Source organism: Fischerella muscicola PCC 7414 (genome assembly GCF_000317205.1).
Taxonomy (GTDB): Bacteria; Cyanobacteriota; Cyanobacteriia; order Cyanobacteriales; family Nostocaceae; genus Fischerella; species Fischerella muscicola.
Genome location: NZ_AJLK01000073.1, coordinates 1 through 115,343, shown reverse-complemented (window position 1 = coordinate 115,343; position 115,343 = coordinate 1). Strand labels below are relative to the sequence as shown.

Here is a 115,343-nt window from a genome sequence, read left to right as displayed (position 1 = left end):
TGCTTCATCCCCCTCGGACTCATCTGTTAAATTTACCTTGTAGCCATGATTTTCTGCCCAACGGGTATACATCCGCAGTAGCATTTCTGCCCAGTCTTGAGCATCAGTACCACCAGCACCAGCGTTAATAGTCAGAACTGCGCCTTTTTCGTCATAAGGGCCAGAGAGTAACTGTTGCAACTCCCACTGATCGAGTTCTCGATTTAGCTTAGTGACAGTAGCTTCTGCTTCTTGCAGTAGTGCTTCATCGGTTTCTAACTCTAAAAGCTCTAATACTGCTTTTGTGTCTTCTATGCTACTTTGCCACTGTTCGTATTGTTGAAGATGTGCTTTTAAATCATTCAGTTCTTGCAGCGTTGCTTGGGCTTTGACTTGATCTTCCCAGAATTCTGGTTGTGCTGCTATTTGTTCCAAGTCTTGAATTTTAGCTGTGAGTGCGGGGATGTCAAAGATAGTCCTGGGTTTTACCCAGGCGATCACACAACGTTTCAATTTCGCGTTTTAGTTCTAGTACTTCCATAGTTCTTGCTAATAAGAGCGCGCTTTATATTTTAAGCGTAGATTTGCGGCATTTTGTCAATAGAGATTGCTTTTTCTTTATATTGGTATCTCTGATCTTATCTATAATATCCTCGTACAAAGGGATTGGGGAACAGGGAACAGGAAATAGGGAAAGGGGCATTGGGAAAAGACGCGGTGAATCAATCAAAAATATTCTCCCTTGTCCTCCTTGTCTCCCTTTTCTTCCCATTCCCCAATCCCCGATCCCCAATCCCCAATCCCTAAAATTATGAAACAATATGAACTGACCATTGGTTGGCTATATCCTACGCTCATGAGTACCTACGGCGATCGCGGTAATGTTATCGTCTTAGAACGCCGTTGCCAGTGGCGGGGATACAATGTCAAGGTTTTGCCCTTAGACCAAAATGCTACAGCCGACGATATTAAATCTGTAGATTTAATTGTGGGTGGTGGCGCCCAAGACCGTCAACAAGAAATTGTCATGCGTGACTTGCAAGGTGCGAAAGCAGAAGCAATGCGCGAAAAAATTGAAAATGGTACTCCCGGCGTCTTTACCTGTGGTTCACCCCAACTGTTGGGACATTACTATGAACCAGGTTTTGGACAACGCATTCAGGGCTTAGGCATATTAGACATCGTATCAGTACACCCAGGCGAAAACGTCCGCCGCTGTATCGGAAACTTAGTCGTGGAAGTCACTGCAACTCGTTTAGCGCGGGATCTCCAAGAAATGACGGGTAGCAAACCATACCTAATCGGATTTGAAAATCACGGTGGACGTACTAAGCTGGGCAAAGTAGAAGCACTAGGACGTGTAGTCTATGGCTTAGGCAACAATGGTGAAGATGGTACAGAGGGAGTATTTTATCAGAATGCGATCGCTACTTATTCTCATGGCCCTCTGTTACCAAAAAATCCCTTTGTGGCAGATTGGTTAATTCAAACTGCACTGAGACTAAAATATCAGCAGCCTATCACTCTATCACCGATAGATGACACCTTAGCAATGCAAGGACGGCAAGCGATGTTTAAGCGGTTGCAAGTAGATTTACCAACACCAGCCAAAGTATAAAGACTAACTCTGCGTTCCTTTGCGTTAGCCTCTGCGTCCCTCTGCGTTTAAAAACCGCCCACAACTGACCCAACAAACTGCCTTGTCAAAATCACGTTAAGATAAAAAACATTCGGTTCTATTGGGGAGCAGCCACTAGAGGTAACGGGGAAAGTCCGGTGTAAGTCCGGCGCTGTCCCGCAACTGTGAACTTAACAAAGTAAGTCAGGATGCCCGCCGAAGTTGATTTTACTTCTAAAATATCTGCGAGGTACAGATGACCACAGCCACAAATACTTCTCCAACTTCTACACATAATAATACTCAGCAACCCTCTCATACTCTATTTGTATGCAAGACTTGTGCAAGCGTCTGGCAAGATGGGAAGCGAGTCGGTGAAAGTGGTGGACAAAAGTTATCAAATCAACTTCAACAATTAGCTCAAGATTGGCATCTCAAAGATGAGTTTCCGATTCAAGAAGTAGAATGCATGAGTGCTTGCAGTCATTCCTGTGTTGTCGCCTTCGCTGGTTCTGGAAAACTAACTTATATGTTTGGAGATTTACCAATAGATGATAGTGCGGCTGCGATTCTCGAATGTGCTAGCAAATACTATGATAAACCTGATGGTTTGTTACCTTGGTCAGAACGTCCCGAACCTCTCAAAAAAGGTATTTTAGCCAGAATTCCCTCGTTATCTTGAAGTTAAGTCAGGTTTGTGAGTTGTAAATTAGGTTTTGCAACTCGCAAATTAAGTTTCTGAGTCGTAAATTAAGTTTCTGAGTTGTAAATTAGCTTCACAACTCATAAAACAGATTTTTAATTCAAAAGTACAGGTTTTATCGTGTAAATCTCTTATTCTCATGCAATTTAACTGAAATGCGTTCCAATACTGCTTCGATAAGATAAATCTCTTGGCATTTTAAACCTGTAGTAGTAGTAGGGTGTGTTATGCCGTAGGCTAACGCACCCTTGTATCTTAAAAAAGTGGCACACCAAAGACCACAATCCCTAATCCCCAATCCCTGATCCCTTCATAATCAGCGCCTGAAACCGCTCATCTTGGAGAAATTTTTGAAAATTTGCGTCGGTTTTTACCATCTCTCGACATTTAGGATTGAGATTAATAGCTCTTTGCAAGCTTGCAAGCATCAACTCAGCATTGGCTTGCAAAGCATAACAGCAAGCTTTATTGTAGTGAGCTTCAAAGGAATCAGGAGCAAGTTCAATTGCCTTGTTCAGGCTAGTCAGTGCTTCTTCAAAACAACCCAACTTATTCAGTGCATTACCTCGGCTATACCAAGCTTGGTAATTGTGAGGTTGGATTGCTAATACTTTGTTGTAGGAAGCTACTGCTTCTTTGTAGTCTCCCAAATTTCCCATGACTACACCCCGGTTGTACCAAGCTTCGTAATAATCAGGCTTGATTGCTAGTGCTTGATCGTAAGAAGCTAGTGCTTCTTTGTATTTGCCCAAGGAGTATAGCCCATTGCCTTTGTTGTACCAGGCTTTATAGTGGTCTGGTGCGATCGCCACTGCTTTATCGCACGATGTAACTACTTCTTGATAAAAGCCCAAGGGATATAAGGCTACACTGCGGTTGTACCAGGCTTGGTCATAGTCTGGCTTGATCAGCAGCACTTTGTCGTAAGCAGCAACTGCCTCTTCGTAGTGTCTCAAAAAATACAACGCATTGCCCATGTTATACCAGGCTTGGTAATGGTCGGGTTTAAGTGCTACTACTTTGTCACAGGATGTAACCACTTCCTCGTATAATCCCAACAGATATAGGACTACACTCCCGTTGTACCAAGCTTGATAATAGTCGGGTTTGAGCGCCAAGGCTTGGTCATAGGAAGTAACTGCCTCGTCGTAATGTTTTAAGGCATACAATGCATTACCTTTGTGATACCAAGCTTGATAATGGTCGGGTTTAAGCGCCAGTACTTGCTCGTAGGAAGCAACAGCCTCTTCATAGCGTCCCAAGTTCTCCAGGGCTTGACATCGGCTGTAATAAGCTTGGTAATAGTCTGGTTTGATAGCTAGTGCTTTGTCGTAGGAAACTACTGCTTCTTGATCACGTCCCAAAAAATACAGAGCAATGCCTCGGTTATACCAAGCCTGATCTAGGTTAGGCTTAATGGCAAGCGCCTGATCATAGGAATCAACTGCTTCTTCATAGCATCCCGATAGGTGCAATGCTAGGCTCCGATTATACCAAGCTTGGTAGGAGTTACTTTTAAAAGCTAGGGCTTTGTCATAGGATGCAACTGCTTCTTCATAATTTGCTAATAAGTACAGTGCGATACCTCGGTAAAACCAAATATCAGAGATTTCACAGTTGAAGGTGAGGAGATGATCGAAGCAAGTTAGGGCTTGTTTGGGGTGATTAAAGTTTAAGAGTTGACAGCCAAAAGTAAAGAGTTTACCCAGCATTTGCTGGGGATATTTATCTGTTAGCCGCAAAACCAAGTGGAATAGGGAATCAACATATTGATTAGCATCCACCTGCCTACCTTTGGCTTCTATTTGTCCTTGGCGAGGATTAAGGATGTGTTCACTTTCAATCAGATCATTTAAGACTCTGCGAATTAGCCAACGATGCTGTAACTGTTGCTGGGACTGATCCCCGATCATTAATAAAGTAGCTGGTTCTAGGATGAATCGTTCAACTGCAAGATTAAATTGTTGTAGCAAATCTACAGCATCGTAAATATATCGGCTAGCTGGATGTTTTTTGATTGCATCTGCGTAGCACTTTTCCCAAGTCTGTTGGCTAGTTTCGATGTAATTATTAGAGGTTAAAGATAAGCCTTTGTTTCTCAAACTACGAAGATTCACAACCACATTTGTGAAAGTGTGGTCATTTTTCTGGGCGATCGCTAAATAATCTTCTTCGTTAGTTTTGATCTTAGTTTGAGGAACAGTATTACTTAATAACTGAACAATTGCTGCATTTTCCGGTTCTGGTAAGTGATAAACCTGAAAACGCTTCTGTTGCAGTTTTTCCCATTCACTCGCAGCAGTGGCAATTACCCGTATTTTATCCTGACCGCAGAACTGTTCATAAACTTCTAGAACTCGCCACAGTCGCTGTTGTAAAGGCACAGTCAAAGGGGATAACTCAGATTCCTCTAGTCCGAGGGGCAGTTTGGGGAAGCGATCGTGTATCCTCTGATGGAGATTATCAAGCACAAACAGCAACTTGCGATTAGCAGCAATTTTTTGTAGTTGCTCTTGGTTTGGTTCATCTATCCATCCATCAGATTTAAGCCAAAGAACTGTCCAGCCTTCTCGGTTATAAAGCTGTGCTAATTCAGCGGCTTCTCGAGTTTTCCCGATTCCTGCTTGTCCAACAATCAAAAGCCAGCGGAATGCTTCTAATTGATTTTCCAATTCTCGCCGCACATTTCGATCAGCTTGTCGCATTTGATAAGGAATGCGGGAATCTGCTAAGGGATCATCGCTATCCGCACCGAAAGCCACAGATAATACATTTCCATTGGGTTTGATAACCTCAAAGGGAAACATGGAAGGAGGTATTTGTCTAATCCGCCTCTGTTGCATGTAACACCACACAAGTCTAACAACGGCATTAATTCAGGGTGTGAGCAACGTTCAGAGGAAGGATATGAATAAGTTCACCAAAGTTTTTTGTAGGTGAGTCAAAGGTAAGGAGAAAAATGTAATTATTTCCCTTTTTACTTTGAATCTTAACCTAACCAATAATTGACAATTTTGGGTTGGTGAAGTAATATTTTATCCTTCTTTAATCTTGATATAATTCTCAGCTACTCACCCAATCGCTTGAAAATCTAAGCCCAAAAATATTCGATTTGCGTATTTAAATTCTCTTTATTGAAACCTGAACAAAGGGATCATCCCAACTTGGCAACTTGGCGATTTCAACCAAGTTACACAAACTCAACCCACCTGCACGAGTTGATATAACAATACCAGGCGGAGTTTGCCTGTATAACTGCGATTTTCAATCGCCAGGGATTTTTTGCACATATGATGATGCTTCCTGAGCAAGTTACTAAAATATTATCCCATAACTAAATAAATAAGAGTTAACTTAAATCAGTGAACAGTAAACAGTGTAGACGCGCTCATAGGCTTCCCGTAGGGTACAGTTATCAGGCGCATGGTGAAGGTGATAATCCGCGCCGTTTCTCCTGCCTTCTGCCTCCTGCCTTCTGCCTTCTGAACGACTTCTACGGCAATACTTGAATCAGTTGGTATTTTTGCACAGTACCCAAAACACGATGAGGTGTAGATAAATTAGTTGCTTGTTGTGCAGAGATCCAAGCATAGCTATAAACTGGTAGTTGCGAAATTTGCTCTACATCTTCTCCGTGATGAGGAGTGTAAAAATCAAGTAGCACCCCGGTTTTTCCCCCAACTTTTACAAAGTGGATAGAATGATTCTGCAAAACTTGAGCGATCGCAGGCTGTGCTAAAAAAGTTCTCATCTCGGGATTGTAATCACTCAAAAAGCCATTACTCCCAGCGACAGCCAAAGCTAACCAAGCTGGAATTAACCAACCAGCCAACCAGTAGTTGGAATTCAGAAATTTTTTACCAAAGCGGTAACGACCAATCCAAACAAAAGGTAAAATCAACCAACCACAGCCTAGAACTAAGCCAACAGTTGCATATTTACGAGTATCACCACTACCCCAAAGAAAAGCGAATATACTTGCCAACAATAATAAAATAGCTAACACACCCATTCCATAGCTGAGATTGCGAAAAAGTTTCTGTGATGGGGAACTCGGGGCCCCCACTCCCCTAAGGGAGTGGGGATTAGGGGCAATGGGGAGATGGGGTGATGGGGAGAACTTAGAATTAAACTCTTCCCACCGGGAAGTTTCCCCATAAAAACCCACATTGCCAAGCCAATCCACCCCTATAGCCGCTAGCAACGCCATAAAAGGATATAGTGAAAGACTGTAGTGAGGTAAACGAGTAGAAAAAATACTAAGTTCAAAAAATAAAACTAATGGCAAACCAACCAGTATTAACTGATAGCGAGGATTAGGGCGACGCCAAGCTACAAATAAACCCAAAAGGCTAAAGAAAAACCAAGGAAAGGCTTTAATTGGGACATTCCATAAATAAAATAAAAACCCATTACCAGAACGTTCTTGAGAACCTAGACGAAATACAAATTGCAATAATTCTCCAACACTATCACTGCCATATTGCAAAAAATTTAACCACAGCCAAACAAAAGTAGGAGTTAAACCCAGCAAAAATCCTAAATACAACATTGGGTTTGTAAGATGATGATGACGGCGATGTTCCCAAACTACATAAGGAAACAAAGCTATCATTGGCAAAAAAATCATAAAGCTTCTAGCAAGGAAACCCAAACCAAAACAAACACCAACCAGAAAAGTATAAAAATAGCGATATCGAGGATTTAATTCTGCTTTTAATAAAGACAAAATTGCCAAAAGTGTCAGAAAAATCATTGGCACATCAGGTGTGCCTAAACGACAGTATTGCAACCACAAAAATTCCACACTCAAAATTGCAGCAGCTAGCCAAGCAATTTTTTTATCTAATAAAATTTTTCCAATTTCATAGAGAATTATTACACTCAGTACGCCCAAAATCATACTTGGTAGACGTACACTAGCCTCACTTATACCAAATAGAGTATAAGAACTAGCAATTAACCAGTAGGGGCCTGGAGTTTTATGATGGGGTTGTGACCAAGGAGTGATCCAATCACCAGACTCAAACATTCGACGCGATCGCCAAGCATAAAGCCCTTCGTCATGGGCCATCAAGCTACTATGCCCAGAATTAAATAACAATAACGGCAGTATCCAAAATAACAAAGTTATGTAAGGAAAGCCTACCCAAGAACGAAAACGCTGCCACGCTAATTGATACTCTGGTAACTTAAATGACATTGATATTTATTGTTTTTTAACTGGTAGATGTTTGATAGACTCGCCTATTTTTCAGACTGTTTCTAATATACGTATGGTGGTACACAAATTTAGGCAAGACTTCTCATAATCTCAGTTTTATGCTGCTCAGACCAGAACAACGTACTAAACTTGATGCAGGCGACGACAAGGAATTTTATTCCTTTCCGCGCTTTGTCACTCATGTAGACGAAGGTTTTATTCAACAATTAACCGATTTATATCGCGATCGCCTGCAACCCAACACACGCATTTTAGACATGATGAGTAGTTGGGTTTCGCATTTACCAGAAGAAATGCAGTTTGCCCATGTGGAAGGACACGGACTCAACGCTGAGGAATTAGCACGTAATCCCCGTTTAGATCATTATTTTGTTCAGGATCTCAACGAAAATCCCCGTTTACCACTTCCAGATCAAAATTTTGATGCTGTCCTCAATTGTGTCTCTGTGCAATATTTGCAATATCCAGAAGCAGTATTTTCCGAAATTTATCGCGTCCTCAAACCAGGTGGAATTGCTATCATCAGCTTTTCTAACCGCATGTTTTTTCAAAAGGCTATCCAAGCATGGCGGGATGCATCAGAAGCAACCAGAGTTGAATTAGTTAAAGGCTATTTTACCTCTGTACCTGGATTTACTACCCCAGAAGTGATTGCCCGGCAATCAAATATACCAGCTTTTCTTCAATGGTTGGGTGCTGCGGGAGGAGATCCGTTTTATGCAGCGATCGCTAAACGCCAGAATTAAGGGTGTAAGGGTGTGAGGAGTGTGGGGGAGAGTAAATAATGAAATGACCATTGACTAATGACTAATGACCAAAATCCAAAATCGGATGATCCACACCTCAATTTCCTCCTACACCCCTATACCCTTACACCCTCACACCCTTGTGTCACAAAGTCTGATCAAAAAGTAAATTTTCTGTTAAAAGCACCTAGAAGCCGTGATAATTGCCTTGAAAGTTTAGCATCAAGGAGAGTCAAACATGAATTTTCCTCGTGTCCGCAGAATTTTAGCTGTTGTGTTACTGTCAGTATTGTTGCTGACTACAGCTTGTACTCCCAAAGAACCAGGACGCTTTGACCAGGTGCAACAAGAAAGCAGTCGCCAAAAAACTGGTCAAGCTGTTGCCAAACAAGCAACTCAGGGTAGCGAATTTAACAAGTTTTTTCCCCCTGCTGGAAATGGGTATGAGCGTGTATATACTCAAGAAAAAAGGGGTTTTGCTGAAGCTAAGTTAAAAAAAGATGGTCAAGAATTAGCGATGCTAGCTATTTCTGATACAAAAAGTATCCCGACAGCAGCAGCCAAATTTGCCAACAGCAGCAAGCAAATTGCTGGTTATCCAGCCGTAGAAATTGGCAATACTCAAACTGCAATACTCGTCAACAACCGCTATCAGGTAAAAGTACTGTCTCGTTCACCATCATTTACAGCTAGCGATCGCGAAACTTGGCTGAAAAAATTTGACCTGAATGGTCTAGCAAAACTCAAGTAAAAATTGTTGATGGTTGCTGGTTGATAGTTGTTTGGAACCAACAACCAACAACCAACAACCAACAACCAACAAATAACAAAATAAGGAGATTTTTGTGAGTAAACCCATTTTTGAGTTGGTAGACGAACTACCAACTAATAACTTGACTGTTTCCATGCTGAATTCGCTAGATTTTGTCGCCCCTGGTGAGTGGCAAAATGTGGTTGGTTTTGTCAACACGATTAAAACTGTGACTGGGGAAACTGATGAAAGCTTGATTCAAGCAATTGGCGAACGAGCAATTTATCTCTACAATGATCGTTCCCAAGGCTACCAACGGGCTATGTGGTTATATCAAACTGTCGATCGCACAGATAAAGCGCTGGGTGCAGCAGCTTTTGCTAATAAGGTAGGAGAGAAAATTCCTCTGTTGGGGTTTCTCAACTCTATCACTCCCAAAGCTGACAAAGCTCAAACCATTGACCTGTGTTTGAAATTAGTTGCTGAGTTAGTAGCTTTTTGTAGCATCAACGGTATTCCCGGCGATAGCATTGGGGACTTTGTAGCGTCCTTGGGTGAGTATAGCGGTGAGTCGCTGATTCGCATGGTGGCTTTGGTTTGTGTTGATGGTTTGATACCTCTTGGTCCGGACTTCATCAGCAAAGCCTTATCTACAATTAGTCAAACTAATCCCCAAGAGTTGGAACAAAACACAACTTTCCAAAATATGCAAGAGGCAATTCCGGGTCAAAACTCTGCCAGCAAACTGAATTTTATTGGCGAAAGTTTTCAGTCGGTTCAAGGTTGGATGAGTAATTTAGTTGCTACCAATAATTTGACACCCCAAAAGGTTGTTCAAAACTTGCAAAATTTTGTTGAAATAGCTGATGACAAATTAGATTATTTAGGAGCGTTTCTAGATGTAGCAACAAATTACTACGAACATACAGGCACACAAACCCTTGCACGTCGCTTGATTGAACGGGCTGTGGCAGAAATTTAGTTGAATAACTGAATGGGTAATTAGTAATAAATTCTATTACTAATTATCCTTATTCAAATAATAATTCCTAAGAAAAAATGCTTGCCAAAAAGTAGTGAATTAAACTGGAAATTCAGGGGTTGTATTTGATAATAAGTTGGCACGAATCGCTATGAGTGGTGTTCGTTGTTTGTTGTTTGTTGTTTGGATAAATCAACAACTAACTACCAACCATCAACTACCAACTACTTAAAAGAGTTAAACATACAACCCCAATGAATCAGCATCATATTGAAGTCACAGTTTCCGCCAGAAACTTTAAAGATAATATTCGCTACATCCGAGATTTTGTTGCACCTGCAAAGTTGTGTGTAGTGATGAAGGCAAATGCCTACGGACATGGTTTAAGGCAGTTAGCAACAACGGCAGTCGTGTCAGGAACAGATTACATTGGTATTTGCACAAATCCAGAGGCAACGACTATCCGTGATTTGGGTTTAGATGTCAAACTCCTGCGTTTACGCATGGCGCTACCAGAGGAATTAGAGGAGTCGATACGCCGCCTGAACATTGAAGAACAGGTGGGAACAATGGAAGCAGCAGAGTATCTATCTGATGCAGGGTTGAAACGCAGCAAAAAAATTCCTGTGCATATCAATATTGATACGGGGATGGGTAGAAGTGGTTTCTTTTCATCTCAGATTGAAGAATTAAAGAAAGTTTGTACATTGCCGGGTTTGTCTATTGTTGGCATTATGACTCACTTCGCCAGTGCTGACGGTAAAGACCTAGCGTTTACAGAAAAGCAGATGGAAGATTTTTATCATGTTCGTACTACTCTCGATGATTACTTACCAGAGAACGTATTAACTCATACTCACAATAGTGCTGCAACAATGCGTCTTACTCCTAAATGTAATAGTTTAGTAAGGGTTGGCGCTGCTTGTTACGGGGTACGCACTTCACGTGACTTTGAAAATCCTTTAGAACTGAAACCAGTCATGTCGGTAAAAACCAGGGTGGCGCAGGTAAGGAAAGTACCAGCAGGTAAAACTATTGGTTATGGCAGTTTATATACTACCCAACGCGATAGTTTAATTGCATCTTTACCTGTGGGTTTTGGTGAAGGTTATCCGCGATCGCTATTTAACAAGGGTATTGTTTTAATTCAGGGTCAGCGTTGTCCAGTCGTGGGAAGAGTTTCGCTAAATATTACAACAGTAGATGTTACTGATCTACCAAAAGAAGTAAAATGGGGAGACGAGGTAGTTTTGGTTGGTAGTCAAGGTAACGAGGAGATTACCTTTGAAGAATTAGCAGATAAGTTTCAGAGTGTACACACAGAAATCAACCTGATGGCTGGTTTTATGAACCAGGTAAGTTACTTATATTGATGCAGGTGATGTGCTTTTTCCCATCCTGGCACGGCAAGTAGCCGTGCTTTTATTATAGATTCAGAAGGCAGATGGCAGAAGGCAGATGGCAGAAGGCAGATGGCAGAAGGGGTAAAAATTTTCATGTTTGGTTGTGCCAAAACAGCAGCGTGATTGACTGTCTTGAAAATAGCGATCAAGATTAGCGACTAACTTAACAGCAAACTCATAATCCATCGGTGTGCATCGGTGTTCGTTAGACTTTTTCCCCTCGTTGTGGGCAATTGCCCGTGAGACTCAAGCTGGAAACATGAGATTATTCAGTAAAAACACTATAAGAAAAAGTGTTAATTTTTACTTTTATTTTCTCTTATAAACTTTGTTCTATACATACTTGCAGTTTGGTAAGTTATTAACATACCTTAAAAAAAGTGTATTTAGGCAAACAAGGGGCAAAGTTGAGTTACTATCCAGATGGCATTCCTGCTCACGGTGGGCAGTTGGTTAATCGCATTGCTACACCAGAACAAAAAGAAGTATTTCTCTCTAAGGCTGAGTTTCTGCCGCGCGTGCAACTCGATCAAAGAGCAGTTTCTGATCTAGAAATGATTGCGATCGGTGGTTTTAGTCCTCTAACTGGTTTTATGAACCAGCAAGACTACGATCGCGTTGTCGCCGAAATGCGCTTGGCGAACGGTACTGTGTGGTCAATTCCCATTACACTTTCAGTCAGCGAAGAAGTTGCGGCTTCTCTTACCGAAGGCGGTTTGGTCCGTCTGGATAACCCTGAAGGCAGATTCATCGGGGTTTTGGAACTCAGCCAAAAATATCGCTATGACAAAAAGCGAGAAGCAATCAATGTCTACCGCACCGATGATGAAAAACATCCCGGTGTACAAGTAGTCTATAATCAAGGGCCTGTCAACCTTGCAGGTGATGTGTGGTTATTAGAACGCGATCCTCATCCCCACTTCCCCACCTACCAAATCGATCCTGCCGAGTCCCGGCAATTATTCAAGCAAAAAGGCTGGAAAACCGTTGTTGGTTTCCAAACTCGTAACCCCATCCACCGCGCCCATGAATATATCCAAAAGTGTGCGCTAGAAACCGTAGATGGTCTATTTTTGCATCCCTTGGTAGGGGCAACAAAAGATGATGATATCCCTGCGGATGTGCGGATGCGTTGCTATGAAATTTTGCTACAAAACTACTATCCCCAAGATCGGGTAATTCTAGCAATTAACCCCTCAGCAATGCGTTACGCTGGACCCCGTGAAGCAATTTTCCATGCCTTAATCCGCAAAAATTATGGCTGTACTCACTTTATCGTCGGGCGGGATCATGCAGGCGTTGGTGATTACTACGGAACCTATGATGCCCAATACATCTTTGATGAGTTTACACCAGATGAAATTGGCATCACGCCAATGATGTTTGAACACGCCTTCTACTGCACCCGTACTAAGCAGATGGCGACGACTAAAACCAGTCCCAGCAAACCAGAGGAACGCGTTCACCTATCGGGTACAAAAGTACGGGAAATGCTGCGTCGAGGCGAGTTACCCCCACCAGAATTTTCCCGCCCAGAGGTAGCAGCAGAACTGGCACGGGCGATGAAAGTGAGTGTTTGAGGGATCGATCAGGGATCGGGGACAAGGGAGACAAGGGGGACAAGGGAGAATTATTTAACAAGTTTCTTCCCAATTCCCAATCCCCTTTCCCCTTTCCCCAATCTTTACACTACAGCCCTCTGCCCGATAAGCTTAATAAGCTGGTGGACTAAGGGCTGATAGCAATTATGAAGCGGCGGACGTTTTTGCAACGGTTTGGCTCCATACTCGCGGCGTTGGGTGTCGCAGAAGCTGAGTGGTTCCGAATTGGAACCCGTTATCAGCAAGCATTAGCGCAACCCAGTCCGCGGAAACTGGCGTTGTTGGTGGGCATCAACCAATATTCCGAAAGTCCAGCACTGAATGGTTGTCTGGTAGATGTGGAACTGCAAAAAGAGGTTTTGATCCATCGTTGTGGTTTCCAACCGTCAGATATTTTGTCTCTAACTGACGAACAAGCCAGCAGAGAATTTATTGAAGCTGCTTTTTTAGAGCATTTGATTGGACAAGCAAAACCCGGTGATCTAGTTGTCTTCCACTTTAGCGGCTATGGTAGTCGTGTCCGCTTGGGGAACGCACCAGAAGCGACACAAAATGCTCTTGTTCCCGCAGATGGGATTGAAGCAAAACCACAAGATCCAAAAATTGTCAACTATTTATTAGAAGATACCCTACTGTTGATGTTGCGATCGCTCCCTACAGATCGAGTCACAGCAGTATTAGACACCAGTTACTATGCACCTACTAGCATTTTGACAGCTCCTTTGCGAGTTCGCGCCCGCCAAACGCCACAAGAAGCTGTTTTAATAGATGCAGAACTCGACTTTCAAAAACAACTCCAAGAAAAAGCCTCTCCAGAACAGCCGGGAGTAATACTATCTGCCACCTCCGCTCCCAACCAATTAGCACGGGAAATCCAATATTCTGGTTTTAGTGCTGGATTATTTACCTACGCCTTGACACAATATCTCTGGGAAACAACACCAACAATAACAATTCCCGTGTTTATCTCCCGTGTGGAGAGTGCAATGCAGCAGTTAGGTAGTACACAGCAATCAGGCTTGTTGATCGGTAAAAAAAATCAGCAGCGAGTCCAACTCAACGAGAACTTTTTCCTAGATACTCCTGGTGCAGAGGGAGTAATAACAGCAACCGAAGAAGATGGTAAAACAGTACAGGTGTGGTTGGCAGGAATTCCACCCCATGTACTGGAATACTACGGTGTGAATTCTCGGTTGAATGTGGTGAACCAAGCAGGTACAGCTACACAATTAATCGTGCGATCGCGTAGTGGTTTGACAGCAAAAACCCAGATTTCCTCTACTGAGAATAAAATATCTCCCCAAGTCGGGCAACTTGTTCAAGAAGCAGTGCGAGTCTTACCTCGAAACATCAACTTAATAGTTGCTTTGGATGGAGAACTAGAAAGGATTGAACGGGTAGATGCTACCAGCGCCTTTGCTACAGTCGATCATGTGACAAGTGTAGTTGCAGGAGAACAACTAGCAGACTACGTATTTGGTAAACGTCCAGACACCAAAAACAAAGATTTAATTGCTTCCACCTCATTGATAGTCTCTCCTAGTCGCTATGGCTTATTTTCTTCCAGCAGTGAGAGAATTCCCAATACCTTTGGCGAAGCAGGAGAAGCAGTCAAAGTCGCAGTACAGAGGTTAAGTCCCAAACTACAAACCCTTCTGGCAGCAAAATTGTGGCGACTTACAAATAACGAAGGTTCTTCCCGATTGAACGTCAAGGCAACCCTAGAAATCATTAGTGGAATTGCACCTCGTGCAGTCATGCACCGCGAAACACTGCGAACTGCTAATCCAGAAACCATCAATAAGAAATTAGCTAACCCTGAACCAGGACACACCCCGACTATATCTATTGGGAGTCGGGTACAGTACCGCGTGCAAAACATGGGCAACAGCCCAATCTACTTTATACTTTTGGGACTAAATAGCGCAAAGAATGCGATCGCTCTTTACCCGTGGCAAAAAGTTACAGAAACCGATGAATCCCTAGAACCACAGCTGACTAATATTACCATTGCTCCCGGCGAAACCCTGAGCATACCACAAACCACATCTGGTTTTGAGTGGGTAATCCAAGGGCCGCCTTCCTTTTGTGAAACCCAATTAATTTTTAGCACAGCTCCGTTTACCCAAACCCTCAACGCTTTGGCAGCTGCCAAACACCCACGCACCGATCAACAACGTATTCTCCCAATATTAAACCCCCTAGAAGTTGCCCACGCTCTTCTGCAAGACTTGCACAATGCTAGTACAACAGCAGCCGATCCTAATACCGTACCTGCTGATTCCTATATATTGGATGTAAATAACTGGTCAAGTTTGGGTTTTCTATTTCAGGTAGTTTAACTATGCAGTGTGATAATATGCGTACGCCTTCTTTATCTTAATAGTGATTTCCTGACTTGCGGTGATGCACGGCAGTTACACCATCACTAAGTACTTTGCCATTATCTATAGTCGCGTACACTAGCCAGTGGTCGCCAGCTTCCATCCGAGTTTGTACGGTACATTCCAGGTAAGCTAAGGCATCTGTAAGGATAGGATTGCCGTTCTCGGCTTCTGTAGTAGCAACACCAGTAAAACGATCTTGTGCTGGCCCAAAGGGTTTCAGGAAGTGTTTCATTAACCCTATGTGGTTCCCTTCTTTGAGAATATTGAGAACGAATTGATTACCGGAGTGTGTCAACGGTTCAATAGCCCGATCTTTGGCAACAGCAACAGTGAAACCAGGAGGATTAAAGCTAGCCTGAGATACCCAAGAAGCTAACATTGCGCTAGATATGTCCCCCCGCTTAGCTGTAATCACACATAAAGAACCAATAATCCGCCCTACAGCTTGTTCGACATTGCTGGCAGGTTGACTGGAAGTACGAACTTTTTTGGCTTTTTTTAGTGCTTGGGCGAAGTCTGTTCCGGCTTCTTCACAAGTTTGCAAAGTGACATCGTTGGGTTTGAATTTGACTCGGATAGGTTCAAAGCCAAATTGATAACCAGCATCTTTGAGTTTGCCTTCAATTAAATCAATGGCTTCGCCACTCCAACCGTAGGAACCAAAAACACCGGCGAGTTTGTTTTTGGCAGCAGTGGAAAGTACAATACCCAAAGCAGTCTGGACTGGTGTCGGTGCATGTCCACCAAGGGTAGGGGAACCAATGATAAATCCTGCTGCTTTCTCGACAGCAGCTTGAATTTCGCTGGGTTCGGCGACTTCACAGTTAATGGATTCAACACTGACACCTGCTTTAGTAATACCGTGGGCGATCGCTTGGGCTAAGGTTGCGGTATTCCCGTAAGCAGAAGCATAAATTAATGCCACGGTAGTATCTTGAGATGTCTGGTGCTGACTCCACTCCCGATACGCTTTCGTTAAATCAATTAAGCCATAACGCACCAAGGGCCCGTGATTGGGGGCATACATCCTCACTGGCAAATCGGCAAGTTTTTCCAATGAGGTTTCGATTTGACGGGCATGAGGAGCCATCAGACACTCAAAATAATAGCGTCTGTCTTCGAGAAAAATTTGCCAGCCTTCATCAAATACCTGATCGCCGCAGATATGCGCCCCAAACAGCTTATCTGTGTATAAAATTTCTGTTTGTGGGTCGTAGGTACAGAGTTGGTCAGGGTAGCGGGGATTAGGTGTGGGAATAAATTGCAGGTGATGACCTTTGCCTAAATCGAGGGTTTCTTCCCCACGTTTCACCAAAATGGGCAAATCTGGATTTTCCAATGCCCCCCGCAAATTGATTGCTCCTGGATTAGAACAAACAAAAGTGATCTGGGGCGCACGTTCCAGCAAAACTTTTAAAGTAGCAGCACGGTTGGGATTAACGTGACCGAGAATCACATAATCAAGTTGTTTTAAATCTAACCTTTTTTGCAAGGCATCTAAGTAAATTTCCGTAAATGTTTCGCCTGGTGGATCAATCAGGGCGATTTTATCGCCTTGAATCAAATAGGAATTTGCAGTTGTACCCTTAGCGAGGGCGTATTCAATTTCAAATCTCAGACGAGTCCAACTGCGCGATCGCAATATTGTTGTATCTGTTGCGATCGGAAGAATTTGAACGTCACGGGGTTTTGTGGATGTCATAGTTTTTTAGGGATAGGGGAGTGGGGGAGTGAGGGGAGTAGGGGAGGTGGGGGGAGTGTGAGGAGTGAGGGGAGTGGGGGGAGTAGGGGAGGTGGGGGGAGTAAAAGAAATGTTTTATCTTTGTACTTCTCATACTTCTCATCCCCTCATACTTCTCATACCCCTCATACTCCTCATACTCCTCATACCCCTCATACTTCTCATACCCTAATAATGATTACCCACCTTACGATGGTGTACAGCCGTTAAAGCATCTGGCTTACTTACCCGTCCGGCATCAACTGTACTGTAGACAATCCAGTGATCGCCACAGTCCATCCTACTGGTAACTTCGCACTCCATGTATGCCAATGCGTCGGTGAGGATAGGGGCGCCATTTTGGGCACTTTGGGTTCTAACTCCTTCAAAACGATCTGCACCAGGGGCGAAGCGTTTGAGGAAATGTTTCATTAAGCTTTGGTAATTGCCCTCTTCCAGGACGTTCAACACAAATTTATCGCCCACTTGCATGAGTGATTCGATCGCCCGATCTTTTGCCACTGCAATTGATACTCCTAAGGGTTTGAAGCTAGCTTGACTAACCCAAGAGGCAAGCATGGCACTTTTCACATCACCTTTTTGGGCAGTAATGATATACAACCCACCACTAAGTCTACCTAAGGCTTTATCCACGTCAGCATCTAGAGATTTCATCTGTTTGATGCTTTTATCCCGTGTCACCCATTGCCCTAAGTCTGTTCCGGCTTCTTCTAAAAGCTTGTAGGTATTTTCTGTGGGTGTTTCTCGAATTTGAATCGCTGGGAAGGCTGGTGTTAAACCCAAATCCCGGAATTTATTCATTAGGGGATAAATTGGTTCGTCATCACCACCATTGGATTCAAAAATCCCCACGGCTTGTTTTTCTTTAGCCGAACCTAAAACTGTGCTAAGGGCAGTTTGTGCGGCTGGGTTAGATACTGGTGGTGTGCCGACAACAATCCCTGCACAACGACCAACAATTTCCCGGAGTTCTTGCAAGTCTGCGGTTTTGAGGTCTACCAATTCCACTGCTACGCCTGTTTTGGTAATACCATTGCTCATAGCTTGGGCTAAGCGATCGCTCCAACCATAACCAGGAACGTAAAATACTCCTACTGTAGTTTCTGCCTTGGTTTGAGATTGACTCCAACTGCGGTAGCGTCCGGTGAGTTCTTCAACGTTGTGATAAAGTAGTGGCCCATGACCTGTAGCAATCATGCCAATTTTCTCCAATTCACCCATGCGTTTGAGTGCAGACAGCACCGACCGCGCATTAGGAGCCATCAAGCATTCATAGTAAAATTCAAAATCTGGAGAGATGGCTTCTAAATCTTCGTCAAAAGTGTCATCTGAGCAATAATGTAACCCAAAAGCATCACAAGTAAACAGAATTTGGGTTTTATGGTCGTAGGTAAAGATAGTGTCGGGCCAGTGTAAGTTTGGTGCAATGACAAATTCTAGCTCATGCCCGTTACCTAAATCTAAGCGATCGCCATTTTTCACAATTCGCCGCTTGAACGGTTGATGCACCAAATCTTCCAAAAACTGAATCGCCACCTTGGAACCAACAACGGTAACATCCGGGGCGAGTTGCAGGACATCTTTAACTAAACCACTGTGATCTGGCTCAGTATGACTGATAATTAAATAGTTAATGTCTGCTGGATTAATTTGATTTTTAAGGGTATCTAAATATAACTGGCGAAACTTTTCGTGAGAGGTATCGACTAAAGCAGTCTGCTCACCGCGTATGATAAACGAGTTATAGGTAGTACCGTTTTGTAGACCAAATTCAATATCGAAGCGATCGCGATCCCAGTCCAGAGAACGAATGGTGGTTGTTTGTTCAGCAATATCGACCACCTGTACGGTTAGCCTTTTCTTGGGGTTTTCGGTGAGCGCCACCATAACTGCCCTCCATAGCAAATGAGTATTTTTCCTCTATTGCTATTTTGACACGGAGGTATTGTAAATATTTATTAATTTATTTATAGATTGCTTAAAAAAAACTAAAAGTATAAATCTGTACCAAAAAATTTAAGAGCATCAGGAGTTCAGAACTGGGTATAAGGGTGTAAGGTGTAGGACTACTTAGGCAGAAATTAATTACACATATTATTTCTCTATCCCCTATTCCCTATTGCCTATTCCCTATTGCTTAACAACTTAACTACTCGCCACGTAGTTGGATATCCTTAGGTAGAAGAAATGTATAACTCTAGTCTTCTAGCATAGCTCTAGCGACATTCGAGCTTTAAATCAACAACGATAGTATTACTATTGTTTTTTTAATCTTTTTGAAAATATATTAAAAATGTGGTTAGCTCTTATAATTGGTAATTCACACTTGCACTGGGGCTTGTTTGATGGCAATACACTTTGCCATACCTACGATACACAACGCCTGCCTAAGTCGTTCGTATACTATTTATCTAAATGTCAAACACTGTCCGAGGTAAAGGAAATCCTTTCCTCTAGTCCCCATACTTCCCCCACTCCCCACACTCCCCACACTCCCCCCACTACTCCATCTCTCCCCCTCCTCCTTGCCTCAGTGGTTCCTAGCCAAACAGCCTTATGGTTAACTTACCCCAATGTAAGTGTTATTACCTTAGACGAAATACCTCTCCAAGGTATGTATCCTACCTTAGGAATTGACCGGGCTTTAGCTTTGTGGGGTGCGGGGAAAACTTGGGGTTTTCCCATGTTAGTAATAGATGCGGGTACATCACTCACCTTTACTGGTGCTGACGCTAATCAAAATTTTTTTGGGGGTGCAATTCTGCCAGGATTGGGTTTACAAATGGCAACCCTTGCTGAAAATACAGGGCAATTACCAGATGTAGAATTACCCCAAGATTTACCGCAACGCTTTGCTGTGAATACTCAAGAAGCAATCCAAAGTGGGGTGATATATACTTTGCTAGCAGGAATCAAAGATTTTGTGGAAACATGGTGGCAGTCATTTCCCCAAGGTAAGATTGCCATTACTGGAGGCGATCGCACTTTATTAACTAAATATCTTCAATCCCTATTTCCTGAGATTGCAACGCGCTTGATTGTGGAACCAAATTTAATATTTTGGGGAATGGAAAAAATCCATAATGAGCAAAATTTTCAGAATTCATAATTCATCATTTATTGATTTTAATAAAATCCCGAATCTCTCCAGCCACAATTGCTGCACACATTTCTGGTAAATTATTGCCTACGTGGGCAATAATTTTTAAGTTGGCTTGTGGAAGCAAACTCGCGTATTTATTACTCTTAGCTAATGCATCAGGTGTATCTTTGCCGCCCTGTAAAATAAAAACAGGAGTTGTTAAAAAATCTAATTTTTCTTGTAATAATTCGGCACGAATTTCTGGTAATTGACGTAGGAACAATAAATTACTAGCTGTAGGATATTGCAACATCATTTTTCTTTGTTGCCAATCCTGTTCAATTTGTGTATCTAAACCTAAGATTTTAGTCAATGGACTAAGTATTCTTAATAATTTAAATATCCACAGGGGACGTTTCATCAAACCCTGTATTTTTTTCCAATTTTTGTCTAATTCCTCAGTCTCTACACCCTCTGGTGCTACTAGTACCAATCCATATACTTGTTCTGGATACTTTAAAGCATAACTTGCAGCAATCCAACTGCCAAGGGAATGCCCCACTAAATATATCCTTTCTAATTTCAAAGCTTGTAATAACTCAGCAAGACATTCAACTTGTAAATCTATCGAGTAGTGAATATTAGGATAATCAGATTCACCAAAACCAAATAAATCTGGTGCAAAACAATGAAAATCTGCTGAAATTGACTCCATTACAGCTACCCATTCACTGCTATCATTCCAAGCACCATGCAAGAAAACTACAGGTATTCCATTCCCAATTTCACGCCAGAATAATAACCCTTGAGAAAGCTTTCTTCGAGAGTTACGAAATAAGTTATTCATTTTTAATTTAGTAACTAAGTTATTTGATGAATATTGTTTGTTGTTTGGAGAAACTACCAACAATTAACTACCAACTATCAACCACTAAAAATTATGCCAGTGTTGTCAGACCGTTTAAGTAATCTTCTAGTTGGCGATTATGGTCATGAGACATGCACTCTTGGGGCAAAGAATTGAGAGGAAAAGCCTGGATTTCCATTACTTCTAATGTGTCTTGAATCTCCATTTTTCCTTGCACATCTGCTTCTACTACAATACATATTGAATGGATTCTTGGATCACGATCTGGGGCAGAATAAACTCCTACTAAACGCCGAATCCTGACTAACTCCAATCCTGTTTCTTCCATCAGTTCTCGGCAAACTGCACTTGGTATATCTTCTCCCCAGTCAACCATACCCCCTGGTAATGCCCAGCGACCATTATCTCGTCTCCGAATAAGGACTATTTGACCATCAGGTAAAATTGGAATAATGCTTGTACCAGGGATCGGATGACGGAAAATAATCCCCAGTACAGTTTGCCCAAAGCGCCATAAGCTACGTGTGGACTGGATTGCCACAGTAAAAAAAGCCAAAACGTTCAATCTGCAAATTTTGGTAAATTGTGTGTTTTACTTTGAAATTACCCATTAATCACATTCACTCAACGAAATTGTTGAGTATGTTCTTATACAAGAAAACTTGTGATTTTGGGTTAATGCAAATGATTAGCTTAGAACATTGTAAATTCTAACATCTACTTGCAACAATTATTGTGAATGTTCAGTATACATAATTAAACTTCCCTAAGCAAGATATATACCGGTCGAAAACGAAGTTAAATAGTTATTTAGTCTATAAAAATCATCTCAAAATTTTATACAAAATCCCAAGCTTTTTTTAATGAAATTTTTAAATGTTTTTCCAAATGTATTTATGATTTTTAGTTTTCAAATATCCCTAAATGACTTTGTATTTTCAGTTATAGCAATAATAGTTTTTCAATAGAGGCAATAGTCATTTAGATTTGATAGATACAAATGACTCATGTTCTAAAATCAAATTCAATCATATTGCTGACTTAATTATTTATTTATGATTGTTATTAATTTTAAATTCATATTAATTCGTGAATTCGCGTCTTATTGTATCATTTTCCTTCCTCAATACGTCTAACTAAAGACAGAGTTATTAAATATGAATCTGAATTGAAGTTGACACAATCATACAGGATGCGTTAGTATAGATTGCTGTTTAACAATCTGGCGCATTAAATACCTGGTAAAGCTAGGCAATCGAAGCGTCCAGATAAAGCGCAAGGCTGATTCAGATTAAGTCAAACTACAGTAAGCTCAAACCTTTGGGAGCAAATAGGGAGAATAAATCACACCACATGCTATGACGAGGGAAACCTCCGAACGCAGTGGCTTCCGAATTTACGCCTGTGGACAAGAAGATAAAGCAGTGCGCCCTTGTGGATTTACCAGTTGTGGGAACTGCTATGTCAGCGCTCTTGGTAGAAGCAGGAAATAAAACCTCCTCCAGTCTCATAATATAGATTTGAGTGGGTTTTATATAGCGATTTCACAGGTTTAGCCTGTCTTTTAAATAATTCTGCTGCTTTTTGGCGCAGGAATATCAAAGCTAAACTAGGCTCAAACTAAAATTAAAGATAATCCTAGCTAAAATTTGCCTAGATATCGCCTAAGTAAGGCTTTTTGTTGTTTATTCATGAGGTGAACATGGCTAAGCGCCGCAATCCGAAAAAAGAAAAGGCGCTACGGAACCAGGCGTATGCCCGAAAGTTTCGTAAACGGACTACTACAGGACGGATGCAGAGAAGGTTCCAACAAAGACCACCAAAGAGTGAAGAAGATGAGGGAGCAGCAGCAATTGATGCTGAATAATTTGGCATGAGTTCGACACAAAGATTTTTACCTCTCTGGTAAACCTGTCTCCTACCTCTGGTTAACCCTCCCCTGCAAGGGGAGGCAATAGGAGCTATTGTAAGAAAGGCTTAAAAGCCTTAACATTTGGTGGTAAAGTATAGATTTTTTGCCCCTTCCCTACTAGGAAAGGGGTTGGGGTTATGTCTAGTCGAACTCACCTTAGTTTGACGCAAGCTGACAACAAATGCCGTTTGTTGTCAGCTTGCGTTTTATTATTCACTGTTCACTGGTTTCTAAGCACTAACAAATAACCAATAACGAAAATACCGCAGAGAAGTTTTATCTAACGTCTCTACGGTAGTAATGCCTTGTTAGCGAAATGAAAAATTGTTAAATCTGTTAACAGTAATCACGTAGGTTTTAGATAAATCTACCTTTACCTTCTTTGCGGTAGATACCAATTACAGATGGAATTGGAGCCCCTGTAGGATTACCTTTACCACCATCTTCTGTAGAGATGTTGCTAGGCCAGCTGCTACCACGAGGCACTGTACGAGTCTGATCAAATGTTTTTCCATCCAAATCCAGCATCTCAATTGTGCGACTCAATACTGTGCCGTCGTTAATCGGACAATCTTCACCAGGATGCTGTACTGCAATAATCAGCGTATCTCCGACAAAAGTTGGCCCGGTCATCTCGCAACGCACTGGCCCTTGAGCAAAGGGTATTACCTCTCCTGCATTTGGGCCAATAGTAGGAATAAAGAAAAGCCAGTTATTACCAAATACACCTGTAAAATTGGAAACATTTCCACTTTCTGTATGATCGATAGTGTTTGGAGTACCAGCAGCACCAACATCAAAACCGTTATGTGTGCTTGTGGACATATCTGTCACTCCCCAAACATTGGCACGATAGTCAAAGACTAGGTTGTCTACATTAGCAAAACCAGCCCCGGTTTCTGAACCAGCTTCTCCACCTTGTTTAAATTTTTCCCAGCGGAAGGTAAGACCTGTACCGTCAGTGCTATCTTCAATAATTTTATACAGTCCTCCTGATTGCTGGGTTGCATCTGGATCTGTACTTAACTTAGCAACTTGGAAAATGCGTGAATCAGGATAACCATCACTTCCTGGCGCACCATCGGTATAGGCAATAAATACCTCTTTGGTTAATGGATGCACTTCTAAGTCTTCTGGACGTGCGGTAGGAGTCCCGCCAGCAAGATTTCCTGCTAAAAAAGCATCGCAGAGAATCGCACCTTGGCTAGTGTAGAAGTCAGCTAGCTTTTTACCTTGATAATCAGGTAATGCTGTTGATTCGTTGGTGCGATCGCAATTAAACGCACCACCATCACTAGTTTGTCCAGCAATACCATTGCGTCTTGGTAGTTTGATCAGACCATTTCTTTGTGCTGAACCCAAGGCAGCAAATTCTTTTTCAGAAAGAATGCTTGGTGGAATAGGATCGGTGGGAGTATCTAGAAGTAACGGTATCCACTTACCTGTGCCGTCCGGATTGTAACGGGCAACATATAAAATACCACTTTCCCACAACTTGCTATTGTTCTTATCAGTTGGGTTAGATACAGTACCTGTGCTGACATACTTCCAAGTATGTCCTCCGCGCCTGTCATCACCCATATAAGCTACTAATTTCTTGCCTGCTTCGGCGCGCATGGCAACATTTTCATGGCGGAAACGACCCAACCAACTATGTTTCCGGGGACGGAACTTGGCATCGGCAGGATCAATTTCTACCATCCAACCGTACTTTTCCCCTACTAAACCAAAGGTCTTGCCAGTAGTACCATCGGTGTAACCTGTTTGAGTACCATTAGGTTTGACGGACTCAGTCACACCAACAAAGAATGAGGAACTACCTTGGAAGTTCTCTTCAGCAGTTAATACAGTTCCCCAAGGAGTCGTACCACCAGAACAATTGTAGGCAGTACCAATAATTCTGTTTCCTAATCCATCGGCACTAATGGTGAATACTTCAGTTGCAGCTGGGCCTGTACCGATTAAATAGTTTTGATCACCTTGCTGGTGGGGACGACTTCCCCAAGCAGTAACGCTTTTATAATCATCAGTGCGTTGGCTGTTAATTCCCAATCCCGAAAGACCATGAATGCGGCGATTGTTAGGATCTTTCACAACCTGGAATTTATCGCTACGGTTAGAACGGTTACGGCGAGAGATACGAATAATAGATGCACCCAGGTTATATAGAAATTCCCCATCTAGTTCAATGTTTCTTTCATTGGGTAATGACCAACCTATGACTGAGGCAAAAGTAGTGGGAAATCCCTGTCCTTTGAGGTCAGATGGAATTTCTGGTGCTAATTCAGAGAAAGGGTAACTAATGTATTCGTGATTTATGAATAAGTAACCGTCATTCTTATTGATGCTGGGTTCTGGATTTAAATCTCTGTCAATTGAGATAAAACTGGTGTAATCACAGTTGTAACCTACATAGTCATCATTGTTGGGAAATACGCGATCGCCCCAACGAACTATGACGTAGCGATCGTACTCTGGTGGAACTACCACATCATCAATAACCGTGTAGCTACTTAACTTCGCGTCTTCAGATGCCTTGCGTACTTCTCCTTTTTCAATTCCTGTTGGTAAATAGTTATCTAACTCTTGATAAATCGGTAAAGGATGGGGTAAACGTACAGGTGTAAATCTTAAAGGTACAATTTTTGCTTCTGCAATACTGGAAATACTATCTATAATTTTGTCTCCCAGCACAGCAGCACCAGCACTACCGGCAAAAAATACTAAAACTTGTCTCCGACTCAATTTAGACATTAATTTCTCCTCTCTTGTATCGTCAATTTGATCAACTTTTAGTGAATAAAAAGCAGGGCAATATTAATAGATATTTGCTCTATGGCATCAGATTTTCTTTGATGAACTTACTCATGAAGCCAGAGAAAAGGAAGTGTGCCTAGCTTTGCAAAAATCAAATATGAGACCTATATAATCTGAAAAATGAATATAAAAATAACTCTTTTTCAGCATATGGCTACTAAGACCATTAAGTAAAAAAATGAAAACAAAGCTATTAAATTTAAATAGGTTTGTAATTAGATTTCTTGATTCACAAATTCTATCAAAACTTATTAGCTTGATATTTGGTAACTTGATAAATACTATTAGATTTTGAAAAAATTAGGGAAATTTCAGAATTATTGCTGATACACACAAATCTAGACGAAAAAGATAACAATCTAAATCTAAATAGCAAATGTTAAAAACAGATTATATTTGGGTTAATTGAAGAAATATAATATTATTAAAACTCAGTTATGTTTAGGTTAAAAGAAAACCAAAATATTCTTTTTGATAGATATAAAATTAACTATTTTTAGATTTCAACAAATCAAAATCCCAGAAAGCTCTATTGCTCACAGCTTCTGTTGAAGAAAAACTCTGCGTCCCCACCGAAGCTTTGATCGTCGGTTTCCGGCGATCAAACTTCTCTCTGCGTTGACTCTGCGCCCCTCTGCGTTTAAAAATAACCAATCCGAAAGAGGAACAGACTTTACGCCTAAGTAGTCCTATCGTAAAAGATGGGTAATAGTGTGGTGAGTGATACTGTGTTTTTGAGCGTTGTTATACCGACATACAATCGCAAGGCGATTTTGGAAAAGTGTCTTAGGGCATTAGAGACACAGCAATTAAGAGCATCCAGTCCAATCACTGGTTATGAAATAATCTTAGTAGATGATGGTTCTACTGATGGCACATTGGAATGGTTGGAGATACACAAAACCGAATTTCCCCACGTGCGAACCTTTCAGCAAGACCATCAAGGTCCTGCTGTAGCGCGGAATCTAGGTATAGAGAAAGCGCAGGGAGACACTATTATCTTTATAGATAGTGATTTAGTGGTGACAGAGAATTTTCTGCAAGCTCATGCGGATGCACTAGTGCAGGGACGGGAAAAATTGGGAAGCGATCGCGCCTTTACCTATGGTGCAGTCATTAACACTTGCAATTTTGACCATCCCACCTCTGAACCATACAAACTCACAGATTTTTCTGCCGCTTTTTTTGCTACAGGTAATGTGGCGATTCCTAAGCATTGGTTAGAGAAAGCGGGATTATTTGATACTAGTTTTCAACTTTATGGTTGGGAAGATTTAGAATTAGGCGTGAGGCTGAAAAAACTAGGTTTAACATTAATTAAATGTCCACAAGCAGTAGGCTACCATTGGCATCCACCCTTTAGCCTAGACCAAATTAAGAGCTTGATTGATAAAGAAATTCAGCGTGGCAGAATGGGGGTTTTATTTTATCAAAAACACCCTACTTGGGAAGTGCGAATGATGATTCAGATGACTTGGTTACATCGCTTATTGTGGGGGATGCTTTCATTAAATGGTGCTTTGAATGAGCGTACAATGGCTCCTTTTTTGCAATGGCTGATTAATAGAGGTAAACCCCAATTGGCTTTAGAAATTGCCCGAATTTTTCTCAATTGGTATAACGTCAAGGGTGTATATGAAGCGTATGCGGAAGTGAGGTGATCAGGGATCGGGAGGGACAAGGGGGACACGGGGGACAAGGGAGAATTATTTAACAAGTCTCTTCCCAATTACCCATTACCCATTACCCATTACCCATTACCCATTACCCATTACCCCTCACAAAATATGCTACCCTAGTATGGTTCTTTAAATTCCGCACATCCAGGAGTTCGGGTGTTTCCAATTAAGGAAATACACCTGGATGGAGGTTTAACCCGAATTGGAGTGAAAATATGCCAGTAGTTTCTTTGGCTCAAATGATGGAGTCAGGGGTTCATTTCGGTCATCAGACCCGCAGATGGAACCCAAAAATGTCTCCATATATCTATACTGCCCGTAACGGAGTACATATCATTGACTTGGTGCAAACAGCCCAGTTAATGGAAGAAGCATATACTTATATGCGATCGCAAGCAGAGCAGGGCAAAAAGTTCCTCTTTGTTGGCACTAAGCGACAAGCAGCAGGTATTATTGCTCAAGAAGCCTCCCGTTGTGGCGCTCACTACATTAACCAGCGCTGGTTGGGCGGAATGCTCACTAACTGGGCGACGATCAAAACGCGGGTAGACCGTCTCAAAGATTTGGAACGTCGGGAAGAAAGCGGCGCTCTTGATTTATTGCCCAAAAAAGAAGCCTCAATGCTACGCCGCGAGTTGGCGAAGCTTCAGAAATACCTGGGGGGCATTAAAACAATGCGGAAAGTTCCTGATGTCGTGGTAATAGTAGACCAACGCCGGGAATACAACGCAGTGCAAGAATGTATTAAACTTGGAATTCCCATTGTGTCTATGCTGGATACAAACTGTGATCCAGATGTAGTAGATATTCCGATTCCGGCGAATGATGACGCCATCCGCTCAATTAAGCTGATTGTTGGTAAATTGGCGGACGCAATTTATGAAGGTCGTCACGGTCAGCTGGATGTAGAAGAAGAATACGAAGACTACGAGGGCGCCGAGGAAGAATACGATTACGAAGAAAGCGATTTTGCTGACTCGTTCATTCCCGACGATGAAGAGGAAGAATAATCAGTTATCAGTTATCAGTTATCAGTGAATAATTAGTAGTTGATAACTGTTCACTGTTCACTGTTCACTGAAAAATACTCAAAACCCAAGAGCAATTAAAATTGTCAGTCTAAGTAGGAATTGAGGCAAAATGGCGGAAATATCTGCAAAACTCGTCCAAGAGCTACGCCAAAAAACTGGCGCCGGCATGATGGACTGCAAAAAGGCGCTAAAAGAAAATGATGGTGATCTGGCAAAAGCCGAAGAATGGCTGCGTAAGAAGGGTATTGCCAAAGCTGGAGCCAAAGCGGATCGGGTGGCGGCAGAAGGACTCGTAGGCAGCTACATCCACACTGGTGGTAGAGTCGGTGTACTTGTTGAAGTTAACTGTGAGACTGACTTTGTTGCTCGTCGCGAAGAGTTTCAAACCCTGGTGCGGAATATCGCCATGCAAATTGCGGCTTGTCCAAACGTAGAGTATGTGAAAGTGTCAGACATCCCAGCTGATATCGTCCAAAAGGAAAAAGATATTGAGATGGGACGGGATGACATTTCCAACAAGCCTGATAACGTTAAAGAAAAAATTGTTCAGGGACGCATTGATAAGCGCCTGAAAGAAATGACTTTGATGGATCAGCCTTACATCCGTGATCAAAGCATCACAGTAGAAGAACTAGTGAAACAAGCGATCGCCCAACTTGGTGAAAATATCCAAGTGCGTCGTTTTGTTCGCTTTGTTCTGGGTGAAGGAATTGAAAAGCAAGAAAGCAACTTTGCAGATGAAGTAGCTGCTCAGATGGGTAATAAGTAATTTTAGTTGTTGGTTGTTAGTTGGTTGTTGTTTGTTAATGGTTTGATAGACTAGTGACTATAACAGCTAACTACCAACGATTAACTATTTTTAGGACAGGTGAACTATAAGTATAGTTCACCTGTTTTTTGTCTTAATTTACTAAAGTCGAAGCGTTAAAAATCAGTCCTAAAATTATTCGTCAAAACAAGATCCCCGACTTTTCTGAAAAAGTCGGGGATCTACGGGTAGAGCGCGCATCGAACTCATACTATTTTGGATTTTGCGAAAAGTTTGTAGACGCGTTCATAGGCTTAAGGTAAGAGAATGGCAAGGTTGCTCGTTGGCGACGGAAGTGATCTGCTGTCTTGCGAGAGGCAACTCCCATCAACCAAGTAGTAAATTTACTCCGTCCTCGAAAATTAGCGATGGCTTCTTGGGCTGCCAAAAACGTTTGAGTAGTCAAGTCTTGGGCATCATGGACATTACCGACTCGTGAAATCTGTAGGTATGTCGTAGAAGACTATAATTTTGTAACAACCAATATCTGAAAAGTTTTTGCTCACAGCATCGCCTCAGCAACGCAACAAGTTGATCAAGACTGTAGGGTTGCAAAGGCCGTCTGCTGACGCTTATCTTAGTCGTTAATTCTATTCGGAGCGATCGCTATTTCCATCAACGAATATTAACCAACAACCAACAAAATCAAGCTAAAATTTAAAATCTTTGGACAACTATCCTAGAATGTAAGCGTACTTTTGTACTATTTATGTTCGGTTTGCAATGGGCAATCAGTAGAGAATATGGCGAGACCAATCGAGCGAATTGAGCGGGATCTTGCAGCTTTAGAAGAAGCGATCGCCGCGATCGCTAAAGAACTGCAAACCGCTTATACCAGTTATCTAAGGACTCTGGGACAAGCCGTACAACAGCAGTTGATTCTGGCGGCTTATCACTTGTGTACTCAAGGGTATTCTGAAAACTTTCTCAAATTAAGCTTGAGTCAGCGGCAAAATTTGCAGCAGTCACTCCGCAAGCTAGGTAAAAAGTCAGCACAGCAGTTGCTAGCTCTAATTAATGGGGAAGAAGAAAAGCTACAGCCGCAGGACGTGGAAAGTGAAAAACTCCCAGAATGCAATCAAGATGAGCCTGATATTGTCTCTGCACAAGAAGCAACTGATATAGAAAGTGACCCAGAGGAGGAACAAGAGCAACCAGAAAAACAAGAAGACACAAATTTCTCCTCTTTACCTGTTGATCCTACTTTCCCTTCCTCTGCAAACCCGATAGAACTAGCAAAATGGCAACAGTACATAGAGAGAGCCACACAATATACTCTTAGAAGAATTTCTCATGAGGCTAACCTCCTGCTACAAAAAGCCAAAATCTTGCCTCAAAAATTACCAGAACCGATTTTGGAGGCGGTTAGTTCGGAAGCATCTGCGGATATAGTACCAAGTCCACCTAACTTAATGAGCTTGGTGATTGAAATTGAAAATGGGCAACAATCAGAAGAGTCTAGCTTGACACAGCTCATGGCCATTAACCTGCGTCTTGTAGAAATTGAGTTTTCCGACACCAAACTTTCATCAGAGCGCAAGCAGATTCGCAATATTCTAGTCCAGCTGAATAAACTAGGACTAGAGTATCAGAAAAAACTGCGGGAACGGTCAATTGCCCAAGCTGAAGCAGCATGGCGTGCTAGTTGGTATGAAGATTAGTTTTTTGTCATTTGTTATTTGTCATTTGTCCTTCGTCCTGGCTCAAAACTCTAGAGTAAGAGTTCTATTCCAACTAAATAACCAATGACCAATTACCAGTGACCAATTACCAATTACCAGTGACCAATTACTAATGACTATCGACAAACCAGACTGGATAAGATTGCAAAAAGCCCTGGCAATAGAAGAAGAACAGGGTTTTACTGACTTGGTGGGTAGACAATACCGCTTCAGTGAGTTCTTTACCTTAACTTTCGGTAAATTTCCCAATGACTTACCAAGTTATGAACGCCGCCGCTGGCAACAACTGGCGACTCAATTTTCTAATTATCCAAATCTGGGACTTGAAGATAGAAAAAATTTAGTATTGGAGACTAGTAACTATCTTTATCAACTGGAACAGCAGGAAGGAGAGGCGGGGACGCGGAAACAGGGGGGACACGGGGGACAAGGGGGACAAGGGGGACAGGGAAGAAATATTGCCTCTTTGTCTTCTGCTGCCAAATCTAAAAAACCCAATCCTAAATCTCAAATTGTCGCAGAGGTAAGTCGTACTCTTGCCCCAAAGCTAGATCAAAAATTAAAGGATTTACCGGAAATTGGATTACGAAAGGCTGAAAAATTAGCACGTCTCAGTTTATACACTGTGCGCGATTTGCTTTTTTACTATCCCCGCGACCATATTGATTATGCGCGTCAGGTCAGTATCAGCGAATTAGAGGCGGGTGAGACGGTAACGATAGTGGCGGCGGTGAAAAGTTGCAATTGTCGTACCAGCCAAAAGAATCAAAAATTGACAATTTTAGAACTTTTACTGCGGGATGATACTGGCAAAATCAAAATCAGCCGCTTTTTTGCAGGTACACGCTTTACCAGTCGTGCTTGGCAGGAAAGTTTAAAACGCCGCTATCCAGTAGGTAGTATTGTGGCGGCGTGTGGGTTGGTGAAAGGAACTAAATATGGTTTAACGCTAGAAGACCCAGAACTAGAAGTTTTGGCTAACCCAGGTGATACGATAGAATCTTTGACTATCGGGCGGGTAGTGCCTGTCTATGCCCTAACTGAGGGTGTGGGTGCAGATTTGGTGCGACAGGCGATAATTGCTGCTTTGCCAACTGCGGCACATTTAAAAGATCCTCTACCTAGTGGTTTAAGAGGAAAATATGGGTTAATGGAATTGAAAGACGCGATCGCTAATATCCATTACCCTTCAGATAGCGACACTTTACAACATGCCCGTCGCCGCCTCGTATTTGATGAATTTTTCTACCTACAACTAGGTTTACTGCAACGTCAGCACCAAGCCAAGCAAATTCAAACTAGCGCTGTGCTTGCACCCAGAGGTCAATTATTAGATAAATTTTACGAGATACTGCCTTTTAAGCTGACTAACGCCCAGCAACGAGTTATTAACGATATTCTCAACGACTTGCAAAAACCAGTGCCGATGAATCGTCTGGTGCAAGGTGATGTCGGTTCTGGGAAAACGGTTGTGGCTGTAGTTGCCATCTTAGCCGCGATTGAATCTGGGTATCAAGCAGCATTCATGGCTCCCACAGAAGTACTAGCAGAACAACATTATCGCAAGCTAGTTAGCTGGTTTAACTTACTATATTTACCAGTAGAATTACTGACAGGCTCCACAAAAACTGCAAAACGGCGACAAATTCACGCCCAGTTAGAAACAGGAGAATTGCCTCTGTTGGTGGGGACTCATGCCTTAATTCAGAACCCTGTCAACTTTCATCGCTTGGGTTTAGTAGTCATTGACGAACAGCACCGCTTTGGGGTGGAACAACGAGCAAAATTACAGCAAAAAGGCGAGCAACCCCATGTATTAACGATGACAGCTACACCAATTCCTCGGACACTAGCGCTGACAATTCATGGGGACTTGGATGTGAGTCAAATTGATGAATTGCCCCCAGGGCGGCAAAAAATTCAAACCACAGTATTAACCAGTCAGCAGCGTCCTCAAGCTTACGATTTGATGCGGCGGGAAATCGCTCAAGGGCGTCAGGTTTACGTGGTTTTACCCTTAGTGGAAGAATCAGAAAAATTGGATTTGCGATCGGCAACAGAGGAACATCAAAAGTTAAAAGAAAGTGTGTTTCCTGATTTTCAGGTTGGGTTGTTACATGGTCGCATGAGTTCTGCTGAGAAAGACGAGGCAATTAATAAATTTCGTGACAATGAAACTCAAATCTTGGTTTCTACTACCGTGGTGGAAGTGGGTGTGGACGTACCTAATGCTACAGTTATGCTCATAGAAAATGCCGAACGATTCGGTTTGTCGCAATTGCACCAGCTACGGGGACGTGTTGGGCGAGGTGCAGCGCAATCCTACTGTTTACTGATGAGTAGTTCTAGAAGTCCCGACGCTCAACAACGGCTCAAAGTATTGGAACAGTCCCAAGATGGCTTTTTTATTTCCGAAATGGATATGCGGTTTCGTGGTCCAGGTGAAGTACTGGGAACTCGCCAATCAGGTGTGCCAGATTTTACCTTAGCGAGTTTAGTGGAAGACGAAGAAGTATTAATGCTAGCGCGGCAAGCTGCGGAAAAAGTCATAGAAATAGATGCAGCCTTAGAGCGTTGGTATTTGATGAAAGAAGAATTAAAGTATCGCTATGAACGGTTAATGGGTGGAGCGATTTTGACCTAAGAAGGGATCGGGAACTAAAACTTACCTGTAGGCGTATTCAAAAAAGGGAAGAAAAAATACATTCCATACCTGAATCAAAACCAAAAAATTTTCGTCATTGAATATAACAACTCCCTAATTTGATTGATATCAGTGTAAATTCTTATGTCTATGTCATCACGAATTTTGAAATTAATTGCAGCTAGCGGTCTGGGTTTAACTGTATTTGTAGGTAATGCGATCGCTTCCGCACAAGTTGGTGATGTGGTAGTGCCAACCCAACCAGCTAACGGTACTTCAACCACAACTAGTTCTTCAAACACTACAACCAGCACTTCTACTACATACAGCACCAATGCCCGGTTTAGCTGTCAAAACTATAACGGACAGTATACAGTGATGTACCAACCAGAAAGCCAACCAGGGCAATTCTTTCCTTGGGCGACTCCGCAAAGATTGGGCGGTGGTTGGGATGAATATAAACGCTGCGCGACCATAGCCCAGCGCTTGGAAAGTTACCGCCCAGATGGCTTGACAGAACTCCGTAATGCCACACAGAATGGATACAATGTTCTCTGCGTAACTAGTGAAGCTAACCCAGCTTGCCGAATTGTACTGACAGTACCTCCCGGATACGACCCCTATAACGTACGCAATAGCGTCTTTCAAAACCTGATCTCAGCCGACAACGGTCAGCAAACCATAGCCGTCAATACTTATAGCAGTCGTAATAGCGGCGGTAGCCAAGTCGAACAAATATATAACCAGGCTAGAACTATTTTTGGTGGCGGCAATAACAATACCCGTACATCTAAAGGGCCAGTTAACCTCAAACCTTTCTTGGATCAGAAAGATGGTGGTACTGGTAGCCAACTTAAAAAAGGTGTAGCAATTAAAACCCAAACTCAAACCCAAACCCAGACTCGGACTCAGTCTGGTACTCGTCTCAATCCCAGAAATTTCAAGTAATATCATGTTCGCTTAAATACTTATACTGTCGCGTAGGCTGGTAATAGGTAATGGGTAATCGGTAATGGGAAAAACCAATGATCAACAGCGAAGCATAATATTGTAAGCAATTAGCCGAACTTGATATAACTCAAGGATCAAGAGTTAGTGGTTAGTAGTCCTCCTTGTCTCCCTTGTCCTCCTTGTCCCCCACTCCTCACACCTCCCCAATCCCTAATGAAGGGTCTGACCCCCTAGCGTATCATTAACTCTTTGCTTACAATAATGCTTCCAAATAACCGATAGCACCAGCGCCAGGTTTTGCACCGTATTCACTGGCGCTTTTATTTGAAACAACATTGGCGGGAAGTTCTGGAGTTTCCTGGTAATTCACTCGCTATTCAGGATTGCATAAAATTTATCTTAAAAATTTTTCATGGCGCACATAGACTTCACGCAATAACTAATGCAAGCCGGAAACCAACACTGATAAAACAAGAGTTCGGTGCTTGCTTATGGCGAGTGGCGCTACGGCAGTTATTAGGTTCGCAATACCAAGAACCACCGCGTAACAAGCTAAAATCAGCAAAAATTCGCCCAAAAAAACCTTGAGTTAACCAAGCGCTGCCATCAGTAGGCGCATTTTGATAATTATCATGCCAGTAATCTTGACACCATTCCCAAACGTTTCCGTGCATATCGTATAGTCCAAAAGGATTGGCTGGGAAACTACCTACCAATGTTGTTTCATTACAATAGTTTCCTTTCGGTTCAGAAGCATAAGTACCATTCCCGTTGAAGTTCGCTAACTCAGTGGTCATGGTTTCACCAAAGTGAAAGGGTGTAGTTGTGCCAGCGCGACAAGCATATTCCCATTCTGCTTCACTGGGTAGTCTATAAGTTTTGCCTGTTGTTTGTGAAAGTCGCTTACAGAAAGTTACAGCATGATTCCAAGATACAGATTCTACTGGACGCTTTGCCCCTTTAAAGCGTGAGGGATTATTTCCCATTACAGCTTTCCATTGTTCCTGGGTGATAGGATATTTACCCATAAAGAAGGGTTTCAGGGTTACTGTATGTTGTGGTTTTTCAGAATTTTTACCCTCTCCCTGGGTTGAACCCATCATGAAATTACCACCTGGTATTTGCACCATTTCCAAAATTACGCCTTTACCCAAGTTTTCAGCAAAAAGTTGTGCTTGACGACGGTTACGACTAATTTCTCTACCACTTACGTCTACTGTCACCACCTCAAATTCAAATGTTTGTAACTTGAGATTTGATGATGCTACTTGTGGTTCAATAGGTTGTGGAATTGCCAAAATGGTTGGGTCAACAGAAGATGTGGTAGCATTTAAATCTCTTAATACTTCTGCTGCTGATTGATATCTTTCCTTGACAAAGTGTTTCAGCAACTTATCTAGAATTGTCTCCAACTTCTCACTAATTTTTACCCCTTGTTCATTTAAAATTTCTCGCCACAACCACTGAGCATTTACGACATCATAAAGAGGATCGTGAAGAGTACCATAAGCATCTTGAACTGCCAAACATCGAGTTAAAAGTCTTACACAAGTCGCACCCAAAGCATATAAATCACTGGCTGGAGTGGCATATCCAGCCATTTGTTCGCTGGGTGCATAACCAATTGTAAAAATTCCTGTTCCTTGTCTAGCTAAACTAGTTTGTGTTACCTGCTTCGCACCACCAAAGTCTATTAACACCAACTTGCTATCACTTTTTCTGCGAATAATATTTTCTGGTTTAATATCCCTATGAATTACACTATGCTCATGAACAAATTGCAGAACTGGCAATAAATCAAACAAAAGTCCCCAAATTTCTGTTTCACTAAATGCCTTATGCTTTAGGTATGATAGTAAAGTTTCTCCTTCTATAAATTCCTGCACTAAATACAAGCTGGAACCTTGTTCAAAGTAAGCAAGCAATCTGGGAATCTGGGAATGATTTTCTCCTAGTTCAAATAAGCGTTTTGCTTCTTCTTTAAAAAGTTCTGCTGCTTTAGTGCGTGCTGCTGTTCCTTGCACTTGTGGAAAAAATTGCTTGATTACGCAAGCAGCATCTAACCTATCTACGTCTTGGGCTAGATAAGTTTTGCCGAACCCACCTTCACCTATCACTTCCTGCACGCGGAAGCGGTTTTTGAGAAGGTTGCCAAAGTTATTGGAACCACAACTGATGCAAAACCTATTACCATCAGGGTTAAAAGGGTTTGAGCAATCAGAGCTTTGGCAGACTTGCATAAACTCAAGGCGTTTAAAGGTTCTTTACCTTAAATTAACGTGAATATACTGATTTTTGAGAGACCTGTTTAAAAAAAATTTAAATTTGCAGTTCAGATTAGAGTTCTTCATAACGAACCAGTAGATTACTTCTGCATGACGGCATCCAACAGCTTGTCAGCACCAAAACGAATTGGATCTGTACAAGGTAGTCCGGTTTCCGCTTCTGTTTGGGCGATCGCAGCTTTTGCTTCTACTTCGTTTAAGTGACGAGTGTTGAGGGCAATTGCTGCTACTGGTACTTTTGGGTAAGCACCACCTGCACTGGCGACTGTTTCATAAAGTTTGATTACATCTATTAAAGGTGGAATTAGCACACCATCAGCAACTTCTGTTTGTCCTGCCCGATGTACTAAGATCATCTGCGTGGGTTGGGAACCGCGTATCAAGGGCAATGTTGCTGTGGAACTAGGGTGCAGTAGAGAACCTTGTCCTTCGATGTGCAAAATATCGTAGTTCTTACCATAGCGCATGACCATTTGTTCCACTGCCCCAGCAGCAAAGTCCACGCGCACAGCATCTAGGGGTATACCATCCCCTTCTAACATTAAACCAGTTTGCCCTGTAGGCAGAAACTTAGAACGCCAACCCCGCAATTTTGATGCCCAGTGTAATTCTAAGCTAGTTGACATTTTGCCAACTGCCATATCAGTTCCCACTGTCAGTACCCGTCGACAGGGAAGGGTACGCGCCATCGCCGCAGCTACACCCAAATTCGGTGGTTCTTTGCGCACATCCCAAATCATTTGTCCTGGCTTCAGGAGTGCTTTTAAGTCGGGTATGGTTGATAGTGGTGCGTGTAAACCGTTTACCAGGGACATTCCCGCAGCTAAGGCATCTTTGATGTCATGCCAGTAATCATCTGGTAATACGCCACCTAGAGGTGCAATGCCAATTACTAAGACTTGCGGTTTGTACTCGAGTGCTGCTGAGACTGATGCAACTATGGGTACATCGCGGCGAATACCTGTTAACTCTGGCAAGGATTGCCCTGGACATTCGCGGTCGATCGCTACTACAATCGGGGCTTCACTGTAGCGTAAAAGTGATAACCCTGTTTTACCGCGAGTTCCCTTGATTCCCTCATGTAATAAGATAGCTATTCGTTGATTAAGTGGCAGACGCACTGCGTTGTACCCCCAAGCCTGGTAAGTCGTTTGGTATAATTTTTCCTGCTTGTACAAATGCCCCTGTAAAAGGGTCATCAATTAAATTCAGGTGACTATCTAAATCTAAATAGTCAGCAAGTGGCGCTAGTTGTGCGGCTGCTGTGTTGAGAAGCGCACTATCAGAATAGCAGCCAAACATGACTTGCAACCCATTGGCGCGGGCTGTATTTACCATCCGCATCGCCTCGCTTAATCCCCCCGATTTCATTAGCTTGATATTAATTCCATCGACAATATTAGCTAATTGAGGGATATCAGCACTGGTGAAACAACTTTCATCCACAAAGATAGGTAAAGGCGATCGCATCTTAAGTTCGGCTAAACTTTGCTCTTGACCTTTTGCGAGGGGCTGTTCTACATACTTTACACCCAAATCTGCCAACCAATTACACATGTAGATCGCATCTGCTAAATTCCAACCGCCGTTGGCATCAACGTATAATTCCTGTGTTGGTGCTTCTTCTCGTACCGCCATCAACATTTTTTGATCGGCGTCAATACCCTCTGGGCTACCCAACTTGATCTTGAAAACACGGACATCCAGAAATTCCAACCAATCCCTTACCCTGGCTTTTGCCCCTGCTGGTGAATTAATCCCAATAGTTACAGAAGTTGGTGCGATCGCATTTCTGTCAAACCCCCATAGCTGCCACAATGGTAAGCCAATGCGCTTTCCCAACCAGTCATGCATTGCCACATCTAACGCTGCCTTAGCTGCTGAAGGAACTTTGGCTGTTGTTAAAATCTGTTCTACTTGCTGTCTTTGCAACGGGCTATATGTTTGCAAAGCAGGGGCAACTTTCAGCAAAGCATCTTTAATAATTTCCGTTGATTGCGGATAATTGCCTATACTAAACGGCGACGCCTCTCCCCAACCTTCAATACCATCATCGGAAATCTTCACCCAAACATTAGTTGTCTGTGCTGTTGTCCCACGACTAATAGTCAAGGGAAATCGTTTGTTAACCGTAAAGATTTCCACCTCAATTTGCATAATTCAAATTTCAGTTTAATTCTTAGATTTTAGATTTGGAATTAACCCACAGATAATTTTGCAGAATTGTACCCTGTGAAGAATTATTGGTCAACACTTTGTGTCTTTTCTACTTTTTGACGAGTATTATCTTATGAAAACCTTTGTGTTCTTTGTGTTCTTTGTGGTTCGTTAATGTAGATATTCCACCCTCTAGTCATCTATCATATCAGAAACTCTCAAGATTCATTGACACAGACTTAATAAACTCTATGGACAAATTAAAAAAATGGCAATTATTACAATCAAAAATGGTATTAAACCATCCTTGGTGTCAACTTAGGCAAGATGAAATTCTTCTACCAAATGGCAAAATAATAGATGATTACTTTGTCTATATTAAACCAGAAGTAGCATTAATTTTACCCATAACCGTCAATCAAGAAATTGTCTTTGTCCGCCAATACAGACACGCAGTAGAAGATTTTTTTATCGAACTACCAGCAGGCAGTTTTGACCCCAATCAAGAAAGTGCCGAAATAGCAGCGAAAAGAGAGCTACAGGAAGAAACTGGTTATACAGCTCAAGAAATTAAAAAAATAGCTACTTTATATGATCGACCCAGCAAAGATACCAATCGATTACATTTATTTTTAGCAGAAAATGTCAGCAAAACGAGTAAACAGCAACTGGATATCACAGAAGAAATAGAAGTAATCTTAATTCCTATAGAATCAGTTTTAACAAAAATTATCCAAGGAGAAATTTGTGTGGCTGGTAGTGTTGCCGCTCTGTTTTTGGGATTAAATTTGATTGAGCAATATCATCGGAATTAGGAAAAGTGCAATTCAGTTATTCACAACAAACAGCATTAATGGAAAATCATGTTGATTTCCATCAATCTAAAATTTTGGTTGGAGAATATATATAGACTAGCCCTAACAACAATAATCCAAAACCGATTTGTACAGGTGAAGGAGCCAATATTAACCCCATTGCTAACAGCATTCCTCCACTAAACACAACGGCAATGCGGTAGACTTCCTCCCGTATTTTCATTCCCAGAATGATAGCACTTAAACCAACAATTAATAATAACAAATAGCTTGCCAGCATACTTATCTCCTTCAATCAAGCTTTGGCTACCCATTGCACCTACACGATAGCAGTATTTTGAAGCTTAGAAATATCGAACAATTTCGATATAAGAAAATAAAAAACAAAATACAAGTATCTATAAGCTTTTATTTATAGATCAGTGGCAACATGAGTAACAAACACAGAAAAAGCTTCTTCATTACGGCGATAGTAAGTACACTGTCCTATGCGTGTTGAGACAACTAACCCCGTGTCTTCCAGCATAGACAAGTAATGAGATATCGTAGATTGGGCCAAACCAGTTTTCTTTTGAATACTACCGACACAGACTCCAACCATACGAGGATCTACATCCTGGCAGGGAAAATTCGCCTCAGGTTCTTTTAACCAATGCAGGATCTGTAACCTAGTCTCATTAGCCAGGACTTTAAAAATATCAATATCTTTACTATCCATAATTCAATTATATCGATTTATGTCGATATATCAAGTTTAATGAATAGTTGTTTGTTGATAGTTCGTAGTTGATTGGAACAAACAATAAACAACAAACAACAAGCAACTAATTGACTACTTGACTACCATGACTGCGAGGATCATCGCTGTTACCTGGTGGTGCTACTGATGTGGAAACTTTGGAAACTTGCCCACTAGCTTGAGCATACGGCAGGGATGAGCCAACAGCCAAGGCTTCTAAATTACTTGCCATAATTGTGCGGGGTTGATCACCAATTGCTTGGGCAATGGGTTCTCCATTTTCACTCAAGAACACAAAATGGGGAATACCATCAACGCGATACTTCAGCATCTCGGGTAGCCACTTGCTATTATCCACATTCAGCATCACAAAATTAATTTTTTCTGTATACTGCTTTTCCAGTGCGGCAATATCAGGAGCCATTTTTTGGCAAACAGTACACCAGTCAGCATAGAATTCCACTAGCGATGGCTTGCCATTAGCCAAAGCTACTTCTAAAGGAGTAGATTCTTCACCCAGCTGAGTAAGAGAAACTGTGTTACCCTGAGATTTCAATCCTACAAAAAGAGTCACACTCAGAGCGATCGCTACTATTGCGACTAAAAAGTTTCTTACACGTGTTCCAGCGTTGAATTCTGATTTAGCTGGAGATTTCCCAGAAGTATCGATACTCATAACAGAATTTATTAAAACTTATTAAGCATTATTATTTTCAGTTTACCGCTTTATTTAATTCTGACTTCCGACTTCCAAATTTCCCAATCCCCATTTCCAAAACCGTGAAAAAACGAGTTACCCTCACTTTCCCCAAACGTGCTATTCAAATGCCAGTCACCTACCGACTAGCAAAAGATTTCAATGTCGCTGCTAATATCATCCGCGCCCAAGTAGCACCGAATCAAATTGGTAAATTGGTAGTAGAACTTTCTGGGGATATAGATCAATTAGATGCTGCTGTAGAGTGGATGCGATCGCAAAATATCAGTGTATCTCACACTTTAGGAGAAATAGTCATAGACGAAGAAGTGTGTGTTCACTGCGGGTTATGTACAGGGGTTTGTCCTACCGAAGCCCTAACCCTGAACCCAGAAACCTATAAACTAACATTTACGCGATCGCGCTGCATCGTCTGCGAACAGTGTATACCTACTTGTCCAGTGCAAGCAATTTCTACAAATATTTAGTTTGTTGGTTGTTTGTTGTTGGTTGTTGGTTGTTGGTTGTTGGTTGTTGGTTGTTGGTTGTTGGTGGTTAGTAGTTAGTAGTTATTCCTCCACTCCCCCATCACCCCACCTCCCCATCACCCCACTGCCCCTAATCCCCACCTCTCAACTAGCCCAACTTAAACACATCTGCAATCACACTACCATCACTCACCAGCCTATTATTTGCTGGAGAATCATAAACTACTAATAGCGAAGGTGTTCCGCTGATCTCCTCAAACAGCGTCATCCCTTCTGCATGGTCATCTCGATTACCAAAGGGAATATCTTGTACATATTCAGGGTAGTGTAGGACATCATCTTGCAAATTAGGGTCAACATGCAAACGATAAACTTGCACTGGGCCATCTAAATCCATCGTTGGCCCTGTTAGAATCAGTAAATCCTCTCCAGCTAGATGTAAATCTCTTATTCCTAAACCATTCAAAAATACAAAATGCTTTTTATAAGATTGACCTGTTTTTGCTATTGGTTTTAGGGTTAGTACTCCTGTTTGCAAAAGTTCTACCTCTATTTCCAAAATCACAGCCCAACCCCGTAATACTGGACCGCGTAAACCCAAAAAAATTCGATTTTGATAAACTGCTATACCTTCTATATCAAAGCCATTGTCTTTACCGGGAATTTTGGCAGTAACAAAAAATCCTAGATGAGGATCATCTACCAAAACTTCCATCAACATATTTCCGTATTCAGTTAATTTTAACTTTGCAGCAGTTAACTGCACATTTGCATCTGCCGGATGGGGACAAGATTTACATAATTCTCCGTCGATAAGGGGAATACGTGCTAGAATATACCGATTTGGTTCCGATGCAACTTTAGCTAATCTCTCAATGTTTTTGATATCCGATTTATCTGGTTTGGGTTTTTTGCGTTTCCAGCTATGAGAACCAATAATCCAGAGATAGTTATCACTATATTCGATACCTTCAATATCAATTTCTTCCTCTTCTGGTGCAGGTAAGTCAATAAATTCTCCTACACGAAATTGTTTATGTTCAGCAAAATTATTAGCATCAATATAAGAAAGGCGTTCAAGAGTTGAAGTTTCATCGGAACCAAACCATAGATGCTTTTCTGATGTTAGCATTACTGCCGATAGGTCTTCTCGGTGTTCTTTAAAGCCATCAGTAAATTTGAGCAAAACATTGTTTAACAAAGTTGAGTTTTTCATGTTAAATTTTGCTTACGTGTTTTCTGGTATAACATTTTTAACCTAAGTGTTAAATGATACTTTTTATTGCAATATTTATAAATCTATTAAATAATTAGCTAATTAGTACAGCTTTGGGTCAAATCTTAACATTTTTAAACGCACCAGGTAGCAAAGTAAGCGCAGAGTCACGCGGAGTTTTTAACGTATAATTTCGTTACGAGTCAACGCAAGTTTGTACTTAGTTAGAGATTTTTTGAAAGTAAAAAATAAATGCTCAACTACTTTTACACTTTTCAGATTATCAGATTAACAATTATATGAGTTTTGAAAAATATATAATTAGTCGTCATAATATTGGTTTGAGACAGTAATTTTATATACAATTAGTTACAAATCAAATATTATAGTTTTTAACTAATGCTATGATTCAAGAAGTATAGACAACAGAAAGAACTAAATAAGGTGTATCATTTTTTATGTCATTGGCTGCCAAACCGCAAGTGAAAAATCTTGGATATTATGCTTATTCGGCACTCCAAAAACACTTTAAGAAAACTTTAAAATGGGAAACAGAAGTTAAAAAAGATAAAGATCCAGAAGCATTACATCAAATGCGAGTGGGGATGCGTCGCTTACGTACAGCTACTAGTAGGTTTGCGATCGCTGTGAATTTACCAAAGGTTGTAAGTGATAAAAATATTGGAAAAATAGCGCGTCGTCTTGGCAATCTTCGAGACTTAGATGTATTAAAAGAAACTCTTGAACATCTTTCTCAACCAGAATTACCTAAAAAAGAACGCCAATCTCTACAAACAGCCCTAGATGCTTTAGAAAAACAACGGGAAGAGGCACTGGCAGATGTGCGAGACACACTCAAAGATGAACGTTATAAAGAAATCAAACAAGCGTTAAAAAAGTGGTTAGATGAACCAAATTATCAACCCCTGGCATCTCTACCCATTCAAGAAGTCTTACCAGACTTACTGTTGCCAGAGGTAAGCGATTTCTTACTAAATCCAGGTTGGCTAGTTGGGACTGAAATTGAAGGAAATCAAATAGTAGTTTTGCACAATTGGGAAGCAAAAAAAATAGAAAAAGAATTAGCAACCAACGGCAAGACTCTTCACAGTCTACGCAAGCAAGCCAAACGCATACGTTACCAAATGGAGTTATTTTCCGATTTCTACGGTGAAACTTACACAGCTTATATTGCAGAATTAAAAAGCATCCAAGATATCTTGGGTTCTATACAAGATAGTATGGTACTTGCAGAGTGGTTAGAAGGTATCTTCGAGTCAGAAATTCAAACTCAAATCCCCAATGTTGCTGCCTTATTAGCAGAAAATCGTTATCAAATGTGGCAGCAATGGCAACCATTACAAGAACGGTTTCTGCAAGGTAAAACTAAACAGGATTTACATTTTACAGTACTTCATCCCGCTTAATACCGTTTCACTATAAGTTTGATAAATTTAGCGACTAACAGACAAGGAGGACAAGGAAGACAAGGGAGAGGATTTGTATCAATAATTTTGTGAAATGGTATAACTGACAAATCTTTTACAGATATAAAATACACCAATTTCCAGAATTAAAACAACAGATAAACAAGAGACGCACACCGATAAATCATCTGTGTGAATCGGTGTGCATCTGTGTTCGATAATATACCCTCCTCTGGGCAAGCACAGAGAAATTCGAGAATCAGACTAGACTACGAATACGCCTCCATAGGCAGACAAGAACAAACAAAATTCCTGTCTCCAAAAGCGGCGTCAATACGCCCAACAGCAGGCCAGAATTTGTGTTCACGTGTCCAAGGTGCAGGGTAAGCAGCTTGTTCACGGGAGTAAGGATGATTCCATTCTCCGATAATTAGACTTTCGGCAGTGTGGGGTGCATTTTTCAGGACATTATCTTGCACATCCGCCTTACCTGCTTCAATTTCGGCAACTTCTTGACGAATACTAATCATCGCATCGCAGAATCTATCCAACTCTTCCTTAGACTCGCTTTCGGTGGGTTCCACCATGATTGTACCCGCCACAGGCCAAGAAACAGTAGGTGCGTGGAAGCCATAGTCCATCAACCGCTTGGCGATATCATCAATTTCGATGTTGGCGGATTTTTTGAGCGATCGCAAATCTAAAATACACTCATGGGCAACATACCCATTTTTGCCTTGATACAAAATAGGATAGTGTGCTTCCAATCTTTTAGCGATGTAGTTGGCATTGAGAATAGCCACTTTCGTAGCATCTGTCAAACCTGTTGCACCCATCATGGCAATGTACATCCAGGAAATTACCAAAATGGAAGCACTACCCCAAGGTGCAGCCGAAACAGCCCCCATCGATTTTGGATTGTAATCTGGCATCGCAATCACAGCGTGTCCAGGCAAGAATTCTACTAAATGGGCTGCTACACCAATCGGTCCCATACCAGGACCACCACCACCGTGGGGAATACAAAAAGTTTTGTGTAAGTTCAAGTGGCAAACATCCGCCCCAATATCTCCTGGACGGCAAAGTCCCACCTGGGCATTCATATTTGCCCCATCCATGTAGACTTGTCCACCGTGGCTATGAACAACAGCACAAATTTCCTGAATTGCTTCCTCAAACACGCCGTGGGTAGAAGGATAAGTCACCATCAAAGCAGCGAGTTCGTTGCTATGCTTTTCTGCTTTTGCCTTGAGATCATCCAAGTCAATATTACCCTGAAGATCACAAGCCACAGCTACCACTTTCATCCCACACATCACCGCACTTGCTGGGTTAGTCCCGTGGGCAGATGTGGGAATTAAGCAAACATTGCGGTGTGCTTCCCCCCGACTTTCATGATACTTGCGGATTACCAGCAACCCGGCATATTCACCTTGGGAACCAGCATTTGGTTGCAGAGAAATTCCCGCAAACCCGGTAATTTCTGCTAACCATTCTTCCAATTGCTGGAAGAGAATTTGATAACCCTGAGTTTGTGAATCGGGGGCAAAGGGATGAATTTTACCAAATTCTGCCCAAGTAACTGGAATCATTTCTGAGGTTGCATTCAACTTCATCGTACATGACCCCAAAGGAATCATTGATGTAGTGAGTGACAAATCTTTGGTTTCCAACTTGTGCAGGTAGCGCAGCAACTCGCTTTCTGAGTGATAACGGTTGAAGATGGGGTGGGTGAGGTAAGTGCTGGTGCGCTTAAGGGGGATTAGGGGCAGTGGGGGGCTAGGGGTCCCCACTTTGTGGGGTTGGGGGGCAATGGGGAGAGTGGGAGGAGTTGATTCGTCTCCAAGGGCAAAAATTTCTAACAGGTTTTGAACATCTTCAACTGTGGTAGTTTCGTCTAGCGAAATACCCACAGCAGTTTCATCAAAAATCCGCAGGTTAATTTTTTTTGCTTCGCAAGCAGCGAGAATTTCTTGTAAACTACGGGTTCCTAGTTCTACGCGAATGGTATCAAAGAAAGTTTCAGAACTAATTTTATAACCCAGGTTTTTCAATCCTGCTGCCAAGGTTCCAGTCAGAGTGTGGATATTCTCGGCTATTTTTTTCAGTCCTGCTGGGCCGTGATAAACAGCATACATACTTGCCATCACCGCCAGTAACACTTGTGCTGTACAAATATTACTGGTAGCTTTTTCTCGACGGATGTGTTGTTCGCGGGTTTGTAAAGTCAAACGTAATGCTGATTTACCTTGGGCATCTTTTGATACGCCTACAATCCGTCCTGGGACTTGCCGCTTATACTCTTCTTTGGTAGCAAAGTATGCTGCATGGGGACCGCCGTAACCCAGGGGAATACCGAAGCGCTGAGTACTACCAACAGCAATATCAGCACCAAATTCACCAGGAGGTATCAATAGTGTCAGGCTTAAGGGGTCTGCTGCTACCGTTACCAATGCTCCCACAGCATGTGCTTTTTCTACAAAAGCGCGGTAGTCGTAAATAGTGCCATCACTGGCGGGGTATTGCAGAATTGCCCCAAAAATCGGTTCTGAGAAATCAAAAGATTCATGGTCACTGATGATAATCTTGATTCCCAAAGGCTTAGCCCGTGTCTGCAACACATCAATAGTTTGGGGATGGCACTCTTGCGAGACAAAGAAGGCATTTGCTTTATTTTTGCAAATACCATAGCTCATACTCATTGCTTCGGCTGCGGCTGTTGCTTCATCTAATAATGAGGCATTAGCAATTTCCAAACCCGTCAGATCGATAATCATAGTTTGGAAATTCAACAGTGCTTCTAGTCGCCCTTGGGCAATTTCTGGCTGATAAGGAGTATAGGCAGTGTACCAACCAGGATTTTCCAGGATATTACGCTGTATCACCGTCGGGGTGATAGTGTCGTAATATCCCATACCAATGAATGAGCGGAAAATTTGGTTTTTTAAAGCAATTTCTTTTAACTTTGCTAGTGCCGCGTACTCACTAAGTGCTTCTGGTAAATTTAAAGCACGAGGTAGCCGGATGGACTGCGGTACTGTTTGGTTGATGAGATCATCTAGGGAAGAAACCCCCAGCACATCCAGCATTTGCTGTATGTCATCGGCATTAGGGCCAATATGTCTTTGTTTAAAATCACTTAATTTTTCAGTGCTTTCGCCCAGATTTTGCTGATTACCTGACTGGGGACGAGGAGCAGATATTACCACAAAGAGCTTCTCCAGACGTTACTATTTCATATTTTGCAATAAGTATGCTTGATGTGTTGGATCTAAAATATCAGTTCATCTAAGATTCATGAAATTTTCCCGGACAGCATGGGAGGATAGGGAGGGCAGGGGAGACACGGGGGACAAGGGAGACACGGGAGACACGGGAGACAAGGGGACAAGGGGACAAGGGGACAAGGGAGAATATCAATGAAAGAAATACCCCTCACACTCCTCATACTCCTCACACTCCTCACACTCCCCATCTCCCCACCTCCCCACCTCCCCACTCTTCTACCCCTCCACTTCAGCACTATATTCCTGTGCTGTGAGTGCATCATCAATTTCACCGGGGTCATTTACCCGTACTTTAATAAACCATCCCTCACCATAGGGATCTTCTGCTATTTGTTCGGGAGATTCAATCATCTCCTCATTACGTTCGATAACAGTGCCAGTTACTGGTGAGTTTAAATCTTCAACAGCTTTTACGGATTCGATTGTGCCAATTTTTTCTCCCTTGGTAACAGCGTCACCAATATCTGGCAATTCCAAAAATACAACATCTCCAAGTTGATCTACAGCAAAGGCAGTAATACCAATTGTGGCTATTTCACCTTCTAGACGTACATATTCATGAGTATCTAAGTACCTTAAATCCTGTGGATATTCCAAAGACATATCACTTCCTTTTCCACATGCAAAAATTTAACATGGTTAATGACTAATGGCTAATATAGCGGTTTTCTATTGCAGAAAATACAGGTTTTTGTAGGTTCGCACCACTATGTACCTCTGTTTATTTTGTGATCCGAGTTTGAGAACGGTAAAAAGGTTTCTTAACCACTATCGCTGGGTATGTTTTACCGCGAATTGCTATATGTAGCTGTTGACCAACGTTTGCTAGCTGTGTGGGAATATATGCTAGGGCAATGGGATAACCAAGTGTCGGTGATAGTGTACCACTAGTTACCTCTCCTACTATTACACCTGCTGATAGTACTTGGTAGCCATGACGAGCAATATTGCGTCCTTGCATTTGCAAACCTACTAGTCTGCGCTGCACCCCCGCAGCTTTTTGTCGTTCCAAGATGGGGCGCCCAATAAAATCTCCTTTGGTATCAAGATGCACCAACCAACCTAAACCTGCTTCTAGGGGCGTGGTGGTATCATCAATATCTTGTCCGTAAAGTGCCATTGCTGCTTCTAGTCGCAGAGTGTCCCTAGCACCAAGCCCACAGGGAATTACACCGGCTTCAACAAGACTACGCCATAATTTTACGCCCTCTTCTGGGTCCAGCATCACCTCAAATCCATCTTCGCCTGTGTAGCCTGTACGAGCAAGGAAGGCGGGTTTATCCAAAACGGATGCTTCTAAGTGTCCGAAGGCTTTCACTGATGATAAGTCTGCTGGCACAAAGGGCTGAAGATACTCAACAGCTTTTGGCCCTTGGACAGCAATTAAGATTTTTCCTTTAGAAAGGTCTTGGAAATTGATTTCTTGAGTGTTAAGGTGCTGCAACAGCCATGTTTTATCTTTACTCGTAGTCGCAGCATTGACTATCATTATTCCCTGCTGTTCGCCGTCAGAGTTTTCCCCTTGGTAGTAGAATATAATGTCGTCGATGATACCAGCGTTTGCATTTAACAAAACAGTGTATTGAGCTTGACCTGGTTGCAGACGACTTAAGTCTGATGGAACTAGGTATTGAAGCTGGGCAATGAGGTTTTTTCCAGTCAGGGCAAATTTGCCCATGTGGGAAATATCGAATATGCCGGCAGCATTTCTTACTGCTTGGTGTTCTGTAGTAATACCGCTAAATTGTACGGGCATTTCCCAACCACCAAAGCTAGTGAGTCGCGCTTTTAGTTCCAAGGCAAGGAAATATAGAGGTGTTTGATATAGGGGAAGGGCGTTTTCTTCTGGTTTAGCCACGGGCAATTTTTTCTTAGGTCAACATCTTATATACTACGGAATTGATTCAGTTAGGAGCTGCGATCGCTTCCTAATTTTTTATCTGACATGCGGCGTTTTGGCAGGGTTGTGTCAGTGGTTCTTTTCACAAAATTCTACGATTCCTTCCTTGGGTACTAGTGGCGCTATAGCCGGAGTTTTAGGTGCATATATTTTTCGTTTCCCAACAGCTGAAGTTCTCACCTTAATTCCCTTGGGATTTTTCTTGACCACAGTACGACTCCCTGCGTTTTTCTTTCTTGGGTTTTGGTTTGTTCAGCAAGCCTTTTATGGTATCGCTAGCTTACAGGCTCGCTCCAATACCGGTATGGAAGGTGGCGGGATTGCCTACTGGGCACATGCTGGAGGGTTTGTTTTTGGGGCAATTCTTGCTCCTCTATTTGGCTTGTATAAGCGCCGCTAGAAAATGAAAATTTATTCTGTATTCTTACTGTCACTTTTTGCTCACATTTTGTTTCAAAAATAAAGAAAGCAGAGTCAAAAGGTAACTAGCGATGAATAAAAGAGTATTATTCGGCTTAACCTTAGCAGCAATTTCTGCAATTACAATTGGAACTTTACCTACCTTGGCACAGACTCAAACTAAAATTAGTGATTTACAACAACGTGCTAACGGCATAACTGTATCTGGTAAAGTTTCGCAAGTTGTAGGTAATGATTTTATCATTGATGATGGTACAGGGCAACTAATTGTGGATGCGGGGCCGCGTTGGTGGCGCGAAATTAATCTTAAGCCTGGTGAACAGGTTAGTGTTACGGGCGAGTTGGGTAGAGGTGGGGAGTTAGATGCCTTTTCCATTACTCGTGAAGATGGTTCTGTAGTTGATATTCGTCCTACCCAAGGGCCACCACCTTGGGCGGGTGGCCCTAATCGTAATCGACCTAACTAACAGTCAATCTGCCAAAAATTTTCATCAAACACTGAACTGACGACAGCCTGTCTCCACCCAGGAGGCAATTACTATCGTCCTGGTACACCCAATATCTTTGGTTAAGGGGGAAAGAGGAAAAGGGTAAATTCAAGCCTTTCCCCCTTGCCCTTTACCATTGGGTTGTTCCTGAGAAGCCACCAGCTAATTTATTACCTTTGCCAAAATACCCATAAGTCCAATAAAGGCAGCGATCGCTAAAATAGACAATACATTCAAACCAATACGAACTCCTTGTTCGTCATTCTGCCAGCGCATAATCCAGAAACTATCTGTACCTAAAACAAATGAAGGAACCTGCAAAATCTGGAAGACTGGCATCAGCAGAAAGCTACCCAAAAACACTACCATCAAAGCTAGGAGCGTAACGTTACCCCAAACCCATAAAGCGGAACGAGTTTTTGAACTAGAAGTTTTAAAGGGTAGCGAACGAAAATCAACATCAGGAGGAGCGTAAATCGCCATACCTGTATGACGATCTTCCACCTCAATTGACGCAGGACAGCGCAGCAGCAGCGTTGCCATCCACAAATCACCGCTAGCTCCAGAAGTATTAAATACTACAACTAAACCAAGCCAAGCTGCTTGTGGAAATATCGCTACTAAAACCAGACACAGCAAATCAATTACAACCAACGGAGCCAGGTCAATAACCAAATATGCGTTACGGGAAAAGCGAGTTCCTGGTGAAGTTGCGTAAGCATAAGGTAAGAAAAATTTAACACCAACTCCGTAACGGGGCGACCCACCAAAGGCAGCGAACGCCACCCCGTGAATTAATTCGTGAATAATGATCTGTCCGAATAAAACAGCAATAAATCCTAAGAATACAACAAGGGCTGACCATTGATTTGTTTGGTTACTTGCGGATACCAATGTCCATGTCTGCCCATGAATAGCTTGGTAAAATCCACTCACACCTGCCACACTTACAAAAAACAGCAGAATACTTAAGGTTGCCCAACGCAACGCGAGTTCGTGCGTCAGGCGGAAAACATAAGTTGGCTCGTGATGATGAACCATGAACTATCAACGACTGCTATTGAGTATTTTGGTTATTACCAGAAGTCCGAACAATATACCGATTAGCAGGTGAATTTTCAGGAAGTGGTTCGATTCTTCCCTGAGAAACCAATGTTTGATGGATTAAGGCCGCAATTTCTGCACGGCTAGCAGGCTGGTTAGGGTTGAGTTCTCTTAGATTTGGATAGTTAACAACTATATTTTGTTGGGTAGCTGCGGCGACATCAGGAATAGCATTTTGCGGGATATTGTTGGCATCTATGTAATAGTCATTGACAATAGCTGAGGCAGAACGTTCGGGTTGTGTAGCGTTTTGAGGTGTTGTTGTTCCAGGAGCAGTTGCAGCAGGAGGTACAGCCTCGGCTCTAGAAATTAGGAGAGGCTGCATTAAGGATGTGATTGCGATTGGAACAAATACTGGTCTTCTCCTTGCTCGTTGTTGTGTAGTTGGCTGTGTAGTTGGTTGAGTAGTTGGAGAAACTGCCACTGGCGTATCAGAAGTTAAATCTAGACCTCTGTTCAAAGCAGTTATTGCTTCAACTTTGGTAACAGGTTGATTTGGTCGAAAGTAACCATTAGGATAGGCAGACATAAAGCCTTGTTGATATGCTGACTCAATCGGACGTTCTGCCCATGATTGTTCAGAAACATCTCTGAATACAGAGCCGCTTTCTATTTGTCGCACTGGGGGTTGGTTAAAAGCTTGGCGAATAATTGCAGCTAATTCATCACGTTGTACTGCTTGCTCTGGTCGAAATGTGCCATCAGGATATCCCGCCACAATGTTTCTTTGGGCCAAGCGTTGAATGAATGGTTGCGCCCAATAATTAGGTGGTACATCACGAAATGTTGTCTGTGTTGGAGTTTGAGCGTTACTTAGTAAGGGTACAGCTGCATTGACAGCTAAACATAAAGTGGGTACAGATACAGCTACTGAGAATAATCGAAGAAAGCTAGTCATGAGGATACCTCCTAATGATCATAGTTATTTACTAATAGTATTTTCTGGATTTCATTCCTGTATCTATCTATTGGTATTAAACTGATTTTCCTAGATACTTATTAAGTGACAATTTGATAAATAGGTTAAATACATCTATTTGCAATGCAACATTTTCAGGTAATGTTGTTTGGAAGTAGGATTTTTGGGCGTTGTATAAAAAGAGATAAAGAATGAACCGCCAAGACGCCAAGAACGCCAGGGATCAAAATTTTTTAACACCAAGTTCGGCTAATTGCGTATGATATTGTACTCCCGCAGTTGGTAATTGGGGAAAAGGTAATTGGTTTTTACCTATTCCCTTTTCCTTGTTATTGAGTGATTAAATAACTTAGTCAAGAGGGTCAAATCGATTGACTAATGCTGATACTACAATCATTGGCAAGCCGATAAGCAAGCAAGTTAACCATTGATTTAAGTTCAGTGGGGCTGTAGAAAATAAGCTATTCATCAAGTTCCACTGACTAAAAATTATCTGCAAAATTACAGTACAAGCAATTCCAATTCCAATTGCTGAGGCATCGTTAATTCTTTGTCTAATTAAGCGAAGTCTGGCAAGAACAGCACTTCCTAATTGACTAATACTTAAAAGATAAAAAATTCTTCCAGCTACTAAGGCTTGAATTGCCATTGTTCGAGCTAAATCGAGATTTCCTGTGGTTTGTCGTATCCATTCAAATACGCCAAAAATCAAAATCCAGTTAAAGATGGAAATTGCTAGGATGCGCTTGATTAGACTTGGGGAAAGTAAAGGTTCACGGGGATTACGTGGTGGTTTTTGCATCACCCGCTCAGATTTTGGCTCAAAGGACAAAGGTACAGTCATAGCAATGGAATTAACCATGTTCAACCACAGAACTTGTAAAGATAAAATCGGCAATTCTCTAGCAAGCAGCACACTAATCAAAATCGTCATCGACTCACCACCATTGACAGGTAGGATGAAGGCGATCGCTTTGAGCAGGTTTCGATATACAGTCCGCCCTTCTTCAACTGCTGCTTCTATGGAAGCGAAATTATCATCGGTTAAAATCATGTCAGAGGCTTCTTTCGCCACCTCTGTACCTGCACCCCCCATCGCAATACCAATATCTGCCTGTTTGAGGGCGGGTGCATCGTTGACTCCATCCCCCGTCATGGCGACGACTTCGCCTTTGGATTGTAATGCTTCAACAATACGCAGTTTCTGCTCTGGTGCAACACGAGCAAACACCACCCCATCTTCTATGGCTGTAGCGAGTTCTGATTGACCCATTCGGGCAAGTTGACTTCCTGTAAAAGCCAGAACTTCGCCGTTTTTGTTGAAGCCCATACTTCGAGCTATTGCTTGGGCAGTGACTGCATGGTCGCCTGTAATCATTTTGACTTGGATACCTGCTTCTTGACAGGCTTGAACTGCTTTGATTGCTTCTGTTCTAGGTGGATCGATCATCCCCTGCAATCCCAAGAAAATCAAATCATTTTCGATATCTGCACGTTGTAGAGACGTGCCATGGCACGTCTCTACATCTGGCACAGTTTTCTTGGCAAACGCTAGCACCCGTAAACCAAGATTCGCCATTGCATCAACTTGCTGATGTATTGTTTCTACATCCAGAGAAGCAAGGTTTCCCTTTACATCCAACATCTGTTGGCAACGTTTGAGAATTGCTTCGACTGAACCTTTAACGTAGATAGTTCTTTGTCTTTTGTCCTTTGTCTTTTGTCCTACCCTATGGGAAGCCGAAGAAGGCGCGTCTATGTCAGTTGCCAATGACGGATGACCAATGACAAATGACGAAGTTTCATGCAAAGTTGCCATGTATTGGAACTCAGACTCAAAGGGAATGACATCCAACCTGGGCATTTCCTCTTCTAAGTTGCTGCGGGTAAATCCAACTTTATTGGCAACAGCTATCAATGCTCCTTCTGTGGGGTCGCCAACAACCTGCCACTGTCCGTCCTTTTGTTCCAGGTGTGAATCATTACATAACAATCCGGCTTTGAGACATTCTTCAAGAGCAGGCAAATGGTTCCTATTTACTGGCTTTTCATTGAGTAAAATTTCTCCTTCGGGAGCATAACCTACACCACTGACAGTATAATTTTGACCTCCTGCATATATTGCTTGTACAGTCATCTGATTTTCTGTCAAGGTTCCGGTTTTGTCAGAGCAAATAACTGTAGCACTGCCGAGGGTTTCCACTGCTGGCAATTTGCGAACAATAGCATGACGCCGCGCCATGCGATAAACACCGATTGCTAGTGTAACAGTGACAACAGCTGGTAATCCTTCGGGAATGGCACTGACGGCAAAAGCGATCGCAGCTTCAAACATTTCTACCCAGGAATAGCCGTATCCCAGCCCAACTGCAAACATCAATGCTGCTATCCCTAAAATGATATACAGCAATGTGCGGCTAAATTTGTCAAATTTGCGGGTTAATGGCGTTTTCAGGCTGGTTCCCTGTTCCATTAGCTGGGAAATACGCCCGGTTTCTGTGGCATCTCCTATGGCAACAACAATGCCTTTGCCAGTGCCAAAAGTCACGAAACTACCAGCATAAGCCATATTGGTACGTTCTGCTAACGGTGTATCTAGATGCAGAAGTTGCGTGTTTTTTTCAATTGCAATTGACTCACCTGTGAGTGCTGACTCATTCACTTGCAGATTCCGTGTTTGCACCAGACGCAAATCCGCTGGAACCTTATCTCCAGAAACAAGTAGTACCACATCCCCCGGTACTAACTCTGTGGAAGGAACTTGCATCTTTTGACCGTTGCGGATGATGGTTGCGTTGGTTCGCACAGAGGAAGCTAAGGCAGCGATCGCACTTTCAGCCTTAGATTCTTGCACAAAACCAATAATGGCGTTAATCAGAGTTACGCCCCAAATTACCCCAGCATTCACCCACTGCCCCAAAAACGCCTTGATTGCACCCGCAATCAACAAGATGTACAGCAGTGGTTGGTTAAATTGCAAGATAAATCGTAGCAATGGACTTTTTCCAGGTTTGCTCTTGAGTTCGTTCGCACCAAAACGCTCCCGTTTTTTTGCCGCTACAGCAGAGGTTAAACCCGTTTCTAAATTAGTATCTAAATGCCGAGTTACTTCTTGTATAGACAGATGATGCCATTGACTTGATCGAATTATCTGTTGTGATGTTACTGTCATCTTATTCGCCCTTATATTTAACACTGACCAAGCCCCTTTCGGGTGGGTGTAGGGAAGTAAGGGTATGGGGGTGTGGCGTCTTTATAGGAAAGGGTGTAGAGGAGTAAGGGTATGGGGGTGTAGGAGAAGAATTTTGGATATCAAATTTTCTACCTTACACCCTTTTACCCTTACCCCCTTAAACCCTTTCACCCCTACTACTCGACCACATAAGTTTTGACTCTTCGCGAGGCGTTAGATCCCCGACTTTTTAAAAAAGTCGAGGATCTGGGCAACCTATCAAAATCTATTTGGTGAACTACTACACCCTTACACCCTTCCTGATCCCTTACACCCTGATTGACAGGGTAAATTAAGACTATTAGTTTATTAGTTGTTGCTTTAGTTGTTAGCTATTTACTAAAGTTGACCTGTAAATCTAGTATGAGAAACAAATGTGATTAAAAAGTGAGTGCAATGGATCAGTTAGCTTCAACTAAGCCTCTCACCTATGGTAGATGACAAATATTCACAGTAGTGTTAAATCAGTGCAGTGGCAAAGTTTGATCTTCAGAAAATCAGCGGGTATATGGATCTCAATGCCCATGTGTCGAGATTTCGGAACCTTCAAAAGCATTTTGCGTTGAACGCCACTGCTAGAAATGCATATATCCTTGCCTAGTCTGCGTGCAAGACTTCCATGATCAGAGTTCACAATAAAGAATGAAAGTTTGTTTTACTCCTTCTGTCACGCCACATGCTACCCTGCACCGTAGACACGGAGTGGCTTCCGTAGGTAGCCGTGCGGAGCGCGTCTACAAGCCGGGGAAAGAGTCCAACGCAGTGGCTCCTCTGCCCTCGCGCTGGTGCCTTTCAAGACAGATAAGTTTAAAAACCCTACAAATATATATCATTTTATATAACTTGTTGCAGATACACTTGTGAGCGATCGGCGTTTCAATGAAGCAGAAGGCTCTAAAAGAACTCAACTTATGTCACAAGAACGAAAAATTGAGGAAAATTTACTCTCCCAAGCGGCAGAAAATACCTTGTCTCACCAGTTGGATCAAGCAGAAAAAATAGATGTAGATGTGCAAACCGATTTGTTCAAAATTGTTCAAGGACAAGCAGATACTGTTTCTTTGGCTGGAGAAGGGCTAGAAATACAAGAAGTCCGCATACAAGAAATACAGGTAAAAACAGATCAAATTTCCATCAATCCTCTTAGTGCCATTTTTGGTCAAATTGAACTTGATCAGCCTGTAAATACTAAAGCTCGTATAGTCTTAAAAGAGGCGGATATTAACCACGCCTTGACTTCAGACTTTGTTCGGAGCAAACTCAGACCCTTTGATTTGAATGTGGATGGTAAAACTGTAAAGTTGCAATCACAGAAAATTCAGCTTTCTTTGCCTGGTGATGGCAAAATTCAAATCGATGGGATAGTGGGGATACAAGAACAAGCTCATACTAGCCAAGTCGGCTTTAGGTCAGTGTTTAGCCCACGTACCCTAAACAAACCTACACTCATGGAAAGTTTCAACTGTACTCAAGGGGAGGGCATTTCCTTAAATATTGTCGTGGCATTAATGAACAAGATTAAAGAATTAGTCAACTTGCCATATTTAGAATTTGATGATACGCGGTTCCGCATCATTAATCTCGAAGTGCAAAAAGGCAGCTTAATATTTTTGATAGAAGCGAAAATGAACCAAATACCTACACTTTAGGTTGATTTCAGGTGAAAAATGGGATTGCTGATAAAAAACCCCCTACTATCAAATTTAAGACAATAGTAGGGGAGTTTGAAAGACCATCAGTGCGTTTTCTTATTCTTAATTGTTTAGATTAGACATCGTCTTCTACCTTTTGGTAGGAATAATTTTGATATTATCAACCCTTTCAGGCAAGGCAGAGGGCAGTCCTAATGAATCCACAGGAATCCAACTCGGGAGTCATGCCACAGAAACGACCGATGCAGATGAGAGATTGGTCATGGCCATTTTGGCCTGCTGTGCCACTTTATCCCTACGGTAAGCGGCAAACATGCTGCTGTGAAGTTGTTGAGGACACGATTTGGACATTCGATCAACTGCACGGCATTCTCTACACTATCGTTCCCATTCGGATGACTGTAGTTAGACTCGAAACTGGTGGTCTTCTAGTCTATGCACCTGTTGCTCCTACCAGAGAATGTATCCGCATGGTGAATGAATTGGTAGCAAGGTATGGTAATGTGAAATACATTATTCTGCCCACCAGTTCTGGCTTAGAACACAAAGTCTTTGTTGGCCCTTTCGCTAGATGCTTTCCCCAAGCGCAAGTATTTGTTGCTCCCCACCAGTGGAGTTTTCCGTTTAATTTGCCGTTAAGTTGGTTAGGCTTTCCCCCAAAACGCACTCACATACTTCCAGAAAACTCCAGCCTGGCTCCTATAAGTGATGAATTTGATTATGCAATCTTGGATATCGATTTGGGACGGGGGGCTTTTGCAGAAGTTGCTTTCTTCCACAAGCGATCGCACACTCTACTAGTAACTGATTCTGTTGTGTCTGTGCCAGAAGAACCACCTGCTACTTTTAAATTAGACCCCTACCCCTTACTCTTTCACGCCAGAGACAACGCTTTAGAAGCGATCAAAGACAACGAAGCCAACCGCCGTAAGGGATGGCAACGCATTTCATTGTTTGCCATCTATTTCCGTCCCAGTACACTGGAGACAATAGGATTAGGGCAGGCATTTCGCGATGCCCTCAAAGCACCAGATCGTTCTAGAAAAGCCTACTTTGGTGTTTTTCCATTTCGATGGCGAGAAAATTGGCAGCAATCATTTGCAGCGCTACGAAATCAGGGGCGTCCATTTGTAGCACCAATTTTGCAAACTCTAATTTTTCCTCAAGATCCTACACAAGTACTCAACTGGGCTGATCGGGTTGCTAATTGGGATTTTCAGCAAATTATTTCCTGTCACTTTGACTCGCCAATTCAAACCAGCCCGGAACAATTTCGGCAAGCATTCGCTTTTCTTGAGCAACAATCCTCTGTGAATCAAAACTCATTCACAAGCGAAAACCATTCCCTCCTGGCAGAAGATGCTAAATTTATCAAGGAACTAGAAGCAAATTTGATGAAATGGGGTGTCGCAAAACCTCCAAAAGAATACTACCAATAAACGCATTACTTGGAAGAAACAGAAACATCACCATTGCTATCAGCCTGAAGTCCATCAGACTTCAGGTAATTCTTAGCTTGACTATCTTGCTTCAAATAGGCATCCCAAAAACTAATACTGGCAACTTTTACATAATTAAAGATATTTTCTTCCTGTTGACCACCACCGAAGCGTCTGCGAGTACCAAAACCACCACCTTGCCCACCACCGAAATGCTCCCGTAATCTCCAACCGGGTCGTCCTTGTCCTTGAGCTTGAGTTTGGGCTTCGCCTCCACCTTGAGCAAGTCTGCCACTAAAGGAGAAGTGAGTGGCTCCTTCTATAAAAACAAGATATTTATCGCCCGCAGGAGAATATTTAAATGGTTCTTCTTTCCATTCTGGCCCCTGTCCTTGAGCGCCTCTGTCTCTAGAACCAGTCATCGTCATCATTGGTAGCTTGAAATTTGCCCACGAGTTGCGAGTCAGTCCCTGTTGACCAGCTCCCTGAGGAGACAACAACAAGACCGCACGCACGCGACGATCCGCGAAACTTTGTGCTTTAGCTCCTCCTGGTATATCAATGGTTGCTCCGCCGACCAACTGAGCAGTATAAGCACCATAGGAATGACCGCCAACACCAATACGTTGAGTATTCATTTTGCCTTTCAACTGGGGTGCTTGGCGCTCTAGTTCACTCAAAGAACTAATGATAAAAGATACGTCAGTTGCACGATCTTTCCAACCTTTGGCATCGCCCAGCATTTGTCGGACGCTTTCACGCAAGTTTTCAGAGTTACCTTGTTGCCTGTTTAAGGCTATTGAATCTGCATGGGTAGGCTGGATGCAGATATATCCTTGACTAGCCCAAAAGCGAGTCAGAGGAGCGTAATCATCCTTGGAAGCACCAGCCCCATGAGAAAAGATAATCACAGGAAACGACCCTTGTTGTCCTTCCGGGTAAGAAACCTTAATTGGTATCTGACGGTTGCGTTGGGCATCATTGAGTATTATGTTGTCCACAATCCCAACATCATAAACTTGTTGATTAGATGTGTTTGTAGATGCAACTGATGAGCGATCGCTTACTGAGGTTGGTGAAGACTGAGCAAACACGTGATTATCATTCCACTTAGAAGAGCAAGCTGTCACAGTAGGAGATATCAATAAAGTTATTGGCATAAGTAAGGCAAAACATCTAGCTATTCGTACCTTTAGAAAATTTTTATTTTTCACACTAACTTCCTCGATACAACAGAGAAACTACTGGGAAAGTCAGTTTATTAGTCTAAAGAATCTATTGCTGACTCTAGACAAAATAATTGCTTGCCAATATTCTATATACACATGAACAGAGTTCAAAATTGTCTTATAGTGAAAATCTCTTTTTTTGTACTCAAGATTTAGAATCCATCATTTTCAAAACAGTTTGTGAGGTTTCACTGATTTCTTTGACATCCTCATTTGCTTTTTGTTCCTCTGCTGTAGAAATTAAATTGAGTTCTTTTTCTGTAGTCTTTAACAATTTTTGTAGCCAAGCTTGACGGTTGTTTAGTGTTTCTTGACGTTGTTTGATCTCATCTGGTGTTGTGAAACTAAGATTCAGTTCCAAAGCAAAATGAGACATATCGTCAATAAATTCCAGCATACTCCCTTGAGTCGGATTAGGCTTTTTGTGATTTTCCTCTGGAATTTCTTCTATTTTATTTTGATATTTATTCCCCTTAAAAAATCCTATAAGCTTAGTCAGAGAATTAGCTTGTTGTATTTCTGTAACTACATCTTCTTTGATTTGGGAAAGTGACTCAAGTTCTAGCTGATTTTCATCATGTAGTGCTTTTAACCAGAGCTTGCGATATTCCATCTGGGCTTGGCGCTGTTTAATTTCTTCTATACTACTAGACCCATAAACTCGTTCTATATCCATAATCCGTCTTCCAACTTTTTGCTGTTTTAATTTCTAGAAAACTTTGCCAATTAATAAAAATTTAAGGAATCCAAGACCACAATTCAATTTGAATAAATCGAACAATAGGACGGGTAAACGCTATGATTACAGGCATACTTTTACCCTCAATTTTCGCATAACCAGACATACCAGATTTTAAAATTCTGTCAGTTCTGGGAAGCTCTACTATTACTTTAACTACTCGACTAGATGTTGCATTTGTAGACTCTAAAGTTGTACCTGAAGTTTGATTAACAGAAATCTTACTTGATGAATTATCATTGCTGGTAACAGGTTCAATTGAAATTACACGTCCAATCAAAGGATCATTGGGATATGCGGTCAGCTTAACTTCAGCCTTTCCTCCAGAAATAATTTCACTTACTTCATATTCAGGGATTTGGATTTCTCCATAAATATTGCGAGAGTTTTCTACAGTAGCAAAGGTATCGCCCTTATCTAGATAACTACCTACTTTTTGCTGCAATTCAGAAGTGACTATATATCCATCAAATGGCATTACTAACTTAGTACGTTTAAGCTGACTATTAAGATATGTCAATTGTTGCCTCAGACGCTGGATTTCTGCTCTAGTAGCTGCTATTTCTTGACGCACAGCATCTAGTTCTTCCGGATAAGGTCCACTCTTTACTAAACTAAGATTAGCTTTTGCTTCTTCTACTTTTTGATATTTAACTGCGACATCTCCTTTTGCTTCCTGTAGACTTTGTTGAGCTTTTTCAACATTTTGCTTCATTTCTTCGACGGTGTTACGATCTGTTGTGGCACGCTTGTCCGCATCTTCATATTGTTGGCGAGAATAAGCGCCTTCTTCTGACAAATACTTAAATCTCTCAGCTTCACGAAGACTAAATTCAGCTCTACTAATAGCAGTCTGAAGCGCTCCTTTGGCTACTTCTACTTCTTGTTGTACAACTTTTACTTTTTGCTTAGCAACTTCTACTTGTTGGTTGGCAACTTCTACTTGTTGTTTAGCAACTTCTATATCTTCTTTTTTAGGAGTAGCTAGTAGCTTAGCTAGTTCAGCTTCCTGCTTTCTCATATCAGCTTGCTTACTGTTTATTTGCTCCTCGGTTTTAGAAAATTCGTTGCTAATTTCCGGAGCTTCCATAGTTGCTACTACAGTTCCGGCTTTTACCCAAGTACCATCACCACCTTTGAGTAAAATTCGTGTAATTTTTCCATCGACTTCAGCTTGTATTTGCTGTTGCTTAGAAGTTATTAATTTAATTTGACCACCAGAACGATATGGATATGGTAAAAAAAGCGCAAAGCCTCCAAGCATTGTACATGCTTTTAAAAATGTACCCAGCCAAGATTTATTGACTTTCTGATTTGCGTATTCTGATTCTTTTGCTGATGTAATCATATCTCTTGTCACTAAATTATTAAGTTTCTGAGAGTTCAACCATTTAGATATTGGCTGGCGTAAAACGAGTGCTAACAGTGCAAATAAAAATATATAGGTAGTACCATTACCTAAAATTCCGGGCAAGTTTTCTGCTAAACCCCCAGCAGCAAAATAAATGATTGTCAAAATCACTGAGATTGAAAAAATTCCTGCACCCAGCAAAAACAGTTGCAATCCTAATTTTTGTTTTGCAGGTAATGATTTTGGTAGGGGACGGCGATTAAGTAACATATCCCAAACCAAAAAAGATCTTTGAAACAAGTTAGGTGGTAGACGAAAATAAGCTGTTGTCCATACATAGCCATCAGAAGGCCATAAAGGACTTGCATCTAGTAAAAAATCTATAAAGCTGGCATGAGCAAGTAAAAGAGCGTAATTGCTCAATTGTGTTCCTGTTTCACGGTGCAAATACCAAACTAAAACACTCAAAACAAATAAAATTGGTCTGGTGATTACTGGAGTTGCTAGAGTCCACAATTGTTTGTGACGTCGAAGTTGCCACATAGGCTCTCTATCAATATAAAAGCGGGGTAAAAATCCAGCAGCCAGAACCAAGCCAAACTTCGTAACCGTACCACCATAATAAGTAAGCACTACACCCTGAGCTATCTTAGCTGTCAGAGAGGCAAAAATAAGATTAAATATATAAATTTGTAAATAAGGTAAAGACTTAATTCCAGAAAGATAATCAGACCACAAGAGAAATTGGTTATTAAATAAAGTTAAAAAAGCTATGGGTATGCCAGGTATCAATCCCCAAACTGATACTTGAAATAACAGACTAAATGGTGCAAAAATATTTTTTAGAATAGCAAAGTTTTTACCAGGATTGACAGCAGACCATATATAGACTTGAGATTTATGTTTTTCTTTTTTAGAAAAATTCATACCAGAAGATATTCTGGTATACTCATTTTGTTTAATTTCTAATAATGGTTCCTGTATTGCATTTTCTATATCTGATTCAGATAGAAATGGTTCGAGAAGATTACACTCTGCAATTTGACGAGAAAACTGATCAAAATCTTCTTCGGCTAGTAGAGTATTAAAACGAGATATAAATTTATCAATGATTACGGATGGAGTAGCTACTCCATTCATCGATTGGCAAAGGAAATATTCTTCCAATCCGAATTCAAATATTTGCTCAGAGTTGGGAATTTTAACTTGGTAACATTCAGGCTTTTTCCCTACTTGTGGAATTCTTTTAATTTCTAAATCTCTACGCCAGCGGTTTTCTAATGGTTTATACATGAGAAATAAACAGAAATTTTTGGCTCAAAATTTTACTTATTTGTGTGATAAAAGTTTGTTTTAGATATTGTTACTCAAAGCAGAAGTTTTTTAGTTGATGAAATTTGTCTGGATCAGATAAGGGAGAGAAACTAATAAATTTCTCCCCTCTATTTTCTTGCTCATACCAGTGTTTAACAGGATTGGGGTATTTGTTATACTCCCTAGCAAGTTAACTTAAAATTCTTGTTACTCCATGTAGCCAAGCATTTGTAGCTGAGCAATAATTTGTTGTTTTTCGTCCTCACTAATATCGCCAGTTCCTGTATTTGCTTCTTCGCCGGTAACAGTAGAAGCACCTATTTTGATCGGTTTTAAATCTAAATGAGTTTCAGTGAAGAACTCTTCAGGTACATAACCTTCAAAATCTGCGGGTACAGAAAGGCCAAGACTATACAGCAGAGCGGCTGGAACATCTACGACATTTTGGCGTTTCCCTTCATAGTTGGATTTAACTCCGTATCCTCCTGCTAGGAAAATACCGTCAGGATGATGAGTTCCTCCTGGTGTCTCACGCGGTTCAACGGCAGGTTCGTAATTTTTGATTGAGACAAAACCATAGTCGCGCAGCACTAGAGTTAAGTCAGGAGCCTCATGCATAGCAGCTCCAGAATAAACATCTTCCCGTTTATGAATTGCTTGGATAATCCTTTCGCCTGTATTCGGATCTCGGAAATTCTCCAAATCACGAATTAGTTTTTCGCGGAAGGCTTCGTATTCTGAAGGCTGAACACCCGCTTCTCCTGGTTTTTCGGCTACACGGATTGTAATGCCGTTACTAGAGGGAGTACGGCAGTAAGCTAAAGTTTTATCCCAATCTAGATTGGCAAACCAACTTGATTCACGTCTATTACTGGCTTCAGAACCATCTGTTTCTTTCCATACTAGATAACCTTTTTCATGCAAAAAGGTATTGATGCGAACCACTTCTGTTGTAGCTGTGAAGCCGTGATCTGAGGCCATAAATACCTGAGCTTCAGGGCCAGCAAGTTCCACTAGGCGCTGAATATAAGTATCTAACTTACGGAAATACTCCAGACACAGTTCCCGCATCCGTTTTTGCCAAGGGGAAGGATTAGCAGGTATCAAAGCTGGGTCGAGAAACATCCAGATTTGGTGCTGGAGTTTATCTACGCCATCAAACAACACTGCCATCAAGTCGGGATTATCTTCTTTGAGAAGTTTCTCAGCAATCCGGAACCATTGTTCATCACGGGGGATATGATAGCGAACCCAGTTTTCTAAATCCTCATCGGTCATAACCTCCAAGGTTTGTTTTTCGCGGTCAAAGTCCCAAGCTAATTCCTTGGGATCAAAATCTGGGATTTCCTTGAGGCGATCATATAAATTACCTGGAGTTGTGTTGCGACGCAGGTGTTTCCAGGGAACAAAACCTGGTATTAAAGCTCCATTAATAGGTAGGGGTGGGGCAGTGAAAGGAAAGTTTAAAGCTACAACTGTACAATTTTGGCGGCTGGCGATCGACCAAATAGTTTCTGTACGAATGTCTCTAGCATCGTACAGGGTAAAATAAACGTCCCCTGCTTTTTCTTCAGCGCGAATGAAGTCATAAACGCCGTGATTTCCAGGAGTACGACCAGTCATGATGGAAACCCAAGCCGGAGGAGTAAGAGGATTGGGAGTAGAAAGCAATTTTGCCCTTGCACCGTTTTCAATAAACTGTTTCAAAAAAGGCATCGTCACACCTACATCAGGTAGGTCGCGGATCATTTCATTGATAACGGTAAAAGTTGCACCATCTAATCCAATAAATAATGTTTTTGTCATCACACCCCTCCGTTTAATTGACTAGAAACAAAATTCACAAGTTGACCTAAGTTCAGGTCGTCAACGTAACGACCATCCTGCATCAATAATTGAGCGAACCCGAATTTCTGTTTGAAATGGTCTTCTATGGCAACAACAAAATGAATGATATCGATAGAGGCAAAGCTAAGGTCTGCTACTAATTGGGTCTCGAGACTGATCTCATCAGATTCCAAATCCCAGTCTTGGATGATATCTTTGAGGATCTCAATAATTGTTGATTGAATTGGAGAGTCTATGGCTTGCATAAAGGTTGCTGTGAAAGAAACTTCTGATTAATTTGAGAATTTGGCAATAGTCAGGAGTGCTGACAAATAGCCAATACTTCGCGATCGCCGTAACAAAGCTGGACCACAAATGATTCATTGCCATAGTTAACAGTGACCGATTGTCCATCACTGGAAACGTGGGTAATTAACAACTGTGTCAGATTGCTTTGCAGTCCTGTACCTAGTGCTTGGGCTACCGCTTGCTTCGCAGACCACAGCCCAATGATGTTACTCTGGTGTCGTTGTGGCAGTCGTTGCAGTTCGTATTCACTGAAGGCGGTAGCCATTAAGTCTTCCACGGGTACAGAGTCAAAATGTTCAATATTAATACCGATGGATTGTCCTGGGTGTGCGATCGCTGCGACTACAAAACCTTGACTGTGACTAATGGCAATTTCTGGTAAAACTCCTGCCATCGCCTTCAACTCTGGACAACGGACAACAGGCTTACCTGTGATAGTGCTAATAACTTCGATATCAATCGGGGCAAGTTCCAAATTAAAGTTTTGCTTTGCCCACTGACGGACGGCATCTTTAGCAGCAATGCAACCAATTAACCAATCCGTACGTTCTGTCCCTTTTTCTGGTAGATTGTACCAGAAAAGGCGTTCTGATTCATTGAGCATGAGATGTGCTAGAACACGTTTCCAAATACTCCAAGAATCATCTAGAAAATGTTCTGGGAAGGGTTCAATCCGTCGCACCACCATTTGAGTTTCTGCTTGTAGCCAAGCATCTGATAAATAAGCTGTTTGGGGATGCAAGCGACATTGGTAATATCTATGTGGCACGCTAAAATAACGGTCTTGCCATCCTTCTAGACGAGCGATTACCCGACCTGTGACATCCAGAAAATCAAAGCTAGCCTCAGTTTGCCACTCACTAGTAAAACGCATTAAGCCCCGACACAACACTGCACTGTTGGGCGGTAGGGGTAATACGTACTGATGAAATGCCCGTACTTGGAAGGGGAAAACATTAAAATCTGTGCCAAACTGTTCCGAAACCCAGTACCCGACTAATTGTCCAGCAGCATCAAGCAAACCTGCATCTATTTGAAAAATTGGCTGTTGGGTATTACTGAAGAAATCTTCAATGGCGATCGCTTCCAAATCAGCTTCAATTCCCTGTAAACCCCATTGGCGAATGTGCCTCACGCCTTGGAAACGTGGACCATGGAACATCCCGGTGCGGTATAAATCGGCATCAGACCAACGGGAAGGTGCAGGTGTCTCGAGGTGAAAAGGCAGTGGTAATGGCGATGCTGGAAACTGATTTGCCAGACGTACATTACCCTCAAATACCAAGTGATCGATAGTGCTGCCTTGTCCCACTTGGAACAGTTGTACCTTTACTTCCCAAGTTTGGGCATCTGGTTGGGGTTGCAACCGTGCTTTGATCTTGAGAGTGAGTTCGCCACGATCTAAAGCCAGCCAACGATAACCGCGTAGATCATAAAGTCCCACTACTACCTTATCTTGACCCACCAGGTAAACTGCTGCTTCTGCAAGGGTTTCCATGCTAACAGTGAATGGAATTACAGGTAGTGGAAACAAGTCTAAATGCCTTTGAGATACTTGGCCGCCAATAGTGTGGTCGTAGAGAAAAATATCTCGCTGCATATCAAAGCAACGTTGGCAGTAAAGATGCTGGGCATCGTGTTCCAGAATCTCACCTAACAGCGGGAAAGTTTCATCAAAGGTGGATGATTGCCAGTAGTTGACTTCTGGCAGTGCTAAAGACATATTGACAAAAGGAGCAATCAACCCATTGTCTACACCAGCTAGGTGAGAGTGCAGCGCTGTCATGACTCGTGCTTGACTATCAAGGAATTCTTGCATTAAGTCGAAGTGGTCAAAGATAATTGACAAGCGTTGCTCTTCATCGGTATAAAATTGGTCTTCCCCTGCATTTGCAGAAATTATCGATGTGCTAAGAGTAACTACATCTACAGGATAATTACTGTTTTCTACTACACTATTTCTCACAGGTGTGGTAATGGCAACTGTGTCATTCACATTTGTTGATACTACGTTTGCCACAACCGGAATCGTGCTAGATGAGTCCTTTGCTAATGGTTCTGGCCGTTTTACCACAGGTGGGTTGGGTGACGTTGATGCGATCGCAGTCGCATGAGAAACAGAAACATCTTTGCTTGCTTGCAATTTTTCCCGGACAGTGTTAACAAAGTCTGGTTGCAAGCGCAGAACTGGCATGGTCAGTTCTAACACAGGACTGGACTTGTGAATTTGGCGAACTTGCGTTGTCGTATCTAGGCTAATAGGAGTAATTTGTCGATGCAAGTACAACGCGTTTGTATCCACAGGATTACCGTTGACGAACAGCCGTGCTAGCAAATGCTGAATCTGTTCCAAGCCAGATTGCCGTTGGCTGTTGCTGGCTATGGCTTGGTGTTCTTGACCGTGAAGAATATCACTGACAAAGGCAGTAAGATTACTGCTAGGCCCAACCTCAATAAAATTTTTAACTCCACTCTCATACAGCTGTAGAACTGTTTCCCGAAAGCGCACTCGACTAGACCATTGTTGTGCTGCTAACGCCCGAATCGCTTGTGGTTCCTGGGGAAAGGGAGCCGCAGTAGCACAGCTGTAAAGAGGTGTGTGACCAGAACCTACATCTAAATCATTGTAGAATGCCAGGAAGGCAGTCCCCACAGGTGCAAACAAAGATGTGTGATAGGCACGATCAAAAGGCAGACGGGTACAGATACCACCTACTGCTTGCAACTTACTGGTGACTGCATCAATATCATTGACACTGCCAAACAGAACTACTTGATTTGGGCAATTATCCATTGCCACATGTAAGCGTCCATCAAACTCATCTAAAACTTGTTGCAAAACCTTAGGTTCAATCGCCCCAACTGTTAACAGTGCGCCCTTGGGAATATTGTTTGCCACCTCTAAATCTAGGTAAATCTGATTGAGGAGGCGCATTTTGGACATCAATTCCATCCGGTCAGACAAGCGGACAGTACCAGAAGCAATCAGCGCTGCATTCTCGCCTGTGCTGTGTCCCACCATGACATCGCAGTTAACGCCTAATTTACATAGCAATTCGTACAATGCCATGCTGGCAGTAAACACAGTCTCGGAAGCGACATCCATATCAAATAGTCGTCGCTGAGCATGGTGACGTTCTGTTTCCGTTAAACTAGTCGGTGGTGGAAAAATCAGTTGGCTGGGTAAATAAGCACGTCTCTCACTAAAAGTAGCGTCTAAAAAGTCAAACCACTCGCGTACTTGCGGAAAATAAAGGCACAAATCAGCCAGCATCTGGGGATATTGCGACCCTTCACCAGGAAATATAAAGGCTGTCTTGCCAGGATTGGCATTGGCATCAACTTCTGCATAATAAATGCCGTTACGAGTTTGCAATCGGCTTTTGGGAGAAATTTGTAATTTCTCAACTGCCTGGCTGAGTTTTTTCTGTAATTCTGAGATATCCTTGGCGACTACAGCCAGACGATGGGAACCGACTGAATGAGTTGATAGGGTGTAGGCAATTTCAGCCAGTAGCGTGGGGCTTAAGCCCCAGGCTTGGGGATGATTTTGCAGTACTTGTTGGACTTGATGAATGCGTTCAATTAGTACTGAACGACTATCACCTGAGAACAACAGCAGTTCTGTAGGCCATTGCTGGTGTAGTAACTTAGTTGATTGTACAGGTTGGGTTGGGTACTCTTCTAAGACAGCATGAGCATTAATACCACCAAAGCCAAAAGAGTTGACACCTGCCCGTCTCGGTGTGGAGCGATCGCCATGAATCCAGGGTCGTGCCTGTGTATTGATATAAAAGGGAGTCTTTTCGATTTCTAGCCCAGGATTCACCTCATTGCACAGCGTTGGTGGCAAGATTTTGTGATAAAGTGCCAGTGCTGTTTTGATAAGTCCTGCTGCACCGGCGGCGGGAATACAGTGACCAATCATTGATTTCACAGAACCCAAAGCACACTTAGGTAATTGCTCCTGACGCTGACCAAAAATTTGGGTTAAGGAGCGTACCTCTGTTTGATCTCCCAAGGCGATGCCTGTACCATGCGCTTCAATCATGCCGACAGTCGTAGGATCAATACTACTGTCTTGGTAGGCACGTTGTAGTGCCAGTACTTCCCCTTCTAAACGTGGTGCTAAAAGTCCCAAAGCCTTGCCATCACTGGAACTCCCAACACCTTTGAGAACGGCATAGATGCGATCGCCATCTTTTTCGGCGTCGCGTAACCGTTTCAAAACTAAAATTCCCAAACCTTCCCCCAGCAGCGTACCACTGGCTTTGCTGTCAAAAGGTTTAATATCGCTGCGAGACAAAGCACCCAACTGACAGAAAATCATGTTAATTTGCGGTGGGGTAGAAGCATGAACACCCCCCGCTAAAACCATGTCGCAGCGATCGCTTAATAGCTCTTTCATCGCCAGTTCCACAGCAATTAAGGAAGAAGCGCAAGCTGCATCAATAATGTAATTAGGCCCCATCAAGTTGAGGCGATTCGCAATGCGGCCTGTAATTACATTCGGCACTAGTCCTGGCGCCATCTCAGCTGTAAAAGGTGGCAAGCTAGCTTTTAGCTGTTTGCGGATCTCATTTAACGTATTTTCATCTAGGTCTGGATGCAATTGCGTTAGCAAATCCAAGGTCTGATCTACAATTTGACCATGTTGCAACAGTGTATTGTAGCCCCGGTTGATGTAAGTACCACGACCCAGAATAATACCTGTTTTTTCTCGGTTGAAGGGGCGATCAATGTAGCCTGCATCTTGCAGCGCTTCCCAAGAAAGTTTGAGAGCAAGAAAGTGATCTGGTTCACCACCATCCACCGAACTGGGCATGATCCCAAATTCCAGGGGATTGAATTCAGCCAAGTCTCCTAAAAAACCACCTTTACGGGTGTAGATGCGGTCATTTGCTGTGGAATCAGGGTCAAAATAAGGCTTTGCCCATTTATCGGGTGCGTCCCCAACAGCATTAACCTGATTTAAAATGTTTTGCCAGTATGTACGCAGATCCTTAGCTCCAGGAAATAAGGCAGACATACCAACAATGGCAATGTCGTGAGATGAATTTGGCACAATCATAGGTGGCTGGCTAAACGATTTAGAGCAGTGTTGCAAGTACTCTCAATGTCCTTGAGATGGAAGCGTACATAGCCGTTTTCATCAATAAAAACAGCATCGTAATTTAGGCTGTGGTCATCAAAGCGATTGACTCGGAAGGCAATTCGCAGCTGTCCGTTAGGCATTGATTGCCCATAACGTTTGACGCTGCCAAATCGGGCAGGTAAAGCTGTTGTTCCTCGTTGCACTCGCGCCCAGATGATCGCTAACTGAGGAGCTACATCAATCAAGCCGGGGTCAAATAACCAATTAGCAATTGGTTGACTGTTCAACCACGCCGTAGGTCGGCTAGGCATGACTTGGGCATCAATACCCGCATCATTTAATCGATCAATGGCTGTGATTAACTGGAAACGTTGACCATGAAACAGGTACGTATCATAAGCTACAGCAGGTTGTAACTTCTCTCCGGAAGATAATGGTAAAATTTCGCTTGCTGGTGGTTCTGACCATTGCGGACAAAGAATCACAGAAGCTCGATAAAAGGGAATATTGCGCTCTGGGTCAACGATTTCTGCTGCTACCTGTAAGGATTCAGAGTCAGCATGGCTAGAAGCACGAGCCTTAAATAAAACTTTTTTACCAGCATCTGTGTCTAGTACTAAACCTCGTAAAACTCTGAGTTGGCAAACTTCTGTGACTTGCCATTCTGGCCAAGCTGACTGGACAAATTCACCAAACCACTCTAAGGCACCAGCAGCAGGGAGAACGGGTTTACCATCTAAGCGATGATCTTGTAGATAAGGGTCAGTGGCTAGGGAAAAAGTATGTTCTAGGGTAACAGTGCCGTTGGGTTGCAGGTGTGGGGCTGAAGGTAACAAAAGATACGGCGTATTTGCCCTTATCTGTTCCTTGCTCCCCCCTCCTTGCTCCCCCCTCCCTTTTAATGAATTCAAATTAGCTTCGTAGGCTTCCCAAGGGCCTTCCCCTGCAACTACCTCGGTTTCACCCTTGCGTCCGTAATGCAATTCGTCAATAAAGAACTGACGACCTGCTGATAATGGGATAGGAATTATACCACGTTCTCTGAATTGGCGTTTGACTTCTTCTGAAGCCATACCAGTGGTATCCCAAGGGCCCCAGTTGATGGCTACAACCCGCGTATTAGACCAAGAGCAATCCATGTGCCAAGCAAAGCGATTCATCACTTCATTGGCAGCAGCATAATCAGATTGACCGCGATTGCCATAGCGTCCAGCAACGGAGCTAAACAAGACAAGCAGTTTCAGGGATTCTGGTCTGAGATAACGGTACAACAAAAACGTACTGTCTGCTTTGGTGTCAAAAACGCGCTCCAAAGATGCAAAGTTTTTGTCAGCAATGAGCTTGTCTTCGATGATACCAGCACCATGAATAACCGCATCTAAGCGACCGTAACGAGTATAAATACTGTTAATAGCAGCACCAAACTCTTCCGCATTTCTCACATCCACTGCTATATACTCTACCTGAGCGCCAACTTGGCGAAATTGTTGGAGATTGTTAGCAATGGCGCGATCGCGTAACAAGTCTTGCAGTTGCCGCTCTATCTGTATTGGGGTGGGGGTCAAGCCTTGTGTCCGCGCTCTTTGCAGTAAGACTCTTCGCAGTACAGTGATATCTTCAATACCTGCTGTATCAGTTGTTTCTGCTGCTGGCTCTGCGGCTCGTCCTGTAATCACCAGCTTTAAGCCGGATTGTGCCAAATCATTCACAATTTCAGCAGTAATTCCCCTAGCCCCACCTGTCACTAATACTACCCAATCTCTGGTTGGTGTTAATGGTGCAGGTTGATTTTCCCTCGCCAAATTTGCTGTAACGGTTTGGAAAATCGTCCGTTTCCCCTGGGGATAGCCGACTTCCAAACGACCACCACTGAGTACTTCTTTGACAATCTGTTCGGCGATGCTAACAGCAGATAGACTGTTGTCAAAGTCAATGGCTTTGGCTCGAACACCAGCCCACTCTGTTACCAAGGTTTTGAGGAAACCAGTGTTACTACCACCAGTGGGTAAGCCAGAAACACCTTGACCCTGGCGACCGAAATATCCTCCTAGTAAAGAAGCCGCTACTACACAACCCATTTGTTGTTGCCCTGCTTGTTGCAAATCAGCGGCACACAGATGCAGTAATTGAAATAGACTCTTGGAGTGAATCTGGGTGATTTGCCGCCACCCAGCCAGAGTTTCCGGTAGTTCAAGGGCAGCTAAGGGAGCGAGATGTATAATTCCGGTGACAGAACCGTGAAGTTGCCTAACCAGTGCGATCGCCTGTTCTAGTTTTTCTGGTTCAGCTAAGGTAGAGGTGTTGAGGATAGCTGTAGTAGCTCCTTTTTGTTGCAATGCTGCGGCAACATGGGAAGCTACGGATAGTCCATCTTCTGTAATCAAGAACAAGCCTGTCAGCGAAACAAGCTGTCGTGAGGGCAAAGCTTCTACCTGTGCTTGCATTACGTAGCGTGGGATACTTGCAACTGGGCTGGAGACTTTCCCAGGCCATTCTCCTGTGCTGAGATTGCCAGAACTTGCTCAACAATACTATTGAGAGATTTCACACGGGTCAAACTTTCCATGCGTGCTTGCACACTAGTTGCTAGGGACTGAGGCAAACTTTTTTGCAGCGCACCCAAAATTTCAACTCGCTTAATCGAATCAATACCCAATTCTGCTTCTAAATCTTGGTCTAATCCCAACATATCTGTAGGATAACCGGTGCGATCGCTCACTAGTTGCAACAGAGTCTGAGTGAGTTCGGTTTGATTTAGCGATTCACCGATCGGTGCAGACGAGATATTTGCAGCTGTGACTGTGTTGGTAACGGTAGCCGCAGCCGTAGGTTGGAGATTTTCTAAGATTTTATCTACAATGCCATTGAGAGATTTGACCCTGGTCAACTGCTCCATTTGCTGACGGACACTATCTGCAAGGCTGGCTGGTAAAGCTTGGTTGAGCGCCCCCAATATTTCGACTCGCTTGATTGAGTCAATACCTAGTTCTGCTTCCATATCTTGGTCAAGTCCCAACATATCTGCGGGATAACCTGTACGTTCACTGACCAGTCCTAATAAAGTCTGAGTTAAACTAACACGATCTGGTAAGGACTGGGTAGTAGCTGGAGGTGCTGGTACTTGTTTAACTACTATCTCCTGTACAGGTGGCGCTGACACTGGTTGAGGAATCAGGGGTTGGGGTGCAACTGGTATCTGCTCTTGTTTGTTGTTGGGTGTTAGGGTTGGGGCAGAACCATTTTTTGGCTGAACAACTACAGGTTGCGGAGCAGGTGGCAGATGATTTTCTGGTTGTCTGCGGGGTGGTAAGGGAGTGGTAGCAGGTGTAGGTGTAGGCACAGATACGTTTGCCAATGGTGTAGCTAGTAACTGGCTCATCACCTGTTCTTGGACTGCCAAGAATTTACGCATAGTCTCTTGGTAAGCCTGATAGGCTTGCAAAATACCTGCTCCCATTGCTTGCTGAGGTGGGTTCGCAGGTGCAGGGAGAGGCGAGGAATTGCCATTTAAGCTCTTGCCGTTAGCTGGGGTGGATGGTGTAGCTGGTTGATTCATGGGGATTTCTGGCTTTTTTGATACAAGGTGAGTGTTAGGCTGTGGTTTTTGTACTGTGCTGACTGGCTTGGAGACTGGTGGTTTTGGTGTTGGTTGTTCTTGTATAGGTACTGGTTGGGTGGGGGGTTGACTTAATTCAGGTAATGGTGCGATCGCAACAGCAGTTTCTTGATTTAAGGGTGGTAGTTTACCTGTGTAACCAACTGGTTGGTTTTGTGGTCTGGCACTACCACCGTTAATTAACCAAGCTGTTGGAGGTAAAGCAGGTTTGCGTGTTAACTCAACCAATTTAGCTAGGTTTAGGTTTTGTACATCACGACCATCAAATAAAGCTGTTAACTTGATGTGAACACCACGAACGAACAATGTACCCAAAGCCATTAATAAACCACGCAATCCCCCACCTTGCCCATCTAAAGAAACAGCAGTGTGTTCTTTTTGTGCGAGGATTTGACCGATCAGATTAGTTAGGACATGCTTTGGCCCGAGTTCTACGAAAATCCGCGCTCCATCGGCATACATCGCATTAATTTGCCCCAAAAACTCTACTGGGTTGAGTAATTGCTTGGATAACTGGCTACGGATGTCATTAATATTCGAGCCGTAGGGGCGAGCTGTGGAGTTAGCATAAACAGGGATGCGGGGAGAATGCATGGTGACGGTGGAAATAGGCGCTGCGAGAGCGGCCTGGGCAGATGCGACCAAAGCGGAGTGAAAAGCACCAGAAACTGGCAACATCCGAGCTGTAATTCCAGCAGCGTTTAAACTATCTACCACCTGTTGCACAACCTGTTTATCTCCAGAAATCACCGACTGACGGGGAGCATTTTGGTTAGCAATCACTACTCCTTCAAAATTCTGGAGGCGTAAGAGTAAATCTTCGCGGGTAGTCTGGACTGCGGCCATGGCTCCTACGGAAGTCGCACAGGCTTCTGCCATCACCCGTCCTCTAGTTGCAGCCAAGTTAAAAAAGTCTTCTCTGGATAAAACTCCCGCTGCGTGCAGGGCTGCATACTCGCCAAAGCTATGTCCACCAACCATGACAGGCTTCAGTTCTAGCCTGGCTGCCAAATCCATCAAACCTGTTTCCACTGCCCCAATTGCTGGCTGGGCAATACGAGTATCCATCAGCTGTTTGTAGTTTTGCTTTTCTTCGTCTTCGCTGTAAGGGCTGGGTGGATAAACATATTGGCTAAGCAACTTGGGAAAACACTGGCGTAGCTGACGGTCTGCAAACTCGAAAGTACCACGTATTTCGTTAAAATATAGCCCCGTTTCCCGAGCCATGCCGGAATATTGTGACCCTTGTCCTGGGAACAAAAAGGCGACCTGTTGATTGGCTTGAGGATCTGCCATCCCAAACTGAATATGAGGTGGTAAGGTTTGGGATTGACGACCTTCTAGGTGGGCGATCGCGATTTCCAGATCTGCTCGTAACTGTGACAAACTCTCAGCCACAATCGCCAAGCAAGCGCTCTGATGCTGACGTGCTTGGGCGCGTTGAGCAAAACTGTGAGCAAGATCCTGCAAACGTGGCTCTGCACCATTACTGAGGGCTGTCAGCAATGATTTGGCTTCTTGAGCTAAAGCGGCAAGGTTTTCAGCACGGAATACAAATAACTCGTACGGCCAAATATCAGCACCTGGGGCAGTAGCTTGCCAGTTACCCCGATATTCTTCTAGAACAGCGTGGAAATTTGTGCCACCAAAACCAAAGGCACTGACACCAGCGCGACGGGGGTGATCGGGATGGGTTAACCAGGGTTGGGCTTCTTTAGGTAGATACACCGGGCTTTCACTATCTATGATTGGGTCGAGGGGTGTATCAACGTTCATGTGGGGAGGTTTGACTTTGTGGTGCAGTGCCAAGACGGCTTTAATCACACCCGCAATCCCCGCTGTACTCTTGGTATGACCGATGGAGGTTTTCACTGAGCCGATCGCACAGGATTTGGGATGAGCTTGATATTCTTTCAGGACACTGATCACAGTTTCTAACTCTGCTTTATCACCTGCTGGTGTACCTGTACCGTGAGCCTCGTATAGTCCTAAGGTATTGGGTGAAAAGCCAGCTTTGTTGTAGGCACGTCTCAAGGCCCGCATTTGCCCAGCAGGTAAGGGAGCTGTCATCCCCAAAGCTTTACCATCACTGGAACTGGAGACGGCTTTGATGACTCCGTAAATGCGATCGCCATCTCGTTCGGCATCAGCTAGCCGTTTGAGTACAACGACGGCAATACCTTCGCTAATGGCAATGCCATCTGCTGTTTTGTCGAAGGTGCGCGATCTACCGCGTGGTGAAAGAGCCTGGGTTTTACTAAAGCAGAAATAGGCAAAGGGACTCTGAACGGTGTCAACTCCACCAGCGATCGCCACATTACTACGTCCACTTTCGAGTTCTTTAACTGCTAAATCCAATGCTGCTAAAGAAGAAGCACAGGCAGCATCGACTGTGAAGTTGTGACCACCGAAGTCAAAACGATTGGCGACTCGACCTGCAATCACATTCAACAACAAACCAGGGAATGATTCTTCTGTCCATTCTGGTAAACGCTCCCAAACTTCTGGTGCAGTTTTACCAACCATCCGGGGAATTTCACAACGGGTGGCATATTGCTGACCTAAATCTGCAATGCCGCCACCTGCCCCGAGAATTACAGAGGTATGTTCGCGATCAAAGTTACCCGACCCATAGCCAGCATCTTCTAAGGCTCGTCGCACTGTCTCTAGTGCCAGCAATTGTACGGGTTCAATGGATTTTAATGATTTGGGTGGAATACCAAAACGCAGCGGATCAAAGGGTACATCTTCTAAGAATCCACCCCACTTAGAATAAACTTTATCTCTGGCGTTACGGTCAGGATTGTAGTAGAGCCGCCAGTCCCAACGCTGGGCAGGAATTTCTGTAATTGCATCGACTTTGCGGAGAATGTTGTTCCAAAAGGTTTCGGGATACTGAGCTTGAGGTAATAATGTCCCTATACCAATAATGGCGATATCTGAGGGGCGGGTTGTGACTTCTTGTTCTCTATCTTGTTCAACTAACGCAGATATTAACAGCTTAGTACCAATTTCCGATACATTTTGGTGTAATTCTCGCACAGTACAAACTTGATCGCGGAGAGTGGCGACTTGCCCGATCATATACATGCCATCAGTCAGTTGTTGTGCTTCGTCTACTGTTTGCACCTGACCATCTGGTGTACGTTGCAATCCTTTGGAGGCAATTCGCAAGCGTCCTAAAGTCAAATCTTCTAAGGTGTCTTTGATTTCCTCTGGAGGACTGCCTGCTGCCATCATTTGTCGTCTTGTAGCGTAGAATTCTTGGGCAAAGGGAGTGAAGACACAACGACTAGCATGTCCCGGCCCGGTTTCTAAGTTAATGGTGCGGCTACATGACAGGGCTTGTTCTTGAAATTTTTGGACGATCGCACCACAAGCAACAGCTTCTTGGGTAAATAAATATGCTGTACCCATAAGGACGCCTATCCGCATCCCTCGTTCTACTAAAGGTGCAGCCATTGCAGCAATCATGGCTGCGGAACGGGCATCGTGAATCCCACCGGCAAATAGCACATGTATCTCTGATTCTGTACCCGGTGGTGCATCTGCTAATAGGGTGGCGATCATGCTTTCCCAGAGAACAAAACTACTCAAGGGGCCAACATGACCACCACACTCGCGACCTTCAAATACAAACCGTCTTGCCCCTTGTTCTAGAAACATTTTTAGTAGGCGTGGGGCTGGAACATGGATGTAGGTGGCAATTCCTTCGGCTTCAAAATGAGCTGCTTGATCGGGACGTCCACCTGCAATTAAGGCAAAGGGAGGTTTGAATTCTTTTACGGCTTGGATTTGTTCTTCACGCAATGCGTGAGATACAAAACCCAGCATCCCGATACCCCAAGCTCGATTGCCCATTAATTGCTGGGTTTTTTGCAGTAAGCTGCGTACTTGCGAACCACGCATCAGCGCCAAGGCTAACATTGGCAGTCCTCCGGCTTGGGAAACTGCATTGGCAAACTCTGCGGTATCGCTCACCCGTGTCATTGGTCCTTGGACAATCGGATATTGAGTGCCGTGGGAAGCTGCTAAAGGTGCATTGGCATCTAAGGGACGTAGTTGTTGGGCTGTTTTGATTTGTTCTTGACTTTGTTTGAGTAATGCTTGAATCAGTTTGCCAATTGTAGGGTAGCGATCGCGAAATGTTGCTGCTAATCCTACAGCTTGTCCCATTGGCCAAGCTAGTTGTCCTGGTTTACCCCAACCTATTAATGGTTGCGCTTGTTGTTGCCAATTTTGAACACCATCTGCTGAACCGTCGTTTTCAACTTCTATTTGGTCGGCAAGTTGTTGCAAGTTAGTAATTACTTGAAATCCTGGACGGGACAGGACACGACAACTAGCATTGAGCCTTTCGCCCAATACTATTGCTTCTTGTCCGCTGAGGTTAGTGAGATGGCGTTGCCATTCCTGTGGCAGGGGTGATTCTGGCATGAGCCATAATTGGTCATCCAATATGACACCAGCAGCTCCTACCACGCGACAAGCTGCTGCTGTGTGAATGCCAATTCCCCCTTGGACATAGACTGGGCGCGACTGAATGCTCAAGAGTTTCTGTAATAAAATAAAGGCGGAGTCTTCACCTACCCAACCTCCGCTTTCATGTCCACGAGCAATTAAGCCATCTATATTAATATTCTGTATTTGATTATCCAGAGCTTGAGCTTGTTCAATGTCTGTAATTTCTAGTAGAATTTTACGCGATCGCCCCGTTGGCAGTGATGCTACAACTTCTACTAGTGTCTTGGGATTCCACCCACACAGGATTAGCCAATGAGGTTGATTGCTCAGACTTTTTAACAGTGCATGACTAGAAGCAACCTGAGCAGCTGATAAACGTAGTCCTACAGATTGACTAGGATTAGTTAAAGCCAATAATTGGTCTAAATTTTTACTTGCTTGTTTTGGGTCATGACAAAATTCTCTATCTAGAATACCAATACCACCTGCACGGGTAGTAGCAACAGCTATACCAGGATGAGCAAGGTTAATAGGACTTACAGAGAAACAGATAAATTGACTCATAGTATATATTTCAGGATGAGCAAGTACTGATAGAAATCACAGAAAAATAAATAAATTGTTTCATAGGCATTGCATACTTACACTCCTGAGCAAAATGTGAATTCCGTAGCACTAAATATCAACATGTTGCTCAACCATGTGTCTTAACTCAAAGTGAAGTAGCTTTATTTAAGAACACAATTTCAGCCTAAAAATTTTTGGTTGCAACCTGATTGATGCTACTAAAGCATGATTTTTAATACATACAACAGACTGAGGCAGAAGCACTTACCTGTATATAAAACAGTTAAAATAAATACATTTTTTTACTTAAAATTACATAGATTAAGTCTTTTTTGTTACTTCGGTGATAGTTCAATTTTTAGAATTTTTTTATTACATTGTCAATAAATTTTACAGAAGCTTTATACAATTTTAGTCATATATAAATTTTTACTTTGACTGAAATATTGAATAGGAAATCTCTGTAAAAATCAATACGATACGATTACCGATATTTAGGAAGCAAAATAACATTAATTTAAAAATGTAGATAAATCATACCGTATAAATACTTTTATATATAAAAAGTTCTCCTTTTAAAAGTAGTTTTTTTTTCTCGTGTAAATACTTAAAGAAAACTTTACTAAAACTAAAAAATTTAAACAACGGTTTGAGGGTATAGTATATGCTATTACTGAAATCTAGTTTTTAAAGTATGTGTGATCTTTTTGTCAAAATATCTTTAAAAGCTTAGGTAGTTAGTAAATCTACAGCAAAAGTATTGCAAGCTACAGAAATATTAAATCTGCTGAAATAACTCCAAGGATTAGGCAATGAATCAGGCAGTTACCAACAATGGTATGGAAAGAAGCAAGCGTCAACATCTCGGTGTAACTCTATGGTTTACCGGTTTGAGTGGTGCGGGCAAGACCACGATTAGTAGCGCTTTGGAGAAAGTGTTGCGTTCCCAGGGTTACAAGGTTGAAGTTTTAGATGGAGATGTTGTGCGTCAAAACTTAACTAAGGGTTTGGGCTTCAGCAAGGAAGATCGAGATGAAAATGTTCGCCGCGTGGGTTTTGTTGCTAGTCTACTGTCTCGTAATGGTGTAATTGTACTGGTTTCGGCTATTTCACCCTATCGAAATATTCGGGAGGAGATGCGGCAGCGTATTGACAACTTTGTTGAAGTTTATGTGAATGCGCCGCTAGATGTATGTGAGCGCAGAGATGTCAAAGGACTTTATCAAAAAGCTCGTTCTGGGCAAATTAAAAACTTTACCGGGATTGATGATCCCTATGAACCACCATTAAATGCAGATATAGAGTGTAGAACTGACTTGGAAAGCTTAGAAGAAAGTGTATTTAAAGTTTTGGCGAAGCTAGAAGACAGGGGCTATGTACAAGTTTACTCCCAGTATCAAACGGTTGAAGCAAGATGAAGCAACAGTTACAACTGAGCAAGAGCGATTGCAGCTTGGTGCTGCTTTGGCAAAAGAAGGACGTTATGATGAAGCTTTGGCTGAGCTAACAAAAGTTGTCCAAACTAATTCCAACTCAGTTCATGCTCATTTAGCTGTAGGAAATATCTATCTCACACAAAAGCATTACCAAGAGGCTTTGCATCATTTTTTGGCAGTGATGTTGTTAGATCCTCTCATGCCTGAGGCTCCACTAAATGCCGGACGTGTTTATTTAAAACAGGGTAGGCTGAGTCAAGCTTTGGAACAGTTTGAGAATGTTCTCAATTTAGATCCTAAGTCTGCACCAGCTCAGGTGGGTATTGCTCAAGTGTGTATAGAACAAAAACAATATGATGCTGCTGTACAGAGATTGAAATTTGCTTTGAGCTTAGATCCTGAAATGTCCTTGGCTCACTTGCTGATGGCAGAAGCATATAAAAATAAAGGGAAGATATCAGAAGCTGTCATGGAACTCAAGACTGCCCTGAGCTTGAACTCTAAATTTGTGCTTGCTTATATTAAGTTGGGCCGTATTTACCTAGAACAAGAAGAATATAAAGCTGCTAGAGATGCATTTGAAGCAGCCATAAAACTCAACCCAGCTATACCTGCTGCTAGGTTGGGGTTAGCAGAGACTTTGATTCAAGAAAATAAATTAAAAGAAGCTGCTGAAGTGATCAGTAATCTTCCCAAACTTCAACGGCGAGATGGTTAACAAACGATGTTAGCTTCTTTAGCTCATTGAATCAGGTTTTTCAGTGGCTCTAGTCCTCACTAGCAAACACAGATAGCAAGCCATTGTCTTTGTATATCTTCATTTTTTTAACTAAATCTTTCTGGTTTCAGCTTCGGAATCAATGAACCCAGCACTGCTGGGTCATTTTTTTTTGCTTGAGAGTGATTACTATGGTTGTGCGTTCGCGTAGCGGCTCCTACGGAGCATCGCTTTCTATACCTATGCTAGTAGCTGCATGTGGTGATCGAGTCCTTTGTGCCTTACGCCTTTACAGCATTTTCCAGTTACCTATTGCTTTTGGGTGATCGCTTATCCAATAACATAACGTTTTTGTAAATTTACTATAGCAGTTTACTATTGAGTGGAATACACTCAAATTATGCGATCGCATCAGACATGTTAGTAGCTTTCAGCTTTCTTAGAATATCTAAGAAGGATACACTTCATTTTAGCCAAATTGTCATTCACTAAAGATGTCATAAGTTTGGTTGCCATATAATTTTAGTAAAACTATGTTTAACGAGGTTTCATAACTGTGCGTAATGATTTAAAAGATTTAGACATCAGTCTAAGTGAGCTACAATATTTAACGAATTTACCTGTTAATGATGAACTAGTAATTATTATTAATCCTATCAAGAAAACACTCAAAAGTTTTATACAAAAAGCAAAAGGACCAGAAGGAGCTACTACAATTTTTATTGGAATTACTATATTAGTCGTTAGTTATCTTGTCTTTGATTTACTTGCTAAAAGTCTTATCATGGGCGCATTTATTCCATCTTGGATTTTATTGCTAGGATTTGTTGGTATCGGTACTGCTATTACACAGTTAATATTGTATCTAATTTGGAAACAGAAAAATAAGCTAGTCAAAACTAACATTACACCTTCTCTTGAGATGCTATTAATGGATGTTGATAGATACAATGCTGTTATTAAGGCAATAGATATCAATGACCAAATAGAAGCAGCTGGTAATTTAGGAGTAACCATCAAAGAAAGAAGTAAGGTTATCGAAGCATTACAACTTACAAAAGCTGATCTGATACGTGCTTTAAAGACAGAGAGAATTTTGAGAGAAAATCGAAAATTTATTATTAGTAATTCGGAACTATTTATGAACAACTTAGCAACGTTAACAGCAATGCAAGTACCAGAACAAGCTAGTGAACATGGAAAATTATTAAATGAGGCTTTACAGATTGCCTTGGATGTTCAACATGAAATGAGACGTTTACAGAACCAGCATTAAAATTGATACATATAGAGAAATTACTTCGTAGTGAACGCTACCTTACCAAGTATGAAGTGTTAAATATACTGCCGAATAATATCTGATGTTAGTGTTAATTTTTTCTATCTATTTCTGAGAAAAGGCAATATTCTTGTTAAAAAATATAGGAAAGCTAATTCATGCTTTTGTGCCAGATTTTTTTCTGAATTAACTGTCCTATTTTCCTGTTTGCCTTATTGTTCTCTGTAGATGGAAATGAAGAACCTTGGATCGTTAGGGAGCATCTATGAAAAATAATGAAGGCGATCGCGGCAGTGGTAGATTTGATTGCTAACCAGCTAAACCATAATCCATCTAGACATCCATGATGGTAAAGGCTATTCCTTGGGAAGCAACAAGATTTTATTTTGGCATTTTGGCAACAATTCGGATTGGATAAAAAGTACAGTAAGTTAGCAATCCGTTCTTGCACAAAATTAGCGCGAATTGGAAAACTTTCCTCCCCTGCTTAGCCACAGGGGTCTTTTATTGGGAATAGATTCAAATCAGAATTACATTCTTAGATTAATGCCTAAAATGTGAGCAACTCCAGCTGCTTTTATTGTTAAACCCCGTCCTTAAGGACGGGGTCTTCATTGTTAAGTAAAAAATGAAATATGTTATACAAATCCTCAGTTGTTTTTGGCATTTTGGCAGATATGTAGATAAAAAAACGAATATTGTAGAGAAATCATAAATCAAGTGCAAGAGTGTCAAACTACAGGATTCCCGGATTAACGTCTGGGAATTTTTATTGCCTTGAAAATGGGTGTGGGGCCAATAAGGTTTGGTTAAGGGGGAAAGGGCAAAGGGTAAAGGAGGAAAAATAAGCATTTTCACCTTTAACCTTTAACCCAACTATATTGGGTGTAGGGGTGTAGGAGGAGTTAAATTTTCGTTCCCTTGTTGTGGGCAATTGCCTGTGTACGCAAAACATAACGAAAGTAGAACTCAAATCCGGTACTTTGCCAGTTCCCCAGGTGTTATGGTATCCAACACAATTTCCTTACTAAAGTAGCCCAAACCCTGAATGATTCGAGCAACGCAGCCAGTCCATCCAGTTTGGTGACTAGCACCGATTCCCGCCCCATTATCCCCATGGAAATATTCGTAGAATAGAATTAAATCACGCCAGTGGGGATCTGTCTGGAACTTTTCATTACCGCCATAGACCGGACGGCGACCGGATTTATCCTTGAGAAAAATGCTCACAATTCGTTCGCTGATTTGCTGGGTGATATCAAACAGCGATAGGTACTTACCAGATCCTGTAGGATATTCAACGGTAAAGGAATCGCCGTAATAGCTATAGAGATGAAGTAGCGATCGCAACAGCAACATATTGACAGGCATCCAAATGGGGCCGCGCCAGTTAGAATTGCCACCGAACATGCCTGAGGTAGAGTCACCGGGAACGTATCCTACGTTGTACTCCTGTCCTGCGTGATAGAAACTGTAGGGATGCTCCAAGTGATAGCGGGAAAGAGAACGAATCCCGTAATCGCTGAGGAACTCTGATTCATCCAGCATTTTGGAGAGAACACGGCGCAGTTTGTCTTCGTTCAAGATAGACAGCATCAACCGCCCTTGCTCACCCAGCTTATTCGGGAGATGGATATTCTGAGTTAGTTCGGGGTGTTGCAAAATGAATTTTTGTGCCTCTGCCTGAAAGCGCGGCAGCTTTTCAAAGGCTTCACGTGGGAAAACGGCAACTGCCATCAGCGATAATAAACCCACCAATGATCGCACTTTTAAACGGGTGGAGTTACCGTTAGGAAAGCGCAGCACATCGTAGAAGAAGCCATCTTCTTCATCCCACAGTTCGTCATGGTATTCACCAATCCGATCCATAGCTCCAGCAATCCACATGGTATGTTCAAAAAACTTGATCGCAAAGTCTTCGTAGAGCGGATCGTGGAGTGCCAGTTCAATCGCAATCTGGAACATCCGCTGACTGAAGAACACCATCCAGGCAGTGCCGTCTGCTTGATCGAGGTAGCCGCCTGTGGGTAAAGGTGAACTGCGATCAAATACTCCTATGTTGTCCAGTCCCAAAAATCCACCTTGAAACAAATTGTTACCGCCTTCGTCTTTGCGGTTTACCCACCAAGTGAAGTTGATCAGCAATTTGGAAAAGGCGTATTTGAGGAATTCGATATCCCCGATACCGTTGTTCTGTTCGCGATCGCGGGTGTAAATTTCCCAGGTGGCAAAGGCATGTACAGGTGGATTCACATCGCCAAAGTTCCATTCATAGGCAGGAATTTGCCCGTTGGGGTGCAGGTAATCTTCCTGTAGCATCAGCATCAGTTGATCTTTGGCAAAGTCCGGATCGATTAAACTAATGGGGATCACGTGGAATGCCAGATCCCAGGCAGCATACCAAGGATATTCCCACTTGTCCGGCATGGAAATAATATCATCGTTATACATGTGAAACCAATCGCTGTTCCGCACATGCTTCCTGTTGGCAGCTAGCGTCCAAGGGGTAACGTTGCGCTCCCTCAGCCATTGATTCAGGTCGTAGTAAAAGTATTGTTTCGTCCACATCATCCCAGCCAGTGCCTGCCGCATGACATTGGTGCGATCGCTATCCGCCAAAACTGATGGTGGAATCACAGTCTTATAGAACTCATCCGCTTCCTGAATACGAGTCACAAACGTTTGCTCGAAGTCGCTGCCAAATGGCTCCGCGACCTGATCTGGAGCATGTTTTGAGAGGCGCAATTGCATCACCTTCGTCTCTTTTGCCCCAACAATAATTTCGTAATGGGGTGAAACTTTTGTACCAACATTGCTGGGATTAATAGCATCCTGTTGTCCATGCACAATGTAATTGTTGATGCCGTCTTTGACATAGGGGCTGGCATTGGGTGTGCTAAATAACCGCTGATTGTTTGTTTCATTCTCCGTAAACAGCAGCGCAGGTATACCATCACAGTATAAGTAGTAATCGCTGATGTAGTGATTCAGCAGGGTATCCGTAATGTGGGCATGAACCACACTGTTAGCTGTTCCCTCAACCTTCGTCAATACAGGCTTGGCTCCACCATCTGCCCAAGACCAGGTGTTACGAAACCAAAGGGTTGGTAGCACATGAATGGGAGCAGCTTGTGATCCCCGGTTGACAATGCTGATTTTAATCAAAATATCTTCGGCATCTGCTTTGGCGTATTCTACAAACACATCAAAGTAGCGATCATCGTTGAAGATGCCCGTATCTAACAACTCGTATTCCAGCTCATAACGACTGCGACTACGATTAGTACTAACTAAATCATTGTAAGGAAACTCTGCCTGGGGGTATTTGTAGAGGTACTTCATGTACGAGTGGGTGGGTGTGCTATCGATGTAGAAGTAGTACTCTTTTACATCTTCGCCGTGGTTGCCTTCACTGTTGGTTAAGCCAAACAACCGCTCTTTAAGGATAGGGTCTTTGCCATTCCATAGCGCCAGTGCAAAGCAGAGTAAGTTGTGGTTGTCGGTGATCCCACCCAGTCCGTCTTCGCCCCAGCGATACGCCCGCGATCGCGCATGATCGTGCGGAAAATAATTCCAGGCATTCCCATCAGAACTGTAATCTTCGCGCACCGTTCCCCATTGGCGTTCACTCAAATATGGCCCCCATTTGTACCAATCGACTTTGCCAGTACGGTTTTGTTCGAGCCGTTGCTCCTCTGCGGTCATAGAAGACTCCTGCTGAATCTAAGATATTTGATTTTCAGACTTCAATCTAGGCGATACTGCATCAAATTCTCGATAGATGCTTACTAATTGCCCTCTGTTTCCCACGACGATGCCCGTTCTTACGTATATGAGTAGATGCACAATTAGGACAGTTCATCCCTTAATTATGCAACACCCTTTTTTGGGGCAGTCTGTAAGCCTGCCTAGAGGTTCGGGTTATTTGTGTTGTGAACGAGCGCACGGATAGCTCAGGGCTACTGAAAGCCCCCGGCTTCTAGCCGTGGGGAAGCTTACCAATCGTCTTCGAGTTCAATAGTATTGTTTCAAGCTCTATTTTCAATAATTTTCAAGTTGTGAGTTGACTTGACAACAGCACCACACTTATTGGCGGCTTGCAATTCATGGACTGGATGATTCTGCTGATACTCAGTTGATACTTTTGATCTTCCTAAGCGACGCGATCATTTTTTAGCTACTTTGCTGTACCTCTTGCCAATTCATTTGGAGTCAAAGATTGAATTAGACTTAAGCTCATATTTTGGTTAGAAATATATTTAGCATAGGCAGCATTTAAATAGGGAGAGTATTTTGACATGCCACCAACGTAAGTTTGCAAGAAAGGCATACTCAACATGCTTATGTAACGACGTGCTTGTCTTGGATCATCTCCGACTAAGTTTGAAGGTAACGGCACTTGTTTAGAAGTATTACCACTCTCGCCGATAGTAGAAAAATGTGTTCCACCAGCAAGCAAGACAAGATACTTATGAGAATTTGTAATCCATGAGAAGGGTTGTATTTGCTCATACAAGGCAGGTGCAATTGTATCGTCACTGCCAGCTACTATCATGACTGGAATTTTAATTTGACTTAACCCCGCTTCACCAAAGATACTGCTGGTAATTGGGTTAATTGCAATCACAGCTTTAACTCGCTCATCCCGCAGGTTATAGCTAATACCATAGTTTTTACCATGCAATTCTAACGCACGACACTGGAATAGCAAAGACATGTTCCAAGTTTGCTTGAGTGCCTGTTCGTTACAGTCTTTATTTAATTGCTTAAAGTTAATCTTTGCACCAGCTAAAGCTAAAGCTGTGTAACCACCAAAAGATTGCCCAATTACACCTACTTGTTGTAAGTTTAGCCGATTTTTAAAGTTAATATCATTCTCTAATCGATCTAATATGTATTTTATGTCTAATGGGCGGTTGTAAAATTCTTCTGCTTGTGATATCTCTTTGGCGCTACCGTTAAGTAGCGATCGCAGTTGTTGAGTATTGCTACCTGGATGGTTGGGAACGACGACAGCAAAACCGTGGGAAGCTAGATACTCAGCCAAGTATCGAAAGTTGCTGCTGTCTGTACCTAAACCGTGAGAAATAACGATCACGGGTACTTTGCTACGGGCATTAGGAACATAAATATCGCTTAGTAAAAGCCGTTCCCGTCCTCTTGCACCATCTATTTGATTCAACGAGTCTTTTGTCACAACAAATTTTCCCTGACGCCGTACATCTGGCAATTGGGAAAGATTAAATGATGGTGGAATGCTAGCAACTTCTGTGGCAGACTTTTGCAAAACTGCTGCTACGGCGCGGTTGGTGTCATTTACTATTTTTGTCAGTTCTGCTGTAATACCCAAGGTACGCGCTAAATCAATATGAATGCTGGAGTTGGGATACTTCCGCACCAAATTTAATAGTGTTAAGCCCCCTGGTTCATTTGCTGCTAGAATCAACGCTGATCGCAAAGCATGAAATCCTGGATTTGGTTGGCGAGATTCGGTTTTAATCACTTCTGTCAAGCGTTGCAGCAAAAATTCTCCCTGTGGTGTATAGAGAAATTGTGATACTGCCACAGGATGAACCTTTATCGGACTAACTAATGCCTGCCGCAACTCCTGAAGTTGTTCTGGTTTGAGAAACTGGGTATAAACAGCCAATTCTTCATCTACTATGCCGTTTGTGGCGAAGTTTTCCAGGGCTGTAACAGAAACAGAACGTTCTATGGCTGAATAAGATCCATAAATTCGCTCTGCTGTCAAGGCTGATTGACTCAACCCAAAGGATGGCAGCACCGTAGATAGAACCAGCAACAGCCAATTTTTTTTAAGGGTGCTAACCCAGTTACTAAACAAGCTATTCATCGTTCAACTATACACAGTGATGTTGTTGACAAGGCGTGTATTGTGGTAGTTATTTCTACACCCTGAGTTTAGTTTTTGTGATGCGCCTCTAAATTTATGGATTTTTTGCAGTTTCTCGGGATTTAGAAATTCAAAATTGAACTTCCTTCCAGTCTACTGGATAAGTTGAGTTACTTACCTAGTCGTCGAGCAAATCGGTTAGCATCAGCTAACCATGACATCATATCAAATAAAAAAAACATACGCTTGCGTATGCAAATCATAAATATTTAGAATGCTATTAACATGATAAATTCAACAGTAATAGTACTTATTAACTTAAATTTAACTAGGTTTACCTAAAGCGATCGCTACTGAACTAGTGATAACTAAAACTGCTCCTAAAATTCCTACCAAAGTCAGTTTTTCGGGAGCGATTAAATTAGGTGCGATTACTGATACAAATTCTACTGACAATAAAGTGATAATCGGAGTCGAAGCCAATACAGCACTTACGCGCGATGCTTCCCAATGTTCCAAAACTTCCGAAAAAGCACCATAGGCAATCAGAGTATTTAAGGCACAAAAAATTAATGTTGCAGCATGAAAGTAATTAAGATTAAATATTGTTTTTGGTTTCGCAAACACAGAGAAAAATAATGTACATCCTCCATAAATCATGAACATGATATTGGATGAAGATAAAGATTTTAATAACTGTTTTTGTGCTAAAGCATAGACTGCCCATGTGACTGCTGCTAAGATAATTAAACTACTACCTAGTAAATATTTTTGAGATGATTAAAGAATAATATTATTATAAAATAGTTGATATGTATGAGAAGTATTAGTGCTTTGAGAACTTGCTATAAATGATTGCAAAAGTTGTTCGTGAAAAAAGAGAATAAAGCCAATAGTTAGAATTCCCAAGGCAAGCCACTGAGTTAGTGTATAGCGTTCTCGGAAAATGACTAAACCTCCCAAACCCATGAGTAAAGGTGCTAACTGGATGAGTAGTTCGGCGTTATAAGGTGATGTTAGCGCCAAACCTTGGAGGAAAAAATGTAATTAAGAGCTAAGAAAATGGTTGCGATCGCTAATAATTTCCCAGAAGTAGAACGTAGTTGTCTTAGTGTAGGTAATTTCCCTTGTACACTTAAATAAATTGCTAACAAAACAAACGCGATCAAAAACCGAAACCAAGTGACAGTATATACATCTAATTTTTGTAATGTTACTGACAAAGCGATTGGTATAATTCCCCACAAAAAAGCAGTCAGTAGTGACAACGCTAGTCCTAAACGCCAGCGACCTGATGTTTGATGAATTTTAGTCATTAGTCAATAGTTGTTAGTAGTTGGTAGTTGATTGTTGGTTGTTAAGACCCCACACATCAAACAACAAACAACCAACAACATTTAAAAGAAATCTGGCATCCAAGGAGATGCACCTGTAAATATTTGTGTAGCTGCTAAAAGTGCTGATTCTGTTGCAGTCAATTTCTTAGTTAGTTGTAACTGTTGGGGTGTAAATAAGCCCGTGTATATAGGTGCTAGTCCTTTAACATCTAGCTGTAACTCACCTTTACCACCACTTGTCACTTCACCACGGCCATGAGAAACAGCAAGAATAAATTTACCGTTATTTTCAGCAAACAAATCATCTTGAATTTCCAAATGCAGTTCAGCTTCTATCCCAGGTGGATAACCCCGCATCTCTAGCGCCTTAACAACATCTATCACCCGTAGCATCCAGCGCGTGGTTGATTTGATCTTGGCTGTTTGCTCCGGTAGCAGTAATGTTAGAGAATCAACAACAGCACTGCGCCAGCGTACTTTTTCTATTTGCGATCGATGACCGGCAACAAAATTCCAGAAAGATTGTAACGCCGCAGTTGTGAGCAATACCCAATCTTTAATTCTCAAAATCGAACCATCTTCTGTCCGGTGTTGGCTGAAAATAATATAACCTTCAGGTTGATTGGCTGAACCAATTAAATAAGTGTAGACTGTTTGCTGTTCCTCTGGTTTGCTTAACCTCTCCCAGATTGCTTGATGTCGATCTAGGTGTCCATTAATTAGTCTGGCTTTTTGCTGATAGAGTTCATTTAAGACTTTAATATCAAAATCAACACGCACAACAGGAAGTGGTTGTTCCGTGGTTGGGATAGTCTCACAAGGAATTTCCCACGTACAAAAGCTTCCTCCTTGTTCGTATCCTGCTTTGCGGTAGAGGCGTTGAGTAGCAGGATAAAGAGCAGACAGGGGCACACTCCTGGTATGGAGTTCTTTAAGAGTGTGTTGCATCATGGCTATGGCTGCTCCCGTACCACGATATTCTGGAGCAATACCAACAGCAGCAATTCCCCCCATCGGTATAGCCTGCCTACCCCACCACTGTCCCATCGGGATAATTGCCAGTCCCCCAACTATTTGTCCTTGTTTATGGAGGATACGGAAATTTTCTACACCAATACTGTTAATGTATTTTTCTTGATCTTCTGGTGCGCCAATAAAACACTGACTGAGGATTTCCCCTAATCTTTTCCCATCTTCTGCATTGGCAAGCTTGCTGTATTCATATACAGGTGTCATACTAACTACCGCCTAGCATCAATAAACTACAAGCATACTACAAAAAGCGTTAGTACTAGCACATCATCCTAAAGATTCACCCTAATGGAGGAAGTGATATCAATTTTGTATTTTGGATTTACAGAAATCTCAAACAATACTTCCCCTGACAATTTGGTGTTAAATTTTCTTTATTCTTTGTTCTTTGCATGAGCAGCAAATATACAAGCGCACAACTAGCTGTTCGTCCCTAGCCACTAACCACTAACTACTAATCATTAAAAATATTTATGACCGATAATTGCGAGCAGGGTACAAGACTCCAAATAAATCTCGTGGAACCAATCCAAAATCCAAAATCTAAAATCCAAAATCGGATGACTCGCGTTATCGGCTTAATCAGTGGCACATCTGTAGATGGTATAGATGCAGCTTTAGTAAATATTTCCGGTACAGACTTTGATTTACAGGTAGAATTTGTAGCCGGAGCAACATATCCCTACCAAAGTCATCTCAGAGAACGCATTTTGGCTGTTTGTGCTGGTCAAGCCATCTCAATGGCAGAGTTGGCAGAATTAGATGATGCGATCGCAATCGCTTTTGCTCAAGCCGCACAAAACATTCAAGTTGATCACCAACCAGCTACTTTAATTGGTTCTCACGGTCAAACAGTTTACCATCGACCAGCTGGTGTGGGAGATAGGGAGAACACTTCACCCCATCACCCCACCACCCCATCACCCCATCATCGTTTAGGTTACACTCTCCAACTCGGTCGCGGTGCTGTCATTGCTCAATTAACAGGCATAACAACTGTCAGTAACTTCCGTGTAGCAGATATTGCTGCTGGTGGACAAGGTGCACCCCTAGTATCGCCTGTAGATGCTGCTTTGTTCAGTCATCCTCAAGAAGCACGTTGTATTCAAAATATTGGTGGTATTGGTAATCTTACTTATCTACCTCCTCGGCAAAATACTCAGCCAGATAACTGGTTAGAAAAAATCCGTGGTTGGGATACGGGGCCGGGAAATAGCCTACTGGATCTGGCAGTACAGTATTTAACGAATGGCACAAAAACCTATGATGAAAACGGCTCTTGGGCTGCTAGTGGCACTCCTTGTCATGCCCTAGTCGAACATTGGCTAGAGCAAGAGTACTTTCATCTACCACCACCAAAGTCTACGGGTCGAGAATTATTTGGTGTTGATTATCTGCAAGAGTGTATCAAAGATTCGGAACCATACCAACTCAGTGCTGCAGATTTACTAGCAACTCTCACAGAACTCACAGCCGTTTCCATTGTCCATAATTACCGCTCTTTTTTGCCAAAATTGCCAGAAAGAGTATTTTTATGTGGTGGTGGTAGTCGCAATCTTTACTTAAAAAATCGGTTACAACAGCTTTTAGAGCCAGTACCAGTTTTAACAACAGATGAAGTGGGATTGAGCGCAGATTTCAAAGAAGCGATCGCCTTTGCAGTCCTAGCCTACTGGCGACAATTAGGCTTTCCCGGTAACTTACCAACCGTTACTGGAGCAAGCAAACGAGTATTGTTAGGAGAAATAAATTTTAGTCAATAGTCAATAGTCATTGGTCATTTGTTACTATTTATTCTCCTCACACTCCTCACACCCCACCCTGCGCGAAGCCCTCCGGGTACTCTACCCTACGCTCACGCCTTACGGCGTACGAGACCGGGCTTCGCCCGTCTACGGGGGTTCGCATACCCTTACCTTAAGCCCATGAGCGCGTCTACGTGACCCAAAGCCCAGCCACTGCGGTGGACTCTTCTCCCGCCATAAAGGAGCCACTGCGCCCTTGGGGGTTCCAACAGTTGTAGCAGGTGGCGTCACGTGGCGTCCAAGACTGCGACCCCCTCACCGCTGTTGCGTCTACACACTCCCCATCTCCCCACACCCCACTCCCCCTAATCCCTAGAGGGAACCCCGAGTTCCCCATTGCCCCCCAACCCCACAAAGTGGGGACCCCTAGCCCCCCATTGCCCCTAATCCCCACTCCCTTGGGGGAGTGGGGGCCGGTGAGTTCCCCACCACCCCACCTCCCCACCGATACTATGCTATCTTGGCGGTACTCGCTCAACGGCAAGGAATTGACAAGGTGGCTCACACGTTTTTATTGCAACCCGGACGCTGGGTATTACAAGGGAGTTGGCTGGAACGCGATGGTCTGCCAATCAATGTTAAGGGTATGACTTTGGTGGCTTGGAATCGAGATAATTGGTTCACAATGGCAACAAAGTTGATTTTTCCTGGTAGCGATCGCGCGGATATTGCCTTGCAGTATAAAGGACGTTTAGATATAGGTGCGCGGCAGTATACTTTCTTACTACAACATAATATTTTAGGACAAGTCGAAGGCGAGGGCTGGATTGGTTTAGATACAATTGTGCAGCGTTACTGGGTACTGAGCGATCGCGAACGTCGCAGCGGTTTTGAAACTCTACATCGAGTCAACGATGACAGTTACTACCTAACTAGTGGCATTATGGCTGGTCATTATTTAACTAGCACAATGGAAGCGAGTCTAGAACGCCAGCGTACAAACTGAAAAATTGCTAAGTGGATAGTACTTCATGATTAACCACTAACCACTATTGTACAGACGTGAGAAACATCGCGTCTCTACCTACTAACCACCAACAACCAACCACCAACCACCAACCACCAACAATTCCCTTATCCAAAGTTAATGAACTGAGTCAAAAGTGGGCAAACTAGAATACAAGGCAAAGTCTAGGATAGTAACTTTTGTATCGTTTTCTACTTTTGAACATTGGAGTCAATTTTATATGTCAGACCCCAACGTTGGTCGTTTACTCAGCAATCGCTATGAGCTTAAAGAGTTGATCGGAACTGGAGCAATGGGTCGAGTTTATAGCGCTAGGGACGTTTTGTTGGGGGGCGTGCCCGTTGCTGTTAAATTTCTGGCTTTATCAGTTCAAAATAAAAAAATGCGATTGCAGGAGCGTTTTGAACGAGAAGCAAAAACCTGTGCCTTATTGGGACAAAAAAGTATTCATATTGTTCGAGTTATGGATTATGGCGTAGACGATCATGATACTCCGTTCTACGTAATGGAATATCTCCAAGGTATAGGTCTAAACAATATTGTTCGTAAGCAAGATTTGTCTTTGCCAAGATTCTTGAACTTGGCACGTCAAATTTGTTTAGGGTTACAGTGCGCTCACGATGGTATTCCGGTTGATGGCAAAATTTATCCAATTATCCATCGTGATATTAAACCCAGCAATATATTAGTTGTTCCAGACGCTAGTTTTGGAGAATTAGTCAAAATTCTAGACTTTGGGATTGCTAAATTACTACAGGCGGATAGCAATTATACAAATTTCTATTTAGGTACACTAGCTTATTCTTCACCTGAGCAAATGGAGGGTAAGGAACTAGACAACCGCTCTGATATTTATAGTTTGGGCGTGATGATGTTTGAAATGCTTACAGGCAAAATGCCCCTAGTCGCGCCAACCCATTCTTTTGGAGCATGGTATAAAGCACATCAAACTCAACCACCACGGACTTTTGCTGAAGTTGCCCCAACATTACAATTACCCAAGCAAATAGAAAATTTGGTAATGGGTTGTTTGGCTAAGTCAGCAAGCGATCGCCCCCAAAATATCGGTGAAATTCTCAAAGTGCTAACATCTGTTGAACAGCATGATTTCACAAGTACTCAAGAACAAACTACTAATTTACCTGCTATCATCAATCCTCCACCTGTAAAAACTAATATTGATCACAAATCTGATGCTGATTCACGTGTATCTCCGTTAACTAGTGAAATTGCACAACAAGCTTCCTGGCCTCAAAATAAACCTATTGCCAATATCGTTTTTCCTCAGCCTATTCGTCTGAATGGGGAATTAAAACCTGCTTTATGGATTATGCTACCGCAAGCAGAAATTCAAAAGCGCTTAGTCTGTACTCGTTATAATCAGTTTCTTTTCATTACTTCTCCTCACCCCATGCTGTTGTGGATTACTGTCCTCTATAACCGCAAGCATGGTTCTAAATGGTTGCCTTATTACCTTGATCTCAAAACAAATATCGGCCAAGAAACCACTCGCCTACTCGTGCAAAATGGTTACTACCGTCTACTGTTATTTGCGAAAGAAACACCAAACCATTGCGCTCACATCATAATTTCGACAATTGCTTCTGCTCAACGGCAAAGACTTGAACAGTGGGCAGCAATGAGTAAATCATTGGCATTCTCAGATGAACCCCAACTTAGCAAAAATTTACTTAAGTTTGAGTACGAAAAGCTCAAACCTCAAATCTTAGCAAAACTACAAGCAATTGATACAGATTCTCCATTCGACCTGTCAGGCTAACTTGAAATGAAGGAAGAAGCCACAACGAACTGAATTACATCTATCAACTTGCTGTATGAAGAGAGTAATATATTAATTAATGTTAAGAAAATTTGTTTAGGAGTTGCAAAATACCCTTATAAGAAATATAAATAGTGAAGATATAAATTAAAAAAACATAGATTAGCTAGGGGTTGTACAAAAAATCTCTGTGTGGAGTCTAGTTTAAGGTGTAGGTTATTAATATCTATAAAACCTTAAGTTCAGTGTTTTTGCATAAGAATTAGTGCTAATGTACACATCTAGTCAATCTAGTCAGCATTTAAAATCATTTCATTGGTGCTATCGCTAGGTTAAGAAAGTACAATATTGACTTCTAAACAAAGTACTTTGTTGTGCAATAATAAATGGTTGGCTGGTGTAACCTCTAGTAGTACACGGGTATGTGATTACCTCTATTTGGGGTATATAATCTATGTTTTACAAAGCCCATCGTTTGGAGTTTGCTCGTGTCAAATTTTGATGTGATTAGTATTTCTATTGGCACTTTTACAGTTAGTGTTGCTCATCAAAGTTGACGCCCCGACATCCCCAGCTCTTTTCCTCTGGTGGAACCTAGCAAGAGAAGGAGGTCGCCTACCGCGACTCACAATCCTAAGCTGCCCAGCTAGAACCTGAGTCTAAACCCCATTGATGTTTGAGCAATTCTTTGTAAGTTGCTTCTCTGACAACCATTTGCTCATAGAGCTTGACGAGAAAATCTTTTGCTTGATCATGGCTCATGTTTTGTACCTGAGTAGCAAAAGAGCGGATGCTGAATTGCTGTTCTAGGGTCAACTCAATAGGCTTGTCCATAATTAGCTCCTAAAAAATAAGTAAAAGTTAGATCAGTTACAGAGGCTCCTAAGAGACTATTAGGCTAGTCGTTTACTTGTCTAGCACTTATTTATCTATATTAAGAAAGATAACAAGTGTTTGACTGTTTGCCTATATCCTTTATGGGGATTTTTTGACTAACCAATATCTTTGTTTTCATCCTACTGATATAAACCTCAAGTCTACCTAAAGAAATTTCGGTAAAAATCAGGTTTTCCAAAAACGCTCTCGTTGGCGAAATACCCTTATTACTCTTTGTGATAGATCAAAGAGAGGGTATAAATTTGAATTATATTCGCCTTATCCTATAAAGCGCAAGGTGTCAACAAACTAAAGATAGTAAGATTAGCCTCTGTAGGTAAGTTTCTTCAGAGGTTAAATTTATATGTATCAAGTTGTAAATCAGAAAAATGCTCAGGCTGAACAAAATGATGAGTATATTTACCAGAAAGGATAGCAGGGATCGGGGATCGGGTATTGGGTAGTAGGATTGAGGGGACAAGGGGAGCCAGTGCGTTGCGGTGAGTCCAGTCCCCCAAAAAGGCGGTTCCCGTCACGTAGACACGAAGTGGCTTAAGGTAAGGGTAGGGGAACTGGCGAACCCGAAGGGAGGTTCCCGAGGACTGAAGCCGGAGGTTTCCTCCGGCTATGGAAGTCCGTTCCGTTGTAGCACCTGGCGTGGACAAGGAGGACAGGAGGACAAGGGGGAGAATAAACACCAATTCCTAATCCCCGACGCCTATCTGTGATCGCCAATCCCCAATCCCCAATTATTCCAGAGCAACGATGACAACAGTGATGTTATCGTGTCCACCTTCTTTTTTGGCAGCTTCAACAAGGGCGATCGCGGTTTTTTCTACAAGCAGGCTTTCTTGAAGGTAGGAAGCAATTTTTTCATCAACTAGTTCTTCTGTAAGCCCATCGCTACATAACAACAAGCGATCGCCACTTTTAACATCAAGTTGTTGTAAATCAATTTGATGTAGGTCTTCACGCCCTAAACAGCGAGACAAAACGTGACGGAAAGGATGAATACGCGCCTCATCTGGTGTAATATCACCCATTTTGATGGCACGTGCTACCCAGGTGTGATCTTCAGTGATTTGTTGCAATTGGGAATCTCGGAAGCGATATAGCCTAGAGTCACCAACATGAGCACACCAGGGAGGTTCTCCAGGGCGGAAAATCATCACCACAGCTGTTGTTCCCATATCAGATCGTTCCGGATGACTTTCCTGATCCTGCAAGATAGCTTGATTTGCTTGCCAGAGAGCATCTTCTAACAACTGTGCTGAGGTTTGGGAAGAATCCCAATTGTCAAGCAAATACTTTTTCACTTCACAAGCAGCAATTTGACTTGCTTGTTCACCTCCTGCATGACCGCCCATGCCATCAGCAACTATGAAAAAGCGCCCTTCTGGGTCAATATAGTAAGCATCTTGATTATTAGAACGAATAAGTCCCGGATCACTAATACCGGTAAAACGAAGTTTCATATATTTCTGCAAAAATTAATACATACGGTCATAACGGTCAAGACGCATTAGCAGTCTAATTAGCAACCATAATACTGCGGTTGCGATCAAACCAATAAAAACTGCCTGCCAAAAATAATTGTTTACAAATAAAATCGTTGCTGAAAGTGTAAAAGCACTTATTATTAACGCATAGGCTATGCCAAGTTGAATATTACTCTGCCGACGTAGTAAACGCTCTGTTTCAATAGACCGGACGCGCAGGCGTACATCTCCACGTTCTAGTTTTTCTAGTGTATCCTCCAGTCTACGTGGTAGACCAAATGCTGTACTACTAACTTGGGCAGCTTGCCGACTTAATTCATTTAAAAAGCTATTGCCTTCAGAACCATTCATATTCGTCATAAGCTGCATTGCATAGGGTTGGGCAACTTCCATAAAGTTAAATTCTGGGTCTAAGCCTTTTCCTACACCCTCTAAAGTCGAGAAGGCGCGCATCACAAAAGTGAATGTAGCTGGAAACCTAAAAGGTTGATCATAAGCTATCTCATATAGATCGTCACTAATTGCTGCTACGGACTGATTTTCAAAAGGCTTATCCATGAAATTATCCAGCATGTACTGGACAGAACGCCGCACAGGTCCCATATCTTCTACGGGTGCTAATGCGCCCAAATTGATCAAAGACTGGACAACGCGATCGCCATCTTTAGAAGCAATGCCAAATAGTGTTTCCATCAGTCCTTCTCGCACATTGGACTTGATGCGTCCCATCATGCCAAAATCGTAGAAAATTAAAGCACCATCGGGACTAACAGCGATATTGCCAGGATGTGGATCGGCGTGGAAGAAACCATTGTCAAGTAGCTGAAGTAAGTAGGCTTGAGCGCCTTGACGAGCAATTTGCTTACGATCTAAACCCGCAGCTTCAATAGCTTCGTATTGACTAATTTTGATCCCAGGAACATATTCTAAAGTTAAAACTCGTGAGGAAGTATAGCGCCAGTAAACGCGCGGTACTTTTACCCATTCGTAAGCGCGAAAATTGCGACGAAAAGTATCAGCATTGCGTCCTTCGTTGAGATAATCAATCTCTTCCCAAAGGATACGGCAACACTCTTCATAAATTCCGATCCAATCCCGCCCCTTACCCCACTTTGGATGATTTTGGAAATAACGAGCTATACCTTTAAGAATTCTTAAATCAATTTCAAATAGCTTTTTTAATCCTGGACGTTGCACTTTCACAACGACAGCTTCACCTGAGCGCAAAGTGGCTTTGTGTACCTGCCCCAAGCTAGCAGCAGCTAAAGGAATTGGTTCAAAACTGGCAAAGAGATCCGGTATCTTTTTACCCAACTCTTGCTCAATAATTGTTTCTACTTGCTGGTAGGTAAAAGCGGGCACTTTGTCTTGTAATTTTGACAATTCTTCTACATATTCGCTGGGAAAAATATCCGCACGTGTAGAAAAAAGTTGTCCCACTTTAATAAAGGTCGGCCCTAAATCCAGCAAAGAATTACGAATCCACACTGCTAACACTTTACGTCTAGCAGCTTGCTTGGCTTCAGTAACTCCACCAGCATAACTCCAAGATTTGTTGTAGAGCCAGAGTCTATACAATAAGGTCAGTACAAATGACCAAATGTCTACAAACCGCCGTCTACTCGAATAGTTTTCGCGATTCCAACGGTATGCCTTGTCTGTATAACCTTTTTCCATATGCTTTGCTTACCGCTGGTTTTGAACTAAGTCAAACAATTTTGGATTTTAGATTTTGGATTTTGGATTGACCCCACTTAGGTCATCTGGAGGCTTATACCCTGCTCGAAATGATTAGTCATAGGTCATTGGTAAATAGTTGATTTTTCTAAACAAAAAAACTACTAACCACTAACTACTAACCACTAACTAACTATTTCTACTGCTGCGATAACGCTGTAGTTCTGTTCGCAAAAAGGCAATTTCTGCCCGCAGTTCATCAATCATGGCTTGCAAATCCACAGGATCAGTACCTGTTTGACTAAATCCTGTAGTGCTTTCACCTGTGTCAACAGCATCAGCTGCTCGATTGGCTCGCTCCATCACTTCGTCTGTGAATTGGCGCAGCTGCTCTCTGAGTTCCGCATCAAGTTTGCCTACTTCGCTCAAAGCATCAGTCAAAGCGTTTTCCAGGCGTTCTGTCATGACTTCAGCTACTGCTCTACCGACAAAAAAAGCTTGTACCAGGGGGTTACTCATAAATTTTTGTTACGTCTCGTCCGCACAAAAATTATAACTTGTCGGTTTGCTTTACTGCTTCTACTTAAAGTGTTGTTGGTTGTTTGTTGTTTGGAGAACCTACCAACCACTAACAAAGAACAAGTTTTCCTAGATTTGAACTTTAACAACATTAATGTTGTTAAAGTAATGTATATTAATACTAAACAAAAATTAAGCAACGTTGGTGTTGCTAAAATTTTTATTTTTTTATTAACAGACCCTTAGACAGTTCTATGAAAAGTTCTTTGGCAGAATTTAGACAAAAGGATGGCCTGTCAAAATCGATTACTCTCGATCAGTTGCAGGTATTTGAAGCAGCTGCGAGACACTGTAGCTTTACTCGTGCTGCCGAAGAGTTGTTTGTCACCCAGCCAACAGTATCAATGCAGGTCAAGCATCTTGCACAGGCTGTTGGTATGCCCCTGTTTGAACAAGTGGGTAAGCGTATCTACTTGACCCAAGCAGGTCAAGAAGTTTTGCATACTTGCCGGGAAATATTGCAGTGCCTAGATCGCCTAGAAACAACCATTTTTGACTTGCAGGGGATGAGACTGGGACGACTGCGATTAGCAGCAGTAACTACAACAAAGTATTTCCTCCCCAAACTACTGAAGCCTTTTTGTCAACTCTACCCTGGTGTGAAATTGTCTTTGGAGTTTACCAATCATGAAGCGCTATTGGCGCGGATGCATGAGAACCTTGATGACTTGTATGTCATGAGTTGTCCACCAAATAGAGAAGACATAGAGGTAAGGCCATTTTTAGCTAATCCCCTTGTAGCGATCGCCCCTGCAACTCATCGTTTTGCAAACGAACGCAATTTATCCCTGAAAGCTTTTGCTGAGGAACCCTTAATTATGCGGGAAGAAGGTTCGGGAACCCGCATGGTAGTAGAACAATTTTTCAAACAACATGAAATAGACTTGCAAATTAACATAGAACTAGGCAGTAATGAAGCAATTCAGCAAGCTGCAATTGATGGTTTGGGAGTTTCCATCATATCTATGCACACCCTTAACTGTGCAGAAGTCAGAAAACACCTAGCAATATTAGATATTGATCATTTCCCAATTCATCGCCAATGGCAGATCATCTTTCCTAAGAAAAAACAGCTACCAATAACTGCTAGTACTTTTCTTGAGTATTTGCTCAAAGAAAGTCAAAAATTTTCTACTAACAAAGAAAACCCAATGCAAGTAGTTGAAGCTTTGTGGATATAGTCTCAACTAGAGACAGGCGAAACTTCTATCGCCTGCTTTTATTATCAATTTCTCAAAAATTAATCATGGCGATCGCCAACCATGCCGACTTCTACATTAACATCCGCAAAAAATAAAATATAAAATCAAAGTATTTACTCTTTGACATTCAAGCTGTGGACATTACTAAAACTACTTGCCCTCGTTGTCATCAACCTGTAAACAGGCAAGCTATCACCTGTCCCTATTGTCGCGCTCAACTAAAAGCTTACGGTCATCCTGGTATTCCTCTACACAGAGCAACTGGAAATAGCTATCTTTGTGACAGTTGTGCCTACCACGCTGATGATAGCTGTAATTTTCCCCAGCGTCCTTATGCCAAAGAATGTACGCTGTACCAAAATCTTGCAGAAAGTGAACTGGAGTTACAGCAGTTGCGTGAAGCAAAAAGCTTTAGCACTACTGTGAGAAACTGGATCAAACGCAATCAGGCTTTATTATTGTTATTGGCTTTATTATTAGTGTGTTTGCTCGTAGCTCTGTTGCAATCTTAAATACCGAATAAACCCAGAAAATTTAAGAAAAATTTCTACCATATGATTTAGTCCTCTGTTTTCTGCAATAATGTCTCCAGAAATTCTTTAGAGTGAAAGAACACTTTGTACAAGTAAACAAAGCTACATTATCTGGTAGAGGTCTACAAAACGACCAAGACTGGAAGGACATCTACTACAGAAGGCGCGATGCAGGAGAAGACCAAACGCCAGAATTAGCTTATCCACTGAACCTGGAAGTGAATAGACATGTTTCATAATTCGCTATGATTTTTGCAATCATTACTAGCTTTAGCTGAAGGCAATAGGGGTTCTTCAAATACTGCCAGATCAAACCAAAAAGTTGTGCCTACACCGACTTCGCTCACCAAATGAACTTTACTGTGATGTTTTTCTTCAATAATATTTCTAACAATTGATAATCCTAAGCCTGTACCTTCTAGGGTGTGAACACGATTTTCTACCCTGAAGAAGCGATCAAAAATTGCTTCTTGATCTTCTGGGGCAATGCCAATACCAGTATCAGCAATTTCTACGCGCACTTGAGCAGGGCGATCGCTATCTTGTGGCTGCGGTTCTAGTTGATAGGCACGAATCATGACTTTACCGCCTGCTTTGGTAAATTTCAGTGCATTGCCTAGTAAATTAGCTAGCACTTGCAGCAACAAATCATAATGACCTACTACTAAAGGTAAATTGGGTTCAACTTCTTGATATAATTCGATACCCTTATCTTTGGCATTAAGTTGGTACGTACGTAGTGTCTGTTCTATTGCTTGCGTTAAATCCACCCCGTTTAAGTGATAACTCCGACCAGATTCTAATCTGGATAAATCCAAAACATCATTTACTAAACGTGCCAAGCGATCGGTTTCATGATTAACAGTTAACAAAAAATCTTGCCGTTGTTCTGAACTGAGTTCTTCCCCATATTCATGCAAAGTTTCAATAAAAGATTTGATATTAAATAAGGGAGTGCGTAATTCGTGGGAAACGTTACTGATAAATTGACTTTTGGCTTCGTTTAGTTCTACTTCTCGGGTGATATCTTGCACAGTGATGGCAATTCCTTTCACATTCTCCCTTTGTTGGTCAAATACAGTAGCTAAGAGAAGGCGGATAGTGCGTTTGCTTGGTTGAGTGAAAGGAATACGGAATTCGGCACTTTCACATTCCCCGGCTGCCATTTCATACAAAGTACGAGTGATTTCTATTTGTACTGCTGACGGCAATAAATTGAGAACACTCTCACCCACAACATTAAGCCCTTCCCAACCAAAAATGCGTCGGGCTGTGGGGTTAACTAAAATCACCTGCATATGCTCGTCTATCAAAACCGCACCATCAGCAATGGTGGAAACTAACGTTTCTAACTTGGCTTTTTCGGCAGTTAGTTCCTCAATATTCTGTTCTTCGTAGCGTTCTAGACGCTCTGCCATTTCATTAAAGCTGAAAATTAGCTCTTTGAGTTCACCTCCAAATGGCAAGTCAATACGCTGCTTGAAGTTGCCCGCAGCGATTTGCTTGACACCCAGCAATAGCTCTTTAATTGGTTTGGTGATTGTCAAAGCATTGATTACTCCTCCTAGAATCACCATTACCCAAATAGAAATAAATACAGCAATGGTGACATCGCGGGTGAAATTTGTAGAAATGACTGCATTCGGGTTGGGGTTGATGCCGATCGCTAAAACACCCAGATATTTTTTTTCTACCGTCAGAGGCACAAACACATCTGTGACAACACCATCTGGGGACATATGTTGTCGCACCATTGGTTTTTCGGCATCAGCAGCGTAATCCTCTGGTAGTTGGATACGCCTTTCAATTGTTAAGGAGGTTTCAACCTCCGGTTCCCAAAAGGGAATACCAAAATAGATTTTTCCAGTCTCATCAGCGTAAAGCATGTAACGCACGCTGGAAGTACTGCTGTAAAAGCGTTGAGAAAATTGTGCTACCTCAGTCAGATTATGATCGGCAATTAAGGGAGCAACGTTAGCAGCCAGCAGCAGTCCTAAGTCACGACCGAAACGAGTATCATTCAAACGGGCGTCCTGCTGAATCGTATTGATTGCCCAAAAGGTCAGACCACTCATCACCAAAGAAACCACCAAGGTTACAGCAGCCAAAAGTTTGGTCTGGAGAGTGAACTCTGACCACCAATTCGCGATCGTTTCTCGGATGTTTTTTAAAAGAGCCAGCATCTTAAAATAAAAATTTGTTATGTCTGTGGTTATTTCAATTAAAGACATTGCTTATTATTTTTGTTGTACCCTGCACCGATGTCTTTCCAGAATTGCAGTTGTTCAAACACTAAGCTTTGGGGGTGTTCTGGGGATGAGATACGGGTATAAACCTATGGTGCAGGGTAGCATTTGCTGAATAATATTTTTCCAAACTATAAATTATCGCTCAAATGCTTAGCCCCTACTATCATCTCACCCTTTTAACCGATGACCGATATCTCGCCGATAATACATACCCTCAAAGTTAATACATCTCATACCAGCATATGCTTGAGCTAATGCTTGCTCAAAATTTTCTCCTGTACCAGTGACGTTTAATACTCGACCTCCATCTGTGAGCAATTGTCCGTCTTGTAAGTTAGTACCAGCATGAAATACAATTGCTCCTGCGGCTTGGGCTTCTGCAATTCCTGTGATCGCTTTACCTTTTTCATAAGTCCCGGGATAACCAAGCGCAGCAGCAACGACTGTGGCAGCAGCACCTTGTTTCCAAGCAATTGGCGGCATTTGTGCCAAGCGCTGCTCAATGCAGGCAAGCATTAACTCTTCTAACGGTGTTTCCAACAGTGGCAGAATCACTTGGGTTTCTGGATCACCGAACCGACAATTAAATTCTAAAACCTTAAAATCGCCATCAGGAGTAATCATCAATCCTGCATAGAGTACACCTCGATAGTCAATGTTCTTGGCTCTAAAAGCTGCGATCGCTTTCTCTAATACTTCTTTTTGAACTCGTGCCATTAACTCTGGCGTCGCAATGGGCGCTGGAGCATAAGCTCCCATACCACCTGTATTTTCTCCTGTATCACCCTCACCGATCCGTTTATGATCCTGAGCTGGCAACAATGATCGAATTGTCAACCCATCTGTTAAGGCTAAAACAGAGACTTCTTGACCAATTAAACACTCTTCAATGACGACAAATTTCCCAGCATTGCCAAACTGCCCCCGAAAAATAGCTTCGATGGCTTCAATAGCTTGATCGACTGTTTGAGCAACTGTCACACCTTTACCTGCTGCTAAGCCATCAGCTTTAACAACAATGGGTGCTACATGATCTTTTACGTAAGATTTAGCAGCAGATGCTTGCGTAAATACCGCAGCATGAGCTGTAGGAATTCCTACTTCCTGCATAAAAGCTTTTGCCCAGGCCTTACTCGCTTCTATTTGCGCCCCTGCCCTAGTTGGACCAAAAACCTTGAAGCCTCGTGAGTTGAGGTAGTCTGAGATACCCATAGCCAAAGGTACTTCTGGCCCGACTACAACCAGAGAAATTTTCTCTTTTTGGGCAAACTGACTTATACCCTCAAAGTCATCTATTCCTAAAGGCAAGTTTTGACACTGTGACATACTGGCTGTACCGCCATTTCCTGGTACACATGTAACCTGCTCAATTTGCCTCGATTGCAATAGTTTCCAAGCAAGGGCGTGTTCCCGCCCTCCATTACCTACAACTAAAACTTTCACAGATTTCCTCTTGCGTCCCTTGAAGTGCGAGAATCCTCAATGGCTGCTCGCGGTTCAATTTTTTCACCAATTCTAATACTTATGCAAGTCCAAAGAACAATCTGGAAGAGGAAAGGCAGTCCCGATGAAAAAATTTCACCACCAAGCATGGAAAAACCTCACTCTCTGTTTGGTAAACAGAGGGGAAAGGGGTGAGGTTACTTTCAAGTCAGAGGTCAGAAAGAAATAAAGTAATATTTAATACAGATAAACGAGTGGCAGTTAAGACCTTACAAGCATTAACCTGTGAATATCAAATTAAAAAAATATCCCAAAAATTAGAACACTATGGCTAAAAGTATAGTTACTGGAGCTGCGGGTTTTATTGGCTCTCATCTTGTAGAAGCATTGTTGAAACAAGGAGAAGAGGTAATTGCCATTGATGAATTTAATAATTACTATGACCCTACAATTAAGCGTAAGAACATTGCACATTTGCAAAACTACCCCACCTTTACATTAGTAGAAGGAAATATTCAATTTCTAGACTGGCAAACACTTCTAAAAAATGTTGATGTAATTTACCATCAGGCAGCGCAGGCGGGAGTAAGGGCAAGTTGGGGACAAGGCTTTCGTGCTTACACCGAACGAAATATTAACAGTACTCAAGTTTTATTAGAAGCAGCAAAGGATACTCCTTCTCTCAAAAGGCTGGTATTTGCTTCTACTTCCAGTGTGTATGGTGATGCTGAAACTCTACCTACCCATGAAGAAATTTGTCCCAAGCCTGTTTCGCCCTACGGAATTACAAAGCTTGCAGCCGAACGTTTATGTGGACTTTATCACAAAAATTTTGGTGTGCCATTTGTATCTTTGCGCTATTTCACTGTTTATGGCCCGAGGCAGCGCCCTGACATGGCGTTTCATAAGTTTTTTAAAGCAGTCTTAACAGATGAAGCAATTCCCATTTACGGTGATGGACAGCAAACCCGAGACTTTACTTTTGTCAGTGATGCTGTTGCAGCCAATTTAGCTGCCGCTACCGTACCAGAAGCTGTAGGAGAGATATTTAATATTGGTGGTGGTAGTAGAGTGGTTTTAACAGAAGTTTTGCAGACAATGGAAGAAATAGTTGGACATCCCATCAAAAAGAACTATATAGAAAAAGCAATGGGAGATGCCCGTCACACTGCGGCAGATGTATCAAAAGCACGAAAGATTTTAGGATATCAGCCACAAGTTTCCCTATATGACGGCTTAAGACAAGAATGGCAATGGATACAATCATTTTATTAAAAAACAAGGCAGAAGGAGTCAAGGTTTGTGCCAAAACAACAGCAGCGTGAACGGCTGTCTTGAAAATAGAGTCGGGGATTAACTTAAAAGCAAACCCATAATCTATCGATATGCATCGGTGTGCATCGTGTGCATCGGTGTGCCTTACGGAAGCCTATGGGCGCGTCTACGTTCAATTTTTCGTCCCTTGTTGTAGGAATCGCCGTAAGAGTCTACGCTTGAAAATAGATGCGTAGACGTCCAGAGGGCGGCTTCAAGGTAAAGTAACCCTTTCGGGTGAAAAAAACTTCTTGAACCACTAAGACTCCAAGACACACAGTTCAGTCCGGGCTACTTACTTTTGTGTTTTCTTTTAACTTGGTTACTCAGAAAAACATTAAATTTTTATAAAAATTGAAATTTATATTCTCCAACTCTAAAAGATTACGATATTCTATATAACAATTTCCTAGAAATGGTAGATGTCTCAATCCTGTAAATTTTGCTGTTATTCAAAAATCTACCGTTAAGCCCTTGTTTCTATGGGTTTGTCAAATAATGCACACATGTTGATGAAAAAACGAATAAAATCATACTATCCTTTCCCAGCTATATTATCTATGCTTGGAAGAGGTGCAATTTTTTGATATAAGTGTCTGCAAAGGTTGGTAGTCACAATTAAACTTTTTAGTGGTGATTACCGTACAAAACCGAATTTGATAGCAACTAAGTAGAGTTAGTTATGATATATTTAAGAAGCTAAGACTAGCTTTACCAAAGTACTCAACTCTACGGATCGGCAATAGTTCCGAAATGGAAAGCAGTTTTGACTAAGCATTTACCAAACCAAATCTGAATTGAAATTCATTCGAGGTTATGATTCAGCAAGTAATTCACCCAATGGTGAAATTGCAGCGTAATGTGCAATCACTCGTAGACTCAAACATTATCAAGCCAACTGATAGTATCTGGAAAATCGCTCTGCTGTTCGGTAACGAATGGCAGTATTGGAAAAAAGAATTATTGGATTTTGGATTTAATATGCAAGATCCTGTGAGTGATCTATTAGCAGTAGAGGCTTGGGACGAAGAGTAGGCATAAGAGTTGTTTGTTGGTAGTTGTTTGTTGTTGGGAATCACAACTAACTATCAACAATCAACAATCAACTCTTTTTTATTGACAAGCTGCTAAGGCAACAGCTAAGTCCTTCGCTGTTTGATAGCGATCGCGTGGCAATGGTTGGGTAACACGATTAATAACTTCTGCTAGTTTGGGGGTAATAGTGGGGACTTTTGTCAAATCAAACCGAAAGCTTCGCCCTTGCTGGCGGTAAAACTTGAAAGGATTTTCACCACTAAGCAGATAAATGAGTGTTGGGCCAATGGCATATAAATCAGATTGAGTGAGAGGTTGTCCCCGTTCCTGTTCGGGAGCGCAATAACCTTCGGCACCAATCCGAGTACCGGGTGCAGTGCCAACAATTTCTTTCACTGCGCCAAAATCTAACACAACTATGCCATTATTTGAATTCCGCACCATCAAGTTTGCAGGTTTGATATCGCGGTGAATTAGCGGAGGTTCTTGGCTATGCAAATAGTCTAAGATGTCACAAGTTTGGATCATCCAAGCGATCGCTTGAGATGGAGTCACGGGTCCTTTGTATAAAATCAATTTTTCTAAATCCTGGCCATGAACTAATTCCATCGCCAGATATCTTTTTCCTCCTTCCTCAAAAAAATCGTAATATTTGGGAATGCCTGGATGGTGAAGAGATTTGAGAGTGTTGGCCTCTCTTTCAAATAGTTCACGGGCCTTAGCAATTTTGGCCATGTCAGCATTCATTTGCTTCAACACCAAAAGCTGAGGCTGTCCGCTGATTTTTCCAGTTTCATCCCAAGCCAGGTAGGTCGTACCCATACCCCCCTGTCCCAGTGTCCGCAATACCTGATAATCGCGAATGGTTTTAAGGACAGTCAGGGGTTGACCACAATGGATACAAAACAGATTATTAGGGGAGTTTCCTTCGTGGGTACAACTATTAAGCGAGTATGTTGGCCTGTTTTGCACCCTTGTCTGCTGAATGTGAAACTTGAGGATTGGGCCTCCCCGCGCCAATTGCAGCAGCGAATCATTTGGTACAGGACTTTGAGTTACCAGCACACCATTAAGAAAAGTACCATTTGTACCTTTACTAATCACCTGCCAGGAACCGCCATCATAACCAGAACTGATTTGTCTGAGTTCAAGATGGTGTCGGGATACAAGAGTATCGGTCAAAACGACATGATTATCCGCCGAACGACCAATCCGAATCACGGACTCGTCTTCAAAATGCCACTCCTGGAGGGGCGTTTTTTGTTGCGGTTCTAACAGGGTCAGAATAACCACATTACAAAGTAACTAAGGGAATGGGAATTGTTGGTAGTTGGTAGTTAGTAGTTAGTAGTTGATTGTTAATAGTTGATTGTTGGTAGTTGATTGTTTATCCAAACAACAAACAACCAACAACAAACAACAAACAACACTAACCATTAACCATATTTTGACTATCTAAATTAGGGCGTACTTTTGCCCTAATCAGTACAATGGTGATGTTGTCATGACCATTGTAATCGTTTGCCAAATCAATTAAATCCCTGACGCCAGTTTCCAGGTTAGCACCGGAACTCAGCAGCGGAAGTAAATGAGTTGAACAGCGAGTTTCTAGTAAATCATTATCCGATAAACCGTCCGATGCTAAGATAAACAGCGTATCTTCAGCAATATCCAAAAACTGCACATCGGCAAAAATTGAGTGTTCATCACGGGGACCAAGGGCTTGTGTGAGTTGGTATGCATCTGGTCGGGTATATGCCACACTAGGCTCTACTCCTCGCGAGATTTCCCTTTGCCCAACTTCATGATCTACTGTTATTTGTTCTAAGCCTCCCTTGCGAGTCAGGCGATAAAGGCGACTATCACCTACATGGGCTACAGCGGCTTGAGTATCTTGGATTAACAGCATCACCAAAGTCGTACCCATGCGCCCAACGCCAGAACGGGCATCTTGTTGATTAATATTGTAAATTGCTTGGTTTGCTTGTCCTACTGCTTCACGGATTTGCTCTTCTGTAGGTAATTTATTATCGACCCAATGAGTTTGAAAGTATTGTTGTACAGTGTTAACAGCCAAGGCGCTTGCTACTTCTCCACCAGCATGTCCACCCATACCATCACAAAGAATATACAAAGCACGGGCTTGGACATTGCGGCTAGTGGGCAATTCCAGCTTAGTGATTTTGGTATCAATACCAAAGTAGTCTTCATTATGATGTCGTTGACGCCCAACATCGGTAAGTCCAGCATGTTCTAAACTGATTAGCTGCATTGGTAGGACTACCGTCGGCATATCATCATTTTTTGAGGCATTGTCTTCCGGTTCACCTAATTGCAGAATAGTTGGTGAATTGGTAGCTAAGTTGACTGTTGAAGTTACATCTGAGTCATCGAAACTAGAAGTTGGTTGCAATTCTGTAGCGATCGCTTGCAAACTAGACTGTAACTGCAACAAATTATCAATCTTGCCTACTTCCAAATCCGTCAAAAGTTGTAACAAAGAACCAAATTGTGTACGCTGAGACTCCCTAAAAAGTTTGTGCCAAACTTGGGCTAAAGCTTGAATATTTAAGACATTTTCAATTTGCTTAGGTGTGTTATTTTCTTCCTGAGTCAGGATGTTACCAGTACTACTTCGCTGGGACGGTGACACATATAACATTTGTAACGCCACTGCTTGGTCTTCATCCAACCGCAGATTCGATAAATCCAAGAGACTGTGACAACAATTTAGGGGTTCTAGCAGCGCCCAAAGTTGGGTCATCTGATAGAAGCAGTTGATCATTTGTAGACAACTAGTTGATTCATCGCGCCATAAATCTAGCAAGTACTTCCAATCAGAACGGTCTTCAATGAGTACCACCTGTATGTTTTCGTTTTGCCATGCATCGTGAATTGGCGGTATACCTTGATGAGTATAAGCTGCTAGAGCAACATATGCTTTAGCAGAAGCAGGAACACCACCAGCCTCCATCGCAGGCGTTACTAGTCCCTGATGCTGATTAGCAATCATTGCTTCCAGAGGAGAAACCTGATAAGGCAGACAATCTAAAACTCGTACATACACTTGAGTATGAGGCGCTAAATCTGCCAAGTTTGGCAGTGGTTGTAGCAATTGATAGCGCTTTTGCTCGTCTAAGTAGGGATCTTCTGGTAGAAGAGATGGCACAGAAGTAGAAACGGAGACTACCTGAGGTGGCGATGTGGAAGCATTCTGTGCGCTACCACCTATCTCCTTCTCTGTTTCATTCAAGTTTACTTCTGTTACTTCTAAATCTCCTACCTTGGTAATAATTGCCCACCAAACTCTGCCACATTCAGCACCGCAGTTATGACACTTTTGTGCATCCACAGGCACTTGGGTATCACACTGTGGACAGAACTTGTGGGTCAGGGACGCCCCACATTTTTGACAGAATTTGTTGGAAATGGGGTTTTCAAATTTACACTGAGGGCAAATCAGCATTGTGGAAGTTCCTTAATTCCCGCTCCAAGGTGCTTGTGGCTACTACGCTCAAAGTGCCACAATCGGCAGCCCCTGCCTATAGTAGACCTACAAATGATTGTAGTTTCACAAGTGAGTTTTTGTGGCAGTCTTAATTTTTACGCATATTAGTCAAATATCTTGTACTTCAGCAAGTCAACTCCTCACAATAACTTGCCATTAAAATAATCTTAAGCAGCATATTACAACACATTTCTTTAAATTTGGTAATTGGTAATGGGCAATGGGTAATTAAGGTACTGATGATTGTCCTATGCCCCATGCCCAACGCTTTATGCCAATGGAAGTTGCATAGTAAAACAAGTACGATTTGACTCACTTTCTACCTTAATAGTTCCCCCCATGTACTTGGTGAGTTTTTGTACCAATGCTAAACCTAATCCTGTACCTCCCTGTTTCCAAGGATCGTTACTGGGAATGCGGTAAAATTTGTCAAAAATGCGTGGCAATTCAGATACAGGGATTTCTACACCATCGTTACTGACCTGAATTTGCATGAAATTAGCCTTTGACTGAGCAGCAATGATAATTTCTGCACCTGGAGGACTAAATTTACAAGCATTTGTCAACAGTTCTATTAAAATACGTTCCAAGCTAAATTGATCGCAAATGAAACTGGGAAGGTTATCAGCTATCCTCAGCTGTAAATTATGTAAAGAACAGTTGCGGTTGCGTGCTTGAAATAGTTCCACCACCTTTTTTAACCATTCTTGGACTTGAATAGTTTCTAATACTAAGGGTTTGGCAGTTGTATCCAGACGTTGCAAATCTAAAAAGTTATTAATCAGATTGATTTCTCGCTCACATTCATTGTTTAAAATTTGGAAGTAACGAGCCACTTTTGAGCGTTCTGCATGGGGTTTTGCCATTTCTAAGAGCAAGTTTTGCTCTTGATTAAGCGCAATTCCCAGCATTTGTATTGCCATTTTCATGTTGGTGAGTGGTGTCCGTAGTTCATGAGAAACCGTACTGAGAAATTCATCTTTGAGGCGATTAAGGCTTTCTAATTCCTCTAATTGTGCTTGTATAGCTGTTTGGCTTTCTTTAAGAGCAACTTCCGCTAATTTTCGCTCTGTGATATCTATGGCTGAACCGATATAACCAGCAAAGTTACCACTGGGAGTAAATCGAGGCACACCAGTATTTAAAATCCAACGATATTCTCCATCTGCACGCTTGAAGCGATATTCTATCTGAAACTTCGTGCGTGTATTGAAGGCTGCTTCGTAGGTTTGCGTACAGAAATTTTTATCTTCAGGATGTACTTCTTCTAGCCAACCCAAACCTTGCTCTTGCTCCTGATTGCGTCCAGTAAATTCCAACCATGATTGGTTAAAAAAGTTACATAATCCCTGAGAGTCAGCCATCCACAACATTACAGGTGCGTTATTGGCCATAGTGTGAAAGCGCTGTTCACTTTCTCGCAAGGCATCTTCCGAAAGCTTGTGAGCAGTTATATCTTCACAAACTATCGAAATCAATGGATTTTCCTTTTCAGGATACAGTACCCTGGCCACTACTTTTACCCATTCCATTTGACTGGCAGGGCAGTTTAAACGCAGTTCTAGGTTGACAATTTCGTTTTCTTGTGCATCCTCAAATAACATCATTAATGCATGAGATAACCTTTGCTGTTCTGATTGAGCGAATAAATTCACAACAGACTGTTGTATTAGTTCTTCTGGAGAATAGCCAAGACTAGTAGCACCAAATTTATTGACAGATAATATTACTCCATCTTTATTTATTGTTAAGTACAAACAAGGTGTATTTTCATACAACTTCCTATACCATAACAGTTCTTCTTGGGTACGACGCCAGGCTTCTGCCGTGCAATTTTCTACTTCGGAGGTTCTTTCTGGTACAAGTTCCAAGCGTGCAGGTGTTGCAGAAACCATATCATGTTGTTGTTGGCAAGCGTGATGCCAGCTAGATGGCTGATTAAGGCTCATAAGACTTATAAGCTTGCACCCAAGCACTGGTGTTAACTAAGGAGGTCAAAAAGAAAAGAACATTATACTGCTTATAGCGTAATTTCCGTGTAAAAATCTAATAAAAACTTATATTAAGAAGAATACAGGGAACAGGGAACAGGTTTTTTCATATTTAGTGGTGAAATTGTTTCATCGGGACAGCCTTTGTTTGTGAGGCCTTTTGCTTTCTTGAGGAGCGATTTGAAAAAGTTAAGTTATGCAGTGACTTTATTTCCTGTTGTGTCAAATCACGCCACTGGCCTGGTTGGAGATTATCTAAGTGTAAGTGAGCGATCGCTACTCGCACCAGTCGTAAAGTCGGAAACCCCACAGCCGCCGTCATTCTCCGTACTTGCCGATTTTTTCCCTCAGTCAAAACCATCTCCAGCCATGCTGTCGGTACATTCTTACGAAATCGAATCGGCGGGTCGCGCTCAGGTAAGATTGGTTCTGTTGACAACAACTTTACCTTCGCTGGTCGAGTGTGGTAATCCTGAATTATGACACCTGCTTCTAATTTTTGCACAGCAGCAGCATCAGGAATCCGTTCCACCTGCACCCAGTAAGTACGTTCATGTCCAAACCGAGGATCACAAAGTCGATGTTGTAGTTGTCCGTGATTTGTCAATAACAATAAACCTTCACTGTCCCAGTCCAAACGTCCCACCGGATACACATTAGGAATAGAAATATAGTCTTTTAATGTGCTACGAGTAGGAGTATCTTGAGTAAACTGGCACAAAACTCCATAGGGTTTGTAAAACAAAATGTATCGATAATGATTTTTCATTGGTCATTTGTCAATTGTCATTAGTTGATTGTTGGTTGTTGGTTGTTGGTTGTTGGTTGTTGGTTGTTGGTTGTCTTCGTTGTCTTTCTCCCCATCTCCCCACTGCCCCTAATCCCCACTCCCTGTCGGTCGGGGGCCGGTGAGTTCCCCATTGCCCCCCAACCCCACAAAGTGGGGACCCCTAGCCCCCCATCTCCCCCTAATCGTCTCCACATTGACAGAATCGATAGGGGTTTAGGTATTTCAATCAAGACAATAGAGTGAGAAGTGAATTATGACAAGTTCCAAGATGTGGCGTCGGTCTTTTTTATTGTTGGCTGGTGCTTTCTTGGCAAAAAGCTCATCGCTAGTACTACCTGCTACAGCTCAAACTGTAAAAGTCAACAAGGGTGAGATCAATGGCATTTCTTTTTATCGGGCGATTATTGACCTGACTGACCCTCAAACATTCATCACTATTGGTTTAGCAAATAATGCACCTTTTGCTAATTCGTCAAGGCGTAGTAGTGGTGACGAAGAATTTAGTAAGATGGTAGCCCGTCATCACGCTGCCGTTGTCACAAGTGGCACATTTTTTGCTAAAAGTGGCAAGAAAACTGTTATGGGTAACATGGTAGCTGGAGGAAGATTCCTCAAGTATAGTAAGTGGGAAAATTTTGGTACTACCTTGGGTTTGCGAGCAGGAAACAAACCTGAAATGATCACAGCACGGGTTGATGGTAAACCCAAATGGAAAGAGCATTGGTTTTCAATTACTTGTGGTCCGAGACTGCTGAGACATGGAAAAATTTGGCTCAAACCAAAGTTAGAAGGCTTTAAAGATCCTCACGTATTGGGTGTAGCTACACGGGTAGCGATTGGATATCCTGCTAGTGGTAAAAAGCTAATTTTAGTTAATTTTAATGATCGTTTGACTTTAGAACAAGAAGCAAAAGCGATGAGAGCAATGGGTTGTTACGAAGCCATGAATTTAGATGGAGGAACATCTAGAGGTTTTGCTGCTCACGGTAACATCCTAGTCCCTGCGCGCCGACGTCTGACAAATGTGATTGTGGTTTATGACTGGAGTTTAGAC

At 42.3% G+C, this 115,343-nt stretch carries 81 protein-coding genes, 4 pseudogenes and 1 riboswitch (1 of these 86 running past the window's edge); of the genes and pseudogenes, 37 read left to right on the top strand and 48 right to left on the bottom strand.

Annotated elements, in window-relative coordinates:
* Positions 1-520, bottom strand: a protein-coding gene (prfB, locus tag UYI_RS0110880) for a peptide chain release factor 2 (protein ID WP_146007640.1) whose coding sequence is annotated in 2 segments (ribosomal slippage) — positions 1-447 and positions 449-520 — 1,119 coding nt in all (it extends 600 nt beyond the left edge of the window). Because the reading frame shifts where the segments join, the coding sequence is not laid out codon by codon here.
* Positions 521-790: 270 nt separating this feature from the next.
* Here prfB and UYI_RS0110875 point away from each other — a divergent pair.
* Positions 791-1,597: a type 1 glutamine amidotransferase gene (locus UYI_RS0110875; protein WP_026085885.1), complete on the top strand. Its 807-nt coding sequence runs from the start codon at positions 791-793 to the stop codon at positions 1,595-1,597.
* A 96-nt stretch (positions 1,598-1,693) separates the two neighbouring features.
* Positions 1,694-1,832: riboswitch (cobalamin riboswitch) on the top strand.
* Between the two features lie 21 nt (positions 1,833-1,853).
* Positions 1,854-2,279: a DUF1636 domain-containing protein gene (locus UYI_RS0110870; protein WP_016866689.1), complete on the top strand. Its 426-nt coding sequence runs from the start codon at positions 1,854-1,856 to the stop codon at positions 2,277-2,279.
* 308 nt (positions 2,280-2,587) lie between these two features.
* On the opposite strand, the gene UYI_RS0110865 is transcribed toward UYI_RS0110870, so the two are convergent.
* Together UYI_RS0110865 and UYI_RS0110860 are read right to left on the bottom strand one after the other, a co-directional pair.
* The gene (locus UYI_RS0110865) at positions 2,588-5,143 is read right to left on the bottom strand and encodes an ATP-binding protein (protein WP_026085884.1); all 2,556 of its coding nucleotides are present in this window, start codon (positions 5,141-5,143) and stop codon (positions 2,588-2,590) included.
* A 650-nt stretch (positions 5,144-5,793) separates the two neighbouring features.
* The gene (locus tag UYI_RS0110860; RefSeq protein WP_016866687.1) at positions 5,794-7,503 is read right to left on the bottom strand and encodes an ArnT family glycosyltransferase; all 1,710 of its coding nucleotides are present in this window, start codon (positions 7,501-7,503) and stop codon (positions 5,794-5,796) included.
* A gap of 119 nt (positions 7,504-7,622) precedes the next feature.
* On the opposite strand from UYI_RS0110860, the gene UYI_RS0110855 reads away from it, so the two are divergent.
* The 6 genes from UYI_RS0110855 (at position 7,623) to UYI_RS0110830 (ending at position 15,349) form a co-directional block, all read left to right on the top strand.
* Positions 7,623-8,270 (top strand): class I SAM-dependent methyltransferase, encoded by a 648-nt coding sequence (locus tag UYI_RS0110855; protein ID WP_016866686.1) that lies wholly within the window; start codon positions 7,623-7,625, stop codon positions 8,268-8,270.
* A 238-nt stretch (positions 8,271-8,508) separates the two neighbouring features.
* Positions 8,509-9,021, top strand: a complete 513-nt coding sequence (locus tag UYI_RS0110850) for a hypothetical protein (protein ID WP_016866685.1) — start codon at positions 8,509-8,511, stop codon at positions 9,019-9,021.
* 94 nt (positions 9,022-9,115) lie between these two features.
* Positions 9,116-10,003 carry a hypothetical protein gene (locus UYI_RS0110845; RefSeq protein ID WP_026085883.1) on the top strand — a complete coding sequence of 296 codons (888 nt, stop codon included), beginning with the start codon at positions 9,116-9,118 and terminating at the stop codon, positions 10,001-10,003.
* A 254-nt stretch (positions 10,004-10,257) separates the two neighbouring features.
* Positions 10,258-11,376: an alanine racemase gene (gene alr, locus UYI_RS0110840; RefSeq protein ID WP_016866682.1), complete on the top strand. Its 1,119-nt coding sequence runs from the start codon at positions 10,258-10,260 to the stop codon at positions 11,374-11,376.
* Between the two features lie 437 nt (positions 11,377-11,813).
* Positions 11,814-12,986: a sulfate adenylyltransferase gene (gene sat, locus UYI_RS0110835; RefSeq protein WP_026085882.1), complete on the top strand. Its 1,173-nt coding sequence runs from the start codon at positions 11,814-11,816 to the stop codon at positions 12,984-12,986.
* A gap of 167 nt (positions 12,987-13,153) precedes the next feature.
* Positions 13,154-15,349: a caspase family protein gene (locus UYI_RS0110830; protein ID WP_016866680.1), complete on the top strand. Its 2,196-nt coding sequence runs from the start codon at positions 13,154-13,156 to the stop codon at positions 15,347-15,349.
* A gap of 37 nt (positions 15,350-15,386) precedes the next feature.
* Here UYI_RS0110830 and UYI_RS0110825 read toward each other — a convergent pair whose 3' ends face one another.
* Both UYI_RS0110825 and UYI_RS0110820 read right to left on the bottom strand, forming a co-directional pair.
* The gene (locus tag UYI_RS0110825; RefSeq protein WP_016866679.1) at positions 15,387-17,096 is read right to left on the bottom strand and encodes a diflavin flavoprotein; all 1,710 of its coding nucleotides are present in this window, start codon (positions 17,094-17,096) and stop codon (positions 15,387-15,389) included.
* A 207-nt stretch (positions 17,097-17,303) separates the two neighbouring features.
* A complete protein-coding gene (locus tag UYI_RS0110820) occupies positions 17,304-19,022 on the bottom strand; it encodes a diflavin flavoprotein (protein ID WP_016866678.1) in 1,719 nt (572 codons plus the stop codon).
* A gap of 406 nt (positions 19,023-19,428) precedes the next feature.
* On the opposite strand from UYI_RS0110820, the gene UYI_RS0110815 reads away from it, so the two are divergent.
* On the top strand, positions 19,429-20,244 hold the full coding sequence (locus UYI_RS0110815) for a pantothenate kinase (RefSeq protein WP_016866677.1): 816 nt from the start codon (positions 19,429-19,431) through the stop codon (positions 20,242-20,244).
* 4 nt (positions 20,245-20,248) lie between these two features.
* On the opposite strand, the gene UYI_RS0110810 is transcribed toward UYI_RS0110815, so the two are convergent.
* The 3 genes from UYI_RS0110810 to UYI_RS38300 form a co-directional block, all read right to left on the bottom strand.
* Positions 20,249-21,064, bottom strand: a complete 816-nt coding sequence (locus UYI_RS0110810) for an alpha/beta fold hydrolase (protein WP_016866676.1) — start codon at positions 21,062-21,064, stop codon at positions 20,249-20,251.
* 91 nt (positions 21,065-21,155) lie between these two features.
* Positions 21,156-21,650, bottom strand: coding sequence for an NUDIX domain-containing protein (locus UYI_RS0110805; protein WP_026085881.1), 495 nt, complete (start codon positions 21,648-21,650; stop codon positions 21,156-21,158).
* Between the two features lie 736 nt (positions 21,651-22,386).
* Entirely contained in the window at positions 22,387-22,596 is a 210-nt protein-coding gene (locus UYI_RS38300; protein WP_180977180.1) for a hypothetical protein, read from the bottom strand.
* A 191-nt stretch (positions 22,597-22,787) separates the two neighbouring features.
* On the opposite strand from UYI_RS38300, the gene UYI_RS37990 reads away from it, so the two are divergent.
* The gene (locus tag UYI_RS37990) at positions 22,788-22,952 is read left to right on the top strand and encodes a hypothetical protein (RefSeq protein ID WP_009457656.1); all 165 of its coding nucleotides are present in this window, start codon (positions 22,788-22,790) and stop codon (positions 22,950-22,952) included.
* A gap of 402 nt (positions 22,953-23,354) precedes the next feature.
* On the opposite strand, the gene UYI_RS0110795 is transcribed toward UYI_RS37990, so the two are convergent.
* Positions 23,355-25,751: a PhoX family protein gene (locus UYI_RS0110795; protein WP_016866674.1), complete on the bottom strand. Its 2,397-nt coding sequence runs from the start codon at positions 25,749-25,751 to the stop codon at positions 23,355-23,357.
* Positions 25,752-26,515: 764 nt separating this feature from the next.
* Here UYI_RS0110795 and UYI_RS0110790 point away from each other — a divergent pair.
* From UYI_RS0110790 to tsf, 3 genes are all read left to right on the top strand, one after another.
* Positions 26,516-27,475, top strand: a complete 960-nt coding sequence (locus UYI_RS0110790) for a glycosyltransferase family 2 protein (RefSeq protein ID WP_016866673.1) — start codon at positions 26,516-26,518, stop codon at positions 27,473-27,475.
* Positions 27,476-27,708: 233 nt separating this feature from the next.
* On the top strand, positions 27,709-28,503 hold the full coding sequence (rpsB, locus tag UYI_RS0110785) for a 30S ribosomal protein S2 (RefSeq protein ID WP_009457653.1): 795 nt from the start codon (positions 27,709-27,711) through the stop codon (positions 28,501-28,503).
* A 130-nt stretch (positions 28,504-28,633) separates the two neighbouring features.
* Positions 28,634-29,293, top strand: a complete 660-nt coding sequence (tsf, locus tag UYI_RS0110780; RefSeq protein ID WP_016866672.1) for a translation elongation factor Ts — start codon at positions 28,634-28,636, stop codon at positions 29,291-29,293.
* A 250-nt stretch (positions 29,294-29,543) separates the two neighbouring features.
* Here the strand turns inward: tsf and UYI_RS34750 are convergent, their stop codons facing one another.
* Complete coding sequence (locus UYI_RS34750; protein ID WP_081589222.1) at positions 29,544-29,774, bottom strand: RNA polymerase sigma factor; 231 nt, start codon at positions 29,772-29,774, stop codon at positions 29,544-29,546.
* Positions 29,775-30,075: 301 nt separating this feature from the next.
* On the opposite strand from UYI_RS34750, the gene UYI_RS0110775 reads away from it, so the two are divergent.
* The 3 genes from UYI_RS0110775 (at position 30,076) to UYI_RS0110765 (ending at position 34,606) form a co-directional block, all read left to right on the top strand.
* Complete coding sequence (locus tag UYI_RS0110775; RefSeq protein WP_016866671.1) at positions 30,076-30,993, top strand: hypothetical protein; 918 nt, start codon at positions 30,076-30,078, stop codon at positions 30,991-30,993.
* A 133-nt stretch (positions 30,994-31,126) separates the two neighbouring features.
* Complete coding sequence (recG, locus tag UYI_RS0110770; protein WP_016866670.1) at positions 31,127-33,658, top strand: ATP-dependent DNA helicase RecG; 2,532 nt, start codon at positions 31,127-31,129, stop codon at positions 33,656-33,658.
* 150 nt (positions 33,659-33,808) lie between these two features.
* Positions 33,809-34,606 (top strand): COP23 domain-containing protein, encoded by a 798-nt coding sequence (locus UYI_RS0110765; RefSeq protein ID WP_016866669.1) that lies wholly within the window; start codon positions 33,809-33,811, stop codon positions 34,604-34,606.
* 431 nt (positions 34,607-35,037) lie between these two features.
* On the opposite strand, the gene UYI_RS0110755 is transcribed toward UYI_RS0110765, so the two are convergent.
* The 3 genes from UYI_RS0110755 to UYI_RS0110745 all read right to left on the bottom strand — a co-directional run bounded on the left by UYI_RS0110755 (position 35,038) and on the right by UYI_RS0110745 (position 39,051).
* Complete coding sequence (locus UYI_RS0110755) at positions 35,038-36,849, bottom strand: bifunctional serine/threonine-protein kinase/formylglycine-generating enzyme family protein (RefSeq protein ID WP_016866667.1); 1,812 nt, start codon at positions 36,847-36,849, stop codon at positions 35,038-35,040.
* A gap of 125 nt (positions 36,850-36,974) precedes the next feature.
* On the bottom strand, positions 36,975-38,015 hold the full coding sequence (locus UYI_RS0110750) for a DUF1611 domain-containing protein (RefSeq protein WP_016866666.1): 1,041 nt from the start codon (positions 38,013-38,015) through the stop codon (positions 36,975-36,977).
* Positions 37,999-39,051, bottom strand: coding sequence for a dipeptide epimerase (locus UYI_RS0110745; protein ID WP_016866665.1), 1,053 nt, complete (start codon positions 39,049-39,051; stop codon positions 37,999-38,001). The genes UYI_RS0110750 and UYI_RS0110745 overlap by 17 nt, the downstream gene beginning before the upstream one ends.
* Before the next feature lie 251 nt (positions 39,052-39,302).
* On the opposite strand from UYI_RS0110745, the gene UYI_RS0110740 reads away from it, so the two are divergent.
* Positions 39,303-39,866, top strand: coding sequence for an NUDIX hydrolase (locus UYI_RS0110740; RefSeq protein ID WP_016866664.1), 564 nt, complete (start codon positions 39,303-39,305; stop codon positions 39,864-39,866).
* A gap of 61 nt (positions 39,867-39,927) precedes the next feature.
* Here UYI_RS0110740 and UYI_RS0110735 read toward each other — a convergent pair whose 3' ends face one another.
* The 3 genes from UYI_RS0110735 to UYI_RS0110725 all read right to left on the bottom strand — a co-directional run bounded on the left by UYI_RS0110735 (position 39,928) and on the right by UYI_RS0110725 (position 41,281).
* Positions 39,928-40,146, bottom strand: coding sequence for a hypothetical protein (locus UYI_RS0110735; RefSeq protein WP_016866663.1), 219 nt, complete (start codon positions 40,144-40,146; stop codon positions 39,928-39,930).
* A gap of 132 nt (positions 40,147-40,278) precedes the next feature.
* Entirely contained in the window at positions 40,279-40,584 is a 306-nt protein-coding gene (locus UYI_RS0110730) for an ArsR/SmtB family transcription factor (protein WP_016866662.1), read from the bottom strand.
* A 106-nt stretch (positions 40,585-40,690) separates the two neighbouring features.
* Positions 40,691-41,281 (bottom strand): thioredoxin family protein, encoded by a 591-nt coding sequence (locus UYI_RS0110725; RefSeq protein WP_016866661.1) that lies wholly within the window; start codon positions 41,279-41,281, stop codon positions 40,691-40,693.
* Positions 41,282-41,385: 104 nt separating this feature from the next.
* Here UYI_RS0110725 and UYI_RS0110720 point away from each other — a divergent pair, with 104 nt between their 5' ends.
* Positions 41,386-41,790 (top strand): NIL domain-containing protein, encoded by a 405-nt coding sequence (locus UYI_RS0110720; RefSeq protein WP_016866660.1) that lies wholly within the window; start codon positions 41,386-41,388, stop codon positions 41,788-41,790.
* A 148-nt stretch (positions 41,791-41,938) separates the two neighbouring features.
* On the opposite strand, the gene UYI_RS0110715 is transcribed toward UYI_RS0110720, so the two are convergent.
* Positions 41,939-43,006 carry a DUF3616 domain-containing protein gene (locus tag UYI_RS0110715; protein WP_016866659.1) on the bottom strand — a complete coding sequence of 356 codons (1,068 nt, stop codon included), beginning with the start codon at positions 43,004-43,006 and terminating at the stop codon, positions 41,939-41,941.
* Positions 43,007-43,464: 458 nt separating this feature from the next.
* Here UYI_RS0110715 and UYI_RS0110710 point away from each other — a divergent pair, with 458 nt between their 5' ends.
* Positions 43,465-44,433, top strand: coding sequence for a CHAD domain-containing protein (locus UYI_RS0110710; protein WP_016866658.1), 969 nt, complete (start codon positions 43,465-43,467; stop codon positions 44,431-44,433).
* Positions 44,434-44,702: 269 nt separating this feature from the next.
* On the opposite strand, the gene gcvP is transcribed toward UYI_RS0110710, so the two are convergent.
* From gcvP to gcvT, 3 genes are all read right to left on the bottom strand, one after another.
* Positions 44,703-47,642 carry an aminomethyl-transferring glycine dehydrogenase gene (gcvP, locus tag UYI_RS0110705; RefSeq protein WP_016866657.1) on the bottom strand — a complete coding sequence of 980 codons (2,940 nt, stop codon included), beginning with the start codon at positions 47,640-47,642 and terminating at the stop codon, positions 44,703-44,705.
* Positions 47,643-47,936: 294 nt separating this feature from the next.
* Positions 47,937-48,323: a glycine cleavage system protein GcvH gene (gene gcvH, locus UYI_RS0110695; RefSeq protein ID WP_016866655.1), complete on the bottom strand. Its 387-nt coding sequence runs from the start codon at positions 48,321-48,323 to the stop codon at positions 47,937-47,939.
* A 118-nt stretch (positions 48,324-48,441) separates the two neighbouring features.
* Complete coding sequence (gcvT, locus tag UYI_RS0110690; RefSeq protein WP_016866654.1) at positions 48,442-49,578, bottom strand: glycine cleavage system aminomethyltransferase GcvT; 1,137 nt, start codon at positions 49,576-49,578, stop codon at positions 48,442-48,444.
* A 64-nt stretch (positions 49,579-49,642) separates the two neighbouring features.
* On the opposite strand from gcvT, the pseudogene UYI_RS32405 reads away from it, so the two are divergent.
* Both UYI_RS32405 and UYI_RS0110680 read left to right on the top strand, forming a co-directional pair.
* Positions 49,643-50,020, top strand: a pseudogene (locus UYI_RS32405) (rhomboid family intramembrane serine protease); the annotation flags it as partial.
* A 91-nt stretch (positions 50,021-50,111) separates the two neighbouring features.
* A complete protein-coding gene (locus tag UYI_RS0110680; RefSeq protein ID WP_016866652.1) occupies positions 50,112-50,507 on the top strand; it encodes a hypothetical protein in 396 nt (131 codons plus the stop codon).
* Between the two features lie 183 nt (positions 50,508-50,690).
* Here UYI_RS0110680 and UYI_RS0110675 read toward each other — a convergent pair whose 3' ends face one another.
* The 3 genes from UYI_RS0110675 to UYI_RS0110665 form a co-directional block, all read right to left on the bottom strand.
* Positions 50,691-51,569, bottom strand: coding sequence for a DUF3267 domain-containing protein (locus tag UYI_RS0110675; protein WP_016866651.1), 879 nt, complete (start codon positions 51,567-51,569; stop codon positions 50,691-50,693).
* Positions 51,570-51,585: 16 nt separating this feature from the next.
* The gene (locus UYI_RS0110670) at positions 51,586-52,530 is read right to left on the bottom strand and encodes an S-layer homology domain-containing protein (protein ID WP_016866650.1); all 945 of its coding nucleotides are present in this window, start codon (positions 52,528-52,530) and stop codon (positions 51,586-51,588) included.
* A gap of 370 nt (positions 52,531-52,900) precedes the next feature.
* Positions 52,901-55,723, bottom strand: a complete 2,823-nt coding sequence (locus UYI_RS0110665; RefSeq protein WP_016866649.1) for a cation-translocating P-type ATPase — start codon at positions 55,721-55,723, stop codon at positions 52,901-52,903.
* Positions 55,724-56,694: 971 nt separating this feature from the next.
* Between UYI_RS0110665 and UYI_RS0110660 the strand changes: the two genes are divergently transcribed.
* A complete protein-coding gene (locus UYI_RS0110660; RefSeq protein ID WP_026085880.1) occupies positions 56,695-57,432 on the top strand; it encodes an LmeA family phospholipid-binding protein in 738 nt (245 codons plus the stop codon).
* Between the two features lie 197 nt (positions 57,433-57,629).
* Entirely contained in the window at positions 57,630-58,874 is a 1,245-nt protein-coding gene (locus UYI_RS0110655; protein ID WP_016866647.1) for a DUF4336 domain-containing protein, read from the top strand.
* A gap of 5 nt (positions 58,875-58,879) precedes the next feature.
* Here the strand turns inward: UYI_RS0110655 and UYI_RS0110650 are convergent, their stop codons facing one another.
* The 9 genes and pseudogenes from UYI_RS0110650 to UYI_RS40345 all read right to left on the bottom strand — a co-directional run.
* Entirely contained in the window at positions 58,880-60,034 is a 1,155-nt protein-coding gene (locus UYI_RS0110650) for an alpha/beta hydrolase family protein (RefSeq protein ID WP_016866646.1), read from the bottom strand.
* A 214-nt stretch (positions 60,035-60,248) separates the two neighbouring features.
* The gene (locus tag UYI_RS0110645; RefSeq protein WP_016866645.1) at positions 60,249-60,779 is read right to left on the bottom strand and encodes a hypothetical protein; all 531 of its coding nucleotides are present in this window, start codon (positions 60,777-60,779) and stop codon (positions 60,249-60,251) included.
* 61 nt (positions 60,780-60,840) lie between these two features.
* The gene (locus tag UYI_RS0110640; protein ID WP_016866644.1) at positions 60,841-63,486 is read right to left on the bottom strand and encodes an efflux RND transporter periplasmic adaptor subunit; all 2,646 of its coding nucleotides are present in this window, start codon (positions 63,484-63,486) and stop codon (positions 60,841-60,843) included.
* A gap of 228 nt (positions 63,487-63,714) precedes the next feature.
* Positions 63,715-65,313 carry an alkaline phosphatase family protein gene (locus tag UYI_RS0110635; protein ID WP_016866643.1) on the bottom strand — a complete coding sequence of 533 codons (1,599 nt, stop codon included), beginning with the start codon at positions 65,311-65,313 and terminating at the stop codon, positions 63,715-63,717.
* On the bottom strand, positions 65,313-65,600 hold the full coding sequence (locus UYI_RS0110630) for an acyl carrier protein (protein ID WP_009756770.1): 288 nt from the start codon (positions 65,598-65,600) through the stop codon (positions 65,313-65,315). Before UYI_RS0110630 ends, UYI_RS0110635 begins: the two co-directional genes overlap by 1 nt.
* Positions 65,601-65,650: 50 nt before the next feature.
* Positions 65,651-70,714, bottom strand: a complete 5,064-nt coding sequence (locus tag UYI_RS0110625) for a type I polyketide synthase (protein ID WP_016866642.1) — start codon at positions 70,712-70,714, stop codon at positions 65,651-65,653.
* A complete protein-coding gene (locus UYI_RS0110620; RefSeq protein WP_026085879.1) occupies positions 70,711-73,182 on the bottom strand; it encodes an SDR family NAD(P)-dependent oxidoreductase in 2,472 nt (823 codons plus the stop codon). Before UYI_RS0110620 ends, UYI_RS0110625 begins: the two co-directional genes overlap by 4 nt.
* Positions 73,183-73,348: 166 nt before the next feature.
* A pseudogene (locus UYI_RS40350) lies at positions 73,349-73,787 on the bottom strand (phosphopantetheine-binding protein); the annotation flags it as partial.
* A gap of 948 nt (positions 73,788-74,735) precedes the next feature.
* Positions 74,736-78,188 (bottom strand): annotated as a pseudogene (locus UYI_RS40345) (beta-ketoacyl synthase N-terminal-like domain-containing protein); the annotation flags it as partial.
* 2,009 nt (positions 78,189-80,197) lie between these two features.
* Between UYI_RS40345 and cysC the strand changes: the two are divergent.
* From cysC to UYI_RS0110600, 4 genes are all read left to right on the top strand, one after another.
* Positions 80,198-80,803 (top strand): adenylyl-sulfate kinase, encoded by a 606-nt coding sequence (cysC, locus tag UYI_RS0110610; RefSeq protein ID WP_016866641.1) that lies wholly within the window; start codon positions 80,198-80,200, stop codon positions 80,801-80,803.
* Positions 80,760-81,539 carry a tetratricopeptide repeat protein gene (locus tag UYI_RS0110605; RefSeq protein WP_016866640.1) on the top strand — a complete coding sequence of 260 codons (780 nt, stop codon included), beginning with the start codon at positions 80,760-80,762 and terminating at the stop codon, positions 81,537-81,539. The genes cysC and UYI_RS0110605 overlap by 44 nt, the downstream gene beginning before the upstream one ends.
* Positions 81,540-81,730: 191 nt before the next feature.
* Positions 81,731-81,865 (top strand): hypothetical protein, encoded by a 135-nt coding sequence (locus UYI_RS39640; protein ID WP_258003599.1) that lies wholly within the window; start codon positions 81,731-81,733, stop codon positions 81,863-81,865.
* Positions 81,866-82,095: 230 nt separating this feature from the next.
* Positions 82,096-82,815, top strand: a complete 720-nt coding sequence (locus UYI_RS0110600; protein WP_016866639.1) for a hypothetical protein — start codon at positions 82,096-82,098, stop codon at positions 82,813-82,815.
* Between the two features lie 972 nt (positions 82,816-83,787).
* Here the strand turns inward: UYI_RS0110600 and UYI_RS0110595 are convergent.
* The 5 genes and pseudogenes from UYI_RS0110595 to UYI_RS0110580 all read right to left on the bottom strand — a co-directional run bounded on the left by UYI_RS0110595 (position 83,788) and on the right by UYI_RS0110580 (position 91,245).
* On the bottom strand, positions 83,788-86,523 hold the full coding sequence (locus UYI_RS0110595) for an MGH1-like glycoside hydrolase domain-containing protein (RefSeq protein WP_016866638.1): 2,736 nt from the start codon (positions 86,521-86,523) through the stop codon (positions 83,788-83,790).
* Positions 86,524-86,584: 61 nt separating this feature from the next.
* A complete protein-coding gene (locus UYI_RS40340) occupies positions 86,585-86,680 on the bottom strand; it encodes a transposase-like zinc-binding domain-containing protein (protein ID WP_422615052.1) in 96 nt (31 codons plus the stop codon).
* A 315-nt stretch (positions 86,681-86,995) separates the two neighbouring features.
* On the bottom strand, positions 86,996-88,672 hold the full coding sequence (locus UYI_RS0110590) for an alpha/beta hydrolase (RefSeq protein WP_016866637.1): 1,677 nt from the start codon (positions 88,670-88,672) through the stop codon (positions 86,996-86,998).
* Between the two features lie 324 nt (positions 88,673-88,996).
* Positions 88,997-89,988 (bottom strand): annotated as a pseudogene (locus tag UYI_RS32400) (DMT family transporter).
* 81 nt (positions 89,989-90,069) lie between these two features.
* Positions 90,070-91,245 carry a GNAT family N-acetyltransferase gene (locus UYI_RS0110580; RefSeq protein WP_016866636.1) on the bottom strand — a complete coding sequence of 392 codons (1,176 nt, stop codon included), beginning with the start codon at positions 91,243-91,245 and terminating at the stop codon, positions 90,070-90,072.
* A gap of 356 nt (positions 91,246-91,601) precedes the next feature.
* Here UYI_RS0110580 and UYI_RS0110575 point away from each other — a divergent pair, with 356 nt between their 5' ends.
* The 3 genes from UYI_RS0110575 (at position 91,602) to UYI_RS0110560 (ending at position 95,593) form a co-directional block, all read left to right on the top strand.
* Complete coding sequence (locus tag UYI_RS0110575; RefSeq protein ID WP_026085877.1) at positions 91,602-92,804, top strand: anhydro-N-acetylmuramic acid kinase; 1,203 nt, start codon at positions 91,602-91,604, stop codon at positions 92,802-92,804.
* Between the two features lie 538 nt (positions 92,805-93,342).
* A complete protein-coding gene (locus tag UYI_RS0110565; protein ID WP_016866633.1) occupies positions 93,343-93,792 on the top strand; it encodes a hypothetical protein in 450 nt (149 codons plus the stop codon).
* Between the two features lie 241 nt (positions 93,793-94,033).
* Complete coding sequence (locus UYI_RS0110560) at positions 94,034-95,593, top strand: serine/threonine protein kinase (RefSeq protein ID WP_016866632.1); 1,560 nt, start codon at positions 94,034-94,036, stop codon at positions 95,591-95,593.
* A 633-nt stretch (positions 95,594-96,226) separates the two neighbouring features.
* Here the strand turns inward: UYI_RS0110560 and UYI_RS0110555 are convergent.
* The 4 genes from UYI_RS0110555 to UYI_RS0110535 form a co-directional block, all read right to left on the bottom strand.
* Positions 96,227-96,427: an NblA/ycf18 family protein gene (locus UYI_RS0110555; RefSeq protein WP_009455637.1), complete on the bottom strand. Its 201-nt coding sequence runs from the start codon at positions 96,425-96,427 to the stop codon at positions 96,227-96,229.
* Between the two features lie 791 nt (positions 96,428-97,218).
* Positions 97,219-97,944 (bottom strand): Stp1/IreP family PP2C-type Ser/Thr phosphatase, encoded by a 726-nt coding sequence (locus UYI_RS0110545; RefSeq protein WP_016866630.1) that lies wholly within the window; start codon positions 97,942-97,944, stop codon positions 97,219-97,221.
* 15 nt (positions 97,945-97,959) lie between these two features.
* A complete protein-coding gene (locus tag UYI_RS0110540) occupies positions 97,960-99,645 on the bottom strand; it encodes an ABC1 kinase family protein (RefSeq protein WP_016866629.1) in 1,686 nt (561 codons plus the stop codon).
* A gap of 189 nt (positions 99,646-99,834) precedes the next feature.
* Entirely contained in the window at positions 99,835-100,164 is a 330-nt protein-coding gene (locus UYI_RS0110535) for a DUF6825 family protein (RefSeq protein ID WP_016866628.1), read from the bottom strand.
* A 254-nt stretch (positions 100,165-100,418) separates the two neighbouring features.
* Here UYI_RS0110535 and UYI_RS0110525 point away from each other — a divergent pair, with 254 nt between their 5' ends.
* From UYI_RS0110525 to UYI_RS36735, 4 genes are all read left to right on the top strand, one after another.
* The gene (locus UYI_RS0110525; protein ID WP_016866626.1) at positions 100,419-101,405 is read left to right on the top strand and encodes a LysR family transcriptional regulator; all 987 of its coding nucleotides are present in this window, start codon (positions 100,419-100,421) and stop codon (positions 101,403-101,405) included.
* Positions 101,396-101,521, top strand: a complete 126-nt coding sequence (locus UYI_RS39635) for a hypothetical protein (RefSeq protein ID WP_258003603.1) — start codon at positions 101,396-101,398, stop codon at positions 101,519-101,521. The genes UYI_RS0110525 and UYI_RS39635 overlap by 10 nt, the downstream gene beginning before the upstream one ends.
* A gap of 39 nt (positions 101,522-101,560) precedes the next feature.
* The gene (locus UYI_RS0110520; protein ID WP_016866625.1) at positions 101,561-101,938 is read left to right on the top strand and encodes a zinc ribbon domain-containing protein; all 378 of its coding nucleotides are present in this window, start codon (positions 101,561-101,563) and stop codon (positions 101,936-101,938) included.
* Positions 101,939-102,030: 92 nt separating this feature from the next.
* Positions 102,031-102,198: a hypothetical protein gene (locus UYI_RS36735; RefSeq protein WP_016866624.1), complete on the top strand. Its 168-nt coding sequence runs from the start codon at positions 102,031-102,033 to the stop codon at positions 102,196-102,198.
* Here the strand turns inward: UYI_RS36735 and nblS are convergent.
* Together nblS and purD are read right to left on the bottom strand one after the other, a co-directional pair.
* Positions 102,193-104,142 (bottom strand): two-component system sensor histidine kinase NblS, encoded by a 1,950-nt coding sequence (nblS, locus tag UYI_RS0110510; RefSeq protein WP_035138432.1) that lies wholly within the window; start codon positions 104,140-104,142, stop codon positions 102,193-102,195. The genes UYI_RS36735 and nblS overlap by 6 nt on opposite strands.
* Positions 104,143-104,376: 234 nt before the next feature.
* On the bottom strand, positions 104,377-105,651 hold the full coding sequence (gene purD, locus UYI_RS0110505) for a phosphoribosylamine--glycine ligase (RefSeq protein WP_016866622.1): 1,275 nt from the start codon (positions 105,649-105,651) through the stop codon (positions 104,377-104,379).
* A gap of 327 nt (positions 105,652-105,978) precedes the next feature.
* On the opposite strand from purD, the gene UYI_RS0110495 reads away from it, so the two are divergent.
* Both UYI_RS0110495 and UYI_RS0110490 read left to right on the top strand, forming a co-directional pair.
* On the top strand, positions 105,979-106,926 hold the full coding sequence (locus UYI_RS0110495; RefSeq protein ID WP_016866620.1) for an NAD-dependent epimerase/dehydratase family protein: 948 nt from the start codon (positions 105,979-105,981) through the stop codon (positions 106,924-106,926).
* A gap of 855 nt (positions 106,927-107,781) precedes the next feature.
* Positions 107,782-108,000, top strand: coding sequence for a DUF4327 family protein (locus UYI_RS0110490; RefSeq protein WP_009459095.1), 219 nt, complete (start codon positions 107,782-107,784; stop codon positions 107,998-108,000).
* 78 nt (positions 108,001-108,078) lie between these two features.
* Here UYI_RS0110490 and UYI_RS0110485 read toward each other — a convergent pair whose 3' ends face one another.
* The 5 genes from UYI_RS0110485 to UYI_RS39630 all read right to left on the bottom strand — a co-directional run bounded on the left by UYI_RS0110485 (position 108,079) and on the right by UYI_RS39630 (position 114,420).
* Entirely contained in the window at positions 108,079-109,293 is a 1,215-nt protein-coding gene (locus UYI_RS0110485; protein ID WP_016866619.1) for an FHA domain-containing serine/threonine-protein kinase, read from the bottom strand.
* Positions 109,294-109,429: 136 nt separating this feature from the next.
* Positions 109,430-111,466: a serine/threonine phosphatase gene (locus tag UYI_RS0110480; protein ID WP_016866618.1), complete on the bottom strand. Its 2,037-nt coding sequence runs from the start codon at positions 111,464-111,466 to the stop codon at positions 109,430-109,432.
* A gap of 311 nt (positions 111,467-111,777) precedes the next feature.
* Entirely contained in the window at positions 111,778-113,457 is a 1,680-nt protein-coding gene (locus UYI_RS0110475) for a sensor histidine kinase (protein WP_026085876.1), read from the bottom strand.
* A 154-nt stretch (positions 113,458-113,611) separates the two neighbouring features.
* Entirely contained in the window at positions 113,612-114,268 is a 657-nt protein-coding gene (locus tag UYI_RS0110470; RefSeq protein WP_016866616.1) for an rRNA large subunit pseudouridine synthase E, read from the bottom strand.
* Positions 114,269-114,288: 20 nt separating this feature from the next.
* Positions 114,289-114,420: a hypothetical protein gene (locus UYI_RS39630; RefSeq protein WP_268742159.1), complete on the bottom strand. Its 132-nt coding sequence runs from the start codon at positions 114,418-114,420 to the stop codon at positions 114,289-114,291.
* A gap of 122 nt (positions 114,421-114,542) precedes the next feature.
* Between UYI_RS39630 and UYI_RS0110460 the strand changes: the two genes are divergently transcribed.
* Positions 114,543-115,343, top strand: an 801-nt coding sequence (locus UYI_RS0110460) for a phosphodiester glycosidase family protein (RefSeq protein ID WP_026085875.1), incomplete at its 3' end; no start/stop codon positions are given.

What these genes read in the sequence shown, in the direction of transcription:
- UYI_RS0110480 (WP_016866618.1), bottom strand. Translation starts at nt 111,466, where the DNA reads ATGCTGATTTGCCCTCAGTGTAAATTTGAAAACCCCATTTCCAACAAA.
- UYI_RS0110670 (WP_016866650.1), bottom strand. Translation starts at nt 52,530, where the DNA reads ATGACTAGCTTTCTTCGATTATTCTCAGTAGCTGTATCTGTACCCACT.
- UYI_RS0110865 (WP_026085884.1), bottom strand. Translation starts at nt 5,143, where the DNA reads ATGCAACAGAGGCGGATTAGACAAATACCTCCTTCCATGTTTCCCTTT.
- UYI_RS0110625 (WP_016866642.1), bottom strand. Translation starts at nt 70,714, where the DNA reads ATGATTGTGCCAAATTCATCTCACGACATTGCCATTGTTGGTATGTCT.
- UYI_RS0110715 (WP_016866659.1), bottom strand. Translation starts at nt 43,006, where the DNA reads ATGAAAAACTCAACTTTGTTAAACAATGTTTTGCTCAAATTTACTGAT.
- UYI_RS40340 (WP_422615052.1), bottom strand. Translation starts at nt 86,680, where the DNA reads ATGAACTGTCCTAATTGTGCATCTACTCATATACGTAAGAACGGGCAT.
- UYI_RS0110725 (WP_016866661.1), bottom strand. Translation starts at nt 41,281, where the DNA reads ATGAGTATCGATACTTCTGGGAAATCTCCAGCTAAATCAGAATTCAAC.
- UYI_RS0110790 (WP_016866673.1), top strand. Translation starts at nt 26,516, where the DNA reads ATGGGTAATAGTGTGGTGAGTGATACTGTGTTTTTGAGCGTTGTTATA.
- UYI_RS0110575 (WP_026085877.1), top strand. Translation starts at nt 91,602, where the DNA reads ATGACTCGCGTTATCGGCTTAATCAGTGGCACATCTGTAGATGGTATA.
- tsf (WP_016866672.1), top strand. Translation starts at nt 28,634, where the DNA reads ATGGCGGAAATATCTGCAAAACTCGTCCAAGAGCTACGCCAAAAAACT.
- UYI_RS0110850 (WP_016866685.1), top strand. Translation starts at nt 8,509, where the DNA reads ATGAATTTTCCTCGTGTCCGCAGAATTTTAGCTGTTGTGTTACTGTCA.
- UYI_RS0110560 (WP_016866632.1), top strand. Translation starts at nt 94,034, where the DNA reads ATGTCAGACCCCAACGTTGGTCGTTTACTCAGCAATCGCTATGAGCTT.
- UYI_RS37990 (WP_009457656.1), top strand. Translation starts at nt 22,788, where the DNA reads ATGGCTAAGCGCCGCAATCCGAAAAAAGAAAAGGCGCTACGGAACCAG.
- UYI_RS0110525 (WP_016866626.1), top strand. Translation starts at nt 100,419, where the DNA reads ATGAAAAGTTCTTTGGCAGAATTTAGACAAAAGGATGGCCTGTCAAAA.
- UYI_RS39640 (WP_258003599.1), top strand. Translation starts at nt 81,731, where the DNA reads ATGGTTGTGCGTTCGCGTAGCGGCTCCTACGGAGCATCGCTTTCTATA.
- UYI_RS0110605 (WP_016866640.1), top strand. Translation starts at nt 80,760, where the DNA reads ATGTACAAGTTTACTCCCAGTATCAAACGGTTGAAGCAAGATGAAGCA.
- UYI_RS0110650 (WP_016866646.1), bottom strand. Translation starts at nt 60,034, where the DNA reads ATGCCAATAACTTTATTGATATCTCCTACTGTGACAGCTTGCTCTTCT.
- UYI_RS0110640 (WP_016866644.1), bottom strand. Translation starts at nt 63,486, where the DNA reads ATGTATAAACCATTAGAAAACCGCTGGCGTAGAGATTTAGAAATTAAA.
- UYI_RS0110825 (WP_016866679.1), bottom strand. Translation starts at nt 17,096, where the DNA reads ATGACATCCACAAAACCCCGTGACGTTCAAATTCTTCCGATCGCAACA.
- UYI_RS0110765 (WP_016866669.1), top strand. Translation starts at nt 33,809, where the DNA reads ATGTCATCACGAATTTTGAAATTAATTGCAGCTAGCGGTCTGGGTTTA.
- UYI_RS0110870 (WP_016866689.1), top strand. Translation starts at nt 1,854, where the DNA reads ATGACCACAGCCACAAATACTTCTCCAACTTCTACACATAATAATACT.
- UYI_RS0110555 (WP_009455637.1), bottom strand. Translation starts at nt 96,427, where the DNA reads ATGGACAAGCCTATTGAGTTGACCCTAGAACAGCAATTCAGCATCCGC.
- gcvH (WP_016866655.1), bottom strand. Translation starts at nt 48,323, where the DNA reads ATGTCTTTGGAATATCCACAGGATTTAAGGTACTTAGATACTCATGAA.
- rpsB (WP_009457653.1), top strand. Translation starts at nt 27,709, where the DNA reads ATGCCAGTAGTTTCTTTGGCTCAAATGATGGAGTCAGGGGTTCATTTC.
- UYI_RS0110655 (WP_016866647.1), top strand. Translation starts at nt 57,630, where the DNA reads ATGAATCCACAGGAATCCAACTCGGGAGTCATGCCACAGAAACGACCG.
- UYI_RS0110820 (WP_016866678.1), bottom strand. Translation starts at nt 19,022, where the DNA reads ATGGTGGCGCTCACCGAAAACCCCAAGAAAAGGCTAACCGTACAGGTG.
- UYI_RS38300 (WP_180977180.1), bottom strand. Translation starts at nt 22,596, where the DNA reads ATGAGACTGGAGGAGGTTTTATTTCCTGCTTCTACCAAGAGCGCTGAC.
- UYI_RS0110775 (WP_016866671.1), top strand. Translation starts at nt 30,076, where the DNA reads ATGGCGAGACCAATCGAGCGAATTGAGCGGGATCTTGCAGCTTTAGAA.
- UYI_RS0110830 (WP_016866680.1), top strand. Translation starts at nt 13,154, where the DNA reads ATGAAGCGGCGGACGTTTTTGCAACGGTTTGGCTCCATACTCGCGGCG.
- UYI_RS0110795 (WP_016866674.1), bottom strand. Translation starts at nt 25,751, where the DNA reads ATGTCTAAATTGAGTCGGAGACAAGTTTTAGTATTTTTTGCCGGTAGT.
- UYI_RS0110635 (WP_016866643.1), bottom strand. Translation starts at nt 65,313, where the DNA reads ATGACAAAAACATTATTTATTGGATTAGATGGTGCAACTTTTACCGTT.
- UYI_RS0110495 (WP_016866620.1), top strand. Translation starts at nt 105,979, where the DNA reads ATGGCTAAAAGTATAGTTACTGGAGCTGCGGGTTTTATTGGCTCTCAT.
- UYI_RS0110665 (WP_016866649.1), bottom strand. Translation starts at nt 55,723, where the DNA reads ATGACAGTAACATCACAACAGATAATTCGATCAAGTCAATGGCATCAT.
- UYI_RS0110730 (WP_016866662.1), bottom strand. Translation starts at nt 40,584, where the DNA reads ATGGATAGTAAAGATATTGATATTTTTAAAGTCCTGGCTAATGAGACT.
- UYI_RS0110815 (WP_016866677.1), top strand. Translation starts at nt 19,429, where the DNA reads ATGTGGTTAGCTCTTATAATTGGTAATTCACACTTGCACTGGGGCTTG.
- UYI_RS0110660 (WP_026085880.1), top strand. Translation starts at nt 56,695, where the DNA reads ATGTCACAAGAACGAAAAATTGAGGAAAATTTACTCTCCCAAGCGGCA.
- UYI_RS0110595 (WP_016866638.1), bottom strand. Translation starts at nt 86,523, where the DNA reads ATGACCGCAGAGGAGCAACGGCTCGAACAAAACCGTACTGGCAAAGTC.
- UYI_RS0110810 (WP_016866676.1), bottom strand. Translation starts at nt 21,064, where the DNA reads ATGAATAACTTATTTCGTAACTCTCGAAGAAAGCTTTCTCAAGGGTTA.
- UYI_RS0110545 (WP_016866630.1), bottom strand. Translation starts at nt 97,944, where the DNA reads ATGAAACTTCGTTTTACCGGTATTAGTGATCCGGGACTTATTCGTTCT.
- alr (WP_016866682.1), top strand. Translation starts at nt 10,258, where the DNA reads ATGAATCAGCATCATATTGAAGTCACAGTTTCCGCCAGAAACTTTAAA.
- nblS (WP_035138432.1), bottom strand. Translation starts at nt 104,142, where the DNA reads ATGCTGGCTCTTTTAAAAAACATCCGAGAAACGATCGCGAATTGGTGG.
- UYI_RS0110475 (WP_026085876.1), bottom strand. Translation starts at nt 113,457, where the DNA reads ATGAGCCTTAATCAGCCATCTAGCTGGCATCACGCTTGCCAACAACAA.
- UYI_RS0110745 (WP_016866665.1), bottom strand. Translation starts at nt 39,051, where the DNA reads ATGCAAATTGAGGTGGAAATCTTTACGGTTAACAAACGATTTCCCTTG.
- UYI_RS0110855 (WP_016866686.1), top strand. Translation starts at nt 7,623, where the DNA reads ATGCTGCTCAGACCAGAACAACGTACTAAACTTGATGCAGGCGACGAC.
- UYI_RS0110675 (WP_016866651.1), bottom strand. Translation starts at nt 51,569, where the DNA reads ATGGTTCATCATCACGAGCCAACTTATGTTTTCCGCCTGACGCACGAA.
- UYI_RS0110740 (WP_016866664.1), top strand. Translation starts at nt 39,303, where the DNA reads ATGGACAAATTAAAAAAATGGCAATTATTACAATCAAAAATGGTATTA.
- UYI_RS0110860 (WP_016866687.1), bottom strand. Translation starts at nt 7,503, where the DNA reads ATGTCATTTAAGTTACCAGAGTATCAATTAGCGTGGCAGCGTTTTCGT.
- UYI_RS0110620 (WP_026085879.1), bottom strand. Translation starts at nt 73,182, where the DNA reads ATGCAAGCACAGGTAGAAGCTTTGCCCTCACGACAGCTTGTTTCGCTG.
- UYI_RS0110680 (WP_016866652.1), top strand. Translation starts at nt 50,112, where the DNA reads ATGAATAAAAGAGTATTATTCGGCTTAACCTTAGCAGCAATTTCTGCA.
- recG (WP_016866670.1), top strand. Translation starts at nt 31,127, where the DNA reads ATGACTATCGACAAACCAGACTGGATAAGATTGCAAAAAGCCCTGGCA.
- UYI_RS0110755 (WP_016866667.1), bottom strand. Translation starts at nt 36,849, where the DNA reads ATGCAAGTCTGCCAAAGCTCTGATTGCTCAAACCCTTTTAACCCTGAT.
- UYI_RS0110535 (WP_016866628.1), bottom strand. Translation starts at nt 100,164, where the DNA reads ATGAGTAACCCCCTGGTACAAGCTTTTTTTGTCGGTAGAGCAGTAGCT.
- UYI_RS0110710 (WP_016866658.1), top strand. Translation starts at nt 43,465, where the DNA reads ATGTCATTGGCTGCCAAACCGCAAGTGAAAAATCTTGGATATTATGCT.
- UYI_RS0110490 (WP_009459095.1), top strand. Translation starts at nt 107,782, where the DNA reads ATGATTCAGCAAGTAATTCACCCAATGGTGAAATTGCAGCGTAATGTG.
- UYI_RS39630 (WP_268742159.1), bottom strand. Translation starts at nt 114,420, where the DNA reads ATGGGGAACTCACCGGCCCCCGACCGACAGGGAGTGGGGATTAGGGGC.
- UYI_RS0110540 (WP_016866629.1), bottom strand. Translation starts at nt 99,645, where the DNA reads ATGGAAAAAGGTTATACAGACAAGGCATACCGTTGGAATCGCGAAAAC.
- UYI_RS0110645 (WP_016866645.1), bottom strand. Translation starts at nt 60,779, where the DNA reads ATGGATATAGAACGAGTTTATGGGTCTAGTAGTATAGAAGAAATTAAA.
- UYI_RS0110630 (WP_009756770.1), bottom strand. Translation starts at nt 65,600, where the DNA reads ATGCAAGCCATAGACTCTCCAATTCAATCAACAATTATTGAGATCCTC.
- UYI_RS0110735 (WP_016866663.1), bottom strand. Translation starts at nt 40,146, where the DNA reads ATGCTGGCAAGCTATTTGTTATTATTAATTGTTGGTTTAAGTGCTATC.
- UYI_RS0110580 (WP_016866636.1), bottom strand. Translation starts at nt 91,245, where the DNA reads ATGACACCTGTATATGAATACAGCAAGCTTGCCAATGCAGAAGATGGG.
- UYI_RS0110875 (WP_026085885.1), top strand. Translation starts at nt 791, where the DNA reads ATGAAACAATATGAACTGACCATTGGTTGGCTATATCCTACGCTCATG.
- UYI_RS0110590 (WP_016866637.1), bottom strand. Translation starts at nt 88,672, where the DNA reads ATGAATAGCTTGTTTAGTAACTGGGTTAGCACCCTTAAAAAAAATTGG.
- cysC (WP_016866641.1), top strand. Translation starts at nt 80,198, where the DNA reads ATGAATCAGGCAGTTACCAACAATGGTATGGAAAGAAGCAAGCGTCAA.
- UYI_RS0110470 (WP_016866616.1), bottom strand. Translation starts at nt 114,268, where the DNA reads ATGAAAAATCATTATCGATACATTTTGTTTTACAAACCCTATGGAGTT.